The sequence below is a fragment of the Rhizobium sp. ZW T2_16 genome, assembly GCF_044987325.1.
In the GTDB taxonomy this organism is placed as follows: domain Bacteria; phylum Pseudomonadota; class Alphaproteobacteria; order Rhizobiales; family Rhizobiaceae; genus Neorhizobium; species Neorhizobium cellulosilyticum.
The window spans coordinates 1-114,376 of record NZ_JBJDRG010000001.1 but is presented as its reverse complement, the minus strand read 5'-3'; the positions used below and the strand labels follow the sequence as shown (position 1 = coordinate 114,376).

Below are 114,376 nucleotides of genomic sequence, written 5' to 3'. Positions count from 1 at the left end.
GCGCGTCTGGTGGATGCGCTGCGCAGGCTTGAATATCGCGGTTATGATTCCGCCGGTGTTGCGACGATCCATGAAGGCAGGCTCGACCGTCGTCGCGCGGAAGGCAAGCTGTTCAATCTGGAAAAGAAGCTCGATGGCGAACCATTACCGGGCACAATCGGTATCGCACACACGCGCTGGGCGACCCATGGCGTGCCGAACGAGACCAATGCCCACCCACATTTCGTCGATGGTGTGGCGGTCGTTCATAACGGCATTATCGAGAACTTTTCCGAACTGAAGGACGAGCTGATTGCTGACGGCGCGGTTTTTACCAGCCAGACGGATACGGAAGTCGTCGCCCATCTCTTGGCCAACTACACTCGTGAGGGCAAGAACCATCGCGAGGCGATGCTCGCCATGCTCAACCGTGTCTCCGGCGCCTATGCGCTGGTGGTGATGTTCCAGGATGATCCGGGCACGATCCTGTCTGCCCGTTTCGGACCGCCGCTCGCCATCGGCCACGGCAAGGGCGAGATGTTTTTGGGCTCCGACGCGATCGCGCTGTCGCCGTTCACCAACGAGATCACCTATCTGGTCGATGGCGACTGCGCCATCATCACCCACAAGGGTCTCGAGGTGATGGATTATGAAGGCAAGCCGGTTACGCGCAAAAGCCAGATTTCCCAGGCGACTGCCTTCATGGTCGACAAGGGCAATCACCGCCACTTCATGGAGAAGGAAATCTACGAGCAGCCGGAGATCATTTCCCATGCGCTCGGTCATTACATCGATTTCGCCAGCCACACGGTGAAGTCCACGGATAAGGCGATCGACTTCTCAAAACTGTCGGGCCTTGCGATTTCCGCCTGCGGCACGGCCTATCTCGCCGGCCTCGTCGGCAAATACTGGTTCGAGCGTTATGCCCGACTGCCGGTCGAGATCGACGTGGCATCCGAGTTCCGCTATCGCGAACTGCCGCTGTCGCCGACGCAGGCCGCGCTGTTTATCTCGCAATCGGGCGAGACGGCCGATACGCTCGCCTCGCTGCGCTATTGCAAAGATGAGGGGCTGAAGATCGGCGCGATCGTCAATGTGAAGGAATCGACGATTGCACGGGAATCCGACGCGATCTTCCCGATCCTTGCCGGTCCTGAAATCGGTGTTGCCTCGACCAAGGCATTCACCTGCCAGCTGGCGGTGCTCGCGAGCCTTTCGATCGCCGCCGGTCGTGCGCGCGGGACGGTCTCCGAGGCGGACGAAAAGGCGATGGTCAAACATCTTGCCGAGATGCCGCGGATCATGAGCAAGGTCTTGAACGAGATCCAGCCGCAGATTGAAGCCCTGTCGCGTGATCTGTCGCGCTTCAAGGACGTGCTTTATCTCGGCCGCGGCACCAGCTATCCGCTCGCCATGGAAGGCGCGCTGAAGCTCAAGGAAATCTCCTATATCCATGCCGAGGGTTATGCAGCGGGCGAATTGAAGCACGGGCCGATCGCGCTGATCGACGAGAACATGCCGGTCATCGTCATTGCTCCGCATGACCGGTTCTTCGAAAAGACCGTATCGAACATGCAGGAAGTGGCGGCCCGCGGCGGCAAGATCATCTTCATCACCGACGAGAAGGGGGCGGCCGCCTCCAAGCTCGAAACCATGGCGACGATCACGCTGCCGAATGTCGACGAGATTATCGCGCCGATGATCTTCTCGCTGCCGATCCAGTTGCTCGCCTATCACACGGCCGTGTTCATGGGCACCGATGTGGACCAGCCGCGGAACCTTGCCAAGTCCGTCACAGTTGAGTGATGTCGGTGATTTAAGGGTTTCCTTGCATCGCAGCAAACCATCCTGCATTGTCGCGTCATATCGATGCGGCAATGCCCAATCATGATTCGGGCCGAAATTTCCTAGGAAGATCAGATGAGTGAAAGCCCCGAGCGCATTTCGATGGCGGGTCGGCTCAGGAATAATTTCCTTACCGGTCTGATCATCTGCGCGCCGCTTGCCATCACCGTCTGGCTGACTTTCACCTTCATCGACTGGGCCGACAGCTGGGTGACGCCCTATCTGCCGCAGCGCTACAATCCGCAGTATTATTTCGATGTGACGATCCCCGGCACCGGGCTGCTGATCGCCGTCCTGTTCATCACCATTGTCGGTTTTCTCGGCAAGAACCTGATCGGCCGATCGATCGTCAATTTCGGTGAGTCGATCCTGCAGCGAATGCCGCTGATCCGCAGTGTCTACAAGAGCATCAAGCAGATCTTCGAGACGGTCCTGCGCGAACAGTCCACCTCGTTCAAGAAATGCGGACTGATCGAGTTTCCCAGCCCCGGCATGTGGGCGCTGGTGTTCATCGCGGGCGACGCACAAGGTGAAATCGCGGCGAAGCTGAACGAGAATGGCGAAGAGATGGTCGCGGTGTTCATGCCGCCAACGCCGGTTCCGACTGCAGGCTTCCTCATGTTCGTGCCGAAAAGCAAGATCGTCATGCTCGACATGACGCCGGAAGAGGGCGCCAAGCTGCTGATTTCCGGCGGCCTGATCGCTCCGGATTATAATCCGGATGGAGCTGTGGTTCCGGCATTGCCTGCACCGCGCAAGAAGGCAGCCAAGGCGCGCCGCAAGGGTGGCGAAGAAACCACCGTTATCCCGCCCGCAGAAACCTGATCGCCTCGTCGCGGCGATGCAGGTAGAGCAGCACCCGCACGGCCTCACCGCGTTCGCTGGTCAGGTCCGGGTCGCGATCGAGCAGATAGGTCGCGTCCTTGCGGGCGATTTCCAGAAGATCGGCATGGGCCGCAAGGCTGGCAATGCGGAAACCCGGCGTGCCGGACTGGCGGGTGCCGAGAAGCTCACCTTCGCCACGCAGTTTCAGGTCCTCCTCGGCGATCAGGAACCCGTCCTCGCTGTCGCGCAGGATCGACAGGCGTGCGTGGCCGGTTTCGCTCAAGGGTCCCTTGTAGAGTAGAATGCAGGTGGAGGCCTCGTCGCCTCGGCCGACACGGCCGCGCAGCTGGTGAAGCTGGGCCAGGCCGAAACGCTCGGCATGTTCGATGACCATGATCGTCGCATCTGGGACATCGACGCCCACTTCGACCACCGTGGTTGCCACCAGCACGCGGATCTCGCCGGCCTTGAAAGCGGCCATCACGGCGTCTTTTTCCGGACCCGCCATGCGGCCATGGACGAGGCCGACATTTTTTGCGCCGAGCTCACGGGCGAGAACGGCGTGGCGTTCCTCCGCCGACATCAGTTCGGAGACATCGGATTCTTCCACCAGCGGGCAGATCCAGTAGGCTTTCTTGCCCTCGGCAATCGCGCTTTTCAGTCGTCCGACCACATCTGCGATACGTTCGGTGGGCACGGTGACGGTCTGAATCGGTTTGCGGCCAGCGGGTTTTTCGGTGAGTTTCGAGACGTCCATATCGCCGAAGGCGGCAAGCACCAGCGTGCGGGGAATGGGCGTGGCCGTCATCACCAGCATATGGGGTGAAATGCCCTTGGCGGTGAGGCGCAGGCGCTGGTGGACGCCGAAACGGTGCTGTTCGTCGACCACAGCCATCATCAGGTTGGCGTAGCTCACCGTATCCTGAAACAGCGCATGGGTGCCGATGACGATCTGTGCTTCGCCCGATGCTATGCGCTCGACGATCGCGTCGCGCTCGCGGCCCTTGGTGCGGCCGGTCAAAAGTTCGACGGTGACACCGGCAGAACCTGCGAGTTTCGAGATGGTGGCAAAATGCTGGCGGGCGAGGATTTCGGTCGGGGCCATCAACACGGCCTGACCGCCGGCCTCGATGGCGGCCGCCATGGAAAGAAGCGCCACCAGCGTCTTGCCGGCGCCGACATCGCCCTGCAGCAGGCGCAGCATCCGGTCTTCGCCGGCCATATCCCTGATGATGTCGTCGACCGCCGCCTTCTGGCTCGGGGTCAGCGAGAAGGGCAGGGCGTGGACGATTTTTGCGGCGAGATCGCCCTTCACGCGGATCGGTTGGCCCGGCACCTTGCGTATCTTCTGGCGCACCAGAGCGAGCGAGACCTGTCCGGCGAGGAATTCGTCATAGGCCAGACGCCGACGGGCCGGTGCGTTGGGGTCTATGTCCTTTTCGTCCTCCGGGTGATGCAGGTTGCGGAAGGCATCTGCGACATCCGGAAAATTCTGTTTTTGCGTCAGTGGCGCATCGACCCATTCGGGAAAGGCCGGCAGGCGCTCGACTGCGCCTTCGATCACTTTGCGCAGCGTTTTCGGTGACAGGCCGGCCGTCAGTGGATAGACCGGCTCGACCAGAGCCAGGTTCTGCGCTTCCGAGACTTTCACCATGAAATCCGGGTGCACCATCGAAGCGCGGCCGTTGAACCAGTCAACCTTGCCGCTGACCATGACCTGTTCGTCTATGGGCAGTGACTTCGACAACCAGTCGCCCTTGGCGCGGAAGAAGGTCAGCGCCAGTTCGCCGGTATCGTCGTGAAGAAACACACGGTAGGGCTGGTTGGTGCCGCGGGCCGGCGGCTGGTGACGGTCTACACGTCCCTCGATGGTGACAATCGTTCCCTGCGGTGCAAGCGCGATGCCCGGGCGGTTGCGCCGGTCGATCAGCGAGAAGGGTGCGTGGAAAAGAAGATCGACGACGCGGCAGTCTTCGGCGTCCTCGCGGCCCGTCACTTTGGCGATCAGGTCGGCGATCTTCGGCCCGACACCGGGCAGCGACGAGGCGGAAGCAAAGAGGGGATCGAGTATGGCTGGGCGCATGGGCGGTTAAATGGGGCAAGTTTTGGCCATTTGGCAAGGTGACGCGCGCGCATTTTGATCCTATATGAACCGCAAAACAGGGATTTGCACATGACCGGATTGGCACGCACGAGCGCCGACCTCGACCCGCGCCGCAGGCGTATTCTCTATCGTTGCTGGCATCGAGGTATTCGCGAGATGGATCTCGTTTTCGGCTCTTTTGCCGAGGCGGAGATAGCCAAGCTTTCGGACACGGAACTCGACGAGTTCGAACAGATCATGGGCGAGGACGATCACGACCTGCATGCCTGGATCACCGGGGCTATGGTTCTTCCCGAAGATCGCAACACGCCGCTGTTTGCGCGTGTCGCCGCCTACAAGCCGGATTTCGATCCCGTCACGAAAGAGTCGCTGAAAGAGAAACTCGGCCAATGATTTCCGGTTTTGACGCGAAGAAGATCGCGGCCGCTTCCCAGCCGCTGACGATCGGTAATGTGCCGCCCGGCATGGAGCCGATGGTGCTGGCGGAACTGGCACGTTCCGGCCAGTCGGTGGCCTATGTGCTGTCCGATGGTCAGCGCATGCCGGATCTGGAGCAGATGCTCTCCTTCGTCGCGCCGGAAATTCCCGTCCTGACCCTGCCGGCCTGGGACTGCCTGCCTTACGACCGCGTTTCTCCTAGCGCCGATGTCTCCGCACGGAGACTGGCGGCGCTGTCGGGTCTGATTGCGCACGCGAAGAAGCCGCATCCGGCGATCGTGCTCGTCACCGTCAATGCGATGCTGCAGAAGATCGCGCCGGCGGAGATCATCGAAAGCCTTGCATTCTCGGCAAAACCCGGCAACCAGATCCGCATGGACGATATTGCGGCTCGTCTTGAGCGTAATGGCTTCGACCGCGTGTCGACCGTGCGTGAAGTCGGTGAATTTGCGGTGCGCGGCGGCATTCTCGACGTCTTCGTGCCGGGAACGGAAGAGCCGGTGCGGCTCGATTTCTTCGGCGATACCTTGGAAAGCATCCGCTCGTTCGATCCGGCAAGCCAGCGTACGACCGGGCAGGCGCGCTCGCTCGATCTCAACCCGATGAGCGAGGTGACGCTGACGCCTGATACAATCAGCCGGTTCCGCACCAATTACCTGTCGCTGTTCGGCGCTGCGACCCGTGATGACGCGCTTTATCAGGCTGTCTCGGAAGGCCGCCGTTATGCCGGCATGGAACACTGGCTGCCGCTGTTTTACGAGAAGTTGGAAACGGCTTTCGATTATCTCGCAGGCTTCCGCATCGTCACCGACCACACGGCGCGTGAGGCGGCGGCGGAACGTTCGAAGCTGGTCATCGACTACTTTGAGGCTCGCCGTGATCAGGGATCTCAGGGCAAGGGTGCGGCAGCGCATTCCACGCCCTACAAGCCGGTTTCGCCCGGCCAGCTTTATCTCGACGGCAAGGCGTTTGCCTCGGCTCTGGACGAGGTTGCAGCGCTTCGCCTGACGCCGTTCAACGAGATGGATGCGTCGGGTCGCCCGGTGGTGACACTTGATGCGCATACCGGTCCGCGCTGGGCAAAAAGTCAGGCGGAAGCGAGTTCCGAGACGCAGGACCGTGATGCCAATGACGAAGGCCGCGTCAATGTCTTCGACCTCGTCGTCAAGCATATCGCAGACAAGCGGGCCGAGGGCACGAAGGTTCTCGTCACCGGCTGGTCGGCAGGTTCGCTCGATCGTCTTTTGCAGGTGCTGGACGAGCGCGGGCTGAAGCGGATCAAGCAGATCGAGAAACTTGCCGATCTCGACAGGCTCGAAAAGGGCGAGGCGGCATCTGCCGTGATGAGCCTCGAGGCCGGTTTCGAGACGGGCGATATTGCCGTGATCGGCGAGCAGGATATTCTCGGCGACCGCATGGTTCGCCGCGGCAAGAGGCGCAAACGTGGTGCGGATTTCCTCACCGAAGTCGCCGGCCTCGACGAAGGCTCGCTCGTCGTTCATGCCGAACATGGTATCGGCAAGTTCGTCGGGCTGGTTACTATCGAAGCGGCCGGTGCGCCGCGTGCGTGTCTCGAACTGCATTATGCCGATCAGGCAAAGCTGTTCCTGCCGGTCGAAAATATCGACCTGCTTTCTCGCTATGGTTCTGATGCGGCGGAAGCCAATCTCGATCGTCTCGGCGGTGGAGCATGGCAGGCGCGCAAGGCGAAACTCAAGAAACGCCTGCTCGACATGGCGGGTGATCTGATCCGCATCGCCGCCACCCGCATGGTGCGCCGGGCGCCGGTTCTGGCAACGCCCGAAGGGCTTTATGACGAGTTCGCCGCCCGCTTCCCCTATGACGAGACGGAAGATCAGGAAAACGCGATCGAATCCGTGCGCGAGGATCTGGCGGCCGGTCGTCCGATGGATCGCCTCGTCTGCGGCGATGTCGGTTTCGGCAAGACGGAAGTGGCCTTGCGCGCCGCTTTCTTCGCGGCGATGAACGGGGCGCAGGTGGCCGTGGTCGTGCCGACGACGCTTCTGTCGCGCCAGCATTTCAAGACGTTTTCCGAACGGTTCCGCGGGTTGCCGATAAGGATCGCACAGGCGTCTCGCCTCGTCTCGGCCAAGGAACTGGCGCAAACGAAGAAGGACATCGCAGAGGGCAAGGTCGATATCGTTGTCGGCACTCATGCGCTGCTTGGCGCGGGTATCCAGTTCGCCAACCTTTCCCTGCTCATCATCGACGAGGAGCAGCATTTTGGCGTCAAGCACAAGGAGCGGCTGAAGGACCTGAAGACCGACGTGCATGTGCTGACGCTGTCTGCCACGCCGATCCCGCGCACGCTGCAGCTGGCGATGACCGGTGTTCGCGAACTGTCGCTGATCACGACGCCGCCGGTCGACCGCATGGCGGTGCGCACTTTCATCTCGCCGTTCGATCCGCTGGTGATCCGCGAGACGCTGATGCGCGAGCATTATCGCGGTGGCCAGAGTTTTTACGTCTGCCCGCGTTTGGCGGATCTCGCCGATATCCAGGCCTTCCTGCAGTCGGACGTACCGGAGCTCAAGGTTGCGGTGGCGCATGGCCAGATGGCGGCGGGTGAGCTGGAAGACATCATGAATGCTTTCTATGACGGCAAATATGATGTGCTTCTGTCGACGACGATCGTCGAATCCGGTCTCGACGTGCCGACGGCCAATACGCTGATCGTCCACCGCGCCGACATGTTCGGTCTGGCGCAGCTCTACCAGCTGCGTGGCCGTGTCGGACGCTCGAAGGTGAGGGCGTTTGCGCTGTTCACCCTGCCGGTCAACAAGACGCTGACGCAGATGGCGGATCGCCGCCTCAAGGTGCTGCAGTCGCTCGACACGCTTGGCGCGGGCTTCCAGCTGGCGAGCCACGATCTGGATATTCGCGGCGCGGGCAATCTGCTCGGCGAGGAACAGTCCGGCCATATCAAGGAGGTCGGTTTCGAGCTTTACCAGCAGATGCTGGAGGAGGCGGTCGCTGAGGTGAAGGGTGAGGACGAGATCGTCGATACCGGTTGGTCGCCGCAGATTTCCGTCGGCATCACCACGATGATCCCCGAAAACTACGTGCCGGACCTGCATCTGCGCATGGGTCTCTATCGTCGTCTCGGCGAAGTGCAGGATCTGTCTGAAATCGATGGTTTCGGCGCGGAAATGGTCGACCGGTTTGGACCAATGCCGCCCGAGGTGCAGAACCTCTTGAAGGTCGTCTATATCAAGACGCTCTGCCGCAAGGCGAATGTCGAGAAGGTGGATGCCGGTCCGAAGGGCGTTGTCATCGTCTTCCGCGACAAGCAGTTCCCCAACCCGGCAAATCTCGTCGGTTATATCGCCAAGCAGGGTTCGCTCGCCAAGATCAGGCCCGACCAGAGCATCTTCCTCAACCGCGACCTGCCGACGCCGACCAAGCGCCTGACGGCTGCGGCGCAGATCATGACGCAGTTTGCGGAGCTGGCGAAGGGGTGAGCCTGTGCCGGGGCTGAAGACATCTGCCCCGGTATTGACACTATACTCCCTTGGCGATCCTCGGGTCTCACTTCGTTCGCCCGAGGAGGACGAGTGATTGAACGGACGGGGCGCTGAAAGCTGCCTCGTAGGTTAGTTTGTAAGTGACACCTCTCAGCGTCCCGTTCGGCAGTTTTTATCCACGACTCCGGTCCCTCTGCCGTTGCCTTGCCGGATGGTGTTCGTCTGGCTTGATGGAAAACGGGCGAAACGACTTATCGCCAACCCTCCATGTCGCCGCCGCCGGGTTTCCCGCTTTCACGAGCGGACTTGAACGCCCGGCGAAACCATCCTTTAGGCCACCATGTGTGCCGCACAGGCACGTCCGACGCGCCGTTCGGGCATCGGAAGCGGCAGGCCGGTCCGAAAACCTTGCCGCTTCCCCCGTGTCGCCGGAGGGGGACCATTTTCCGCGGACCCCGGTGGTGGAGATTTACGTCGTCTCTTCACCACCAGCGCCGATCCCGCCTCGCCGGCACGCCTGCCGGTGTATCCGTGACGGAACGGGGGGATTGTAGGCATGAGGCGAGAGGGCGGGGATGGAAAAATGGCTAAGTGACTGAAATACCGTGAAGCGGGGCCGGGATCATCCCCGGCCTCGTCAGGACTTCTTGTCTCCGCCATCCGGCGCAATCATTGCTGCAGCCTGAGCGTTGGGGGCAACGGCGGGCGGAAGCGGCGTGCCGCGGACTTTCTCGCGCATCAGGGTCAAAAGACCAGAGCCGATGATCAGGACGATGCCGATGACCATGGGCAGATCGATATGGTCGCCGAAGACAAGATAGCCGAAGATTACGGCCCAGATCATCTGACTATATTGGGTCGGTCCGATCAGCGTGGCAGGGGCGTAATTTGCCGCATACATGAGAAGGATGGCGGCAAGCGCTGCGAGCAGGCCGTAACCGGCGAGCCAGAGCCATTGTATCGCGGTCGGAGCCATAAAACCGGGGACGGCAAGGGCGCCGCAGACGACCAGCGTTCCGAGCACGCCTGCGCCGTAAAGCGATATGTTCTTTTCCGACGGGCCCATGGCGCGGAAAACGACGATCGAGATGGCGCCGCTCAATCCGCCGAAGACGGCGCCGAGATGGCCGATCGACAATTCGCGGAAGCCTGGACGAAGGACCACCATGACGCCGATAAAGCCGATGACGACGGCGGACCAACGTTTTACGCCGACCTTCTCCTTCAAAAAGATTACCGACATGATGGTGACGAAGGAAGGAAGGAGGAAGATCAGCGCAAAGGCTTCCGCCATCGAAAGATGGGTGAATGCGGTGACGCTGCCGATGGTGCCGCCAGCCTGTGCAACAAAGCGCAAGAACCAGAGCGGTCGGTTGGTCGTATTGAAGATATCGGCCCAGCGATCTCCCTTCTTCATGATGAAGGGCAGGCCTACCAGGCAGAACGCCGCTCCGAGGAACGACGACTGATAGGGGCTGAGCTGCCCCTCGATCAGCTTGACGCTGGCGTCGCTAAAGGCATAGGCGGCGAATGCCGCAAAGGCGAGGAGGACACCCTTGAGGGTCTGATCTTTCTGCACGAACGTGTCTTTCTCGAAAATCAGATCATGCCCTTGCGGGCTTCGGCCTTGAGTCTCGCGATGTCGCGGAACGCGTCTGCAAGCACGTCGGGCGTCTGGGCGCCGCTGATGGCATATTGCCCGTCCATGATGAAGAAAGGAACGCCATTGACGCCCATCTTCTGTGCTGCATCGATTTCGCCGAGAATGACATCCTTGTCTGCATCGGACTCCAGCAGGTTTTCGATGAGCTTGCGGTTCATGCTGCAGCTTTCGGCGATTTCGGCAAGAACGGTGTGGTCACCGACATTTCTTCCGTCTTCGAAATTCGCCTTGAACAGAGCGGTGACAACGCGATCCTGAATTTCTCGGCTTTCCAGTGAGGCCCAATGGATCAGGCGATGGGCATCGAGCGTATTCGGTCCGATTTTTATCGCTTCGAAATTATAACGAATGCCCACTTCCAGGCCGAGCTTGGTGAGCATCTCGTGGCCACGGGCGACTGCTTCCGCGCCGCCGAGTTTTGCTTCGAGATAGGCCTTCTGGTCAACGCCTTCCGGCGGGATGTCCGGGTTCAGCCGGTAGGGGCGCCAGTTGATGTCAATGCCGACTTCGCCCTGCACTTCGGCGATGGCGAGTTCGAGCCTCGCCTTGCCCAGATAACACCAGGGGCAGACGACATCCGAGACGAGGTCGATTGTGACACGCTCCATGGCGCTATCCTCTAAATATGAAAACTTATTGCGCCCGGTTATCCCACCAGGTGTTGAGCTGGTAGCCATAGAGCGGCAAGATTTCGGGATAACTTATATGCTTGCGTCGCGCTACCCATTGATTGGGTACATGATAGAGCGGCACGATATAGTGACCGGAAAGCAGCAGCCGGTCATAGGCCCGCACCGATGCCTGGAAATCCTCCTTCGAGCGGGCCGTCAGCATGGCCTCGATCAGGCGGTCGATGTCCGGGTCTGCCGTTCCAGCGAAATTGAAGCTGCCCTGAGCGTCGCGCGCAGTTGATCCCCAGCGGCCGATCTGCTCGATACCGGGGGACAGGGAGGACGGATAGGACTTGATGATCACGTCGTAGTCGAAGCTCGACGAGCGGGCCTGATATTGCGAATCATCGACGGTGCGGATGCGCATGTCGATACCGATCAGCCTGAGACTGCGCTGGTAGGTGATGGCGAGCTTTTCCTGGTCCACGGTCTGCGCCATGACTTCGAAGGAGAGCTGACGGCCGCGCTCATCCGACATCCTGCCGTCCTTGATCGTGTAGCCGCCCATTGCCAGGAGATCGACCGCCTTTTTGAGAATGACGCGGTCGGCGCCGGAGCCGTCGGTTTTCGGCAGGTGATAGGTGCCGTCGAGCATTTCCTGTTCGATTCGGTCTTTCGCGGCACCGAGGATGTTCAGTTCGCGCTCATCGGCCGGTCTGCCGAGCGAGGAGAGCGGCGAGCCCTGCCAGAAGCTTTCGGTGCGGGTATAGGCATTTTCGAACAGGTTGCGGTTTGCCCATTCGAAATCGAAGACGAGAGAGAGGCCGGCGCGGACATTAACGTCGGAAAAAAGAACTCTCCGCGTATTAAAGACGAAGCCGAGCATGCCGGTCGGCAGCTGCGGGGTGAACGTATCCTTGATGACGTCACCGTTATGGGCGGCCGGGAAATCATAGGCGCGCTCCCAGTGGGTGGGGCTGCCTTCGAGGTAGACGTCGACTGCGCCTTTCTTGAAGGCTTCGAACATTGTCGATTCCTGCAGGAAATATTCGACCGAGATCCGGTCGTAATTATCGAAGCCAACCTTGGACGGAATATCCTTTCCCCAGTAATCCGGATTGCGCCCGTAAACGATGCGTTCGCCGGGGGCGACGGTCCTGATCAGATAAGGGCCGGAACCGATCGGCGGCTTCAGCGTCGACTGGTCGAACGAATCGGCGTCGATCGCGTGTTTCGGCAGGATAGGGGTGGAACTTGCAAGGATCAGCGGAAATTCGCGGTCGGCCTTTTCGTTGAAGGTGAAGCGCACGCCGTGCTCTCCGACCTTTTCCATTTTTGAAATCCGGTCGAGCCGCGATGAGAAGGGAACGCGACCCTTGTCGCGCAGCACTTCGAGCGAGAAGATCACATCATCCGGCGTTACCGGCTGGCCGTCCGACCAGCGGGCCTTGGGGTTCAGGTTGAACTGGATGAATGTGCGCTGATCGTCCCATTCGACCGATTCCGCCAGCAAGCCGTAAAGCGTGAAGGGTTCGTTGCCCGAGCGGGTCATCAGCGTTTCGTAAATCAGGTTGCCGAAAGCCGGATCCCAGATGCCACGGGCCGTGGTGCGGATGCTCTTGAGGTTGAAGGGATTGAGGCTGTCATAGGTGCCGACCACGCCATAACGAACCGAACCGCCCTTCTTTACCTCGGGGTTGACGTAGTCGAAATTGCGATAGTCTGCGGGCAGGTTCGGCGCGCCGTGCATGGCAATACCGTGAACCGGGGCTGCTGCCAGCGGTAACGGCAGAAAGACCGCAATCAACAATATAAGATAGTGCCGCATAAGAACCCCGATAGGTATCGCCGATTCGCCGCAAAATAGACCAGTCTTGCCCTGCGACCAACCTCGTGCATTCCATAAAACAGCGGTGTTTACCGCTTACGTGTGTTCAAAAATCACGGCAGGGGCTGGATATCGGAGCGGCCGCGATGTAACAGAGGCACAAGAGATGGGGTCATTCAAAAGCCTCATTTGAACCTCAGGTGACACATCAGAACGACGCCCCGAGGGATTGAAGGCTTTGCCGCGTCCTAGGGTTTTCAGGAGACGGATCTCGTTATGAATCTTAAGGCTACCAAAGTTCTGCGGACGGCTATGTCCGCTCTGGCTCTTACCGTTGGCACGGCTGCCATGCCGTTCGCGGCATCGGCGCAGCAGGCCGCAGCACCGGCGGCGCCTGGCGCTCCTCCGCTCGGTTGGTTCAAGACCTGCACCAAGCAGGAAGATAGCGACCTTTGCGTGGTGCAGAACGTTATCCTTGCACAGAACGGCCAGCTGATCACCGCTGTCGGCCTGATCACGCTCGAAGGCAAGGTCAACCGCAAGATCCTTCAGGTGTCTGTACCGACCGCGCGTCTCGTTCCTCCTGGCGTCGTCATGCAGATCGATGGCGGCAAGGGCCAGAAGCTCGACTACACCGTCTGCCTGCCGGACAAGTGCACGGCTGAAGTTCCGCTGACCGACGCCATGATCGCCAGCCTGAAGAAGGGCAACGAGGTCGTCTTCACCTCGATGAACTTCCGTCGCGCTCCGAATCCGATCAAGGTTTCGCTCGGTGGCTTTACCGGCGCGTTCGACGGCCCGGCAATCACCCAGTCGCAGCTGGCTGAAAGCCAGCGTTCGCTGGAAGAAGGCATGCAGAAGAAGGCTGAAGAAGCCCGCAAGAAGCTGGAAGAAGCTCAGTCTGCCGCCAAGCAGGGTCAGTAAGACCTTTTTGACAGACGATTTTTCAAGGAAAGGGCGCTCCTTCGGGGCGCCCTTTCTGTTTGTGCTGATGCCTGCTCCCTTTTCGTGGCGAGCCGTGAACAGCAAAAGACCGCGGCACCATCAGCGCCGCGGTCTTTTCAATTGTCGGTGTGTCCTAAAATCGCTCCGTTCATCAGGAAAGGCGAGCTGAGCTTGTTCAGACCTTGGGATTGTGCGGATGGAACAGCTTGCCCTTTTCGCCGATCAGCACGAAGACGAGACCGATAATCGAGACGGTGAAAAAGCCCGCGACCATCGGCAGCGCCGTATCGTTGAAGGACTGGCCGATCAAGGCGCCGATTGCAGCACCGCCGACGGTTCCCATGAAGCCGAGCACCGACGATGCCGTGCCGGCGACATGTCCCAAAGGTTCCATTGCCAGCGAGTTGAAGTTCGAGGCTATCCAGCCGAACTGGAACATGGTGAGCGCGAAAAGCAGCAGGAACAGAGGGAAGGGCATGGGCTGCGGGCCAAAAATCTGGATGAGAAGCCAGATCAGTGTGGTGGTGATGAAGCCGATCAGCGCGCCATGCGACAGGCGGCGCATGCCGAAGCGCCCGACAAGCCGCGAGTTGAGGAATGCCGACAGGGACATGAAGACCGCGACGGCTGCAAATGCCACGGGGAACCAGACGCCAAGACCGTAGATTTGATTGTAGACCTGCTCTGCGGAGTTGATGAAGCCGAAAAGGGCGCCCAAAATAAACGTGCTTGCGAGCGTGTAGCAGAGCGCCACCCGGTTGGTCAGCACGATGATGAAGCCGGCCAGCACGGATGAAGCGGTGAACGGGCGCACATCATCCTCATGCAGCGTTTCGGGCAACCGCCTTGCCACCCACCAGGTGACGATAATGCCGACCACGGCGATAAACGCGAAGATCAGGTGCCAGTTGCCGAAGAACAGGACGACCTGGCCGGTTCCCGGGGCAATGATGGGGACGATCATGAAGACCATCATGATCAGCGACATGACTTCGGCCATGGCGCGGCCGCCATAGACGTCGCGAACGATGGAAACCGAAATCACGCGTGTGGCGGCCGATCCGAGGCCCTGGATGAAGCGAAGGATCAGCAGGCCGGCAAAGCTTGGGATAAAAACGACGGCGATGGCGGAGACGATATAGATCCCGAGGCCCGCCAGGAGCGGCTTGCGGCGACCGAACCGGTCGGAAAGCGGCCCGTAGAGCAGTTGTGCGACGCCGAAGCCGAACAGATAGGCAGAGACCACATACTGGCGATGGTTGGGGTCTTCGACGCCGAGCGATTCGCCGATCTGCTGCAGGCCGGGAAGCATGATGTCGATGGCGAGTGCATTCAGCGCCATCAGCGCCGCCATCATTGCAATGAATTCAGTTTTGACGACGCCTTGAAGGCGCGCAGACGGATTTTGTGAAGGATTTGTCACAACCATTTCCTTAAGAATGGGAAAGGCGCCGCGGGGGCGGCGCCTTCCTAAAAATCTTGGTCGTCCGGATTGACCGTTCAGGCTGCGCGTACGTTTACGCCCTGGCCTTCAAAATGGCTCTTGAGTTCGCCGGACTGGAACATTTCGCGGACGATATCGCAGCCGCCGATGAACTCACCCTTGACGTAGAGCTGCGGAATGGTCGGCCAGTTGGAATAGTCCTTGATGCCCTGACGGATTTCCGCGTCTGCAAGAACGTTGATGCCCTTGTAGTCGACGCCGAGGTAGTCGAGGATCTGGACGACCTGGCCGGAAAAACCACACTGGGGAAACTGCGGTGTGCCCTTCATGAAAAGCACGACGTCGTTGGTCTTGATTTCGTTGTCGATGAGATCGTTAATGCCGCTCATATCATATCCTTTCACATGCGGTTTCAAGGACCGCTGCGCTGCGCGTTGCCCTTAAATAGCAAGGCAGCCTTATTAATTCCAGCGCTGAATGCCAAATGCCCGGCGCAAAAGATGCAAACCTAGCGGCTGCGTTGCCTGCTACGGCTGGCCGTCGTCCGGCGTTTGCTAACCTGCTTGCGAGCGGGTTTGGCGTTGCGCGTGGTTGCCGCCTTCCGCTTGGTCGCACTCGTCGTCGTCGATGCTGGCTTTGCGGCGCGTTTCTTGCGCTTGCTTGCCGTCTTGCCGTGCGACTTGCCGAGCAATTCCTTGACCAGGCTTTCGACGACGCCGGTGACGATCTGGTTGACGAGGCTGTTCATGACGTCAATCCGCAGGAGCCGAGGTTTGAAGCGCGAGCGCGTGCAGCACGCCGCCCATATTGCCCTTCAGCGCATCGTAGACCATCTGGTGCTGCTGCACACGGCTCTTGCCGCGGAAGGCTTCCGCCACGACTTCGGCTGCATAATGATCACCGTCGCCTGCAAGATCCCTGATGGTGACCTTGGCGCCGGGAATGCCCGCCTTGATCATGTCTTCGATTTCGCCGGGTCGCATGGGCATGCAGTTATGTCCTTCTTGTTTCTCCCGGAATCGCTGCCGGGTGCTTGTCCGTTTGAACACTGCCTCAAACTTTCGGCCCGGTCAAAGCGACAATGCCGGCGAAGATTACTCTTCGCCGGCATTGTCATCAATTCACAGAACCTTGCGAGGCGATTATGCCATGAAGGCGTTTAGGCCATGAAGGATGGGAACCACTTTTCGTGCGCTGCGGTCAGGTCGCTGACGGCGACGTTGACGACGCCTTCGACAACCAGCGCTTCACCACCGACCTTGCCGAGCGTGCGGAACGGAACACCGGCGCTTTCGGCGCTGGCCTGGACGAAGTTTGCAAGATCGGCCGAAACGGCGATGACATAACGAGCCTGGTCTTCGCCGAAGAGAAGCGCGTGTGCCGGTCCCTGCTGGTCGGCGAGGCTTACCGTCATGCCCTTGTTCGACGCCATTGCCATTTCGGCAAGAGCGAGGCCAAGGCCGCCCGAGGAAATGTCGTGGCAGGCGGTGACCTGGGCATTGCGGATGACTGCACGGACGAATTCACCATTGCGGCGCTCGGCGACGAGATCGACCGTCGGGGCAGGGCCATCGGTCGAATCGAGCACGTCGCGCAGGTAGATCGACGAGCCGAGGTGGCTGCCGTCGGTGCCGATCATGATCAGCACGTCGCCATCCTTGGCCGAACCGACACGGGCCATCTTCTGCCAGTCGCCCATCAGGCCGACGCCGGCAATGGTCGGGGTCGGAAGAATGGCAACGCCGTTGGTCTCGTTGTAGAGCGAGACGTTGCCGGAGACGATCGGGAAGTCGAGCGCGGTGCAGGCTTCGCCGATGCCCTTGATGGCGCCGACGAGCTGGCCCATGATTTCCGGCTTTTCAGGGTTGCCGAAATTGAGGTTGTCGGTGGCCGCCAGCGGCTCTGCGCCGGTGGCAACGATGTTGCGCCAGCATTCGGCAACCGCCTGCTTGCCGCCTTCATACGGATCGGCTTCGACGTAACGCGGGGTAACGTCGGAGGAGAAGGCGAGCGCCTTCGACGCATGGCCTTCGACGCGCACGACACCGGCATCGCCACCCGGAAGCTGCAGCGAATTGCCCTGGATCAGCGTGTCATACTGTTCCCAGACCCAGCGGCGGCTGGACTGGTTCGGCGAGCCGACGAGCTTGAGGAGTGTGTCGTTGTAATCGGAAGGTTCTGCGACCTGCGAAGCGGGCAGGGCGTCGCGGGCGGTGTGCTGTATCCACGGACGGTCATATTCCGGTGCCTGATCGCCGAGATCCTTGATCGGCAGGTCGGCAACTTCTTCGCCCTGATGAATGACGCGGAAACGCAGGTCGTCGGTCGTCTTGCCGACGATGGCAAAGTCGAGGCCCCACTTGACGAAGATCGCCTTGGCGACTTCTTCTTTTGAAGGTTCGAGAACCATGAGCATGCGCTCCTGGCTTTCCGACAGCATCATTTCATAGGCCGTCATCTGCTCTTCGCGGACCGGGACCTTGTCGAGGTAGAGCTCTATGCCGAGATCGCCCTTGGCGCCCATTTCGACGGCCGAGCAGGTGAGGCCGGCAGCACCCATATCCTGGATGGCGATGACCGCGCCGGTCTTCATCAGTTCGAGGCAGGCTTCGAGCAGGCACTTTTCGGTGAAGGGGTCGCCGACCTGAACCGTCGGGCGCTTTTCTTCGATCGACTCGTCGAATTCAGCAGAGGCCATCGTGGCTCCGCCGACGCCGTCGCGGCCGGTCTTTGCACCGAGATAAACGACCGGCAGGCCGACGCCCTTGGCTTCGGAGAGGAAGATGCCGTCGGACTTTGCAAGGCCTGCCGCAAAGGCGTTGACGAGGATGTTGCCGTTGTAGCGCGGATCGAACTCGACTTCACCGCCAACGGTCGGTACGCCGAAGGAATTGCCGTAACCGCCCACACCGGCAACAACGCCCGAGACGAGATGCTTGGTCTTGGCATGGTCGGGAGCGCCGAAACGCAGGGCGTTCATCGCTGCAATCGGACGCGCGCCCATGGTGAATACGTCGCGCAGGATGCCGCCGACGCCGGTCGCCGCACCCTGATAGGGTTCGATATAGGACGGGTGGTTGTGGCTCTCCATCTTGAAGACGACGACATCGCCATCATCGATATCGACGACGCCGGCGTTTTCGCCCGGTCCCTGGATGACGCGACGGCCCTTGGTGGGCAGCGTGCGCAGCCACTTCTTGGAAGACTTGTAGGAGCAGTGCTCGTTCCACATGGCAGAGAAAATGCCAAGCTCGGTGAAGCTCGGTTCGCGTCCGATCAGATCAAGGATGCGCTGGTACTCATCCGGCTTGAGGCCGTGAGAGGCGATGAGTTCCGGGGTGATCTGGCGGGAATTGGAGATCGTCATCTTTTATCCTGGAATGGCTGCCGGTCGGGGGCTTTTGGCGCCTCTTTAACCTAACTATCGCGCGAGTGCGACAGGAAAATCGGCCCGGCCGGATGAAGGCCGGGGATTGCTACGTGCTATGTTTCGAAATCGCAGATGGTTGCTTCTAGGCGAGGCTGTCATAACCGCCGGAGCCATTGTCCAGCAGGCTTCGCACGATCCTGAGGCCATCATTGACTTCCTGCCTGGAGCTTGGCGAGGAAAAGCCGATGCGGACGCGATGGATTATCTTTTCCGACCTGCCTGCCTTGAATTCCGCTTCGTCGTCGAGCAACAGGCCGTCGGCATAAGCGGCGTTCTTGAATGTGGCGGAAAGCCAGGGATCCGGCAGCTTAAGCCAGAGGAAGGGAATGTCGGGATTGGAGTTGAGGTCGTAACCGGCGAGAATTTCGCGGGCCATGGCTTCACGGACGTTGATCTCCGCGCGACAGCGCTCCCAGATCACATCGGCCGCGCCGCTGAGCACGAGGCGGGCACTCAGTTCGGCGAGGAGGAAAGGCATGCCGCCCGTCGTCATCTTGTGCGCGACCCGTACACGCTGGGCTAAGTGAGGCGGGCAGGCGACCCACCCGCCACGGATGCCGGCGGATACCGATTTCGACAGGCCATCAACAACGAATGTCCGCTCCGGTGCGAGCGTCGCGATCAGTGGAATGTCTCCCTTGTCCATGGCGCCGTAAAGATTGTCCTCGATCAGCCAGACATTGTATTTGCGTGCGATGGCAGCGATGGCTTCTCTCCGCTCGAGCGGCATGGTTGCCAAGGTCGGGTTCTGCACCGAGGACATGAAGAAGGCGATCTTCGGATGCTCCTGCACGCAGGCTCGCTCGAAATCGTCGGGAATGACGCCGTGTGCGTCCGAATTGACCAGCGATATTCGTCGACCGACGAGGCCGGCGGCGCGGCTTACCTGGGAATATGTATGATGCTCGAAAGCAATCCTGTCTCCCGGGTTGGTCAGGACGGCAATGATCGACATGATCCCGGCATGAGCGCCCAGTGTCGGGACAATTGAGTCTGGGGTGGGAGCCCAGTCACCATAGCTCAGCCAGCGAACGCCGGCCTGCTGCCAATGATCCGGGGAGGTGCGGGTGTAGCCGGCAACGTCGTGCGGGCAGTCGCGCATGATTTCTGATGTTATCTCCGCGATTGTCTCGCTTTGGCCGAGATCGGGGGCGGCCGTGCTGTCGAAACGGATCTTGCCCGACGGAGCCTGCAGCGGCCGTGTGCCGGCAATGCTTGTGGATACGGGATATTGATCATCCTGCGCGCCTTCATCGTCGCGCTTCAAGACGTAAGTGCCGCGCCCGACCTCGCCATTGACCAGCCCGCGTTCATGCAGAAGCGAATAGGCGCGGCTGACCGTGCCGATTGTCACCCCAACATCGTAGGCGAGGTTTCGTTGTGGCGGAAGCTTGCTGCCCGACGGCAAGTCACCGGTTTCGATGGCCTTTTCCATCTGGTCGGCCAATCGGGTGTAGAGCGGGCCGGAGCCCTCCTGAAGATCTGGAAGCCATTTTGTCATAGTGACAATGATTACATTGCGGTGCTTTTTGAGTCAATGTATCCACAATGCAGGCAATGCAACGAAACGCCAACAGGTGCGAAATGCGCAAGTATGACGAATATCTCGTTACAATAGATACAATTTATCCCGATCGCTACGAACGCGAAGCGGCCTTCTATGTCGCCAAGGATCTGCTACCAGAAGCGACCATGACGGTTCGATTGGGTATCTTTGCCGGATTGATCGATGCGCTGAAGAATGCGTTGACGCGGCGCTCAGGACGGGCGGCTCTCCTTGATATGGACGAGAGCCAGCTACGGGATATCGGCGTGACGCGGATTGCAGCCAAGCGCGAAGCCGGGAAATCCTGGTTCCTGGGCTGAGAATGCGGGCTTGAAATATTCAGTGCAATTTCGAACGCGAACTTGGTCCCCTCATTCGCGCGAATTGCACCGGGCACCTGTAGCAGGTGCAAGCGGCCTGTCCGGCATCCCAACCGCCGGACGGGCCCTTTTTACGTCAGCAATTGCTGTTGCCGGCCGCCCAACGCTTGACGTCGGCACCAACGCGTGTACCGAGCTGTTCGTTCATTATCGGGCCGAAGGCGCTGAGGCGGGCAGGTTTGCCCTCCGCCTGGACGACGAGGAGCGGGCGAATGTCGGATGAGCCCTTGCGGGTGAGGAGGATGCGCGGACGTCCCGAGAAGGACGACAGTTCCGGCGCGAAGGCGTAGGACTTGAAGGCAGCGTCACCTGACTTGAACCAGCAGCGGTTTGCGGCAACAGCAACCTTTTCCATGATGTCCAGCGCCGAAGGGCTGGATTGCACAACGGGCTTGGCCTGACACGCAGCCAGCGCTGCGGCGAGAACGGTTACAGAAATTGCAGTCGAAATGCGGCAGGCCATCTGCGTGCGTTCCCAAAAATGGCTTATAAAGCAAGCGTCAGCCTTTTTTGCCGACGCCCGTGTGAGGATCAGGCTGCGATGACGTCCAGCGCGGATGCGAAGATACCGCGACCGTCGCTGCCGCCATGGGCGGCTTCGATCAGGTTTTCCGGATGGGGCATCATGCCGAGAACGTTGCCGCGGGCATTGACGACACCGGCAATATCTTCGATCGCGCCGTTGGGGTTTGTGCCTTCGGCGTAGCGGAAGACGACCTGGCCATTGCCGTTCATCGACTTCAGAGTTTCCTGATCGACGAAATAATTGCCCTCATGGTGCGCGACAGGGCAGCGGATGACCTGGCCCTTTTCATAGGCGCGGGTGAAGTCGGTCTCGGCATTGACGATTTCGAGCTTCACTTCCTTGCAGACGAATTTCAGCGAGGAATTCATCATCAGCGCGCCGGGAAGCAGGCCTGCCTCGACGAGGATCTGGAAGCCGTTGCAGACGCCGAGAACCTTGACGCCCTTTTCCGCCTTTTCCTTGATCGCCTGCATGACCGGCATACGGGCAGCGATTGCGCCGCAGCGCAGGTAGTCGCCGTAGGAGAACCCACCCGGAATGACGATCAGGTCGACGTCATCGGGAATGCTCGTCTCCGTCTGCCAGACGGTGATCGGCGCCTTGCCGGAAATCTTGGTGAGGGCGGCGATCATGTCGCGATCGCGGTTGAGGCCTGGGAGCTGGACGACGGCTGACTTCATGGCTGTGGTTCAAACCTTGCTTGGGCTTCCTGGAACTCCCGCAGTTCCAGGCGGTTTTCGATACGGTCGAGGCGCAACTCATGCCGCGCCAAAGTTGTATTTATGTTGAGAATATCCTGATGCAGCGGAACCATCGTTCCCCGCATCGCATTTATCTCTGCTTTCAACTCTCGCTGGCCTAGCTTGAGATCACCCAGGTCTGCATGAATGCGCTTCATAAGTTCATACATGAGTTCACTGGTGACTTCGGCCATCACACGCTCCGCAACCTTTAGTCGATTGCGATAGTGTAGTTCTCAATCACCGTGTTAGCCAGAAGCTTTTCGCACATGGCCTTGAGGTCGGCTTCCGCCTTGGCCTTGTCGGCTGTGTCCAGCTCAAGATCGAAGACCTTGCCCTGGCGGGCCTGGTGAACGCCTTCGAAGCCGAGGCTGCCGAGGGCACCTTCGATGGCCTTGCCCTGGGGGTCGAGAACGCCGTTCTTGAGCGTGACGGTTACACGTGCCTTGATCACTGCAAAATACCCCTGATTACTTGACCAGAACCGGACCCGTTCCGCGGATCGGTTCGTTTTCATTGATGATGCCCAGACGGCGGGCGACTTCGGAATAGGCTTCGAGAAGGCCGCCGAGATCGCGGCGGAAACGATCCTTGTCCATCTTTTCCTTCGTCTCGATGTCCCAGAGGCGGCAGCTATCGGGGGAAATCTCGTCGGCCAATATGATGCGCATCATATCGCCCTCGTAAAGGCGACCGCATTCGATCTTGAAATCGACGAGCTGGATACCAACGCCAAGGAAGAGTCCGGAGAGGAAGTCGTTGACGCGGATGGCGAGCGCCATGATGTCGTCAAGCTCGGCCGGATTGGCCCATCCGAAGGCGGTGATATGCTCCTCGGAAACCATCGGGTCGGCGAGCTGGTCGGACTTGTAATAGAACTCGATGATCGAGCGGGGCAGTACGGTGCCTTCCTCAATACCAAGTCGCTCCGACAGCGAGCCGGCGGCGACATTGCGCACGACGATCTCAAGCGGGATCATCTCGACTTCCTTGATCAGCTGCTCGCGCATGTTCATCCGGCGGATGAAATGGGTCGGGATGCCGATCTTGTTCAGGTGGGTGAACAGGTATTCGGAAATGCGGTTGTTGAGCACGCCCTTGCCGTCGATGACATCATGCTTCTTCTTGTTGAAGGCTGTGGCGTCGTCTTTGAAGAACTGGATCAGCGTGCCGGGCTCGGGTCCTTCATAAAGGATCTTGGCCTTGCCCTCGTAAATACGGCGGCGACGATTCATGGTATTCTTATCTCGTTCTAAGGCGGCCTGAGCGGCTGCAATCATATTTGAAGCGGTCCCATATCGGAAAAGTTTCCTTTTCACAATGCAGACGTCCGCTGGCAGGCGATTTGCCCTGTATTCGGTATGCGAAGAATCACTGCCAACATACTATATCGGTTTGACCGGCTTTTTTCCGGCACCACCGACTTTCCACGGCAGATAGGTTGTCGAACTCCATCTTTAAATAGCGCTGCAATCGGTTGGGTTCCAATCAAGCATCCTGGGGCCTCCAGGGCTACCGATTGCAAAAGGGGGGAATGCTCTTATTTAACTATTCTAATGTTGCCGTGGGAGGAAAACATGAGTGGCATGAGTGATCGTGAAAAGGCGTTCGAAAACAAGTTCGCGCACGATGAGGAGTTGAAATTCAGGGCATTGTCGCGGCGTAACAAACTGGCCGGGCTCTGGGCGGCGGAAATGCTCGGAAGGCCGGACCGGGATGCCTATGCAAGGGAAGTGATCGTTGCGGATTTTGCGGAAGCCGGACATGAGGACGTCTTTCGCAAGCTGAGGCAGGATTTCGATGCAGCCGGGATTGCGGTGTCGGATGCAGAGATACGCATGAAGATGCTCGATCTGCTGACTGAAGCTTCTGCCCAGGTGGAGAACCAGTAGCGCATCAGGCGACGGCCGTGAACCAGACGTAGCGGTTTCGCCCCTGCCGCTTGGCTTCATAAAGCGCGATATCGGAGTTTCGCAGCAACTGGCGTACGTCGATTGCGTCGCCGCGCTGGGAGGCAATGCCGATACTGGCGCCAACACGGCAGCGATGCCCCTCATAGATCATCGGCTCGCGCAGGGCGTCGATCATGCGGGTGGCCACGGATGATGCCGGCTCCTCGACGGCGCGCAGCTGCGACACAACGACGAATTCGTCGCCGCCGACACGGGCAATGAAGTCATCTTCGCTCAGTGTTCTGCGCAGCATGCGAGCAGTATGGACCAGCATCGCATCTCCCGCGTCGTGGCCGAGCCGGTCATTGATCTGCTTGAAGCGATCAAGGTCGACATGGAGGATCGCGATGCCTGCCTCGCTGCCGCTGTATTGCGTTGCCATCCGGTCGAGCACCTCGTCAAGATAGCGGCGGTTCGGGAGCTCGGTCAGGTAATCATGCATGGCACTGTGCTCGATCCGGTCCTTGGCTGCCTCCAGTTCGATGTTTCTGGCTTCGGCCAGAATTCTGGCACGCTCCAGTTCGTGATGCAGGCCGACATCATCGGTGACATCCCAGTTCGCACCAACCGTCATCTTGTGGCCGTTCCCGTCCTGAAAGGTCATGGTGCGCGCGCGAATGATGCGATCGGAGCCATCGCGGAGAACGGCGCGGTACTGATCCGAAAAGCGGTCGCCGTTTTGCATGTGTTCATCGACGTTTTTCAAGACACGTTCGCGATCGGCCGGATGCAAAAAGGTTTCCCACAATCCGCCGACCCTGACATCTTCGCGCCGACCGACTCCATAGATGCGATACATGCGGTCGTCCCAGTCGACGACACCGGTTGTGAGGTCACATTCGTAAGTGCCGATGCCTGATATTTCGAGGGCCATGTCCAGGCGTCTTGCCATGCGCGCCGTGGCCTCCTCGGCCTGCTTGCGGGCCGTGATATCCGTATCCGTCCCAACGATGCGCGTCGGCTTGCCGTCGGCGTCCCATTCGACGCAATCGCCGCGGCACTCGATCCAGACCCAATGGCCGTCTTTGTGGCGCTCGCGATATTCAAACACCGTATAGTCAGGATCGCCTTCATTCTGCCGGTCGATGCAGTGGATTACGTGATCCCGATCATCCGGATGGAGGAGATCGAGCCACGCCTGAGTGCTTTCGGGAAGAGGATCATCCTCGGTCATGCCACGGATCCGCCGCCATGTCGGCGAATAGTATTTCTCTCCGCGTTTCCAATCATGGTCCCAGACGCCTGTCGACGACCCGACGAGCGCCTTGTTCCAACGGCTTTCCCAGATGTCGAGATCAGCAAGCCTTGTCTTCAAAGCCGTTATGTCGACGAACGAGGCTGCGACGAGATAAGGCGTGTCCAGCCCTGTCGGTGTCGGAGCAAGATGGACGAGAGCCCATCGCAGCGTACCGTCCGGCTGCGGCAGGCGCAGTTCCATCTGACCATCAGCGGCAGCCTTGCAGCGGCGAAGCCCGGCGAGAAAATCCGAACGGTCTTCGATATCGATCAGATCGGTGAAAAATTCCACCTCGAAGGGGCACCAGTTCGCCTTGAGAGCCTTGTTCGCATGGTGCAGTCGCGCCTGCCAATCGAGCAGTGCTACGGGAAGGGGAATGGCGTCAAAGAGGTCGGTCAGCGAGCCGGCGTCTCTCGAAGGTGATATCGTCGGGCCGGCATAGAAGACTGGTTTGGATGACATCTGTTCGCCTACATTCGCAGGAATTGCGCAATGTTAGTGAATTCGAATTAAGGCAACTTTAAAATTGTCTATCGAAAGCGAAATTACGACGTCGGGTTGTGCACTGCACATCGCCAGAAGTCAGGCTTTCAGTCGGCTCAGGAACTGGGCAAACACCATTGTGCCTTCAGGCCACGGGCCGTGGCCCGACTCGGAATTGATGTGGCCAGATTCGCCTGCGTCGATCAGGAGCGAACCCCAGGCGTTGGTAATGTCGCCGGCGTGATCATAGGAGCCGAAGGGGTCGTTTCGGCTAGCAATCGTAACGGCGGGAAAAGGAAGCGGATCACGCGGATAAGGGCCGAATGTCATCAGGTGTTTCGGCCTGATCTTCGGGTTCTGCACATCCGGCGGCGCCACGAAGAATGCGCCGGCCACCGGCTTTTTGAAATGCGGGATGGCATGGATCGCCGTCGGAACGCCGAGCGAATGAGCGACCAGCACAACCGGTTTCGTCGAGGCGTTGACCTCCTCGACGAGACGCTGGATCCAGTCTTCCTTTACCGGCTTCGACCATTCGGCCTGTTCCACCCGGCGGGCCGTCGCGAGCTTCTGCTCCCAACGGGTCTGCCAATGGTCAGGACCGGAATTGGTGTAACCGGGGATGATGAGGATATCGGCTTCTGATGCTTTCATGCCGCCTATCTGGGCCTTCCCGATTTCTATATCAAGCTTCGCCGAAGACACGATTGAAAATCGTGTCGACATGTTTGGTGTGATAACCGAGATCGAATTTTTCGCGGATCTCCTCCTCGGAGAGCGCTGCGCGGACTTCTTCGTCAGCAAGCAGTTCTTCAAGGAAGTCTGCACCGCGCTCCCAGACCTTCATCGCATTCCGCTGAACGAGACGATAGGAGTCTTCGCGCGAAACGCCCGCCTGGGTGAGTGCCAGAAGTACACGCTGGCTCATGACCAGGCCCTTGAACTTGTTCATGTTCTTCAACATGTTCTCAGGGTAGATGACGAGCTTTTCGATGACGCCAGCCAAGCGGTTAAGGGCGAAATCGAGAGTAACGGTCGTGTCCGGGCCAATGGCGCGCTCGACGCTGGAATGGCTGATGTCGCGTTCGTGCCAGAGGGCAACGTTTTCCATTGCCGGAACGACTGACATGCGCACGAGACGGGAAAGGCCGGTGAGGTTTTCTGTGAGCACCGGGTTGCGCTTGTGCGGCATGGCTGACGAACCCTTCTGGCCCGGCGAGAAGAACTCTTCCGCTTCGAGAACTTCAGTGCGCTGCATGTGGCGGATTTCGATCGCAACGTTTTCGATCGAAGAGGCAATGACGCCGAGGATCGCGAAATACATCGCGTGGCGATCGCGCGGAATGACCTGGGTGGAGACCGGCTCCGGCTTCAGGCCCAGGGCTGCTGCGACATGTTCCTCGACGCGCGGGTCGATGTTGGCGAAGGTGCCGACGGCGCCGGAGATTGCGCAGGTGGCGATCTCTTCGCGGGCTTCGAGAAGGCGTGTCTTGTTGCGGTTCATTTCGGCGTAGAAGCGGGCAAAGGTCAGGCCCATCGTCGTCGGTTCGGCATGGATGCCGTGGCTGCGGCCGATGCGGACCGTATCCTTGTGTTCGAAGGCGCGAGCCTTGAGAGCAGCCAGAACACGATCTATGTCTGCAAGCAGAATGTCGGTGGCGCGCACGAGCTGGACGTTGAGCGTCGTGTCGAGCACGTCCGAAGATGTCATGCCCTGGTGGATGAAGCGGCTATCCGGGCCGACGAATTCCGCCAGATGAGTAAGGAAGGCGATGACGTCATGCTTGGTGACGGCTTCGATCTCATCGATGCGGGCGACATCGAATTCGGCCTTGCCGCCCTTTTCCCAGATTGTTTCTGCCGCAGATTTCGGAATCACGCCGATTGCCGCGAGCGCGTCGCAGGCGTGGGCCTCGATTTCGAACCAGATGCGAAACTTTGTTTCCGGCGACCAGATGGCGACCATTTCCGGTCGGGAATAACGGGGGATCATGGGCAGCTCGCTTGCTTGGATAGAATTGCCGCCGCTCTATCAAGAAGAACGGCGAAGCTCAATCTTTTTGGGGCGTTGCCCCGTGTTTAAGGCTTTTCAAGCCTCGGCGGCCTTCAAAAGCGCCGAGATGTTGTCGCGATACGCATTCTTGTTTGCGCCCTTGTAGACCGCCGATCCGGCGACGAAGACATTGGCGCCTGCCTTGCGGGCTGCGCCGATGGTTTCAGCCGTGATGCCTCCGTCGACTTCAATCTCGATAGGTCTGTCACCGATCAGAGACTTGATGCGGGAGATCTTGTCGAGCGCGGATGGAATTAGCTTTTGACCGCCAAAGCCGGGGTTGACGCTCATGACGAGGATGAGGTCGACGTCGTCCAGAACGTCTTCAAGCACCGAGACCGGAGTAGCTGGATTGAGCGTCACGCCAACTTTCTTGCCCAGCGACCGGATCGTCTGCAGCGAACGGTGCAGATGCGGGCCGGCCTCGGCATGGACGGTAATGCCGTCGCATCCGGCCTTCGCGAAGGCTTCGAGATAGGGGTCGACCGGGGCAATCATCAGATGGCAATCGAAGAAGGCGTCCGTATAGCGGCGCAGCGACTTGATGACATCGGGACCGAAGGAGATGTTGGGGACGAAATGGCCGTCCATGACATCGAGGTGAACCCAGTCTGCACCGGCCTCGACGACGTCTGCGACCTCCTGGCCGAGTTTCGAAAAATCGGAAGCTAGAATGGAGGGGGCGATGCGAAGCGGCAAGGTCATGGACGGATCTCCTGTGTCGTCTGCCGACTAGCATTCCGGGACGATCGCCGCAATCGTTACTCGGTCGCGGAGGCGGGCGGCAAAAACTCGCTGCTGCGCCATTCCAGAAGACGATAGGGATTGTCCGCCAGTTCGTGCGCAGCATCGAAGCGGATCTGTCCGATTGCGGTCTGGAAGGTGCCGGTTTTTAGGGAGGACAGGAGTTTTCCCCAGTCATTGCCTGCGGATTCTGCTGTCTGGCTGGCCAGTTGGGTTGCGGCATAGGCGGGAAGCGTGTTGCCTTCAGGCTCGATCTGGCGGCTTTCGAGCGATGTTGCAGCGTTGGCGGCAGTCTGGAGTGTCCGGTAAGGTGGCAGCGTGACAGCCAGCGTGCCGTCGCGAAGCGCGACTGGCCGGTTGGCAGCCTTCATGACATCGCCGCCGAGTATGGTGAGGGGAATGTTTTCTCTTTCGGCATCGCGGGCAATGACGGCGACATCGTTACGGTCCGCGCCGACGAGTATATGGGTTGCGCCGGCTTTCTGCAGCCGTCTGATGAGGGCTATCTGCTGCTCCTGGCCCGGCCGAAGCGTATCGGTGAACACCGGCGCGATGCCGATCGGTTCGAGTTTCTGGCGGACAGCGCTGACGAGTTCGCGCCCGTAGATGGTGCCGTCGTCGACAAGGGCAATCGGCTCGGCTTTCCAGCGATCGACGATCACCGCCGCGATCTGATCGGACTCGGCAGTTTCTGATGGAGCCATGCGGAAAAGCGGCCAGCCATTGCGCAAGGCGTCTTCCATCAGGATTCGGGAACGGACGGAAATGGTGATTGCTGCAATCTTGCTGTCGGCCAGCGCCGGCAAAGCGGAGGCCAGCGTTTCGACGCATAGAAATCCGATCGCGATAGAAGCCTTGGCGTCGGCAAGCGTCTTTGCGGCTTCCGGGCCGCCGGTCTCGTTGCAGGTCTCGTCGATTTCGACAAGTCTGTCGCCGGTGACTTGTGCGGCAGCTCTGGCCCCTTCAAAAACCTGCATGCCGAGCAACGCATAAGGTCCCGTCTTTGGCGCGACGACACCGATGGTGGCGGCCGAGACCGTCGTTGCCGTGGCAACATATCCGAAAGCCGCTGCAGTCAGCAGGATCGCGATATCGAAACGCAGGGAAGGCATGCTTTTCCTTAAGTCCGTGTTCGCTGCAGCTTTAACCCGCAAGGGCATGAGCGTCCAAGCTTTTTCCCGTTTTTGGCAGTTCACGGGCGAAATCTAGCATGATCGTGAGCGGAATCTTGCTATTCGTGTGACAAGACATCGGGGTCGTCTGGCCGGCACGGTCTTTCGACTGCGCTGAGCCAAAAGGAAGGGTGGGGCATGGACAATGCAGCGATCGAGGAAATGTTCGAGGGTCTCGGACCGGTTTCCATCCGACGCATGTTCGGCGGCAAGGGGATCTATCATCAGGGTCTGATCATCGCCCTCGATCTGCGAGATGAAATACTGTTAAAGGCGGATGAGACGAGCGCTCCGGCTTTCCGAGCTGCAGGTGCGGTCCAATGGTCCTATGAAGGTAAAAAGGGGAAACCCGTTCTCATGCCCTATTGGTCCATACCGAATGCGGCGCTGGACGATCCTGACGAGCTGCGAGACTGGGTGCGTATGGCCTTTGAAGCAGCGCTTCGAGCCAATCGCGATACGTGATCGTATTTTCTTCGCAAGTGCGAGAATTAACGTATTGCGGCTTGCAAGACCCAGAGGATATTCTTGTCGGGTAATGGGGGATGTGGTTCGGGCAAGCCCGAGCCGACGACAGCATCCGATGATACTGCAAAATTTTCAATCAAGAGAGCCGTCCTGGACAACCGGGACGGCTTTTTTAGTGAGATTTGAGCAGCGCAAAGGCTTGTGAGGAGAATATCGACAGAGGCGCCGGTGGCTCATTCATGTCGATCCACATCAGATCCTCATGTTTTTCAGGTTCGGTGAGAACCGGCTCGCCGGAAAAATCGTCAGTCACGTAGATCAGCGAGAGCCAGTGCTGACCTTCCTCTTCAAGAATGCCTTCGATCACGCAGAGAAAGCTGATCTTTCCGATCTTCAGCCCGGTCTCTTCCTCGGCTTCCCGACGCGCAGCGTCTTCTGCCTGTTCCATCATGTCGACCTTGCCGCCGACGATGTTCCAGTGACCCGCTTCGGGCGCCTTCAGGCGACGACAGACCAGCACTTTCCCATCGGCGCGGCGGATCACCAGGCCTACTCCAAGGCCAGGAAAATCCTGGCCCGGTTTTGCTAAGGCGGACATTACTTCGCTGCGTTTGCGACGATCAGCATGAAGGCTGGGATATCGTCGCCGAAGCCGACCGGGGTCGGGCCGTCATCATGGTCGCGATAACGGCGGCGATCACGGTTGTCGTCATTGGCAGGATTGACACGGCGCTCGCGGCCGCGGTTGTTCGCAGGCTGATTTTTCTTGTCAGAACGACGTTCCGACTTCGTATTTTCCAGAACTGCTTCCACGCTTGCCTCTTCAGTGACGATTTGCTTTTCCTGCTGTTGCGGTGCTGCTGCAACGGCTGCCGGTTGTTCGTGACGGCTGCCACGGTTGCGGTCTTTACCACCGCGATCCCGGCCGCCCTTGCGTCCGCCGCGATCGCTGTCATGGCTTTCCATGGCGGCTGGCAGTGCGGAAAGATCACCGTTCTCCCACTCGATCTTTTCGCCGATCAGCTTTTCGATCGCATCGAGATATTTCGAGTCGGATTTGGTGACGATGGTGAACGCGCGACCCGAACGGCCAGCACGGCCGGTACGGCCGATGCGGTGAACGTAGTCTTCCGAATGGATCGGAACGTCGAAATTGAAGACGTGGCTGACATCAGGAATATCCAGCCCACGGGCGGCCACGTCGGATGCGACGAGCAGGGTGATCTGGTTGTCCTTGAAGCCTGCCAGCATCGTCGTGCGCGAGCGCTGGTCCATGTCGCCATGCAGAGCGCCCACCGAGAAGCCGTGGCGCTCCAGCGAGCGGAACAGGTCGGCGACGTCCTTCTTGCGGTTGCAGAAGATGATCGCGTTCTTCAGGTCGTCCTGAGCCTTGATGAGTTCGCGCAAGACGGCGCGCTTCTCGTAATCCTTGTTGTGTGCAGCAACGAGGCGCTGCGTCACGGTCTTGGCAGTCGAAGACGGCTTGGCGACTTCGATACGTTCCGGGTTCTGCAGGAAACGATCTGCCAGTTTCTGAATTTCCGGCGGCATCGTGGCCGAGAAGAACAGCGTCTGGCGGGTGAACGGGATCATCTTTGCGATCCGTTCGATATCCGGGATGAAGCCCATGTCGAGCATACGGTCGGCTTCGTCGATGACGAGGATTTCGACGCCGGTCATCAGCAGCTTGCCGCGCTCGCAATGGTCGAGCAGGCGGCCGGGCGTGCAGATCAGAACATCGGCGCCGCGCTCAAGCTTGCGATCCTGTTCCTCGAAGGAAACGCCGCCGATCAGCAGGGCGACGTTGAGTTTGTGATTCTTGCCGTATTTTTCGAAGTTTTCCGCAACCTGGGCTGCGAGTTCCCGGGTCGGCTCCAGAATGAGGGTTCGCGGCATGCGAGCCCGTGCCCGACCCTTTTCCAGAAGCGTCAGCATCGGCAGGACGAAGGAAGCTGTCTTGCCCGTTCCTGTCTGTGCGATACCGCAAATGTCCCTGCGCTGCAGCGCATGCGGGATGGCTCCGGCTTGGATAGGCGTGGGTATCGTGTAGCCGGCGTCGGTGACGGCGTTAAGAACTTTCTGGCTCAGGCCAAGATCAGCAAAAGTGGTCAATGGAAATACTATTCCGTTCCGTTCAAGAAGAACATGATCCGTCGCTACGCTCAAATGGGGCGACAACAGGGCGCGACATATGACCAAAATGCTGGAAAGTCAAGAAAACCCGCCAGGGTGGCAGTGGTTTTGGTGAATGAAAGCAACCGCGCGGCGATACGCCGCGTGAATGGCTGACCTTGCTACTCGAGATACGTTGTGAGCTTCATGCCGGCATTGAGGAAATGCATCGGATCAACTGCCTGTCCATTTCGGCGCACTTCGTAGTGAACATGGGGACCGGTCGAACGTCCGGTCGACCCGGCGCGACCGATTACATCGCCCGTCTTTATCTCGTCTCCGACATTGACCAGGATTTTCGAAAGGTGGCCGAAACGGGTCGAAATGCCGTAACCATGGTCAATCTCGACCATGTTGCCGTAACCACCAGCGGCGCCTGCTGCGACGACCTTGCCGGCGCCGGTGCTCTTCACTTCGTCGCCGGTCTGGGCGGCAAAATCTATACCTGCATGCAATGCGAGACGACCAAGGAAAGGATCGACCCTGTTTCCAAACCGGCTGGTGACCGGTTGTCCGGGGGCCGGACTGGAAAACGGAAGGTCGCGCGCTGTTTCGCGCACGCTTTCCAGCCGCGTCAGCGCCGCATCAAGATCGTCTAGCGACGCGTCGAAGCGATTGCCGGGAAGGCGAGGTTCGACATATGGCCCGCCGATGCCATTTTGTCTAACTGTTGACGGATCCAGATCAACGCCGCTTCGCAGCAGGATTGTGGTGATGGCATTTGCCGCTTCGGAGGCTCCCGTCGTCAGGCTCGCGATCTTCGTCAGCTGTTGGCTTTCGAGCGTCTTGAGGGACAGAGTGACCTTGGAAAAAATCCGGTCGGCACGATCGGCTGCGCCTTCACGCAAGCCGGTGCCGGTCACGGGGGAGAGGACTGCCAGTCTGGTTTCAGTTTCGCCGCCTTGCAGTATCTTGGCGATTGCGGCAGAGCCTCCGGACAAGGAAGCCCTGCGTCCGTCACCGGTGGGAGCGAAGGCAGGGATTTCAGCGGCAGGGGGCTCTGCCCCCGGCTGAAGGCCTGTTTCTTCGGCGCGATCCAGAAGTGAGCCGAGCTTGGTGTGGCGGGAGAACAGCGCGTCCTGTTGCTCAAGCAGTTTTTCGACTTTCTTTTCCACGACTTGCTGATCGAGCAGCTGGCGCGAGGTAATGCGGTCCAGCTGCGCACGCAGGGCTGCAATACGGTCTTCATAGTCATGCTGCATGCGGGCCTGGCGGGCGATCGTTGCTCCGATCAGGTCATCGCGGATTACCAGATAAGATGTAGCCCCGAGGTAACCTATCGTCAGAATGCTTGCAAAACATACGGTCAAGGCGATCATCCAGGGGCGGATGGTCATATGACGGATTTTCTCGCCACTTGCGAGAATGAGGACATGATTCGCTGCCCGTTTTCCAAAAACCTTGTTTTCGGCTCGGTGCGTCACGTATTGCTCCTGAAAAGGCTGAATCAAATCCGATGCTTGCTTGAGGGGATTACACATCCTTAAGGTTAATGAAGTCTTGTGTATCGGGAATTGGTTAGCGATCGCGCGATGCCGTTGGGGCAAGGGGATCACTTTTAAAGTGATTATGCCAAAGAACGGTGCTAGATGCCGTTTCGCAACTTAAAAACACATCCACAGAGTAGAGAGATGTCCAGGTTCAAGTCCGATTTCCTTCGCACGCTCGATGAGCGCGGCTTCATTCACCAGATCTCCGACGAGGCAGGTCTCGACGAACTGTTCGCCAAGGAAACCGTGACGGCCTATATCGGCTTTGACCCGACAGCGCCTTCTCTTCATGCCGGCGGACTTATCCAGATCATGATGCTGCACTGGATGCAGCAGACCGGTCACCGGCCGATCTCGCTGATGGGCGGCGGCACCGGCATGGTCGGCGATCCGTCGTTCAAGGACGATGCCCGCCAGCTGATGACGATCGACACGATCGAAAGCAACATCGCCTCGATCAAGCGCGTCTTCGCCAATTACCTTTCCTACGGGGAGGGCGCGAAGGATGCCATGATGATCAACAACGGCGACTGGCTGCGCGAGATCAACTACCTTGAATTCCTGCGGGATGTCGGTCGCCATTTCTCGGTCAACCGCATGCTGTCCTTCGACAGCGTCAAGACGCGCCTTGACCGGGAGCAGTCGCTGTCCTTCCTCGAATTCAACTACATGATCCTGCAGGCTTACGACTTCGTAGAGTTGAACAAGCGTTACGACTGCCGTCTGCAGATGGGCGGCTCGGATCAGTGGGGCAATATCGTCAACGGCATCGATCTCGGTCACCGGATGGGCACGCCGCAGCTCTACGCGCTGACCTCGCCACTTCTGACGACCGCTTCAGGCGCCAAGATGGGCAAGTCGCTGAACGGCGCTGTCTGGCTGAATCCCGACATGTTGTCGGCCTATGATTTCTGGCAGTACTGGCGCAATACCGAGGATGCCGACGTTTCGCGCTTCCTCAAGCTTTACACGACGTTGCCGATGGACGAGATCGCACGGCTTTCGGCGCTGGCTGGTTCTGAGATCAACGAAGTCAAGAAGATTCTCGCGACCGAAGTGACGGCCATGCTGCACGGTCGCGAAAATGCCGAGCAGGCGGCAGAAACGGCTCGCAAGACCTTCGAGGAGGGTGCGCTTGCCGACAATCTGCCGTCGATCGATGTTGCAAAGGGCGAGCTGGAAGCCGGGGTCGGCCTGCTGGCGCTGATCGTCAAGGCTGGTCTTGCCGCATCGAACGGTGAAGCCCGTCGTCACGTTCAGGGCGGTGCGGTGCGGATCAATGACGTGGCGGTTTCCGACGAGCGCAAGGTGATCGGTTCCGGCGAAGTGACTGCCGATGGCGTGATCAAGCTGTCGCTCGGCAAGAAGAAGCATATCCTGGTTCGTCCGGCCTGAGATAGACCTCGGAAACAGAAGATCAAAGGCCGCTTTCGAGCGGCCTTTTTCGTCACTGGAATTCGAAGATCTGGCGGAACACGCCGGGGGCTATGAGCGAAAGTGGGTTTATCGTCAGTCGCGGCTTGTCGAACGCACCTTCGAGCTTGAAGGTGATGCCCAGAAGGCCGCGATCCCGGCCATTTCCAAGGATCGCGCCAATCAGCGGAAGTTCACCGAAAAGCCTGTTCAAGCCGTAAGCAGGCATGAACGTACCGGTCATCTCCATATTGCCATTGGCGTCCCGCAATTTGCCCTGGAAAGTGGCACCGATCTGTTCTCCGCGCACAACGCCATTGGCGACTGATAACGCGCCGTCGCGGTAGACCAATGCAGCGAAGCCGCGCTGGAAACGTGCCGAACTGACGTCAATATCCTTTTTTACCGCGGAGTTGAGGCTCTGGCCATCTTCGCCGACGGGTGTCGACACGAGGGACTGCAGGCGCTCTTCATTGCGCAGCTGGAAATTGCGGATGTCCAGCGAGCCAACCCAATCGCTTCCTCGCGCTTTCAGTTTCAGATTAAGCAATCCCGCGCTCATGTTGTCATAGAGGTCGGCAAAGCGTGCTACCGAACCTGCATCGCCGCTCGTGACCGAGATGGTATCGCCGCGGGACATCTGGCTGACGAGTGCTTGTCCGCTTCCTGTTATGGCGCTCAAATCAGCACGGACGATGTTTGACCCCCGTGAGGAGAAATTCAATGCGACATTCGAAAGCTGCTCATCGTTGAAACCGACAACGCGATCAACCTGTGCGCGCAAGATTGTGCTGCTGCCCTCATTGCTGCCGGCCGCTGCATTGCCATTGTTGGCGCGCATCATGGTGATGATTGGCCGCATGTCTACGGCGTTTCCGCCGATCGAGATTTCGTAGGCACCTTTCGAGCGCTTGACGCTAAGGCTGTAATTATCAGCCGGCGACAGCTGCACGTGGGAGAACGATGCCGTCGTCAAGGCCCCATCGGCCAGTTGCACGTCGCCCCTGACGCCAAAACTCTCACCGGTGAGCTGAAAGCCGCTTAAGGTCGTCTGCTTTCCGGCATCACTGGATACCTCGAACTGGGCCTTGGCGCCGATGCCGCTACCCTTGGTCCAGCCAATCCATGGCACAGTTAGCTCGGCGCGGCTGAGATCGAGCGTAACTGCTTGATGCTTTTCATCGATGCGCGTGAGTTCGGCAACGATCTGGCCTTCTACCATGTCCGAGAGGCCGGGCACGAGCTTATCGCGCTGGGCATTATTGAGCGTCGCCTTGATAACGCGCTCGCGCTTTACGCCAGAGTTCTGATCGACAGGTTCGGTAACGGCGAATTCGGCTGGAATGTCGTCCACGGTCCCGTTCGCGGTCAGTTTTGCAGACTGGTTGTCTACGGTCAAAAGCCCGGTCAGTGCGCCGATCTTGTGCCCTTCCATCTGTGTCGCGAGATTAACTCCATCAAGGCGGATTTGGGCATTCCAGGTAGGTTTGGGCGGATTATGATCCGAGATCAGTCCGAAACGAGCATGAATATCTGCCTTGGCATTTCCCGAAAAATCTTCAGGCTTGAAGCTGGTGCCCTTCAAGGCATTCATCGGCTTGAAGTTGGCAAGCTCGGTGATCGCGTCAGCCTGTCCAGAAATCTTCAGCGTCAGATCTGCCATCAATGGCTTGGCATATGTTGACGGGATGGCGAAGCGTCCGCTCTCGACGGTGACGACCCGACCGGAAGGCGCATAGGATGCCGCCTTGCTGACATCGACGAGCATCTCCTGGCCTTTCAGAGAGAATTTTCCCGCAAGATCGCGCAGAGGCGGGACTTCACCCGGCAGGTTGAGACGTGTGTCGGTAACCCCGAATCCGATCTGCAATTCGTTCGCATCGAGCTCCATGGGAATACCCGGACCCTTCATGCGCCCCGCGGGGATGAAGACAGCGATCGTGCCATTCGTGACGTTACCGCCAAACATATTCGCCATAACCCAGTCGCGCGGCTTGCGCGCCATCCAGAAGGGCCAGAGCTGTTTTACGCCTGTCACCTGCATCTGGGGGATCTGGCCCCCAAAGCTGATCTCGGGAGACTGTTTGCCAAAGCGGACCTTGAGGGCGGCGGCCATATGACCGAGTGGGCTTGCCACTGTCATCTCGTCGAATTCAAGCTGGCGGTCGGCAGACAGATAACGCCCGGTTGCCTTAAGGTCGAAATCGGCCGGCTTCTCTCCCTGAGAAGCGCCGATCGCTCTACCTCCGCGAACGAGGAGATCGAGGCCGAAGCCGAAACGCTTGTCGCTCTCATTCAAGCGATTAAGATCTATAACCGCACCAGTGAACGGCACGACAGTCGGACCGAAACTTGCCTCCGAATTCATGATTTCGATCGAGTTCTTGGCGAAGTCATAGGCGACATTGATGGTGGCGCCGCTGAATGTCTGCTGGATGCCATCGAAGTAGAAATTGCCTGGCGAATTGGTCAAGGTTGCCGTCATCGCCGGCTTTTGGGCATCACCGCGGGAGCGCTCTGCGGACATGTCGAAATCGACTGAGCTCTCGAGGCCTTCACGCGGCTGACCATCTTCTGTTCGCTGCAACAGGAATGGGGTTACCTCCAGCCCGGACAGGCGCGCGGACAGGGCGGCAGTTACGCCATCGACCGTCTTTGATGCGGCCGTGAGCTTCGCTTCCCGGTCGTTGATGCTGACGGTGCCGTCAATACCGATCTCGCCCGTTGCATTGCGCGCAAGCTCGAGATCGTTGACCTTGACGACCTTTGGTTTGCGGCCGGGGGCTGCCGGAAGGACGATCTCGATGCCTGCGAGGCGGATGGAGGCGGTACCCGTTCGCTCGATCAGGCCCCGTGCCTCATCGAGCCTCTGGAATGCTTGCTCAAGCAGCTGCGGAACCGCGTCGACCCGAACCTTGGCGAGCGCGATTGGGTCGCCTTCCGGCAGCTGCGCCGTTTCGAGGCGGATCGACTGCGCCGATATGCTGTTGATCGATATGCGCCCCCCGAGCAGCGCGAGTGGATCCACGGCCATTCGCAGGGCGCCTGCACGGCTCAAGTGCTGACCGGTTGCGCGTTCAACGATGTCGACGTCGCGTGCTTCGATCGCCAGACGGAAATCCGAATCAAAACGGATCGCCGCGGAGCCGACGTTGGAAACGTAGCGGGGACCGATCGCATTGTTCAGGGCAGACTGAGCGCGGCTGGTCAGCGTACCGTCGACTATGCCACCTTCGATGGCAAACACAGCGCTGCCGATGGCGACCATAATCAAGACGGCGAAAAGCACTATGGACTTGCAGAAACGCCAGGTTCTCGTGCTGTGCGGAGGGCAGTGAACGATGATAGGGTCTTCAGCCTGGGCGGACGGAAGCTCATGCAGCGGGACAATGTCCTTCCTGCTGAAATCGATCTTCTCGCCACGTATTTCCGCCATTCAGTGAAGAACTCGTTCTTTTCACATCCAAGCTGATCTGGACGCCTCTTCGGGCTGTATATACCCATGGCCGCAACATTCACTCAAGATGCTGGCAAAAGAAAGGAAAACCATGGCGAACCTGAATATCGGCGATGATGCACCGGATTTCACGCTGCCCGGAAATGGCGCCCAGACCATTTCTCTGGCGAGTTTTCGCGGCAAGCGGCTGGTGCTCTATTTTTACCCCAAGGATGACACAACGGCCTGCACGACCGAAGCGATCTCGTTTTCGCAACTCCTGCCAGAGTTCGACAAAGCTGGCGCGGCGATTGTCGGGGTGTCCGCCGACAGCGTGAAGAAGCATGACAATTTTGTCAGCAAACGCGAATTGACCATCGCGTTGGGATCCGACGAGGACACGGCGGTCTCGCAGGCTTATGGCGTGTGGAAAGAGAAGAGCATGTACGGAAAGACGTATATGGGGATCGAACGTACAACCTTCCTGATCGATCCTGCAGGCAAGGTTGCCCGGATCTGGCCGAAGGTGAAAGTTGCCGGCCACGCAGAAGATGTTCTGGCGGCGGTGAAGGCGTTGTAACGCAAATTGGCCCGGCAAGAACTGCCGGGCCAACTTTTCAGGCGACGTGTTTAGGCGCCGGAAACATAGCTGTAGACCATCGGCAGAACCTCGTCGAAACCGTGGTAAATCATGCTCAGGGCCACGTAGACGATGATGATCAGGCCGAGATAGGCGATCCAGCGGAAACGGGAGAGAAGCTTTGCGACAAAATTCGCGGCGACGCCCATCAGCGCGATCGACACGATCAGGCCGATGACCAGGACCGTGGAATGGCCCTGTGCAGCGCCTGCCACAGCGAGGACGTTATCCAGCGACATCGAGACGTCGGCGAGCACGATCTGCATGGCTGCCTGGAAAAATGTCTTTTCCGGCGCGCGCGATGCGGCTCCATCTGCGGTTTCGGGAGAGCCGTCGTTATGCGCAACGCGAAGTTCCGACCACATCTTCCAGCACACCCAACCGAGGAGAAGGCCGCCGATGAGCTGCAGCCCTGGAATGCCGAGCAGATATGTGGTGATGACCGCGAAGATGAGCCGCAAGACGGTGGCAGCGATAATGCCGAAGAGAATAGCCTTTTGCCGCAGATGCGCAGGAAGCCCGGCGGCGGCAAGCCCGATAACGATTGCGTTGTCACCGGAAAGAACAAGATTGATCGCGATGACTTCTAGTAGCGCCATGAATCCGGCGGCCGTGAACAGTTCCATCATGAGGCGTTACCTTTTATGCCCGTTATCGTTTTGACATGAGATTGCAGCAGGAGTGTCGGATGGGCTCCCGGCAAGCGAATAGCGAGTGCTCGTCAACGATATCGGCAATTATTCGCCTAATGAGGGCATGGCAAGCGCATTACCCGTCGCACCTTAGGGTGATTTATGCTCAGGTTTCCAATGGCTAATTCTTCTTATGGTTGTGATGATCGGACTCGGCGCGCGTTTTCCCTATCCAGATAACGTGCTGGTTGCCGATCTGCTTTTTTGATCACGGAGCTACCCTTTCTGTCGGCTCGGATATTTCGAATTTTCGATGTGAAGATTTCATAATTTGTCGCACTTTAGAGCCGTAAGAGGAGGCGGAGGGGGCTTAACTGTCGTTTTTGTCATCATTCACGGCAGGCCGATGATTCGATTTGTAACCTTCGCTTTCCCGGACAAGCTTGCTGATGATGTGCCGACGCTGCGAGGTGCTAACGAACCCGAGATCTTTTGGCGGCCAAACGAATGTCTGCATCAACTCCAGTGGCTTGCTGCCTGCCGCCCGCGACTATAATTTTGTCCCAAAGCCCTCCCGGTTAAGTCAATTTTTCCGGTTCCTTCACGGGACGATGGGGTAACAATCATCCCGGAAACGAGGTGTCAGGGCTACAACAGCATCTCGCTCTTGCGGATGGTTGTTGAAAGGGTAGGTCGGGTGATATGTCCTGTCCTTGCGGAGATTTGTAACTGGATAATTGAATGACGCAGTTGAAACTTGTTGGGTTCTCGGGAAGTTACGGTCGGCCGTCCAAGACATCTGCACTTGTGGAGTATATCGCCGACCTTGCTTGCGATCGGTACAACCTCACCAGATCCGTCTTCGATCTTACGGATGTCGGGGATACGCTGGGTCTGGCTAAATCACAGAATGATCTCGACGCAGATGCCGCGGCTGTTCTCAAGGCGGTCGTCGAGTCTGACCTGCTTGTCATCGGTTCGCCGACATACAAGGGCAGCTATCCCGGGATGTTCAAACATTTCATAGATCTGATCGATCCCGAGCAATTGCGCGGCAAGCCTGTTCTCATTGCTGCCACGGGTGGCGGTGAGCGGCATGCACTGATGGTCGAACATCAACTGCGCCCGTTGTTCGGATTTTTCATGGCGCATACGATCCCGACGGCGATCTATGCATCCAACCGGGATTTTTCCGGTCATGAGATCGTCTCCTCCGCGCTGCTGGAACGGATCGGTTTTGCTATCGACGAACTCGCGGCCTTCGTTTCCCGTAAGAGCGGGCCGATAGGCGATTAGCTCTGCACCAGAGCGCTATTCGACCTTAATTATCAGGCAGGTCAGGGAGGGAAAGAAATGTCAGTGGAAAACGACATAAGGGCAATCGCCGAGCAGGAAAGACTGCTGGTGTTCGACAGGTTCGATTGTGATGCCGGCTGGAGTCTTGGGGAGCGGTTGAGGCGTGTCGCAAGCGAACGTGCTCTGCCGGTTGCGATCGATGTCACGCTGCATGCCATGCCCCTGTTTTATAGCGCCCTGGCGGGATCGACTGCCGACAATGCACGCTGGATACGCCGCAAGCGAAATGTCGCGTTGCATTTTCTCCGTTCGAGCTACTCTGTCGGACGCAAGCTCGAGCTGCAGGGTGCGACCCTGGAAGACAAGTTCAGTCTCTCAGATGCGGATTATGCCGCCCATGGGGGGAGTTTTCCGATTACCGTTGCCGGTACCGGCTGTATTGGCGCGGTAACTGTCTCGGGCTTGCCGCAACGGGAGGATCATAATCTCGTGGTCGAGGTTCTCGCCGAGATACTGGGTCACGATGCGTTGAAAATCGCGCTTGCGGCCTGAAAGGCCTCTGTCGGCCGGGTAATGCCGGCCGACATGGCGATTGCGTTTCTCAGCGTCTGAAGACGCGGGCAATGGCGATCAGAATGCAGGCGCCGATAAAGCCGGCGATCAGATATCCGATCCATCCGCCCAAGACGACGCCGAACACGCTAAGGATGGCATTCGCAACAATTGCACCGACGATGCCCAGTATGATGTTCATGAAGATGCCCATGTCGCTCTTCATGAATTTTTCGGCGAGCCAGCCGGCGATGCCGCCGATGATGATGGCTGCGATCCAGCCGATACCTGCGTCTTCCATGTCCTTACCCTTTCTTTAATCCTGTCCTTGGGGTGCGGCAGGTAACGCGCCAAAATGTTCCAGAGTTCCCGTTCGTTTTTTTAGAAAGGCAACATTCCTTTTCTTCGCCTTGAACAGCTCCTATTTTGCCAGCCGATTCGGTTAGCAAGACGAGAGACCCGTGACCCCATCCTTTTTCCTCAGACGCCTTTTCGGCAAAGCTTTTGATCGCCGCCACGGGCGCCTGCCGATTGTCCTGACCCTGTTGCTCGCCGTTTCTTCGATCTCTGTTCACAATGCAGCGGCTCAGTCTTCGCCTGAGGCGCAGTCATCGGTGCAGGCCCAAGGGGATCAGTCCACGCCGACCGATGTCACGAGTGACTCCATCAATATCGAGATGAAGGACAAGCTGGATGGCTTGAGGCAGCAGCTCAACGCGTTTCGCGAAAGCGTGCAAAGCACGCCGGATGACGATGCAAAGCTTGCGGAGATAAGAGTGAAGGCGGAAGCGATCGTCGAGGAGATGCGCGTCGCTTCGGATGCGATGAAGGTGCGCGTCGAACAGATCCAGGGGCGCCTGACCAGCCTCGGGGAGCCGCCTGCCGCGGGTCAGCCGGCAGAAGCGCCGGCAGTCGCGGAGGAGAGAAGCAAACTGGAGAACGAGCGGTCTCAGCTCAACCTGATCGTCGATGATGCGGGCAGCCTGTCAAACAGCGCGACGCAACTCGCCAACATGATCACCAATCTGCGCCGAACGCTATTTGCGCAGACATTGTTCCGGCATACGGAGTTGACGCCCGACGCTTTTGTCGATGCGGGCAATGCGTTCGTCACCGAAATGCGAAATTTTTATTCGACAATCGGAAGCTGGGGAAGTTTCGTCTTCAGGTTCAAGGCTTTTTCGCTGCTTGGTGCGATCGCACTCTCCGTCGGGGCGGCGTTCCTTTTCCTCGCTGGCGGATATCGGCTCTTCGGCCGTTTTCTTCAGCGCAGCAACAGCGATAACCCCGCTTATATCAAGCGCCTTTCCTATACGTTCTGGTCGACGGTCATGCACAGCATCACCTTCGCGGCATTTCTGGTAACCTCCTATCTTTTCCTTGAAGGATTCAACGTGCTGCGCCCGGATGTGGCGCCCATGATCGCGACATTCTTCGGCTTTATCTGGTTCGTGCATTTCGTCTGGAAGCTGACCTATGCGGCGCTTGCTCCGCACGAGACGGGCTGGAGGCTGGTCAGGATTACGGACAGGGGCGCGCGCCTGCTCAGTCTGGCGATCATCGCCATGGCGGTGACAAACGGACTGGACTACCTGTTGGGTGCCGTTAGCGTGGCGCTCGGTTCGCCGCTGGTGCTGACGATCGCAAAAAGCCTGATCGCCTCGGTCGTTATCGGTTTCATTCTTATCGCAATATCGTTCATCCGCCCGGTCATGGCCGAGGGCGAGGATGCTACGGGGCAGGGGCGTCCCTGGCCTCGTTATTTCTCGGTCACCTTGCGTGTCATGGGCGGGCTGCTGCTGTTATGCGTGATTGCGGGATATGTCGGGCTTGCGCGCTTCGCCTCAACGCAGATCGTTCTAACCGGAGCGGTGCTTGCGCTCATCTATATCGGTCTTCTGTCAGGCAAGGCGATTTCGAAGCGCGGCGCATTCAATGATACTGCCCTTGGACGGCGGCTGGTGGAGCGGCATCGCTTCGGTGACGTCGGGCTTGACCAGGCGGGGCTGCTGGTCGGTCTCGGAATCTACGCCATCGCGTTGGCGCTCGGCATTCCGCTGATCCTGATTACCTGGGGTTTCCAGATCACGGATATCGAGTCCTGGGTCGTCAGCTTCTTCACGGAATTCCGGATCGGCAGCATCTCGATTTCGATCGTCGGCATATTCGGCGGCTTGCTCCTGTTCGCGCTGGGCTACATCCTTACCCGTTGGGCGCAGAAATGGATCGACGGAAACGTTCTTGCCCGCAGCCATGTCGATATAGGCGTCCGGAACTCGGTAAAGACGGGTATCGGTTATCTGGGTGTCGGGCTCGCGGTAATCGTCGGCGTTTCGGCGGCCGGTATCAACCTTTCAAACCTCGCTCTCGTTGCTTCGGCGCTTTCCGTCGGTATCGGTTTCGGCTTGCAGAACATCGTGTCGAACTTCGTGTCCGGCCTGATCCTGCTGGTCGAACGACCTTTCAAGGTCGGTGACCATGTCGTGACGGGAACAACGGAAGGCATCGTGAAACGAATTTCCGTTCGCGCCACGGAAATCGAGACGTTTCGCCAGCAGGCTATCATCGTTCCGAATTCCGACCTCATCAATGCGGCCGTGGGCAACTGGACGCTGAAGAACCGGATACAAAGATCCGAAATCAAGGTTTCGACCAGCTACGAAAGCGACCCGGAAAAGGTAATGGCGATTCTGCTGGATATCGTTTCGGAAGTGCCGGAGATCCTTCGGAATCCTGGGCCGCATGTCGAGTTTCTGGCATTTGGCGGATCGTCGCTGGATTTCGAACTGCGCTTCCATCTGGCCGACATGTCCGAAGGGCTGCGTATTCGCAACGCTATACGCATCGAGATATTAAAACGCTTCCGCGAGCAGGGCGTGGAGATACCGTTCCCTCGGTCGGAAGTCGTCTATCACCGCGGTCTTCCTATTCTTCCGGATGAGCCTGACGTACGGGGCGGAGCGTAACGAGAGTTTGCTTTAACCACCGACTTTTCTTCCGGTTAAGCATACATCGCCATGATTCATTGACCTAATTGATAACGAGATCGTTCTCCCGGCTCGATTTGTTTTGAATTGAGCCGGCGAGTTAACCGTTCCGCAAATCACGCCGAATAAAACCGTGTTTAGGGGCATGATTTTATTTGTAAGGGTCGACAATGACATTCCTTGGTATTTCCGGGATGCAGTATTCCGGTGAATCGCTTGGTAAATCCCGCATTCTTCTGGCCGAGGACTCCAATGTCTTCACTTCGATGATCGGCATGCGGCTCAAGGAGCTGTTCGACATCGACATCGAGATATGTCGTAATTTCGAGGATCTTCAGCTCGCATATGATCGGTCGACCGATCCGATCATGCTCGCGATCTCCAATATCAATCTGCCCGGAGCGGAAAACGGAGAGGCGCTGGAATACCTGATCGATCTATCTATTCCGACGATCGTATTCACCGGTACGTTTCATCAGGAAACGCGCGACAAGCTGCTCACAAAGGACATTGTCGACTACATTCTCAAGGACAACGTGTTCGCCGTCGAGATGCTGGCCGAGTCCGTATGCAGGTTCCTTACCAATCATCGCCATCATGTATTGATCGTCGATGACAGTCCAACTGCGCGGGCGCTTCTTTCCAGCCGCCTGAAGCGGTACAATTTCCGCGTCAGCACAGCCGAAAACGGTGCCAAGGCGCTCGAAATACTCAAGAAGAACAGCGATATCGGCCTGGTCATCACCGATTACAACATGCCCGATATCGACGGCTTCGAACTCACCCGCCGCATTCGGTCGGTTCGCGGCTCACACGAGTTGCGGATCATCGGCGTGTCGTCGTCTTCCGACCGGCATCTGTCCGCCCGCTTCCTGAAAGCTGGCGGCAACGATTTCATGTTGCGACCGTTCATCGACGAAGAGTTCTATTGCCGTGTCAACCAGAACCTCGACACGCTCATACAGATCCGTTCGATGCGGTCTGCTCGAAGCGTCGGCGATATCAAGAATGTCGCCTGAACGCTGAGACAGGTGCCGCATGCCCTACATTGTAAGCCAAAAACGTCAACGGTCAGATCCTAATAGCTTTACGGTGCAAGGCGCCATCGAAGCGATTGACGGAGCGTATCGCCCTAACGTTGCTGCAGGTCGTACAATGTTGTCTATAGAGGACTTCTATCGGCTGGGGGCGCCGATCGTGTCCGATTGCATCGAGGGGGAGCGGGCGTGCTCTATCGCGATCATCGACATAGACCGGCTGTTCAGGATTTCCGAGCAGCACGGTCCAGATTGTGCCGATTACGTGCTTCAGGAATTCGGCAGCAATCTTATCCAGCTCTCCTCTGATTTAGACATATCCGTCGCCCATCTCGGGCAGGACCAGTTCGGCCTTCTTCTCGTCGGGTTGAACTCCGATAGGGCGACGGAGGCGTTTGATCGCCTGCGGTATGAGCTGTCGCTACGGCCCATCGGCTGGAAGGGCGAGATGATCAATGTCACCGTTTCGGTCGGCGTTGCCGAAGTCTACGGGCCTGAAACGTTCGATAATTATCTCAATGCGGCGGAACAGTTTCTGTTCATGGCAAAAATGTCCGGCCGCAATCAAGTCGTCTCCGATCATACGTTTGCGGTCGCTGCTCATTAAGCGGATCGGAGGCGTAGATCCCGCAACACCGGCAGGGCGTGAGATTGCTTGCCGGCGTTGCTGTTTTTATGCCCTTGTTATGCTCAGTGTGCGCTCAGAAGCGCATCCTTGTTATTGGCAAGATAACCGGAGAGAGGCTGCGGCTTGCTGCCCGTGAGCTTTTCAAAATCGCTCGTTACCAGATCGAAATTTCCGGCCCGGATGTTGGCGTCGGCAGATACCAGCATCTTGACCAGAAAATCAGGCAGGCCGGCCGAGGTCAATCCGCCAGCCAGTTGTTCGTCGGTCACATGCACGACATTGAGCTGCTTGCCAGAGGCCTTGGAGACAAGCGCCGCGATCTCTTCGGCATTCAGGCTTTCTGATCCTGTCAGGGTGAGGGTGGTGCTACCGGCCGGCGGATTTGCAAGGGCGGCGGCTGCGGCGCGGGCGCAATCGTCACGGCTGATATTGGAGACCTTGCCTGCGCCATAGGCCGTGTACCAGGTGCCGGTTTCCAGATTGTGCGGCATCGACATCAGATAGTTGTCGTCATACCAGGCGTTGCGCAGGATCGTGTAGGCAATGCCGGTTGCCTTAATGGCTTCTTCGGTGCCCAGGTGATCGGGTGCGAAACTTACCAGCGACTTGTCCGGGTTCGGCATGGACGTGTAGAGGATGTGCTTGACGCCGGCCTTGGTGGCGGCGGCGACTGCCGTCTTGTGCTGCTTCAGGCGATTGCCCGGGGTGGCGAGGTCATCGGTGGAGATGATCAGGACGCGATCGATGCCGGCGAAGGCTGCTGCAAGGCCCGCCTCATCGGTGAAATCCGCTTTGCGGGTTTCGACGCCCTTGGCGGCAAGATCGGCCAGCTTGGACGTGTCGCGGCTTGCCGCGACGATGTCGCCTGGCGAAACCTTCGATGTCTCCAGAAGGTGATTGAGGACTGCGCGGCCGAGCTGGCCTGCGGCGCCGGTGACGAGAAGTTTGGTCATGTCGTTTCCTCTTGCAATGCCGCCGGATTATCCCGGCATAATTGTTGGTCTCAAAAAGAGACTAGCACTAGAATAGGAATTGACGCGCCTCTGTAAAGGAGGCACATTTCCGGGAGATCGTTACCAAAAGGGAACTACCAGAATGGACAACATAGCACGAGTGAACACGCTTGCGGGCGAGCCGTGTGATATGTCCACCTGGGATGCGGGCAACTGTCCGGTTCGCGACGTGATGAACCAGATTGCCGGCAAGTGGTCGACCCTTCTTCTTGAGGCACTTGCGCAGCGGCCATACAGGTTCGGAGAGTTGCGACGGCTTGTGCCGGATATTTCCCAGCGAATGCTGACACAGACTTTACGCGATCTCCAGCGCGACGGTTATATTGATCGGCAGGTTTTTCCGACCAAACCGCCGAGCGTCGAATATCGCATGACCGACCTCGGCCATTCGTTGTTTGCGCCCTTATCGAAAGTGCTCGCCTGGGCCGGAGAAAACCACGCTGCCGTAAAGGCTGCACGTGCGAAATATGACGCAAGCGAATTGGGATAAGGTTCAGCGACTGACCTACTGGACGAGGACCGGGTTGCGGCATGAGGCACCACCGACCCGCACGTCGACTTCCCCGACCTTGACGCCGATGGTGGACAACACGCTGTAGAGAACCTGATCGAGTGGCGTGGTCAGCAGCCTCAACGTATCTGCGAGGCCACCGAGCAATGCGGATGGCACCTCGACCCTCAGTCCCAGGATTTCGACTTCGAGCTGCAGGTTCTTGAGCAACGAATCCACAAGCGTAGAGACGGTATTTTTCGTCGATGCCTGTTTTATCTTCTGACTCGATATGTCAGACGGAGAGAAAGACAGCTGCGTTGCGTTGACATTCGTTGCGTTGGCATAGGCAAGCGCCGTCAGGTTTAGTGCAGGTGTAGCAACCATCTTGGTCTTGGTCACTCGCGGGTCCTTGCCGAAATTGGCGAAGGCGGATTTGTCCACATCGCCGAGCGACAGTTCCAGCACTCCGGGAACCGCCTCGACATTCACCGTCGCGCCTGTCGATCCGCTGGGGCAACTGATCGACGCCATGCGACCTTCCGCATGCGCGACTTCGAGATAAAGCGGCACCTTGATCCTGATGCCCAGCAGGCCGGTAATGCCGTCGACCGTGGTCGTCAGCGAGATGCGGGTCTGGGCAGTTCTTACGATCGAGCCGGTCCGGCCTATTCCCAAAGCCTTGGATCCGACCGGCGGCTCGCCGATCGCAACCGACAAGGTCAGGCCGCCGAGGCCGGGAATTGTAGCGCCGAGATCGAGATCGATCTGGTTGGTGCCGCCGTTTGCGGCGTTTGCCGTGGCGCTGATAACGTTGAATATGTCGGTCTGAACCGCCAGGCCATCGCTCTTGCCGATCAGCCGGGATCCGAGCGGACCGATATCCATGATGTCCTTTAGCTTGACGGTAAGTTTGGTGGTGCCGAGCGTCTTCTCCAGCGACTTGACGGTCGCTGCGACGGCAGGCGTCACTCCCGTCGTCTGGCCGATGGCATTCAGAAGGGTACCGTAAGAAATGTCGGTGTTGAGCAGATCATTATAGGTGCCGGCCGTCAGGTTCAGCTTGATCGCCAGCTGATCAAAGACCTTGAGCAGGTCGACATTGGCACTGGCCAGCGATTGATAGTCCATAACCGACAACGACAAGGTGGTGCCGAGGAGATTGCCGAGCAAGGCGTTGACCACGCCGCCATTGAGGCTTGCAAGCCGCGAGCCGACAGAAAATGCCGCCATCTTGTCGATCGCGGCCGTTCCGCTGGCGTTCAGCATAGGCGCCTTCGCCAGTGAACCGCCAAAGAAGAGGCCCCCCTTCTGATAGACGGTGACGCGGACCGCGTCATAGGGGGCGACACCGGACTGGAATCGGGTGCCGACGGCAACGGAGGAATCGGCCTGATATTTTCCGGCGATCACTTCGGCATAAGCCTCGAACTTGTCGAACACGGTTTCCAGGCTGAAGGCGACCGGTGCCCCCTTGTTCAATAACTGGCCGTTCTTCAGGACGGCGACGTTCTTGTTGTTAAGGGCCATATAGTCCACGACCCCGGTTTCAGGGCTGCTAGGGTTCGCAGCGGCTGAAATTGCCGAAAGGTCGGCAGTCGTCTGCAACTCGCGCTGTTGCAGCGTCAGGTAGCCATAGTCGACGCCGAGTGCCAGTGCGCTGATCATGATCGGCAGGGATAAGGCGGCCGTGATGGCGACGTTGCCGCGCCGGTCACCGAACCATCGTTTGATCTGTTGCATCAGATGCCTCCGACACGAACCGTTGCGAACCGTTTTATCTGGCTGCTCGGCATCGCATAGGTGAACAGATTGAAAATCGGCAGGTTGCTGGCGTCATAGGTGAGGGCGACGGTGAACTGGTTCGGATTGCCGGGGTCGGCCTGTGCGGTCAGTGTCAGCTTTGATTTGTCGAGCAGCGTGCTGTCTATCATCGAGCGATTGATAAAATCGGCAGCGAGGGTTTTGCGCTCTGTATCGCTCAGACCGGCAACGGCGGTGCGCGCAGCGTCTGCCGCCAGTTGCTGAACTGAATGGGCAGCGGACAGGTAGATGCCGTAGGCGATCATGCTGAGCAGGGCGATAAAGAAAAGAGGTGAGACGATGGCGAATTCGACCGCCGCCGCACCTGAACTGTTGGTGATGAACCGCCGGATACGCATCCGTCTCCTCCGAGCTTTTTTGTCGGATTATCGGCATCATCAATTAAGGCATCACTAAAATAGATGCATTGAATATAGTAAAGTGACCTGAAGTTGTGACGACAGGATTCGACGATCGAGTACAAGCTGGCAATCCTTGTGGAAAATTGCCGCCAAAGACCGTTGCGGCATTTGCGTCACCGCATTAAATCTCGGTCATGACCCAGACCGATCCCAAGACATTGCGTATCGCTGTTGCCCAGCTCAATCCGACGGTCGGCGATGTCGCCGGCAATCTTGCCCTGGCCCGCGAGGCTCGCCGTGACGCCGCCCGCGAGGGTGCCGATCTGCTGATGCTGACGGAGCTTTTCATTTCTGGCTATCCACCGGAAGACCTGGTGCTCAAGCCTTCCTTCCTCAAGGCCTGCCTCAAGGCTGTGGAAACGCTGGCGGCAGAGACGGCGGATGGTGGGCCGGGTGTGCTGATCGGTTTTCCGCGCCAGGGCGAGACCGGGCGGCACAATTCCGTAGCGCTGCTCGACGCGGGCAAGATCATCGCTATCCGCGACAAGATCGATCTGCCGAACTATGGCGAATTCGACGAGAAGCGTGTCTTTACCGAAGGATCAATTTCCGGCCCCTATAATTTCAGGGGTGTTCGCATCGGTGTTCCGATCTGCGAGGAGATATGGAACGACATGGGCGTCTGCGAGACGCTGGCCGAGAGCGGTGCGGAAATCCTGCTCGTTCCGAACGGTTCGCCCTATTATCGCGGCAAGCTGGATGTCCGTTATCAGGTGGCCTTGCGCCAGGTCATCGAAAGCGGCTTGCCGATGATCTTTGCAAACCAGCTCGGCGGACAGGACGAGCTTGTCTTCGACGGCGCAAGCTTCGCCTTCAATGCCGACAAGTCGCTGGCCTTCCAGCTTTCGCAATTCGAGACAGCCTTTATCGTCACCGACTGGAGACGTGAAGAGGATGGCTGGCGCTGCCAGCCCGGCCCGATGGTCCGTATTCCCGAAAAGGAAGAGGCTGACTACCACGCCTGCCTGCTCGGATTCCGCGACTACGTGAACAAGAATGGCTTCAAGTCGGTCGTGCTGGGCCTCTCCGGTGGCATCGATTCGGCTGTCTGCGCCGCGATCGCCGTTGACGCGCTGGGCGAGGAGAGGGTGCGCACCATCATGCTGCCCTATCGCTACACGTCCGAAGACTCGTTCAAGGACGCCGCGGACTGCGCGAAGGCGCTCGGCTGCCGCTACGATATCGTGCCGATTTCCGATCCGGTCGAAGGGTTCCTGGCATCGTTGTCCGACATGTTCGAAGGCACCGACCAGGGCATTACCGAAGAGAACCTGCAGAGCCGTACGCGCGGCACTATCCTGATGGCGATCTCCAACAAGTTCGGCTCGATGGTTGTGACGACCGGCAACAAGTCGGAAATGTCGGTCGGCTACGCGACGCTTTATGGCGACATGAACGGCGGCTTCAACCCGATCAAGGACCTCTACAAGATGCAGGTCTATGCGCTGGCCGAATGGCGCAATGAAAATGTGCCGGCAGGCGCTCTCGGCCCGTCCGGCGAGGTGATCCCGAAAAACATCATTTCCAAGGCGCCTTCCGCCGAGCTTCGGCCGGATCAGAAGGACCAGGATTCGCTGCCGCCCTATCCGGTTCTGGACGATATCCTCGAATGCCTCGTCGAAATGGAAATGGGCACCGAAGACATCGTCGCCCGCGGCCATGACGTCGCAACCGTTCATCGTATCGAGCATCTGCTCTATCTCGCTGAGTATAAGCGGCGTCAGTCGGCTCCGGGCGTGAAGATCACCAAGAAGAATTTTGGCCGCGATCGCCGTTACCCGATCACCAACCGTTTCCGGGATCGTTGAGAGGGAGGCGCCCTTGGCACTGCGAAGCTCCATCGAGATCTACAATGTCCGAACCCGCCAGAGCCGGGTTGTCTGGCAGACGGAAGAGTTGTTCGAAGCGCCCAACTGGTCGCCGGATGGCGACTATCTGATGCTTAATGCAGATGGCCTGATCTACCGTTTGTCTCCGAATGGTGATTTCGGTCCTATCCGGGTCGATACGGACTTCGCGACACTCTGCAACAACGACCATGGCATCTCGCCGGACGGCGCGCTGATTGCGATCTCCGACAAGGTCGAGTTCGGTAGGTCGGCGATCTATGTCCTGCCGGCCAGAGGCGGTACGCCGAAACTCGTCACAGAAAACCTGCCATCCTACTGGCATGGCTGGTCGCCGGACGGAAAGACGTTCGCTTATTGCGGTATCCGTGATCAGGTCTTCGATATCTATACGATCGGTATCGACGGGAAAAACGAGACACGGCTGACCTTCGGCGAGGGCCGCAATGACGGGCCGGATTATTCGCCGGACGGTCGTTGGATCTATTTTAACTCAAGCCGCTCAGGGCTGATGCAGATCTGGCGTGTTCCGGCGACCGGCGGCGCTGCCGAACGCATCACCGACAGTAGCTATGGAGACTGGTTTCCGCATCCGTCACCCAAGGGTGATAAGGTCGTTTTCGTATCCTATGACGCCGAAATCTTCGATCATCCGCGTGATCAGAATGTTCGCGTTCGGCTTATGGATGCCGATGGCGGCTATGTCGAAACGTTGTTCGAGCTTTTTGGCGGGCAGGGCACGATGAACTCGCCCAACTGGTCACCGGATGGTGACGAATTTGCCTATGTGCGTTATTTCCCTGCGGCGTGAACGGCCTTGCTTCGGCCGGGTTCAGTCAGCATAAGAGCCTCCGTCAGGTGCCCATCGTTGATGGGAGAATCGGGAAGCCGGTGAAATTCCGGCACGTGCCCAACGCTGTGAGGCTGACGCTTATCGTATTCATGCCACTGGATTTCTCCGGGAAGGCGGCGATGAGCGGATGAAGCCCAGTCAGAATACCGGCCTGGCGAGATGGACCGATCCGCGCGGACGGCGGGCAGGTTGAGTGGATTGCGCCACGCCGTGACGGCGGAAGCAATCCGCAGGCGTTGTTGGGGAAAGACGATGCGACCTGATGATTTGAACAATGGCCTCGTGGCCGCCGAAGCTTTTACCGATGACGAGCGTGCCGCCGTTTACCGCGCCATCGAAACGCGCCGCGACGTGCGCGACCAGTTTCTCTCCGATACGATCCCGGATGATGTGCTGCGCAGACTACTGGATGCCGCCCATGCCGCCCCGTCGGTTGGTTTCATGCAGCCGTGGAACTTTATCCTTATCCGTGACGAGGCGGTTCGCCAGTCCGCCTGGGAGGCGTTTTCGCGCGCCAATGAAGAAGCCGAGGCGATGTTTCCTGAGGAGAAGCGCAGCACCTACAGGAGCCTTAAGCTCGAAGGCATCAGAAAGGCGCCGCTGTCGATCTGCGTCACCAGCGATCCGGATCGTGCCGGTCCGGTGGTTCTGGGGCGCACACACAACAGCCGCATGGACAGCTATTCGACCGTCTGTGCCATCCAGAACCTCTGGCTCGCAGCCCGCGCGGAAGGGATCGGCGTCGGCTGGGTCAGTATCTTTCATGATGAAGATGTTCGAGCGCTCCTCGGCATTCCAAACCGCGTCGAGATCGTAGCCTGGTTGTGCCTCGGTTATGTCGATCAGTTGTATGGAGAACCCGAACTGGCGATAAAGGGCTGGCGCCAGCGTCTGCCTCTGGAAGAGCTCGTCTTTCAGGACGGTTGGGGCCAGAAATAATCAAGGCTGCAGCTGCTGGGGGCCGCTGGATTTCGGATTGGCGAGGTCGATGTCTTCTTCGGGGAAGAACTGCGGCCCGACGGAGCGAATCTTTTTGCCGGGATCATAGGGACGATCCGGCGGGAACTGGACGGGTGCTTCTCTCGCTGGCGCAGGTGAGGCGCTGCCGAGATGGGTGATGCTGGAATTCGGATCGTCCACCTTTGGCCCAGTCTGCGTCTCCTCTCCCGGCCTTGGCAGTGCCAGCCCCCGGATCCGCAGGCGTTCTTTATCGTCAAGTTCCGTCTGGGTATCGAGGTCAGTGGGCGTGCAATTGTTGGAGCGGATCGCCGACAAGATCGCGACGCGCTCTTCCGATGGCTGCAGTAGCGAGCGGGTATTGTTGCGTTGTTCGGTGATTGCCGCGCGCTCATCTTCCAGCCGTTGCAGCGTGTCCTGCATGTAACCGCATTCATCATCGCCTTCGGATGGCGCGCCCAGCGTCACGATGCTGCCGCTGCCGCAACCTTGCCTGCGCATGTCGATCCTGAGTTGCCGGATATCCGCGTTGAGCGCGCTCAGATCCTGAGCGTAGCGACGCACATTGCTGCTCGTGCCGATGATCTGCGGGGTGCTGTTGAGGCGGCGATAGAGATTGGCGCAGACCTCGACATCGCGCGAAAAGGCCGCCTGAGGCGCAAGCAGCGAGGCAAGCATCAGCGATGTCAGCATCTGCGGCTTGGAAAATGTCATGTCTCACCTGTCGCATGGCTCTGCGGGGATCAACCTGGCATGTCGAGCATGCGGGAAGCTTGCCTTGAAGCTTCCCGCATCTCTTGTCATTTCACCAGCGCAAGCGGTTCCGCCTGGGACGCCTCGACGACGGCCAGGGCCGCCATGTTGACGACGCCGCGGGATGTTACGGTCTGCGACAGGATATGCGCCGGTTTGGCTGTGCCGAGCAGGATCGGACCGACATGCAGTCCGTCCATCATCGTCCGCACGAGACCGAGCGAAATGCTGGCAGCATCGAGGTTCGGGAAGACCAGAAGATTGGCTTCGCCGGTTAGTGTGCTGTTCGGCATGGCGCGCTTGCGCAGCGCCTCGTCCAGCGCTGAACCACCCTGCATTTCGCCATCGACTTCGAGTTCCGGCGCATCCTTGCGGATGATTTCCAGAGCCGCACGCATCTTGCGGGCGCTTTCCGAATCGCGGGAACCGAAATTCGAATGGCAGATCAGCGCGGCCTTCGGCACGATGCCGAAGCGGCGAACTTCCTGAGCGGCGAGGATGGTGATTTCAGCAATCTCCTCGGCGGTCGGATTGTAGTTCACGAACGTGTCGGTGAAGAACATCGCGCCACGCTGGGAGATCAGGAGGCTGAGGCCGGCATTGGTGCAGGCACCGGCGCGCTTGCCGATGATCTGGTTGACGTCGCGCAGGTGGCGATCATAACGGCCTTCAACGCCACAGATCAGCGCATCGGCTTCGCCACGCTTGACCGACAGCGCGCCGATCACGGTGTTGTTGGTACGCACGATCGTGCGGGCGGCTTCCGGATTGATGCCGTTCCGGCCAACCAGTGCAAAATAATCCTCGACATATTCGCGGTAACGCGGATCGTCTTCCGGATTAACCACGCCGAAATCGACATTCGGGCGGATGCGGATGCCGAAGCGTTCCAGACGCGCTTCGATGACGGAAGGACGGCCGATCAGGATTGGGCGGGCAATCTCTTCCTCGAGCAGAACCTGGGCCGCGCGCAGTACACGCTCGTCTTCGCCTTCGGCAAAGATCACGCGCTTCTTTTCAGACGCCTTGGCTGTCGCGAAGATCGGCTTCATCACAAAGCCTGAACGCCAGACGAAACGGTTCAGCTGGTCGAGATAGGCTTCGAAATCCTGGATCGGACGGGCAGCAACACCGCTTTCGGCAGCGGCACGCGCCACTGCCGGGGCAATGCGCAGGATGAGGCGCGGATCGAAGGGTGACGGGATAAGATAGGTCGGGCCGAAGATCGGCGTCTCGCCGGAATAGGCCTTTGCTGCAACGTCCGATACTTCTTCACGGGCAAGCGCTGCGATGGCCTTGACTGCGGCCATCTTCATTTCCTCGTTGATCGTGCTCGCGCCGCAATCGAGCGCACCGCGGAAGATATACGGGAAACAGAGAACGTTGTTCACCTGGTTCGGGAAGTCGGACCGACCGGTGCAGATCATCGCGTCGGGGCGCGCCTGGCGGGCGAGTTCCGGCATGATTTCCGGCGTCGGATTGGCAAGCGCCATGATCAACGGCTTTTCCGCCATGCGCACAAGCAGTTCCGGCTTCAGGACGCCCGGAGCAGAGAGGCCGAGGAAGACGTCGGCGCCGTCAATGCTGTCGGCCAGAACCCGATTGTCACTCTTCTGCACGTAGACGGATTTCCACTCGTCCATCAGCTCTGTACGGCCCTCATAGACGAGGCCTTCGATATCGTGGACCCAGATGTTCTCCTTCTTCGCGCCGAGCGATACGAGGAGATTGAGGCAGGCAAGCGCTGCCGCGCCGGCGCCCGACGTGACGATCTTGACGTTGGTGATCGACTTGCCGGCCAGCTCCAGGCCATTCAGGATCGCGGCTGCAACGATGATCGCGGTACCGTGCTGGTCGTCATGGAAGACCGGGATATTCATCTTCTCGCGCAGCTGGCGCTCGACTTCGAAACATTCCGGCGCCTTGATGTCTTCAAGGTTGATGCCGCCGAAGGTCGGCTCGAGCGCAGAGACGGTCGAGACCATCTCGTCGATGCCGGCGGCATCGATCTCGATGTCGAACACGTCGATGCCAGCGAACTTCTTGAACAGGACAGCCTTGCCCTCCATCACCGGCTTGGATGCAAGCGGGCCGATATTGCCGAGACCGAGGACTGCCGTGCCGTTGGAAATGACGGCGACGAGATTGGCGCGCGCCGTATAATCGGCAGCGGCTTCCGGATTGTCGCGGATTGCGAGGCAGGGGGCTGCAACACCCGGAGAATAGGCGAGCGCCAGGTCGCGCTGGTTTCCGAGCGGCTTGGTCGCCTGGATTTCCAGCTTGCCCGGACGCGGATGTCGGTGGAAGAACAGCGCCTGTTCGTCAAGATCCGCACTGCTCGGTGGGGCCGACTTTGATTTATCCTGCGCGTCCATGCTCGCTCCTGCTTTAGTCTGTTTTCCCGGTCCATATGGGGAGAATGCGGCCCCTCATTACATCAAACAGCGGCGCGTAACAGCAGCTAATTTGATCGATGTAAGGAATTCGCGAGGGCAGCTGTCACACCGAAAAGACCTCCTGTCATCATCCTGAAACAAGACTCTGGTTTTCAGGCGGCGGGGCTGGCTATGAAAGGACGATTTCCGTGACAGCGACAGGTGAGACCAGGAATTTCAGGACCTTGTTCATCTCCGACGTGCATCTCGGCTCGAAGGCGGCGCGGACGGAACTCCTGCTGGATTTTCTCAAATATCATGAAGCGGATACGGTGTTCCTAGTCGGTGACATTGTCGACGGCTGGCGACTGAAGCGCAGCTGGTTCTGGCCGCAAGGCTGCAACGACGTGGTTCAGAAGTTGTTGCGCAAGGCGCGCAAGGGCGCCCGCATCGTCTATATCCCCGGCAATCACGATGAGTTCCTGCGGGATTTTCCCGGCACCCATTTCGGCGGCATCGAAGTTGCGGATCGCGCCATCCACGAAATGGCTGACGGCAAGAAATATCTCGTGCTTCACGGCGACGAATTCGACGTGGTCGTGCGCAACGCTCGCCTTCTCGCCTATCTGGGCGACTGGGCCTATGACGCGGCAATCGCCATCAACGTCGTGCTGGCGGCGGCCCGCCGTCGTCTCGGCATGCCTTACTGGTCTTTTTCTGCCTGGGCGAAGCTGCAGGTCAAGCATGCGGTCAATTTCATCGGTGAGTTCCAGAAGGTCGTCGCCGACGAGGCAAGGCGCAACAAGGTCGATGGCGTCATCTGCGGTCATATTCACCACGCGGTGATGACCGATATCGACGGCATCCATTACGTCAATACCGGTGACTGGGTGGAAAGCTGCACGGCAATTGCCGAACATCATGACGGAACGCTGGAACTGATTACCTGGCGCGACATCAAGGTGACAGCCGAGTTGCATGCCCTGCCGGCACCGGCGAAGACGAAGAACATGCAGGCTGCCTGACCTGACGAAATCTTCACGACCGATACACTTTGTTTTCGCATAAAACGTGTAATCCGGTTTTCATTGCAAACGGCGATGATAGTCTTCGCAGACTTTCATCGCCGTTTGTGATTCCGTGAATATTGCCGCAAAATCGTCTGCCGCTCCGCCGCAGTTTCAGCTTCGCTGCTCGCTCGCCTATGCCGCACCGATGTCGCTCAACGGCATTCTCGTGCCTTATCTGCCCGTATGGCTTCATGGCCTGAACTTCAGCGCAATGCAGATCGGCGCGATCCTCGCGGCCCAGGTGGTGTTTCGCGTTTTTGTCGCCATGGGGACGGGCTCTCTCAGTGCCCGTGCTCGCGATCCACGCCATATTCTCGCATGGTCCGCGGCGACATCGATATTCTCCATCCTCGGCCTGATCGTCAGCGGCGATTTCTGGGTCGTGCTCGCCGCCGTGGCCGTACAGGCAGCGTTGTTTGCCCCCTATACGCCAATCGTCGAATCGATCTCGATCTCCGGCGTCAAGCGCTGGGGATTTCATTACGGAAAGATGCGGGTCTGGGGATCGGTCGGGTTTGTGGTGACGACGCTGATCGCCGGAAGTCTCTCGACGGCCATCGGCAATATCGCGATCCCGCTCATGCTGGTTGCGGTCCTCCTGACCTCATTTGCCGTCGCCTTCATCGCGCCCCGGCTCGACCAGGAGATCGGCAGGCGCACGGTCGCAGCGTCTCCACGGGCATCACGTCGTCCGCTCGGCGCCTCCGTCCATCTCCTCTTGATTGGTGCATCGCTCATCCAGTCGAGCCACGGGATGTTTTACGGTTTCAGCACGATCCAGTGGCAGGGCATGGGCTTTTCGAATGCCGTGATCTCCGCTCTCTGGTGTATCGGCGTGATTGCCGAGATCGGTATCTTTTTCATCTCCGGCAGCCTTGCAAGACGCCTGACACCCTTGGGGCTACTGCGTTTCGGTTGCCTGATGGCGATCCTGCGCTGGGTCTTCTTTCCGTTCGGCTCGGATGTCTGGTATTACGGGATACTGCAGATCTTTCACGCATTCAGCTTCGCCTGCGTTCATTTGGGGCTGCAATACCGTCTGTCTGAAATGGTGGCGGAGGATCAGCAGGCATCGGCGCAGGGCGTCTATGTCGCCTATAACGGGGCATTTCTGGCGATCTCGACCCTGCTTGCCGGCGTCATCTACCGGCAGCTGGAAATCTATGGTTATTTCGCCATGGCTCTACTGGCCGTGATGGGCCTTGTCGTTCTGGTGCTCGCGACCCGTTCTCAGCCCCAGAGTTCGGCAAGCGGAGGATAGACGAGCGAGCCTTCATAACGAAGCCCGCCCGGACGGTCGCGGGCAAGAAGCAGCGGCCCGTCGAGATCGGCATAATTTGTATCCTGCGCAAGAAGCACGGCTGGCGCCATGGCAAGCGATGTTCCAACCATGCAGCCGACCATGATCTGAAACCCCAACCGTTGGGCTTCCGCCTTCATCACCAGCGCTTCCGTCAGTCCGCCGGTCTTGTCGAGTTTGATGTTTACTGCGTCATACCGGTCGCGCAGGGAGGATAGATCGGCAGTCGAGTGGACGCTCTCGTCGGCGCAGATCGGTACGAGCCGCTTTATCCGAGAAAGCATCTCGTCCTTGCCGCGGGAAGCGGCTGCTCGATCAGTGATATGTCCAACTCGGCGGCAATGGTCAGATGCCGCTCTATGTTATCCCCGGTCCAGCCCTCATTGGCATCGACGATGATCCGCGCATCCGGGGCCGAATCGCGCACGGCTCGCAACCTCGATTCGTCGTCCGCCGTGCCGAGCTTTATCTTCAGGAGCGGTCGTTCGCGGTTCCTCCTGGCATCCGCACCCATCGCCGCCGCATCCGATAGCGATAATGTGAAGGCGGTGACGATCGGATCCTGACCTGTTGCGCCGATCGATGCTGCGACGCTGCGGCCGGATTGCTTCGCTTCGAGGTCCCACAAAGCACAGTCAACGGCGTTGCGGGCAGCGCCGGGTTTCATCGCAGATTGCAGTTCATTCCGCGTCAGCCCAGCCTCGATCGCCTTTGAAACCGCCAGTATATCGGCCATCACGCCGTCCATCGTCTCGCCGTAACGGCGATAGGGAACACATTCGCCGCGGCCGGAAACTCCGTCTTTCGAAATGGTGCAGACGATGACATCCGCCTCGGTCTTTGACCCGCGCGAAATGGTGAATGTGCCTGCGATCGGGAAAGCCTCGATTGTTGCTTCAAGGTGACGGGGCATGGTTTTAAGCGTCCTGTTGTGGCAAATCCGGCCGATGCGGCTATATTGCGTTTTCCCGAAGCGCAATCAATGCATTGCGGCAGAGACCATTTGAAGCGAGCACCCGCACCCCGTGAGTTCCAATCTGGCAAAAATCAATAGTGAAGCCTTGCCGGATGGCGGTGAACGGTATGTTCTGACGGGTGATTGGCGCAATCATTCCGTGGCCCCGGTGCTCAAGGATCTCGACCAGTTCGAGAAGTCCGGAGGACAGGGCAAGGTCGAAATCGACCTCTCCGGCATCTCCGAAATCGACACTGCAGGCGCCTGGCTGATTCGTCGTCTGATGACGGCGAAAAGCGGCGAGGGGCGAGAGGCATCGCTTTCCGGCGGCAATGGCACGATCGAGGAACTGATCGGTGCGCTCCCCGAGACAACACCTGCGCCGCCTGCTCCCGCCGCCGACAAGCGCAGTTTTTTCGAGCGCGTTTTCACGCCGCCCGGAAAGCTTGTCTATGAAGTCGGCCGCGATTTTTACGCCGCGATGAACATTCTCGGCTCGGCGGTCCGTGGCGCCCAGCTTAAATTCGGTCGCGGCGCCGGTGTCTCTCCGGCTTCCGTTGTTACCCATATCGACCGCATGGGCGTACGTGCCGTGCCGATCATCGTGCTGATGTCTTTCCTGATCGGCGCGATAATCGCGCAGCAGGGGGCCTTCCAGCTGCGCTATTTCGGGGCGGAAATCTTCGTCGTCGATCTTGTCGGTATCCTGCAGCTTCGCGAAATCGGGGTGCTTTTGACTGCGATCATGATCGCCGGCCGCTCGGGCAGTGCGATTACGGCGGAAATCGGCTCGATGAAGATGCGTGAGGAGATCGATGCGTTGACCGTGATCGGCCTCAATCCGATCGGCGTTCTCATTTTTCCGCGTCTCGTGGCGCTGACCATCGCGCTGCCGCTGCTGACCATCATCGCCAATTTTGCCGCTCTTTATGGTGCGGCGATCGTCGCGCTGCTCTATTCCGGCATTACCTTCGACACTTATCTTTCTCGCCTGCATGAGGCGATCGACCATACCTCGATCGCGTCGGGCATGATCAAGGCGCCGTTCATGGCGCTGGCCATCGGTATCGTTGCTGCTGTTGAGGGCATGAAGGTCGGCGGCAGCGCTGAATCTCTTGGCCAACATGTCACCGCATCGGTCGTCAAAGCCATCTTCGCCGTCATTCTCATCGATGCGCTTTTTGCCATCTTCTACTCCGCGATCGATTTCTAAGGGGCATGGATTTGTCAGACCAGCAGCAGACCATGGAGAGGACAGCAAAGGACGACCGGCGGGTCGTACTTTCCGTGCGGGATCTGACCGTCGGCTTCGGCGACAAGATCGTGCTCGACAATCTCAACCTCGATATCTGTCGCGGCGAAATTCTCGGATTCGTTGGAGCATCCGGTACCGGCAAGTCGGTGCTGATGCGCACCGTGCTGCGCCTTCTCCCGCACCGCTCCGGCACGATCGAAATCCTGGGCGCCAATTACGAGGAGGCGTCGGACGAGGAGCGTATGGCGCTCGACACCCGGCTGGGTGTGCTTTTCCAGCACGGCGCACTGTTTTCTGCTCTGACGGTGAAGGAAAACATCCAGCTGCCGATGCGGGAATATCTCGATCTTCCGCAGTCGCTGATGGATGAGCTCGCCTACGTGAAGCTCGAAATGGTTGGTCTGCCGCCAGATGCTGCAGACAAGTATCCGTCGGAGCTTTCCGGCGGCATGATCAAGCGTGCAGCACTTGCACGCGCTCTGGCGCTCGATCCCGATCTCGTCTTCCTTGACGAACCGACATCGGGTCTCGATCCGATTGGTGCCGCTGATTTCGACGCGCTGATCGCCAAGCTTCGCGACGCGCTCGGCCTGACCGTCTATATGGTCACCCACGATCTGGACAGCCTGTTTTCGGTCTGTGACCGTATTGCCGTGCTCGGACAGAAACGGGTATTGGTGGAAGGTACGCTGCAGGATATGTTCGAGTTCGATGATCCGTGGGTCCAGTCCTATTTCCGCGGCAAGCGTGCGCGCACCGTCGTGACCAATGAAAACCAGCCGCCGGCAGACGCAGGCCCGACAGACGCAGGGAAGTGATCCAACCCATGGAAACCAAAGCAAATTACGCCCTGGTGGGTTTCTTCACACTGCTGGTCATCGCGGCCGCCTTCGGTTTCGTCTACTGGATGGCGCAATCCGGTCGCGGCGGGCCTATGGCCGAGCTTGCGATTCGCATTCCCGGCTCTGCAAACGGTCTTTCGGTCGGATCTCCGGTGCGTTTCAACGGTATTGCGGTCGGTTCTGTGCGCGGCCTGACGATCGATCCGGACGATCCGCGTTATTCGATCGCCTTTACCGAAGTGCGCGCCGATGCGCCGGTCTACCAGTCTACGAAGGCGGTGCTGGAAGTGCAGGGCCTGACGGGTGCTGCCTATATCGAGCTTTCCGGCGGCGCCAAGGGCGAGGAAAACATCCTTCAGAAGTCGATGGAGGCGGGGCGACCCGCCGTGCTGATCGCAGACCAGTCGAGCGTGACAAACCTTCTGGCAACGGCCGACAAGATTCTTGAGCGAGCTGATCAGGCAATCGGCGACATCCAGGGATTCGTCGGTGATGCGCGTGGGCCATTGACGCAAACGATCCGCAACGTCGAGACGTTTACGGCCGCGCTCAGCAACAATTCCGGCAATATCGACGAGTTTTTGCACAGCCTTTCGACCCTGTCTGCGACCGTCGATCGTGTGTCCGGCACGCTCAATTCGACGCTTGAGGCGGCCGACCAGCTGGTCCGCGCAATCGATGCCGAACGCATCAACCAGATCGTCGGCAATACCGAGCGGGTGACGCGCAACGTCGCCAATGCGTCCGACAATTTCGGCCCGCTCGTCGAGACCGTAAGGACGGCAGCGACGAGCTTTGCGCAGGTCGGCAACGACGCACAGGGGGTTCTGTCACGGGCTGACAGCCTGCTTGCGGCCGTCGATCCGAGCCAGGTGGGTACGGCGATCCAGAACATCTCGGCGGCCTCGGAAGATGCCCGCCAGACGCTGGCTTCGGCTCGCAGCGTTGTCGACGATGTTTCGCACCGCTCCGAAGACATCAACAAGGCGATCACCGATTTCACCGAACTGGCGACCAAGCTCAACAACGCGTCCAGCCGCGTCGATGGCATCCTCGCAAAGGTTGATGGCCTCGTGTCGAGCGACGACTCGCAAGGCCTGTTTGCAGAGGCACGCAAGACGCTCGAATCCTTCCGCACCGTGGCTGACAACATCAATGCGCGCGTGGGGCCTATTGCGGATAACCTGCAGCGTTTTTCGTCTAGCGGCCTCGGTGACGTGAAGGCTCTCGTGGATGATACGCGCCGTACGGTGAATTCGCTCAACCAGACCATCACCAATTTTGATCAGAATCCGCAACGGCTTATCTTCGGCGGCGAGACCGTCAAGGAATATGACGGCAGAACGAGACGCTAAGGCAAAAGGCCAAGGGTAGGACGTTTATGAGTGCATCCAAGTTTCCGCATCGTTCCTTGCTGTTGACCTTGCCCTTGCTGGCCGTCCTGGTCAGCGGTTGCGGCACAAAGGCGAACAACGACACCTTCGATCTGTCGCTGACACCTGCAACCGATGGTCCTTCGGTGAAGAACCGGCAGATCCTCGTACCGGAACCGACTGCGGTAAAAATGCTGGATAGCGAGCAGGTCGTGGTCCGCGTGTCTCCGTCCGAGGTGCAGTATCTTGCCAATTCCCGCTGGGGTGATCGCCTGCCGCGGCTGGTTCAGTCGAAGCTGGTCGAGGCTTTTGAAAACTCAGGCCGAGTCGGCGGCGTCGGCAAACCGGGGCAGGGGCTGGCGATTGATTATCAGGTCGTCACCGATATCCGGGCTTTCGAGGTTACGACAGGCGGCAGCCGAGTTGCCAATGTCGAGATTTCGGCAAAGATTCTCAACGATAGAAATGGCAGCGTCCGAGCTCAGTCAGTGTTCAAGGGAAGCTCGCCGGTTCGCGGGACAGAGAATAGCGACTTTATCGAAGCGCTTGACCGGGCCTATGCGAAGGTCGGTGGCGAGATCGTCGACTGGGCTTTGAAATCGATGTGATTTTGCAGCCGGCGCGGTAAACTTTCTCAGGTCCGAATCGTTCGCGACAATTGGGGAAAGATGCCGATGCTGATTATTCTTGCTGGCTTGCCCGGTAGCGGAAAGACGACCCTCGCAAAAGCTTTGGCGCGCCGTCTTGGCGCCGTTCATGTGCGCGTCGATACAATCGAGCAGAATATCCGCAATGCCGGGGTCGAAGTCGGCCCTGCTGGATATATGGTAGCCTATGGTGTGGCAGAGGATAATCTATCGCTCGGACATATCGTTATCGCGGATTCGGTGAACAGCCTGACAATAACTCGCAGGGCATGGCGGGCCGTCGCGGAACGGCAAGGTGTGCCGGCCTCTGAAATCTGGGTCAAGTGTTCGGACAAGGTCGAACATCGCCATCGTGTCGAGACACGCGTGAGTGATGTTCCAGGTCTGATCAAGCCAGGCTGGACCTCCACCGAGGCGCGTATTTTCGAGGACTGGGAGACCGAGCCGCTGGTCATCGATACAGCTGGCAGATCGCCGGAGCAGACCGTTGTAGATTTGATCTCGGCATTGCAGATCGATCAGGATTTTATCGCGGTTCAGGAAGAGCCGTAAGCCTTACCGGCTCTATCAAACAAAAGGCCGCCCAGATAAGGCGGCCTTTTTTGTTCGTCTCGTCGATTACGCTCCGGCTCAGCCGAAACGACCGGCAGCATGGGCCAGCATCGTGTAGACCTTGCCGGTATCCGAAGTCAGATAGCTCTGGGTAACCGTGCGGTCGCGATCGGTGCGGGCGACGTCTGCAAGAAGCTTTTCGAAGTCCGATATGTAGCGGTCGACGGCGGTGCGGAATTCCGGCTCGCGATCATACTTGCGCTTGATATCGTCGAATGTCTGCTGGCCCTTCAGCGTGTAGAGTCTGCGGGTGAAGACATCGCGCTCGCCGCGCTGGTAACGACGCCACAGATCGACAGAGGCATCATGATCGATAGCGCGGGCGATATCGACGGACAGCGAGTTGAGCGATTCCACCATGTGGCGCGGGTTTCGATTGTCACCATTGGCGGTCCGCGGCGCCTGGGCCGGTTCTGCCGGACGGGCAGCAGGCGCACGCGCCGGGGCCGGTCCCACGGTTTCATCGCGGGACGCGCCACGCAGGAGGTCGCTGATCCAGCCACCCTGGCCGGCAGGGGCCGAAGTGTCTGCCTGACGCGCAGCGGGTGCTGCCGCCGGAGCCGGCTTGCTCGCGGGCAGGCTGCCTCGAAGCACGCCAGCTGAATAGGCATCGTTGCGCGGTGTTGCCGGGGCCGAGACCGGCGCTGGAGCCGGCTGCTGAGTGATCTGCTGCTGCGGCCGGATCGGAGCCGTCGGCCCGCTCTGTGCTAGCGATACCTTGGGCTGACCAGCCTCGGCGACTTCGAGCTGCTGCGACGAGCGGCCGACGAGCTGGGAGATCTCCTGAAGCGCCTTGATCTGCTCGGATACGGCGCGTCGCATGGCTGCCGCGCTTTCCTTGGCTTCTTCCGGCAGGTCGAAGGCACCGCGCTTCAGTTCCGAGCGGGTGGCATCGAGTTCCTGACGGATATCCTGCGCCGAGCGGCGGATTTCGTCGGTGGCACCGGAGAAGCGGCCGACAGCTTCCTCGACAGACTGGCGCAGCGTCTCACGCAGGTGCTTGGCAGCTGTATCGGATCGTTGCGAGGCTTCACCCATCAGGCGTTCGACATCGGTGAGCGAACCGGAAATATTGCCGCGCATCTGCTCGGCCAGTTCGCGGGCACGCTTTTCGGCGTCGGAGAGTGTCGTTTCGATCGTGCGGTTGGCTTCCTCGCCTGCGTCGAGAAGGGCGGCGCGCATGACCTGCGCTGTCTGCTCGGCACGCTGCTGGGTCTCGCCAAGACGACGACCGATATCAACAAACGAGGCATGCAGGCCTTCGCGCAGCTTGTCGCCGACATGGGCTGTCCGCTCCTCGGCACGTTCGAAGGCGCCGTCGACGAGCGCGGTGAGGTTGCGAAGCGTTGCTTCGATCTCATCCGAGCGCTTTACCAGGCCGACGGACAGGTTGCGCAGAGCATCCTGGCGTTCGTCGAGCGTGCTGACGAGGTTCGACTGGGCTGCACCAAGAAGCTCCGAAGCCTGGGCGAGAACCTTGGAGTGATCCTCGAACCGACCGACAATGCCGCCGACCTGGCTCAGCGTCTGGCCGGAGATGTTGACGAGGCGGTCGATGTTGTTTTCGAGCAGGCGGGTGGAGCCTGCAACCAGATCAGCCGCCGAACCCGCCGAATGGGCGAAGCGCGAAGCAGTCTGGTCAAGCTTCTGGTCCGTTGCGGCCAGCTGCTCGGCTGCAGTTTCGACGAGAGAGGCTATGTTGACATTGCTGCTCGACAGCCGCTCGATAATGCCTTCGACATTCGCAAGCAGGCTCTGCTCGGCACCACGAACAACATGGGCGGCAGCTTCCGTCCGCTGATTGAGTGCCGCAAGCGTCTCGTTGGTACGGGCTGCGATGGCGTCGACCAGGGCGGCGTTCTCTTCGCGGATACGGGCGCTGGTTTCCTTGGCAGCGGAGGCGAGACGTTCGGCGCTCTGCTGGGACGCAGATGTCAACCACTCGGCACTCTGCTGCGTGGCAGAGGTCAGGCGTTCTGCGCTCTGCTGCGCTGCCGCTTCCATGCGCTCGGCTGCGGTCCTGCCGGTTTCGGCATAGGCCTCCACCATCGGTTTTGCCTTCTCGTCGAGCAGGCGGGACAGTTCCTCCGAACGACTTGCAAGCATCGAGTTGAGGTCGCGGGAACGGGTGTCGAGCGCGGTGCGGATGGCATCACCACGAGCGGCCAGTGCGCGATCGACGGCATCCAGTGCGACATCGAGCTCGCCTGCCGCGTCCGACAGGGTCGAGCGGATAGACTGGCCACGGCTATCGAGCGCTTGTTCGGCGTCGCCGAGCGCGGTCGAAATCGCCTCGACTTGCTGTTTTACCAGCTTGTCGGCTTCGGCCACCTTGTTGACGATCGCGCTGCCGGCATCGGAGAACGCCTGGGCGACAGTCGCAGCCTGGCCGGCGAGACGGCTCTGCGTCTCGGAGATGCGTCCGACGATTTCGTTGGAGCGCTCCTCGATCGAGCGAGTGAATTCCTCGTTGCGACTGCTGAGTTCCTGGGTGAATTCGGAGCCGGCGCGAGACAGCGTTTCTGCCGACCGGCTGGCTTCGTCATTCATGCCCTGACCGGCTTCAACGACTGCTTCGCGAAGCGAGGAGGCGAAACCTACGGCCTTGCCTTCGATCGTCTTGGCGACGTTTTCAAGACCATAGGACAGTGCCCGGTCCATGGTGCCGAAACGTTCCTCGATATGGGCTGTGCGACCATCAAGTGTTTCGGCGATACGGGCGGCGGCATCGGTGCTTGTCTGTTCGAGTGCGATGGTGCGCTCGTCGATGGTGCGGGCGATGCGTTCGGCTGCTTCACCTGTCGCACGTTCAATTTCGATACCGCGGCTGTTGACTGCATCGGAGACCCGGTCAGCGGCAGCGTTCGAAATACGCTCGAGCTCGGCTGTACGGGCACCGAGAGCATCCGCCAGGCTGCTGCCGGCCGTGTCGACGATCGAGCTGACACTCAAGACTTCGTTGCGGATACGGTCTTCCAGTCCGCCGAAGGTCACTTCGATGCGGCTTCCGGCACTATCCAGCGCGGTCGAAACACCGCCGACAGTCTGTTCTACGCGTGATGTGAAGGCGTCGGTAGACTGGCTGATTTCGCGAGCCGCATCGCTGATCTGGCCGGCAATCGAGCCGACATTGTCGCGAAGGCGGGTGTCCAGTGTTTCACCTGCGGTATCGATCGCAGCGCGCAGGGCTTCCTGCTGGCTTTCGAGCGACATTTCGAGCATGCCGGCGCTGGTGGCAATCGTTGTGCCGATCGAGGTCGCCTGATCCATCATCAGGTTGTCGATCTGGTCGCGGGCGTCGGTCAGCGTGCCGGCGATCGTTGCTGCACGTTCGTCAAGCGTCGTGCGCAGGCGGTCATGGCCGGAGTCAAGTGCGTCCGACATGTCACGGCTCGCCTGGCCGAGCACATCCGCCATGCGCAGATGAGCGGAACCGACGGCATCGGTAAGCTGGTCGCCGCTGATAGAAAGCGTATCGCCGATCTGGCGCGCAGCCGTATCGAGCGTTCCGGAAATCCGTTCATGGCCGGCGTCGAGCGATGAGGCCATCCGTTCGTGAGCGGTGCCCAGAGAAGACTTCATCTGCTCATGGGCGCTTCCAAGAGAAGACGCCATCTGCTCATGGGCGTTTCCAAGAGACGATGTAATCTGTTCATGCGCAGCGGTGAACGAGGTGGTGAGCTGTTCGTGGGATGCGGCAAGCGACGTATCCATGCGCTGCAGTCCATCGCTCATCGTCGCATCGAAGCGCCCCGTGCCTTCGGACAAAGCCGTTTCGATCCGGCCTGCCGCGCCGCCGACAGTCTGTTCGAGACGATCGCTGCCGCTCTGTAGAAGGCTGGCAAGCTCGGACGTGCGGCTTTCCAGCGAGATGTCGAGATTGAGCTGGTTGTCGGCAAACGCCTCGCGGATGGCCTCGGCGCGCTTTGCAAACGCCTGTTCGAGGCGGATATCCGCATCTGCAACGCTGTTGACGACATTCGACGTATGGTCTGTCAGAGTAGTCGTCAGGCGATCCTCGTGCAGCGACAGCGAGGTTGCGATTTCCATGGACTTGTCGTCGAGCATTTCCGACATGCGATCGCGGCTGGAGGCGAGCGTGGTGTCGAGCGCAGCCGCCCGCTTGTCCATCTCGTCGGTCAGGCGCAATTCGCTTTCAGACAGTGCGCGCGTGATCGCTTCGCTCTTCTGGTCGAGAATGGAGGCAAGGCGATCCGGCGTTTCCGCCATCAGCGCCTGCAATGCACCAGCCTTTTCGTCGACAGCACCAGCGAAGCGCTCGTGGCTTTCCGTGACCGATTCGATGATCGCGGAGGTGCGGCTGGAAATGCTGTCTTCGAACCGCTTCTGGCTATCGGCAAGGCTGGCGGAAATTTCCCCGCCACGCGCTGCCATGATCATGTCTATCTTGTTGTGTGCATCGCCAAAGGCGCCGCTGATCTCGCTGCTGCGTGCGGCGAGTGCGTCGGAAAACTCCTTCGAGCGGCTTTCCAACATCGAATCAAGAACTTCCTGACCCGTTCCAAGCGTCGTGGCGAGCGCCAGCTGCTGGTCGGTCAGCGCATTGCCGATCCGTTCGATGCTCGACGACAGGATGCCGTCGATCGCCTCGTGGCCACCGGCAACGGTCTCGTTAATGCGTGCAAGGCTGTCCATCAGCTTGCTGTCGAGGCTACCGGCACGCTGGTCAAAGGCCGTGGTGAACTGCGACAGGCCCTCGTCGAAAGAGGTGCTGAGGTGGCCGATCGTGGTGTGAAGGCGTTCCTCGAAGAAGCCGGTGCGCAGGTCCAAATCCATGACCGCATCGTCTGCCGCGGACTGCAGGCTCTGGCGGAAGGAGCTGCTCTTGTCGTCAAGTGAACGATTGAGGGCCGTGAGCACGCCGTCGAGCGAACCGGTGATCGTCTTTTCGCTGTTCGTCAGCCCTTCGGTAATTTCCCGCGTGCGGGCGATCAGGGTTTCGTTCAGCTGTCGCGTGCGGTCGGCAAGTGCTGCGTTGAGCTTTTCGGTATTGGCATCGAGGCTCGATGCGCGGGTTTCGAAATTGGACAGGATCGCATCGCCCTTGTCTGACAAGGTCGAGCTGAGCATTTCCAGACGGATATCGAACTCGGTCGACAGCGCAATGCCTGAGGTCGTCAGCGTGTCGATCAGATTTTCGGTCTTGGTTGCGAGCAATGAGGCGAGTGCTTCGCCGGCTGCATCCGACTTCTCCATCAGGGCTGCGGCCCGCGTATCGATCATCGAGGCGAAGGCTTCGCCGGATGTCGCGAGACGGATAGAGATTTCCTCGGTCGCGAGCGCCAGTTCTTCCTTGAGCTGGTCGTGCGCTCCGACCATAGAGGAGCGAATGCGCTCTGCGTGATTGACGATCGCTTCGCGCTCGGAACCCAGTTCCTGAACGAGGCCGCGAACACGCATCTCGTTGTCGCTGTAGCTGCGTTCGAGTGCGTTGACTTCCGAGTGGACGAGCACTTCCAGCTCGGCTGCACGCGCGATCGTACGCTCGATGCCCTCGTTCATGGCCGAGACTTCGCGGCGTACGGCCTGGCCGACGCTCATGATCCGTTCAGATGCGATGGTTTCCGGCTCGGACAGGCGCAGGGCGACCTCAGCCATGGAGCGGGCAGCGTTCCTGAGATCCTGCGCACGGGCCATCATAATGGCGAAAGCGAAGAAAAGGAGGATGGGGACCAGGATGCCGACGGCAAGCGCGACCAGACCCGGAGCGGCCAGAACGCCGGCAACCGATGTGATCTCCCACAGCGCTCCACCATAGATTAATTGACCAAGGCCGATACCGGCCACCGCCCAGAGAACGGAGACGATCAGAGCATTGCGGATTGCGCCACGAACAGAGCCGCCGTCCAGCGCGCGCATAATAGACGCCGTGTTCCTGCGTCCGGCATCGTTGGCAGGCTCAAAGGCGGGTTGGCGCGGCGACGTCTCATTCGAAGATTGGCGCGGTGCTTCCGCGGTCGCCTCGCGGCGGGGCGACGCTGATTGAGACGGGGCAGGGCGGGATCGCGGCTTGTCTGACACTCTGGCCTCCGAGGCGGGCTTATCGCGGGGCGGTTCATCGTTGAAGTCGATCTTCAGCGCATCTTCCAATGCCTGGAATGCCGTTTCATCGATGGATTCATTATTAGTGTTCTTCGCCATGCGGTTACGCCTCGTTACATACACGCCCGGCATCCCACTCGACTTGCTGCCGCCTGCAGATCGATGAGCGGAATACTCATGCCGGAGATCGCCAGCCCTAGAGCTTTGGATCGCCTATTACAAATTCATTCGACGGCCGTTCTTTCAAATGGATGATAATGAAAGCTTACCGACCGTCCTACATCGGTCACTGCAATGTTCCAGTGAGCCATTGAACCGTATTGTAGTGGCACAATCAGCCTTTTCGCACAAACGAAACGCGTCATCATGATACCGGCATCATCGTCTTGTTAACAGGATTTAAACCACGTCTCAGAGTGAAACCCCTGCAATCACGGCACTTTAATGCAAATTAACCATTTGCGAAGATTTGCGCCGCGTTTGTGCCGAAATTTAACGGGATAGCCATGGCTCCGACGGACAATCCGGAGTTGAGATCATTATAAAGCAAGGAACCAAGCAGATGGCAACGGCCGCGCGTATCGCTTTTGAATCTCCCGACAATCACAAGACGGCATGCCCGTCGAAGGATCGTCCGGTTGACCTAGTCCATCTGGCGAAACAGACGATGGGCGATAAGGCGCTAGAGGCCGAAATCCTGCAGATGTTCGCACGACAGGCACGCGCGCTTGTACAGGAAATCGCTAGTGCCGAGGCTGCAACGGTGACCGCGCTTGCGCACCGGCTCAAGGGGTCAGCAAATGCCGTCGGCGCCTTCGGTGTATCGGTTGCAGCCGCACGTCTGGAAGCAGAGCCCGGCGAGGCGGCGGCGTTGGCCTCGCTTTACGCGGCGGTCATAGAGGCTGAAAACTTCATCACCGGCCTCTGCCGCTGACACTACCTTGCATCACGTGGACGCCGGCAGCAAAGCCGGCGTCGTCCGTGAGATTGACTGAACCGGCAGTTTGGTGGCACAGACGGGGTCTACCCAAGGCTTCCAAAGGGCAATGCCCGAAAACCCGGATCTTCCAAAAATGACGAAATTGACCATCGTAGCCTTCGACGGCACACGCTTCGAGATCGACGCGGACAACGGTTCGACGGTGATGGAGAATGCTGTACGCAATTCTGTTCCCGGCATCGATGCGGAATGCGGCGGCGCCTGCGCCTGCGCCACCTGTCATGTCTATGTCGACGAGGAATGGACGGAAAAGGTTGGCGCGCCAGCGCCGATGGAAGAAGACATGCTGGACTTTGCCTTCGATGTTCGCCCGACTTCACGTCTTTCCTGTCAGATCAAGATGAAGGCTGATTTCGACGGCCTCATCGTCAATATTCCTGAGCGTCAGGCCTGAAAAAAGACAGTTTGCGGCGCCAAAAAATAGCCTCGCTCCACAGAGTCGAGCGAGGCGAGGTGGGCGCAAGGCCGGCAGGCGAGGGAGGTGACACCTGCGGCTCGGTTACGCGCCAGGGAACACGGAAAACTGAAACAACACGAAAATGGACGCTGACCGACGACCTTGCTCTCGGATTGAGTTGAAGTAGGCCATGCTTCATGCAGCGAATAATGTTGGATGCTTGTCCGATACATATATAGGTAATTGCTGCCTAATATACAGGAATGGCTTTCACCAAGCCACCGCAATAAATTGCCCTTTATTCACCAGTGTCTCCGCAAGCCTGGCGCAAGGCCGGGTAACGGCTCGTTTATGATCGTATCTATCGCTGACGCTGGTCGATGCGGTATTGCAGAAGCCTCGTCATGCGAGCGTCGAAATTTTTGGCTTCGACGCGGTCGAAAAGGGCTTGCTGCTTGTCGTGTTCGGCAAGCACGCGCCGCGTGGTTTCCGTGACGAGAGCCTCAACACCGTCGCAGGTTTTGCGGGCAGGCAGGGCAAGCAGCTCATTCTGCAGCATGCGGGCATAATTTCGGGCGATTTCTGCGTGCCGTTCTTCGTGCCGCTTGATATCTGCCGACAGGGTCGCCCAGATGAAGCGCAGATCTTTCTCGGCCTTACCGCCAATATTCCATCGCGGCAGGATGATGTGGGTCCGCAGCGTCACCTTGGCGCCGCCGACGGAGCAGCGGCCGCCGCGCTCCACATAGGTCACCTCTCCGCCGAACTTGATCTCGGTCGCGCCGGGATGCCGGTGTCCGCTGGTCCTGGTGACCGGGCCATGGCGCTCCAGTTCCTTGTCGAGGTCCTCGGCGGTACGGCCGCCGATGCGGAAATAGGAATAGGATTTTGAGATGACAGGTTCCGCCCGCGCCGGGATAGAGATCACGCAGAGGAGGAAGGCTGCACCGAAAAGCCGGTGGACTCTGCGCATCAAAAACATTCTCTGGCCTGGTACGTTGAAGTTGAAACGAGCTTGGGGCATAGCCAACGCAAGTGCAACACGAAGGCATGAAAATTTGCGTTACTTTCAAAAAGATGGATCACCTGTGACATCGTCGTGCAACAACGTCTGGCGTCTTGCCCATGGACGCAGTCTTGCGCTTGATGCAGGCGGTCACATCATGGCGATCTTGAATGTGACGCCCGACAGTTTTTCCGATGGCGGTTGTTACATCGATGTCGAAAGTGCTGTGAGGCATGGGCTTTCGTGTATCTCCGACGGTGCGTCCATCCTTGACGTCGGTGGTGAATCCACGCGGCCGGGCGCCGCAATGGTGACAGCTGCCGAGGAGCAGGATCGCATCCTGCCGGTCATCGAAAGGCTGGCGCGGGAAACGGATACGTTGATTTCCGTAGACACATACCGCGCCGAGACCGCAAGGCTCGCCATTTCTGCCGGCGCCCATATCGTCAACGATGTTTACGGTTTGCGGCACGATCGCCAGATGGCCGATGTCGTTTCCGAAAGCGGAGCCGGGCTCTGCATCATGTATACCGCACGTGGGCGTGACGACCTTCTTGAAGACATTATCGAAGACGAGGTGATGTTTTTCGGCCAATCACTGGATAGGGCGAAGGTTTCTGGCATTGCAGACGATGCAATCGTGCTCGATCCCGGGTTCGGTTTCGTTCAGAAGCGAGAACAGGACAATGAATTGATGGCGCGCAGCGGTGAGCTCCACTCGCTCGGTTTTCCGTTGCTTGTCGGGACATCGAGAAAACGTTTCGTCGGCGCGATAACCTCGCGTGACGCGGCGACGGAGCGAGATTTCGCCACCGCTGCAACAACCGCAATGCTGCGGCTGGCCGGTGCGTCGATCTTCAGGGTTCATAATGTGGCGGCAAATCTGGATGCGTTGCGCATGGCTGACGCAGTTCTGGAGGCGCGACGGTCAACTCGACAGGCAGGAGACGCACACTGATGACGATCTTTCAGGTCACGCTCAAGAACTGTGCCTTTTACGCGCATCATGGGGTTTTCGAGCAGGAAAAGGCGCTTGGTCAGCGCTTTTTCGTCGACGTCGTCATGGATGTCGAGGCGGGGGATGCCCTCGTGTCCGATGATATCGAGCAGACCGTTCACTACGGGCTGGCCTATGAACTGGTCGAAAACATCGTGACGGGTAGCCGTCGTAACCTGATCGAAACACTTGCCAATGACGTGGCTCTCGGCCTCGTCGCATGGTCGCCGATGATCCGCCGGGTCGAGGTGGCGATCAGAAAGCCGAGCGCACCGATCGCCGGCATTCTGGATTATGTGGAGGTGCGTGTTGAGCATCGGAATTGATCGTCCTTGGGAAACCGCTGCACTCGGACTTGGCGGCAATATCGGCGATCCGGCCGCTGCCATGGCGCACGCGTTGCAGGCGCTTGATGCGCGAAAAGATTGTCGGGTTCTGGCTGTTTCGCGGCTTTACCTTACCCCGCCATGGGGCAATACGAACCAGGCCGATTTCTTCAATTGCTGCGCGCTGATCGACACCGAGCTTGAGCCGGAGGAACTGCTTGATCTCTGTCTTGCCCTTGAGCGAGAAAGCAAGCGCGTGAGGGCGGAGCGTTGGGGGCCGAGAACGCTGGACATCGATATATTGACTTATGGCGACCGCGTTGAGAAGACGCCGGCGCTGGAATTACCGCATCCGCGCATGACGGAACGCGCCTTTGTGATGTTGCCGCTTGCAGACCTCGCGCCGCATATGATCATCAATGGACGCAAGGCAGAAAGCTGGGCGGGGAGCCTGAATTCGACCGGGATCAGCATAGCAAAACCTGACGGCCTCTGGTGGCGGCAGATTTCCACGGTTGAATAAACATTTTTGCCTGAAAACGAAAATACGTTTTCAGGCAACGATATACTTAGCAAAATTAATGCAGAATATTGGCTTGGATGCCTGAGGTCTTGATTATTCCTTGATCGCGCCTACGGCGATCGAATCGACATCACGATCAAGCGACAGGCCGATCACGGGTACCATCTGGTCTTCTACCTTCACCGAAATGGTGATGTTCATCTTGTTGTCACCACGCAGGCTTGCAACCATTGCGCCGTTGAGTTTGGCGCGGTTGATGCCCATCACGACCTTGTCGCCGTTGACCGAGCCGGAAACGATATCCAGGCCTTTGCCTTCGGCGCCATCAAGGAATTTGCCTGTATAACCACGTCCGCTCTGGGTGATGACCGCAGTCATTGGCTGCTGAAATACACCGACCCGGCAGGTGCCGTCGAGCTTGATGCCTGTGTCGCCTTCGGGAGATGGCGATCCCGTGAGGCTGCAGTTGAACTTTGTGCCCTTGTACTTGCCGGCAACGATTTCGCCCGGTCCCTTCCATGCGCCTGCAACGGACTGGAAAAAGACCTGATCCCTGGAGGCCGCTTCTGCCTGCGGGGCAAATGCCGGGACCGCGGTGACCAAAGTCAAAGCGGCAAGCCCGCCGAAAAGCGAAAAGAAGCGCGAATACATGAGGCTTTCCCCTTGGGACGTTCCGCTGTCAGCGGCAATGTTTAGTGGGGCTGAAATTAAGCGAGAATGGTTAACGCTTCGTATCTTTCGGTGTCCGCAGGGCGTCCCGGAAGGGGGCTAATCTTTCTCGTCGGTGCGACCCGCCGCAACGATATCGGACATGAAATCGCCGATCCCCGGCCGGGGCAAGGCACGGAACGGCAGCGGTCTGCACAGGTCCATGGCGGCGATCCCGATACGAGCTGTGAGCAGCCCGTTGATGACGCCTTCACCAAGCCGCCGCGACAATCGCGAGGCAAGTCCGTGACCGAGAACCTGCTGGGCCAGACCGTCGCCGACGGCGATGGAGCCTGTGACTGCCAGATGCGCGATGACATCGCGGATCAGCCGCAAAAGCCCAAATTTTCCGGGCCTTGCGCCATAAAGTTCCGCCATGGCGCGGACAAGGCGGGTGACCTCGAACAGCACATAGGCAAGGTCGACGATCGCGCGAGGGCTGATGGCGGTAACGACCGCGACTCGTTTCGAGGAGTTCAGGATGAGGCCGCGGGCTTTACGGTCGAGCGGCGTCAGCAATTCGCGCTCGGCCAGATCGAGAAGGTGCGGGCCGTCGATAATATCGTCCTTGGTGCCTTCGAGAACACTACGTCCCTTAGCCGTCTCTGCCCGATGGCTGAGGAGAGATGTCAGGCGTTCCACCACCTTGCGCGCAGGATGGGCCGGCACGGACGCTGCCGCCTCTTCCGCTTCGGTCTTCAGGCTCTGCACGGCGGCGAGCCGGGCTATCCCCATGATCTCGCGCCCGACAACGACCAGCAATCCGAAAAGTGTCAGCGCCAGCGCCGTGATCGCAGCATAACCGAGCCAATCTGCGCGCGCGAAAAGATCGCGAACGATCTGATCCGCCCAGAGCCCGAAGGCGAGCGACAGGAATGTGCCGAGTGCCGCCGTAGCCAATCCGACAAACGAGAAACCTCTGCGCGGGCGTGGTTCCGCAACCGGAAGGCTTGCTGCATCGAGATCCGCACCGGAAAACGGATCGTCTTCGTCCGGCACCACGGTAACGGGCTGGTTGAAACTTTTGGGACGGCGCACGGAGGAAGGCGTTTCGGTCTCCCGTGAGGCATCATCCTCCACCTGAAATGCAGCCGGACGGCGTCGGGACGGATCGTTGGTGTAGGGCGGTCTCATGCGAGGCGGTCTCCGAGCAGGAACTGCAGGGCACGGTCGAGCCGGATATGCGGCACTGCGAGATTGAGGCTGCCCGGACGCCCCTCCAGCGCTGGAGGCCGGAAACGGACAAAGTTGATGTCCGGCAGATCAGGGCTGTCGCTATCAAGCGTGTTAAACATATGAGTCGGATCTGCCGGCAGGTCGCCGGGAAAAATCGCCGTCGTCTTCGTGCCGTCAAATCGCTCGCCATTGATCGTTTCGCCCGCCATCGGCGTGCCGACGATCACCGGAAGCATGTGATTGCCTTCCTTGATACTGGCTTCGCGTGTGGCGCGCACCGAGGCAATCGCCATAACCTCGAAACCGGCACCCGACAAACCGATGCGCTGAATGGCGCGGTCCACCAGGCGACCGGTCAGCCGCTCAAGCCGGTCATGGCTCTCGTGGTGCAAATGGTCTGCCTTGGTGGCAGCGATCAGAACCTTGTCGATCCGGCGTGTGACGAACGATGAGAAGAAGCTGTTATGTCCCGGGCGGAAACAGCCGAGAACATCGCCAAGCGCCCGTTCGAGATCCTCAAGCGCTTCCGGACCGCGATTGATCGCCTGAAGCGCATCGACGAGCACGATCTGCCGGTCTAGCCGCGCAAAGTGATGCCGGAAGAAAGGTTTCACGACCACGGTCTTGTAAGCCTCGAAGCGGCGCTCCATCATTGCCCGCAATGAACCCTTTATCGCAGATGTCTCGGCAATGCCGGGCAACGGCGCGAATGTCAGCGCCGGCGAGCCTTCGAGATCTCCGGGCATCAGGAAACGCCCCGGAGGCAGCGTCGATAGCGACCGCTCGTCGGACTTGCAGGCTTTGAGATAGGCGGAAAACACCTCAAAAAGACGCCGAGCCTTCATTTCGTCGGCTGGCGCGTCCATATCGATCGTGGTTGCAAGCTGCATCCAGTCTTGGGCGAGTTCCTTGCGGATGCCCGTCTGCGCCAGCTCCGCAGTGGTATTGCTGAATTCGCGATAATCCTGCGCAAGAAGTGGCAGATCGAGGAGCCACTCGCCCGGATAATCGACGATATCGAGGGAAAGCCTGCCGGGCGAAAACAGGCGGTTCCAGCCGCTGGCGCTCTGATAGTCGATTGTCAGCCGTAATTCGGAAATGGCGCGCGTCGAATCAGGCCATATGCGATCGCGAACGAGCGCCTGGATGTGATCTTCGTATTGAAACCGCGGAATGGCGTCGTCCGGCTGCTCTTCGAGCCGGATACCCGAAACCCGGCCGGAGCGAACCGCTTCGAACAGTGGCAAACGACCCCCATTCAGCAAATTCTGCACGATCGACGAAATCAGCACCGTCTTGCCGGCGCGGGAAAGGCCGGTCACGCCGAGTCGTATCGTCGGGTTGACGAGCCCCGACGCGCGGTCGGCGATGTTGTCGAGGGCAATTCGAGCGTCGTCGGTAAAACTGGTCAGCGAAGGCGCCAAGGCGGGATCCCGAAAAAGTGTTTTCCCCTATATAGGCGTGGGATGCCGGCCCGCAATGTCGACCGGATCAGATGCTGAGCAGGTTGGTCAGCGTCCAACCGCCGGAATCTGCCTGCGCGCCATAGTCGAGCACGGCAAGTCCCGCCGTCGGATATCCTCCCGGCATGGCGGCCCGCCGCTCTGCCTTGCCTATCAGTCCTTCCAGCAACAGGTCTATGCTCGGGTTGTGCCCGATCAGCATGACGGATCGGGCAGGGCGCTGCCCGGCAATTATCGTCGCATAAAGATCCGGCGTGCCGTTATAGAGTTCGTCGACGAACGTGATCTCCAGCGTTTCCCGAACCGCCCTGCGCACGATTTCCGCAGTCTGCCGGCAGCGCTCTGCCGTCGAGCTGATAAGGCGATCCGGCACATATCCGAGGTCTGCCGCGCGATCGGCCACCATCTCAGCCTGTGCATAACCGCGTTCGTCGAGCACACGGTCGAAATCCCGTCCGCCCGGCACTGCCGAGGCCGCCTGAGCATGGCGCATCAGATAAATACGGAATGGTTCAGGTTCGATCATCTTCGGCTCGCCAAAATGAAACGCTGAGTAAAAGGCGTAACGTTGCTTTGGTCGATTGGTCAACCGGATCATGTGCCGCCGGTTGAGGTGTTTTGAAGCCGGCTACCCATGCGATTATGGGAAAAGCATAAAAATTAGTCACTTAGCCGAATTTTGTGACAAATTTAAAACTGCTGCAAATCTGGGCGAAAGGCTTGAATGAGGACTGGTTAATGGAGTATAGGGGCCTCATGAGATGTTCTTCAGGAGAATCGCGTTGAGTGAGAAGATCGATCTTAGTAACTATGTGCTCTCGGAAAACGAAGAGTTCATGAATGCAAATCAGAAGGCATACTTCAGGGCCAAACTGATCGCATGGAAGAATGACATCCTCAGAGAGGCGCGAGAAACGCTCGGGCACTTGGCTGAGGAGAGTGCAAACCATCCGGACCTCGCAGACCGCGCTTCATCGGAAACGGACCGTGCAATCGAATTGCGCGCTCGTGACCGGCAGCGCAAGCTTATATCCAAGATCGATGCCGCCATGCAGCGTATCGATGATGGGACTTATGGCTATTGCGAAGAAACCGGCGAACCGATCGGCCTGAAGCGACTGGACGCCCGTCCCATCGCAACGTTGTCGATCGAGGCGCAGGAGCGTCACGAGCGACGTGAAAAGGTCTATCGCGACGAATAATGTTCGCCGGGTCAGTATAGAAAACAAAAAAGGCACGTTTTGACGTGCCTTTTTTGTTTGCATCTTACTGTTCGTGAGCGCCGTTACTTTTCGCGGCTGGCGGACATTTCACCGAATATGCGGGCAACCTCGCTTTGCAGCGACGGCTCGTCCCGCGAGACGTTGCCGGGCGCAGCGACGACCGGCACGGCGATGGCCGAGCCTGCTGGCTGCGACGGGCGATTTGACCGATTGGCGAGGGATGGTTCGCGGGCAGCCATGTTCTGCGCCATTTCCTCTTCAAGAATTTTCTCGAAATCGCTTCCGAGGCCTGTGGGCTTCGCAACAGCAGCCGGGGCGGGCTGAGATATCGCCTGTACTGCAGGTGCCGAAGCGGATGCTGGCGGATTGCGATCGACAAATACGCGCTCGCGCTGACTGTCAAGAAAACGGGCGGCATCGTCGAGCGACGGCTGCGCGGACGCCTTTGGTTCCACGCGCGGCTCAGAAGGCAAATTGTCAATGCGAGCCGGATTGACGGTTGGAGTTGCCGCAACTGGCTCCAGGCGCTGCGCCGGAATGGTGTTTGCCGCGACAGTGGCGGCAGGTTGCGGCGGTGATACTGCGCCTCGGTTTTCTCGCGAGTGAATATTGGTGTCACGCGCGTTGATCATTTCCACCCTTTGAGCGGAGGCCGGGACCGGTCGTCTTGCCGGCTCGGCTGCGGATGGTCTTGCGGTGGCGGACACAGGGATGGCTGACCGTGGAGCAGGCTGCACTTCCTGTTCCGAAGGTTCGGCGCTTTGGCTTGAACTGACAATCCGGCTTTCGATGACCACGTCGGTCGGTCCACCGATCATGATCAGATGTTCGACATCGTCACGTCTTACGAGAACCAGCCGACGTCGCGCATCGACGGCGGCTGCGTCGAGCACCTGCAATCGCGGTTGACGGTTGCGCCCGCCACGCACGAAAGGCGATGGCCCCCGGCGTCCGCGCACTATCCACAGAATTCCGACGAGGCAGACAAGGGCCAAACCTACGCCAATGACCGCCACGAGGAGGTTGCGACCGTATTCGCCCCACAGTTCTGCGACCATTTATGTAACTCCTTATGCGATCTATGCTTCTGACACAGACGATTTTTTGCCCCGCGAGGCAAGTGTCGGGCCTGCCCGTCAACGCTAAAATGTGTCTCATTCGCATCTCACATAGGGCAGGGTGCTGCGCTGTCCCGCCTTTTGTGGCTTTCAGGAGCTTTTTGCTTCATCTTCAAATTGCTAAGAGAGAATCGCAAGCGCCACGGGGTGCATTTGTGACGCCGGTGCATGCATCGGAGCAAGAGGTATCGATGACCAGTTCGCCGAAAGCCGGCAACGACGAAGCGCCATTGGTTGATCGCGGCAGTCGCGGTGGTACGGCTGTCAGGATCGTGCTTCTGGCGATGGTGCTTCTGGGGGTCGCCATCGCGTTTGTCGTGTTTCAGCGGGCACTGGATAACGAGGTCGTTCTCGGCATTCTGGGCATCCTGGCGATGGTGGGAATCTTCTTCATCGTTTCGTCACTGATCGGCCTTGTCGAGGTCATGCCGCAGTCGCGCTCCGATGAATTGGCCCGCAGCTTTCTGGCCAGTCATCCTGATGGAATTGTCGTGACCGATGCCAAGGGGCGGATTGTTTATGCCAACGCCGCCTATGGGCGGATGACTGGTGCTTCGGGCAGCCACAACGTCCAATCGCTGGAAACCCTGCTGTCGAAAACGCGCGAATCGACCGAAGCTCTTTACCGCCTGACGGCGGCCCTTCGCGAAGGGCGGGAGGGACACGAGGAGTTTCGCTTGTTGCAGCCGCTCGGCCGGCTGACCGGCAACGGTTCGGATGCGCACTGGTATCGCCTCAAGGCCCGTCTGCTCGGCACGGGGGCGCGCAACACGCTCGACATATGGGAAATAACCGACATCACCTCGGAGCGGGACGATCAGGAGCGCTTCTTCCGCGAATTGCAGAATGCGATCGATTATCTTGATCACGCGCCTGTAGGGTTCTTCTCTGCCGGCAGGAAGGGCGAGATCTTCTATCTGAACGCGACGCTTGCCGAGTGGCTTGGGCTGGACCTGACCAAGTTCACGCCGCAATCCATGAGGATTTCGGATCTGATTGCAGGTGAGGGTATGGCTCTCATCCAATCCGTGCAGGCAGCGCCCGGGCTGAAGCGCACGGAAACACTGGAACTCGACCTTCGCCGCGCAAACGGTCAGAGTCTTCCGGCGAAACTGGTTCACAATGTCAGCGCCATGCGCGATGGAGCGCCGGGGGAAAGCCGCACTGTCGTTCTGATGCGGGCGAAAGGCACGGAAACCGACCAGTCCGCCTCCGCCATGCGATTTACCCGGTTTTTCAACAACACGCCGATGGCGATCGCCTCGGTGGACGGGAATGGCAAGATACTGCGCATCAATGCGCCGTTCCTGAGGCTTTTCGCCGGCGTCGTGTCTCGCGACGACGTTGATGCCGGTGCCGCAGAACTGGAGCGCATTGTCCACGAGAGCGCCCGGGAAACATTGATGGAGGCACTTGCCGCTGCCAAGGACAGGCAGGGCGATATCTTGCCGCTCGAATCGCGGCATCCGGCGGACGAAAACCGCTATGTGCGTTTTTACGTCAATGCGGTGATCGACGAAAGCGACGAGGCGCCCGAGGAAGTGGCGATCGTCTATGCTGTCGAGACCACCGAGCAGAAGGCGCTAGAAACACAGATGGCGCAGACACAGAAGCTGAATGCGGTCGGCACGCTGGCGGGTGGTATCGCGCACGATTTCAACAATGTGCTGACGGCGATCCTGCTGTCTTCCGATCACCTCCTGTTGCAGGCGCGGCCTTCCGATGCCAGTTTTGCCGATCTGATGGAGATCAAGCGCAACGCCAACAGGGCGGCCGTGCTGGTGCGCCAGCTGCTGGCCTTCTCGCGCAAGCAGACGATGCGCCCGGCTGTGCTCAACCTGACCGATGTGGTGGGCGACCTGCGCATGCTGGTCGATCGCCTGATTTCCGGCACCAATGTCAAACTGGAGGTCGACTATGGTCGGGATCTCTGGCCGGTGCGCACGGACCTCTCGCAGTTCGAGCAGGTACTGATCAATCTCTGCGTCAACGCGCGCGATGCGATGCCCAGCGGCGGCACCATTCTGATCAAAACTCGCAACGTGACGGCCAGCGATGCCGCAAGCTTCCAGCAGGCTGATCTGCCGTCCGAAGATTTCGTCATGATCGAGGTCTCCGATAGCGGCACGGGTATTGCGCCGGAAATCATGGACAAGATCTTCGAACCGTTCTTCACCACCAAGGAAGTGGGCAAGGGAACAGGCCTCGGCCTGGCGATGGTCTATGGCATCGTCAAGCAATCCGGCGGCTATATCTATCCGGAATCGGAGATGGGCAAAGGAACGAGCTTCCGTATGTTCCTGCCACGCCATATCCCTGAAGTTCAGCAGGTCTCTCATGCGCCGGCCGCTATCGCAGGGGTGACTGATAATGTTGTGAAGGCCGAGACGGCCGCAGCAGCCACCGCCGAGCATGTGGATTTGACGGGAAAATCTGCCGTCGTTCTTCTTGTCGAAGATGAAGAAGCCGTCCGTCGCGGCGGCAAGCGCATGCTGGAGACACGTGGCTACACTGTCCACGAGGCCGGCTCAGGCACTGAAGCGCTCGACATCATGGAAGAGCTTGAAGGCAAGGTGGATATCGTGGTGTCCGACGTCGTGATGCCCGAGATGGACGGCCCGACGCTGCTCGGCGAATTGCGCAAGACCTATCCCGACCTGAAGTTCATCTTCGTATCTGGATATGCGGAAGACGCCTTTGCCCGCAACTTGCCAGCGGATGCGAAATTCGGCTTTCTGCCGAAGCCGTTTTCGCTCAAGCAACTGGCTGTCGCCGTGCGCGAGATGCTTGATTCGGAATAGTGCCCAACGGTCTTTCCGAGAGCGGATCGACCTTGGCATCCGGTTGCCGAAGCTGTTGATTCCAATCGATCTTTCCACAGCCGGAGGATGGCGTGAACATTAATGGAACAAAGGTGAAATAATGTTTTTGTTGCAGGCACTTGGGCGGGGCTTGCAAAATGAGAACAAAATGAGTACGAATATCCCATCGGCTGCTTCATTGCTTGCGCGGCGGCAATAACCTAAAGGTGGGATCTCATGGCACAGAACACATTGCGGCTCGTAGAGGAAAAAGGCGTGGACAAGAGTAAGGCGCTCGAAGCAGCACTCTCGCAGATTGAACGATCCTTCGGCAAAGGCTCGATCATGAAGCTCGGTTCGAACGAAAATATCGTCGAGATCGAGACGGTTTCTACCGGCTCTCTCAGCCTCGATATTGCGCTCGGCATTGGCGGTCTCCCCAAGGGCCGTATCATCGAAATTTACGGCCCTGAAAGTTCGGGTAAGACGACACTCGCGCTGCAGACGATTGCAGAAGCCCAGAAGAAGGGCGGCATCTGCGCCTTCGTCGATGCTGAACACGCGCTTGATCCGGTCTATGCCCGCAAGCTCGGTGTCGACCTGCAGAACCTCCTGATCTCGCAGCCGGATACCGGTGAGCAGGCTTTGGAAATCACCGACACACTGGTTCGTTCCGGCGCTGTCGATGTTCTGGTCGTTGACTCGGTTGCGGCGCTGACGCCGCGCGCCGAAATCGAAGGCGAGATGGGGGACAGCCTGCCGGGTCTTCAGGCTCGTCTGATGAGCCAGGCGCTGCGCAAGCTGACCGCGTCGATCTCCAAGTCGAACACAATGGTGATCTTCATCAACCAGATCCGTATGAAGATCGGCGTGATGTTTGGTTCGCCGGAAACGACGACCGGCGGTAACGCCCTGAAATTCTACGCCTCGGTTCGTCTCGATATCCGTCGTATCGGCCAGGTGAAGGAGCGCGAGGAAGTCGTGGGCAACCAGACCCGCGTCAAGGTCGTCAAGAACAAGATGGCGCCTCCCTTCAAGCAGGTCGAGTTCGACATCATGTATGGCGAGGGTGTGTCGAAGACCGGCGAACTTGTCGATCTCGGCGTCAAGGCCGGTATTGTCGAGAAGTCGGGCGCCTGGTTCTCCTATAACAGCCAGCGTCTCGGCCAGGGGCGCGAAAACGCCAAAACCTTCCTGCGCGAAAATCCGGAACTTGCGCGCGAGATCGAAACTTCGCTGCGCCAGAATGCCGGCCTGATCGCAGATCGTTTCTTGCAGAACGGTGGTCCGGACGCCAATGACGGTGACGGATCCGCCGACGACTGATTTGATTGGGTGAGGGGCATTCCGCCGCAGGCGGGACACCTCTTCTGTTTCCCTGATGTCACTTTCTACCGGCCGCCATCGCAAGATGTGCGGCCGGTTTTCCGTTCGGCTGGACAGTCGCTTATGTGGACGATACAAGCCTTTTGACTTCAAATACTGGTACCGCATCGGCGGTTGAAAAGGGCGTAGCATGAGCGGCGTGAATGACATCCGGTCGACCTTCCTCGACTACTTCAAGAAGAATGGCCACGAGGTTGTGGATTCGAGCCCGCTCGTTCCGCGCAACGACCCGACGCTGATGTTCACCAATGCCGGCATGGTGCAGTTCAAGAACGTCTTCACCGGCCTTGAAAAGCGTGCATATTCGACCGCGACGACATCGCAGAAATGCGTGCGCGCCGGTGGCAAGCATAACGACCTCGACAATGTCGGTTACACCGCCCGCCATCTCACCTTTTTCGAGATGCTCGGCAACTTCTCCTTCGGCGACTATTTCAAGGAACAGGCGATCGAGCTTGCCTGGAAGCTTGTCACCGAAGGTTTCGACCTGCCGAAGAACCGGCTGTTGGTAACCGTCTATTCCGAGGACGAGGAAGCTGCGACCCTGTGGAAGAAGATCGCCGGTTTCTCCGACGACAAGATCATCCGCATCCCGACCTCCGACAATTTCTGGCAGATGGGCGACACCGGTCCCTGCGGTCCGTGCTCGGAAATCTTCATCGACCAGGGCGAAAACGTCTGGGGCGGTCCTCCCGGTTCGCCGGAAGAGGATGGCGATCGTTTCCTTGAATTCTGGAACCTCGTTTTCATGCAGTTCGAGCAGACCGCACCGGGCGAGCGCTCGTTGTTGCCGCGTCCGTCGATCGATACCGGCATGGGCCTCGAGCGTATGGCCTGCGTGCTGCAGGGCAAGCAGAGCGTTTTCGACACTGACCTGTTCCGCACGCTGATCGGCACGATTGAAGACGTCATGGGCGTCAAGGCGGAAGGTAGCGCCAGCCACCGCGTCATCGCCGACCATCTTCGCTCCTCAGCCTTCCTGATTGCCGATGGTGTCCTGCCGTCGAATGAAGGGCGCGGTTACGTCCTTCGCCGCATCATGCGCCGCGCCATGCGTCACGCCCAGCTTCTGGGTGCGAAGGAGCCGGTCATGTACAAGCTCTTGCCGACGCTCATCCAGGAAATGGGACGCGCCTATCCGGAGCTGGTTCGTGCCGAGGCGCTCACGTCCGAAACGCTGAAGCTGGAAGAAACCCGCTTCCGCAAGACGCTGGAGCGCGGCCTTACGCTCCTTTCCGATGCGACGACCGATCTCGATAAGGGCGACATGCTCGACGGCGAGACCGCTTTCAAGCTTTACGACACCTACGGCTTCCCGCTCGATCTGACACAGGACGCATTGCGCGCCCGCGAAATCGGCGTCGATATCGCCGGCTTTACCGATGCAATGGAGCGCCAGAAGGCGGAAGCCCGGTCGCACTGGGCAGGCTCCGGCGACAAGGCGACCGAAACGATCTGGTTCGAGCTGAAGGAAAAGCACGGTGCTACCGAATTCCTCGGTTACGACACCGAGAAGGCCGAAGGTGTAATCCAGGCGATCGTCAGGTACGGCAAGGCGGTTGATACCGCTGCTGCCGGCGAAGACGTCCAGATCGTCGTTAGCCAGACGCCGTTCTACGGCGAATCCGGTGGTCAGATGGGCGATGCAGGTGTCGTCTTCAGCGATAATGGCAAGGTTGCTGTTTCTGACACGCAGAAGAAGGGCGAGGGACTGTTTGTTCACATTGCCAAGGTTTCGGAAGGCAAGCTGAAGGTCGGTGACGCCGTCATACTGACAGTGGATCACGCCCGCCGTTCGCGCCTGCGCTCCAACCACTCGGCAACCCATCTGCTACATGAGGCGCTGCGTGAAGTGCTCGGCACCCATGTCGCCCAGAAGGGCTCGCTGGTAGCGCCCGAGCGCCTGCGGTTCGACGTATCGCATCCGAAGCCGATGTCGGCGGAGGAACTGCAGCGCGTTGAAGAAATGGCCAATGCCATCATCATCCAGAACGCCAAGGTCACCACTCGTCTGATGAGCGTCGATGATGCGATTGCCGAAGGTGCGATGGCGCTGTTTGGCGAAAAATACGGCGACGAAGTTCGTGTCGTATCGATGGGTACGGCAATCGACGGCCCCAAGGCCGGCAAGCCTTATTCGATCGAGCTTTGCGGCGGCACGCATGTCAATGCGACCGGCGATATAGGTCTCGTCCGGGTACTGTCGGAAAGCGCCGTCGGCGCCGGCGTTCGCCGCGTCGAAGCTGTGACGGGTGAGGCAGCTCGCGCCTATCTGTCCGAACAGGACGATCGGGTGAAGTCGCTTGCCGGCGCGCTGAAGGTGCAGCCATCGGAAGTCGTGTCGCGCGTCGAGGCTCTGGTTGAAGAGCGCCGCAAGCTCGAAAAGGAACTTGCGGATGCCAAGCGTCGCCTTGCCATGGGCGGCGGTGAAGGCGGCTCGGCGACTGAAGCGCGCGAGATCGGCGGTACCAAGTTCATGGGCCGCGTTCTGGCCGGTATCGACGCCAAGGATCTGAAAGGCCTCGCCGACGAAGGCAAGGCATCGCTCGGTTCAGGCGTCGTCACGCTGATCGGCGTGTCCGAAGACGGCAAGGCAAGCGCGGTTGTCGCTGTGACCGAAGATCTGGTTGGCCGGTTCAGCGCAGTCGATCTGGTCCGCATCGCGTCCGCCGCTCTCGGCGGCAAGGGTGGCGGTGGTCGCCCGGACATGGCCCAGGCTGGTGGCCCGGATGGCGCCAAGGCAGACGAGGCGATCGAGGCGGTTGCGGCCGCACTTGGCGCCTGATTGAAAGAAACGACCGGGCGGCTTCTGGCCGCCCGTCTTGCATGAGGTCTGCCATGGGATTGAACGCTGTCATTGAGGACGAGATGGACGAGGCCGTGACCGGTCTTGCGCCTGCATTGTTTCGCGACGCGCCGAACTCGGTTTCGTTCAACAAGCTGCGCAAGCGCCTGCTGCGCCAGGTTCGCCAGGCATTCGAAGATTTTGGCATGCTGAAGGATCAGCAGCGCTGGCTGGTTGGGTTGTCCGGCGGCAAGGACAGTTATGCGCTGCTCGCCGTTCTGCTCGATCTGCAGTGGCGTGGACTGTTGCCGGTCGAACTGATCGCCTGCAATCTCGATCAGGGACAGCCGAATTTTCCCAAACACATTCTGCCGGATTATCTGACCTCGATCGGTGTGAAACATCGCATCGAATATCGCGATACCTATTCGATCGTGAAGGAAAAGGTGCCTTCGGGCGCCACCTATTGTTCGCTCTGTTCCAGGCTGCGCCGCGGCAATCTCTACCGCGTGGCGAGGGAGGAGGGCTGTCAGGCTCTGGTCCTTGGTCATCACCGCGAGGACATTCTTGAAACCTTTTTCATGAACTTCTTTCACGGTGGCCGTCTTGCCGGCATGCCGGCCAAGCTTTTGAACGACGAGGGTGACCTTATGGTGCTGCGGCCTCTGGCCTATTGCGCCGAGGACGATCTGGCGAAGTTTTCGGCGGCGATGCAGTTCCCGATCATCCCCTGCGACCTTTGCGGCTCGCAGGATGGCTTGCAGCGCAATGCGATGAAGCAGATGCTTGCCGATATCGAGACGCGCATGCCGGGCCGCAAGGACACGATGCTGCGCGCGCTTGCCCATGTGAACCCGTCCCACCTTCTCGACCCGAAACTTTTTGACTTTACCGGCCTGTCGGCCTCGGCCGGCGACTGATCTTGCCATCTTAAAACGCAGATTGGATTTCAAATGACTTTGCCGCTCGACGTCCTGAAGCTTGCTGACCTCCTGAAAGCTGCCGCAAAAGCCGAAATATTGCCGCGATTCCGTCGCTTGGGCGGCGATGACATTCGCTCCAAGAGCGAACCGTCGGATCTGGTGACGGAGGCGGACGAAGCGGCAGAACGCATGATCCGCCGGGAAATCGACAATGTTGTGCCGGGCGCGCTGTTTGTCGGCGAAGAATCCGTTGCTGCTGATCCGTCTCTGCTGGGAAAACTGGCCGATGCGGAACTGGCCGTCGTCGTCGATCCGATCGACGGCACCTTCAATTTCGCTTCCGGCATTCCAGCCTTCGGTGTCATGGCGGCGGTGGTCTATAAGGGTGAAACGGTTGCCGGCATCATCTATGATCCGATGGGTGACGACTGGGTCATGGCGGAAAAGGGGGCAGGCGCCTTCCTGCGTCGCCCGGATGGCGAAGCGATAAAGCTTTCGGTCGCAGCACCCCAGCCGCTCGGCGAGATGATCGGAATGGCATCGGCCGGTTATTTCTTCGGCCATGAGCGTGAGAAGGTTCTGGCCAATCTCGCCAAAGTTCGCCTGTTTGCCAGCTATCGTTGCGCCGCCCATGAATACCGCACCTTTGCAGGCGGGCACGTCCAGTTCGCAATCTATAACAAGCTGATGCCCTGGGATCACCTTGCAGGGACATTGATTGGTACGGAAGCGGGCGGTTACATCCGCAGGCTGGATGGCTCCGCCTATCTCCCTCACCATGTTGAAGGCGGCCTGCTACTGGCAACCGACGAGGAAAGCTGGAAGCTCCTTAGCCGGGAAATCTTCGGCCAGTAAATCGCATAAGCGGCAAGCCGTTTTCCTGCCGCTGGCTGCGATATGCGGCTATCAAAAAAGCCCGGTCATGCCGGGCTTTTGTTCTATTCAGGCTGCAGAAGGTTCAGTGAGCCAGGATCATCTTCGGCTTGAACTGGCCACCGTCACGCGGTTCGAAGATCTGGTAAACCTGCGGATTGCGCAATGGCTGCTCGCTCTCGTCATGCTCGAGATTCTGTTCCGAAACATAGGCGACATATTCGGTGTCATCGTTTTCGGCGAGCAGATGGTAGAACGGCTGGTCTTTGGCAGGCCTGATTTCCGACGGGATCGAATTCCACCACTCTTCAGTATTCGCAAATTCCGGGTCCACGTCGAATATGACGCCACGGAACGGGAATACTTTGTGACGGACGACCTCCCCAATCGTGAATTTTGCGTTTTTCTGTTTCATGGTGCGATGTCCTTTCACAGAATAATGTGGTGGCGAGGCGTTCAAACATCAAGATGTGGTGTTTATCCGTGCTCTATGCCGCGTTTCACTCCCTAATGTGTCTCCTGCTCTTGAGAGATGCAAGTACGACGCCGCCCAATACAAGCACGATACCGAGCGCATGATAAGTCTCGAAAGGTTCTCCAAGGAAAAACATCGCCATGACGATGGAAACAGGAGGCATGAGATAGAGCGTGATGCCGCCTGTCGCGGGCCCGAATACACGCACCACATGCTGGAAGCAGAAGAAGGCAGCAAGCGAGGCGAAAACGACCATTCCGGCAATCTTCCACCAGTCCGAGGCCGAATCGGGCACAGGTCCATTATTCAAGACCTCCCAGATGCTTGGTGGCAGGAGAACCAGCGCGCCCGAAAGCGCGATCATGCCGAACAGCGCCAGGGGTGACAGGTTCCGAAGGGCAGGGTCCTTCAGCAGTATCGAGTATATGGCAAAGGAAATGGCGGCGACGAGAATGCCGAGATCGCCGATATTGAAGCTGAGATTGAGAAGCGCTGCGGGATCGCCGCGCAATACGATCGATATCACCCCGGCAAAGGCGACCAGCATGCCGGCCAGTTCCCTGCCGCTGATCTTGCGGCCGCTGAACATCCATTGAAACAGAATGATGAAAAGCGGCGAGGTCGTATAGATCAGCGTGCCGTTGGCCGCACTCGTATAGGTCAGCGACCAGTAGACAAGGCCGCCGCAAATGCCCATGCCGAGACCGCCGAGCAGCAACCAGAGCCAGAAATGGTTGCGCACGAAAAGCGCGCTGGCGCGCCGGTCGGAATAGATGAAGGGCAGCATGATTGCCGTCGATCCGGCCCAGCGGAGGAAGGCCGTTGTATAGGGCGCGACATCACCGATAATGCCGCGACCGAAGATCATGTTGCTGGAAAAGAAAATCGGGACGAGGGAGAAAATCAGCCAGTCGACAGGCCGGCCTGTTTCAGGCTTTGCTTGGGGAGCCATCTTTCACCAGGAATAAAATATTGCCGCGTGCGGCTGAGACCGTTTGAAAACAAAAACGGCGGGAAAGCCCGCCGTTTCTGGATGCGGTTTAAACCGCATGTCGTTTTGTCCGGCCGATCACGCCGAATAATACATATCGAACTCGACTGGGTGCGGCGTCATTTCGTAACGCATCACTTCGGTCATCTTCAGTTCGATATAGGCATCGATCTGGTCGTCGTCGAACACGCCGCCGGCTGTCAGGAACTTGCGATCCTTGTCGAGGCTTTCGAGCGCTTCACGCAACGAACCGCAGACGGTCGGGATCTTCTTCAATTCCTTCGGCGGAAGGTCGTAGAGGTCCTTGTCCATGGCCTTGCCAGGATGGATCTTGTTCTTGATGCCATCGAGACCGGCCATCAGCATGGCGGCAAAACCGAGATAGGGGTTCTGCGCCGGATCGGGGAAACGAACCTCGACGCGCTTTGCTTTCGGGTTGGAGCCGAACGGGATGCGGCAGGAGGCGGAACGGTTGCGTGCCGAATAGGCAAGCAGAACCGGAGCTTCATAACCGGGAACCAGACGCTTGTAGGAATTCGTCGTCGGGTTGGTGAAGGCGTTGATCGCCTTGGCATGCTTGATGATGCCGCCGATGTAATAGAGGCAGCTTTCCGACAGGCCTGCATATTCGTCGCCGGCGAAAGTCGGCTTGCCGTCCTTCCAGATCGACTGGTGTACGTGCATGCCCGAGCCGTTATCGCCATAAACCGGCTTCGGCATAAAGGTGGCCGTCTTGCCGTAGGCATTGGCGACCTGATGCACGACGTACTTGTAAATCTGCATCTTGTCGGCGTTGCGCACCAGCGTGTCGAACTTGACGCCAAGTTCGTGCTGGGCGGAAGCCACTTCGTGGTGATGTTTTTCGACGACAACGCCCATTTCGGTGAGCACTGTCAGCATTTCGGAGCGCATGTCCTGCAGGCTGTCGACCGGCGGGACCGGGAAATAGCCGCCCTTGACGCGCGGACGGTGGCCGAGATTGCCGGTCTCGTAATCCGTGTCATCGTTCGACGGCAGTTCGGATGAGTCCAGCTTGAATCCGGTATTGTACGGATCTGCCTTGTACTTCACGTCGTCGAAGACGAAGAATTCCGGCTCTGGACCAACGAAAATGGTGTCGCCGATACCGGATGCCTTGAGATAGGCTTCCGCCTTCTTGGCCGTACCGCGCGGGTCGCGGTTGTAGGATTCGCCTGAAACCGGGTCGAGGATGTCGCAGAAGATGACCATTGTCGACTGGGCGAAGAAAGGGTCCATATGCACGGTGGCCGGATCGGGCATGAGCACCATGTCGGACTCGTTGATCGCCTTCCAGCCTCCGATCGAGGAACCGTCGAACATGACACCATCGGCGAACATGTCCTCGTCGACGGCGGAAATATCCATCGTCACATGCTGCAGCTTGCCGCGCGGGTCGGTAAAGCGAAGGTCAACGAACTTTACGTCGTTTTCCTTGATTTGTTTCATGATTTCGCTTGCGCTCGTCATTACAGGTTCCTCGATTTCAGTAACGATATGAACGGTCACGCCGAGCGGCTAGATCGCGTCTACACCCGTTTCGCCTGTGCGGATACGGATGACCTCCTCGACGTTGGAAACGAATATCTTGCCGTCGCCAATCCGTCCAGTCTGTGCCGCATTTCGAATCGCTTCGATAACGGCTTCGGCATTCTCGTCGGCAAGAACCACTTCCACCTTAACCTTGGGCAGGAAGTCCACAACGTATTCGGCGCCGCGGTAAAGTTCGGTATGGCCCTTCTGGCGACCGAAACCCTTGGCTTCGGTTACCGTAATACCTTGCAATCCGACTTCCTGAAGGGCTTCCTTCACTTCGTCGAGCTTGAAAGGTTTAATGATCGCTTCGATCTTCTTCATGAGAAACTATATCTCCGCTTCTCCCCATGCGCGGGTCGTCGACCCACTCGGCCATGCCAATGCAGATATCGTGCCAAACTAATGTTGGACTTTCAAAAGGATATTCTCATTTTGCACGTATTCCTGTCCGTTTCCATGCCGGAAAGCCTCGCCAGCACTCCATTTTCACCGAATTCGATGTGGAATGACGCCGCACCGGCTCGTTTCGTGATAGAAATGCGAAATTTCGAACGGATACAATCGAAATCGATTTGCACATTAAATGTGCAAATGAACTCTTATTGTTCATTTTGAGATTGGTCAGTTCTGCTTGTATTTTATGCGGGTTTGAGATGAAGTACGGCATGGCCTACCTTCCATCTAATATTCTGCTGACGCCTGAAGAAATGGCGCGCGCCGATCGCATGTCGGCGGAATCGGGGATTCCATCCTTCGGTCTCATGCGGCGTGCCGGTTACGCCGTTGCAGCGACTGCCCTGTCTCATTTTCCTGCGGCGGTGCGTTTCGCCGTTCTCTGCGGACCGGGAAACAATGGGGGAGACGGCTATGTCGCCGCGCGACAGCTTGCGGACGGTGGCGCAGAGATATCGGTTCATGCTCTTGGAGATCCCGATGATCTGAAAGGAGATGCCGCACTGGCTTTCCAATTGTGGGGGGGCAGCGTCGCTCCGCTTCGCGAGTTCCAGCCGCAGCCCGGTGATGTCGTTATCGATGCGCTTTTCGGCGCAGGCCTATCGCGCAAGGTTTCAGACGAGATCGCGGGCGTGATTTCCTCGGTGGAGAGAGCCGGAGTGCCGGTGCTGGCAGTCGATCTGCCTTCGGGTGTCGATGGACGAAGCGGCAAGCCTCTCGGCGCCGCTTTTAAGGCGCATTGCACCATAACCTTCATGACGAGGAAGCCGGGCCATCTCCTGCTTCCCGGAAAGTCTCTCTGCGGAGACATCGAGGTTGCCGACATCGGCATTCCTCGGCGCATTATCGAGGCTGCCGGAGGCTCGATATCTGAAAACGGGCCGCCGATCTGGTCGGCGCATCTGCCGTTTGTCGGTGCTGATAGTCACAAATACCGGCGAGGGCACCTTGCTGTATTTTCGGGAGAGACGTCCAAAACAGGCGCCGCACGCTTGTCGGCAATCGCCGGCCTGAAGACCGGGGCGGGGCTGGTTACGCTAGCGTCACCTGAAGACGCGATGGCGGCCAATGCTGCGCAGCTTACGGCCGTGATGTTGAAAAAGGTCGATACCAACGCAGAATTGAGCGATTGGCTGGAGAACGCCAAACTGTCAGCCTTTGTTCTCGGTCCCGGCTTTGGCGTCGGCAGCCGCGCCCGCGACTTCGTGCTGGCGTTGAAAGACAGCCCGCTTGTGCTGGATGCAGACGGCATAACCTCGTTCAGGGATGATCCTGCCATCTTGTTCGATGCCTTTGAGGATGGCGAGACACACCTGGTTTTGACCCCGCATGATGGGGAGTTCGGTCGCCTGTTTCCCGATATCGCTGCCGACGAGACATTGAGTAAGCCGGATAAGGCATTGAAAGCGGCGCGGCGTGCCCATGCGGCAATCGTCTATAAGGGGGCGGACACGGTTATCGCTTCGCCTGACGGTCGCGTTGCGATCAACACCAACGGCCCGCCATGGCTTGCCACTGCCGGATCCGGCGATGTTTTGGCTGGCATGATCGGCGCTTTTCTGGCACAGGGCCTGCCGGCTTTCGAGGCGGCTGCCGCAGGTGTCTATCTGCACGGTGAGGCTGCCGGACTGGCCGGGCCCTATATGACAGCCGAGGATCTTGCCGGACAAGCAGGCCACGCCATGGCCGACCTTGTGGCCCGTTTTTAGAGCGTTGCCGCGTTTCTTTGAAACGCGAAACCGCTCTATCTACTTCTTTCAACGCAATTCCGGACGCAAAACCGGTTTCCACTTTTGCCGGATTTGCTTTAGCCGATCAGCGCCTGCATGGCCATCGCACCCTGCGGAGCATTCACCTTGCCTTCGTGGATGAAGAAGGCGAACACGTCACGCGGTTCTCTTTTCACCGTCCGTTTTTCATCGACCAGCGGCAAGCTGTTCGGCACGCAACCTTCGGCCCAGGTGGTGAGCCTCTTTGCCCATTCTTTCATGTCTCCATCGGCATAACAGGTCGGAATATCGTCCGAGCCCTTCTGCAAGCGCGCATAAACGAAATCGGCAGTGACATCGGCGATCATCGGATAGTCGAAATGCTCGGCGCAGACCGGTGCAATATTGTAGTTTTCCAAAAGCGCCACGAATTCCGGCACCTTGAAGCTATCGTGGCGAACCTCGACGACATGGCGCAGTGGCAGGCCCTCCAGCTTTTCCGGCAGCAGCTTCAAAAACGCCTCGAAATCTTCAGGCTCGAATTTTTTGGTCGGCGCGAATTGCCAGAGCAGGGGGCCGAGATGGTCTCCCAGCTCAACCAGTCCCTGCGTCAGGAATTTCTCGATAGACTCGCCAGCATCCGCCAGAACCTTGCGGTTCGTGGTGAAGCGGCTGGCCTTGAGCGAGAATATAAAGCCGTCCGGCACTTCCGAAGCCCATTTGGCAAAGGTCTCAGGTTTTTGCGAACCGTAATAGGTGCCGTTGACCTCGATCACCGAGAGCTTGCTCGCGGCATATTCCAGCTGCCGTTTCTTAGCGAGCTTTTCGGGGTAGAATGTGCCCTCCCAAGGCTCGAAGGTCCAGCCGCCGATACCGCTGCGGATCGTACCACTCTTGCTCATCTTCCCTCCTGATGGCTGCCTGCGTTACTCTGCAGCCTCGACCTTTTTCGCCGGGCGCCGTTCCAAAAGCTCTTTGAGGAAATGACCGGTATAGGACCGCTTCTCCTTGACGATCTGTTCTGGCGTACCCTGTGCGACGATCTCACCGCCGCCGGTGCCGCCCTCGGGACCGATGTCGATGATCCAGTCGGCCGTCTTGATGACTTCGAGATTGTGCTCGATGACCACGACGGAATTCCCCTGGTTGACCAGTTCCTGCAGCATTTCCAGCAGTTTGGCGACATCATGGAAATGCAGGCCGGTGGTCGGTTCGTCGAGAATGTAGAGCGTGCGGCCGGTAGAGCGTTTCGACAGTTCCTTGGCGAGCTTGACGCGCTGCGCTTCACCACCCGACAGCGTGTTCGCTTGCTGGCCGACCTTAATATAGCCGAGGCCGACATCGAACAGCGCCTGCAGCTTGTCTCGCACAGCCGGGACTGCCGAGAAGAACTCGACCCCTTCCTCGACCGTCATGTCGAGCACGTCGGCAATCGACTTGCCCTTGAAATGCACGTCGAGCGTTTCGCGATTGTAGCGCTTGCCGTGACAGACATCGCAGGTGACGTAGACGTCCGGGAGGAAGTGCATCTCGATCTTGATGACACCGTCACCCTGGCAGGCTTCGCAGCGACCACCCTTGACGTTGAACGAGAAACGACCGGGCGCATAACCGCGTGCCTTCGCCTCCGGCAGGCCGGCGAACCAGTCACGGATCGGCGTGAAAGCGCCTGTGTAGGTGGCCGGGTTGGAGCGCGGTGTGCGGCCGATCGGCGACTGGTCGATATCAATCACCTTGTCGATATGCTCGAACCCGTCGATGCGGTCGTGTTCCGCCGGGATTTCGCGCGCGCCCATCACACGGCGGGCAGCCGACTTGTAAAGGGTCTCGATCAGGAAGGTGGACTTGCCACCGCCCGACACGCCGGTAACCGCCGTGAAAACGCCGAGCGGCACCGATGCCGTGACATTCTTGAGGTTGTTGCCGCGAGCCCCGACGACCTTGATCTCCTTGCCCTTCTTCGGCTTACGGCGCTCGGCCGGAACGGCGACGCCGAGTTCGCCCGACAGGTATTTACCGGTCAGTGACTTGGGGTTCGCCATGACTTGCTGCGGCGTACCTTCGGCGACCACAGTGCCGCCGTGGATGCCGGCGGCGGGGCCGATGTCGACGACATAATCGGCCGTCAGGATCGCATCCTCGTCGTGTTCAACGACGATAACCGTATTGCCGATATCACGCAGGTGCTTCAGCGTTTCGAGAAGCCGGGCATTGTCGCGCTGATGCAGGCCGATCGACGGTTCGTCGAGCACGTAAAGCACACCGGTCAGACCCGAGCCGATCTGCGAGGCAAGCCGGATGCGCTGGCTTTCACCGCCCGATAGCGTCCCTGAATTCCGCGACAGGCTGAGATAATCGAGCCCGACATCGTTCAAAAACTGCAGGCGTTCGCGGATCTCCTTGAGGATCCGCACCGCGATCTCGTTCTGCTTGGTGTTAAGGTGCTCGGGCAGCGCCGAAAACCAGTCGCGCGCAACCTTGATCGACATTTCCGTCGTTTCGCCGATATGCAGCTTGTTGATCTTCACCGCCAACGCTTCCGGCTTGAGCCGATAACCGGCGCAGGCCGGGCAGGGGGCCGCCGACATGTAACGCTCGATCTCTTCGCGCGCCCAGGCGCTGTCGGTCTCCTTCCAGCGACGCTCGAGGTTCGGCACAATGCCTTCGAAATTCTTGACCGTCTTGTAGGAACGGGCGCCGTCGACATAGTTGAACTCGATCTTCTCCTCGGTGCCTTTGAGGATCGCCGCCTGCGCGTCGCTGGAAAGATTGTCCCAGCGGTCGGACAGCTTGAAGCCGAATACCTTTCCGAGGCCTTCAAGCGTCTGATTATAATAGGGTGAAGAAGACTTGGCCCAAGGCGCGATCGCGCCGTCACGCAACGTGCGCGCCGGCTCCGGAACGATGAGATTCTCGTCTACCTTCTGCTGTGAACCCAAGCCGTCGCATGTGGGGCAGGCGCCGAAAGGGTTGTTGAAGGAGAACAGTCGGGGTTCTATTTCCGGAATTGTGAAGCCGGAAACCGGGCAGGCGAACTTTTCCGAAAACAGCACGCGCTCATGGGTTTCGTTGAGCGATTTGTTGGCCGAACCGCCGGCAGCTGTTTCGTTTGCCGGCAGCGGCTTGTCGGCAAATTCTGCGACCGCGAGACCGTCGGCCAGCTTCAGCGAGGTTTCAAGACTGTCTGCCAGTCTTGCACCAATATCCGAACGGACGACCAGACGGTCGACCACGACATCGATATCGTGCTTATATTTCTTGTCGAGGGTAGGCACATCGGCGATTTCATAGAACTGGCCGTCGACTTTCACGCGCTGAAAGCCCTTCTTCATCAGTTCTGCGAGTTCCTTCTTGTACTCGCCCTTACGGCCGCGGATCAGCGGCGCGAGGATGTAAAGGCGCGTGCCTTCCTCGAAGTCAAGCACGCGGTCGACCATCTGGCTGACCGTCTGGCTTTCGATCGGCAGACCGGTGGCGGGCGAATAGGGAACACCGACGCGCGCAAAAAGCAGACGCATATAGTCGTAGATTTCGGTGACCGTGCCGACCGTCGAGCGCGGGTTGCGCGACGTCGTCTTCTGTTCGATCGAGATCGCCGGCGACAGGCCTTCGATCTGGTCGACATCCGGTTTCTGCATCATTTCCAGAAACTGGCGGGCATAGGCCGACAGGCTTTCGACATAACGGCGCTGGCCTTCCGCATAGATCGTGTCGAAGGCAAGCGAGGACTTGCCCGATCCGGAAAGGCCGGTCATCACGATAAGCGAATTGCGGGGCAGGTCGAGATCGACGCCCTTCAGGTTATGCTCGCGCGCGCCGCGAATGGAAATGGTCTTGAGTTCGCTCATCGTCATGCCTTTGGAGAGGCCCATCTGGGAGGATTTGAAGGCCCTTATGTAGTCATTGATCCGCGCCTGTCGAGGCGAAACTGCCGCAATCGGCTGCGGTTCCGACTCCGTTGACAGGAGTATAGGAATAAAATAGAACAAATAAAGAACAAAATTATCTTCTTCGAGAAAAGCCGGAACTTGATTTTGTGGAGAGGGAACTTTGCCTGTGGATGAGGGATAGGGGGGAGGTCGCGCCTTGCCCGGCCTATGGTCTATGGTGAACGGATTGGATTTAGGCCGCGGTGGCGGCAAAGTAAGGTGAGAAGATTATGGCAGGTAGCGTCAACAAGGTCATTCTGATCGGCAACGTGGGTGCAGATCCGGAAATCCGTCGGACCCAGGACGGCCGTCCGATCGCCAACCTTCGCATCGCGACGTCGGAAACCTGGCGCGATCGCAATTCCGGCGAGCGCAAGGAAAAGACCGAATGGCACACCGTCGTCGTCTTCAACGAAGGCCTGTGCAAGGTTGTCGAGCAGTATGTAAAGAAGGGTGCCAAGCTCTATATCGAAGGCGCGCTGCAGACCCGCAAGTGGCAGGACCAGAGCGGCAATGACCGTTATTCGACGGAAGTCGTGCTGCAGGGCTTCAATTCAACGCTGACCATGCTCGACGGTCGCGGCGAAGGCGGCGGTGATCGCGGCGGCTTCGGCGGCGGTCGCGGCGGCTCGAGCGACTTCGGCGGTGGCGGTGATGACTTCGGCGGCGGTTATGGTGGGGGCGGCAACGACTACGATCGCCCGCGCTCTGGCGGCCAGGGTGGCAATCAAGGTGGCGGGCAGGGCGGTCGTGGCGGTCAGTCGGGCGGCGGAAACTTCTCCCGCGATTTGGATGACGATATTCCGTTCTGATCAGAGGCGCCGCAAGGCGCCTCTTTCATGAGCGCTGCAATATAAAGGATCGAAGACTATAAATGAGCGACGCCGGCAATATCACCAGACAGCCCGCAACATGGCGGATCGTTCTCGCTGCCATCCTGGATTTCTTCACGATTTTCTGGGCTTCCGGATTTCTGGTGGCATCGATTTTCGGAGGTCGCACAGATGGTGGTTTCGCACTTGACGGATGGCCAGCGCTTTTGTGTTTCGCGCTGATCGTCGCCTACTTTGTCGTCTTCAACAAATTCCTCGGTGGAACGATCTGGAAGCGGATCCTGAAGGCAAAGCGGACCGATCGCTAAGGACGTCTCTATAGGCGACCGTCGCCTTTTGTCGCCGCCTCGAGCGTTGCTATCAATACGTCCGATTGCGAGAGAATGCCGGCCATTTTCCTGTTTTCCGCGACCACCGGCAGATAGTGCAACCCCTGCTCCGCAAACATGATGATCGCATCGGAGAGTGACGCGTCAGGGCGGATCGTTTTGACGGGGGACGTCATGATGTCCTTAACCGTCCCATTGGCCGCCGAGGCGCCCTGTGCAATCAGCCGCAAACGGTGACGAAAACCGATTGTCGGCTCTCCTTTTATCCAGTTGGGCTTGTCAAGAAAGTCGGTCTGGGTAATGATCCCGACGACTTCGGCTGCATCATTGGTGACTGGCAGTGCCTTCAGGTGACGGCTGCGCATGATGACGTGGGCATTGCGCAAGCTCTCATCCGGTGCCACCGCAACGACATCCCTGGACATGATTTCCTTGCAGGTCAGATCGCCTGCCCGGCGGCGATAGGAGCGCAGCTCGGTGCGTCTCAGGATGGATTCGAGATCATCCCGATCGATATCGAGAAATGCATCATAGTCCTTCAGCACCTCGTCCAGATCGTCCGAAGAAAAACCAATTCGTTGGATGGGCGCTGGATCCCTGGTTCGGTGATCGACTGGAGCAAGGCTTGCTCGATGCGGATATCTGCGGCCGGTGACATTGTTGTAAAGCAGTGCGAGAGCAAGCAGAGCCAAAGAATTTCCAAGAACAGGCCATATGACGAAGGTGTAACCGAGATCGTGGATTGAAGGCCCTCCGAGCACGGCGGTCAGTGCGATTGCGCCGCTCGGCGGGTGAAGGCAGCGAAGCGTCATCATCAGTCCGATGGCGATGCCGATCGCCAGCGCCGCTGCAACGAATGGATCGGCAACCAGCAGGCTCACCGATACGCCCGTGATAGCAGCCACCGTATTTCCACCAAGGATCGACCATGGTTGGGCGAGGGGACTGGCCGGGACGGCGAACAGCAATACGGCTGAAGCCCCCATCGGCGCAATGAGCGCGGGCAGGGCAGGGTCAAGGCCGACGGCGAGGCCTGCGACAAGCCCTGCGACAAGCCCGGTGATCAGTATTCCCAAAAGCGCACCCGACGAGGCGCGTAGCCGCTCCGTTTTGCTGACGAGCTGAGTATCGGGCAGCATCCGGCGCAGCATGGACAACATCGATATTTCCTTCAGTCAGACAATTGCGTCGCCGGAATCTTTGGCGGCGCCTGCTTCTATCAGAAGCAACTGATTTGTCGTCTGTCAAAAGACCGATGTCGGCAGTTCACAGATTGAAGGCTGCGCGAACGCCATCCACCACGAATTGCACGGAGAGTGCGGCCAGCAACACACCGAGAAGTCGGGTCAGGATCGCGCGGCCGGTAACGCCGAGAATGCGGTCCAGCCGTTCGGCAAGCAGAAGCGTCACATAGAGAATAAGCATCATCAGTGCGATGACGGAGATCAGAAGCGCGCGGTCAAATGGGCTCGTGAACGTGCCGGCAAGCAGAACCGTGGCGGAAATTGCGCCGGGGCCGGCAATCAGCGGGATAGCCAGAGGAAATACGGCAAGGTCCCGGATATGGTCGATGGTGATGGCCGCCTGCGAGGTCTTTTCCTTGCGCTCCTGCCGCTTCTCGAAGACCATTTCAAAGGAAATCCAAAACAGCAGCATGCCACCTGCTATGCGGAACGCTCCCATCGAGATGCCGAGCAGGCCGAGCACGCCGGCGCCGAACAGCGCGAACACGGTCAGGATGCCGAAGCCGATGATCGAGCCGCGCAGGGCCACCTGCTTGCGTTGTACAGCCGTCATGCCGACCGTAAGGCCAAGGAAGACCGGGGCGAGGCCGGGTGGGTCCAGCGTCACCAGCATTGTCGTCATTGCGTTGATCAGCGCATCGGCCGTCGCCATGTATAATTTCCCCGATAGGTCGAGTTCCTTGCGAACACGATGGATGATTGTTAGGACAGTCCCGGCTTAACGGGAAGTCAGGACCTTTGCCGCGCTTGCGGTGATGGACAAAGTCTTGCCTTGAATGGCGTCGAAAGCTGTTCAAAACCCTCGCGGAAATTGGCGCTCGTTACCTCTTTCCGTTATAAAAATGCAACTGATTCCGTACAGAGATCGTGATCCGATTTGACTGAGCAAAGCACACCCGGCGGCGGAAAGCTGCCCCCAGGCATCGAACCCATTTCCATCATGGAGGAGATGCAGCGCTCCTATCTCGATTACGCCATGAGCGTCATCGTCAGCCGCGCCCTTCCTGATGTTCGTGACGGCCTGAAGCCGGTCCATCGCCGCATTCTCTACGGGATGAACGAGCTGGGGCTCGACTGGAACAAGAAATACGTCAAGAGCGCCCGTGTCACCGGTGACGTGATGGGTAAATACCATCCGCACGGCGACTCGGCGATCTATGACGCTTTGGCCCGTATGGCGCAGGACTGGTCCTTGCGCATGCCGCTGATCGACGGTCAGGGCAATTTCGGCTCGATCGACGGCGATCCGCCGGCGGCCCAGCGCTACACCGAGTGCCGTTTGGAAAAGGTGGCGCATGCGCTGCTCGACGACCTCGACAAGGAAACAGTCGATTTCCGCGACAACTACGACGGCACCATGTCGGAGCCGGTCGTGGTTCCGGCCAAGTTCCCCAACCTGCTGGTCAATGGCGCAGGCGGCATCGCCGTCGGCATGGCCACCAATATCCCGCCGCACAATCTTTCGGAAGTCATCAACGGCTGTATCGCGCTGATTGATAATCCGGCGATCGAGCTGCCCGAGATGATGGAAATCATCCCCGGTCCGGATTTTCCGACCGGCGCAATGATTCTCGGCAAGAACGGTATTCGCTCGGCTTATGAGACGGGCCGCGGCTCGGTCATGATGCGCGGCCTTGCCACGATCGAGCCTATGCGCGGCGACCGCGAGCAGATCATCATCACCGAAGTTCCCTATCAGGTGAACAAGGCTACGATGATCGAAAAGATGGCCGAACTGGTCAAGGACAAGCGCATCGAGGGCATTTCCGACCTGCGCGACGAGTCTGACCGCCAGGGCTACCGCGTCGTCATCGAGTTGAAGCGTGACGCAAACGCTGACGTCATCCTCAACCAGCTTTACCGCTACACGCCGCTGCAGACCTCTTTCGGCTGCAACATGGTGGCGCTGAACGGCGGCAAGCCGGAACAGCTGACGCTGCTCGACATGCTGCGCGCCTTCGTGTCCTTCCGTGAGGAAGTCGTCAGCCGCCGCACGAAATACCTGCTGCGTAAGGCCCGCGAACGCGCCCACGTCTTGGTCGGTCTCGCCATCGCCGTCGCCAATATCGACGAAGTCATCCAGCTGATCCGTCGTGCACCCGATCCGGCAACGGCCCGTGAGCAGTTGATGACCCGCCGCTGGCCGGCACATGACGTGGAATCGCTGATCCGCCTGATCGACGATCCGCGCCACAGGATCAACGAGGACGCGACCTACAATCTTTCCGAAGAGCAGGCGCGTGCCATCCTAGAACTGCGTCTTGCCCGCCTGACCGCACTCGGCCGCGATGAAATCGCCGACGAGTTGAACAAGATCGGCGCCGAGATTTCCGATTATCTCGACATCCTGTCGTCGCGGGTTCGCATCCAGACCATCGTCAAGGATGAGCTCGCAGCCGTCCGTGACGAATTCGGCACGCCGCGCCGCACCCAGATCATGGATGCCGGCCTCGACATGGACGATGAAGACCTCATCGCCCGCGAAGACATGGTCGTCACGGTATCGCATCTTGGCTATATCAAGCGCGTGCCGCTTGCGACCTATCGCGCCCAGCGTCGTGGCGGCAAGGGCCGCTCCGGCATGGCGACGCGTGACGAGGATTTCGTCTCGCGCCTGTTCGTGGTCAACACCCATACGCCGGTTCTGTTCTTCTCTTCGCGTGGCATCGTCTACAAGGAAAAGGTCTACCGCCTGCCGGTCGGCACGCCGCAATCGCGCGGCAAGGCGCTGATCAACATGCTGCCGCTGGAACCCGGAGAACGCATCACCACCATCATGCCGCTGCCCGAGGATGAGAATTCCTGGGAAAACCTCGACGTCATGTTCGCGACAACGCGCGGTACGGTTCGCCGTAACAAGCTGTCCGATTTCGTTCAGGTCAACCGCAACGGCAAGATCGCCATGAAGCTCGAGGAAGAGGGTGACGAAATCCTCTCCGTCGAGACCTGCACGGCGCCGAACCATGATCTCGCCATTCCGGGTGATGACGTGCTTCTGACGACGGCACTTGGCCAGGCAATCCGCTTCCCTGTCGATGAGGTCCGCGTGTTCGCCGGCCGCAACTCGATCGGTGTCCGCGGTATCAATCTGGCCGATGGCGACCGCATCATCTCGATGACCATCGTCAACCATGTCGATGCTGAGCCGTGGGAGCGTGCTGCCTATCTGAAGCGCTCCGCCGCAGAACGTCGCGCTGCGGGTGTCGACGAGGAGGATATTGCTCTGGTCGGTGAGGAAGTCACCGAAGAGGGACAGCTCTCCGATGAACGTTACGAATACCTGAAGTCCCGTGAGCAGTTCGTTCTGACCGTGTCGGAAAAGGGTTATGGCAAGCGTTCATCCTCTTACGACTTCCGGACCTCGGGCCGTGGCGGCAAGGGTATCCGCGCCACCGACACGTCCAAGACCGCGGAAATTGGCGAACAGGTTGCGGCCTTCCCGATCGACGAAGCAGACCAGATCATGCTCGTTTCCGATGGCGGTGTTCTGATCCGCGTTCCGGTAAACGGCATTCGTATCGCCAGCCGCGCGACAAAGGGCGTCACGATCTTCTCGACCGCCAAGGATGAGAAGGTGGTTTCCGTCGAGCGTATCAGCGAGCCGGAAGGTGACGAGGAAAATGGCGTCGAGGGCGAAGAGGAAAACGGCATCGATGCCGCAGGCACCGCTTCCGCCGAAAATCCGGCGCCGGAAGGTGATGATAGCGGCGCGTGATGCGCGCCGTTTGATCCCAACTTGAAGTCAGATACGAAAAAAGCCGGAGAACATGTTCTCCGGCTTTTGAATTTTAACTGTCTGACACTCTGTGGTGACTTGTGACCTCTGCAGCGCCTGAGGTGAGGTTTCAATCAAAAGGCGCTGTGTCTGCGAGCGAAATCCTCAATGTCTCCGCGCGGGCGGTGAAGCGCGGAAACCATCAGAGTCACTGACGCGATACACAGACTGCTGATCAGAACTGCAAGAATTGCTAGAGTGTCGAACATGACCTGCCTCCGAGGGTCAGGCCCGTTCGGCCTGATTAATAGTAGGAAACGTCCTGATAACGACCCGACATCTGCGAGTAGTTCATCTCCGACGGATCGGACTTGTTCTGGTAAAGGGTTACCGTCGCGGTCAGCATGACTGCGATCATGGACGTCCAGACGACATTGATCATGGTGACCTTGTCGAGCGCCATCGGGTTCCGCTTAAACATATCCGCATTCCTTCTTAACTGGCCCGGCGCATCAAGCACACACGGGTTCCACCGCATTTTGAGAGAAACTTAACTGAACGCCTCTGAAGCCTGCCTGAAAGGGCTGTTCATCTGGCGTTCATCTTTTGCATTTGTCAGGCGTCGTTCTGTTCCAGGGCGAAAAGGGCGCCTTCGATGAGAAACGCAGCAAGAACAGCACCAAGAACGACCATAACCAGCATTTTTCTCTCCATGATCGGGCAGGAAGCCCTGCCGCTGATGTGGAGTAAAACAAACTGCCGCTGAAACGACCTTGAATGGCCCGTTCATCTTGCATTCACGGCATCGATAGCCTCTGACCCTTGCAGACGAGGGGGCGACGTGACAAAAGGCCGGGGAATCTTAATCGGCAAAGTCAGGGGCTGGGCCTAGGCATGACGACCGCTTTCTATCCCGGATCCTTCGATCCGATGACGAACGGGCATCTGGATGTTCTGGTTCAGGCACTGCAGGTCGCTGACCGCGTCATCATCGCGATCGGCGTTCATCCCGGCAAGACACCGCTGTTTTCCTTCGAGGAACGGGCAGAACTGATCCGTGCGTCGCTCAAGGAAGCGCTGCCGGAAAAGGCTGCCAATATAGATGTCGTGTCCTTCGACCGCCTCGTTGTAGATGCTGCCCGCGCAAATGGTGCAAAACTTCTGATCCGCGGCCTGCGTGACGGGACGGATCTGGACTACGAAATGCAGATGGCCGGCATGAACCGCCAGATGGCGCCTGACGTTCAGACTGTCTTCCTGCCGGCAGGCACCGCGTCGCGGCCCATAACCGCCACATTGGTCCGTCAGATCGCGGCCATGGGCGGCGATGTGGCCGCTTTTGTACCGCCAACCGTGCTCGCGGCCTTGAAATCGAGATTTGCTCGCTGATTTGTTCAGAAACACGGAGTTTCCAATGAAATTGCTTCACTCTGCCTTTGCCTGTCTGGTCGCCTTCGCATCCATGGCGGGTGCCGCCTATGCTGACGATCTCCTGACTATCCAGTTGAAGGACGGTCCGGTCGTCATCAAGCTTGCGCCGGAAGTTGCGCCGAAGCACGTTGCCCAGATAGAAGCGCTCGCCTCCAAGGGCGAGTACGACAACGTTGTCTTCCACCGCGTCATCGATGGCTTCATGGCCCAGACGGGCGATGTCGAATTCGGCAAGCAGGGCGGTGCGAAATTCAACCCCAAGCGTGCCGGCATGGGCGGCTCCGAGATGCCGGATATTCCGGCGGAATTTTCGAAGGTCCCGTTCAAGCGCGGCACCGTCGGTATGGCGCGGTCTCAGAGCCCGAACTCGGCCAATTCGCAGTTCTTCATCATGTTTGACGAAGGTGCTTTCCTGAACGGCCAGTATACGGTCGTCGGTCAGGTCCAGTCGGGCATGGAATTCGTCGACAAGATCAAGCGCGGCGAGGGCGGCAATGGCGAAGTCAGCAACCCCGACAAGATGATCAAGGTCACGGTCACCAAGAAGTAACGGCACAAAGCCGCGATTTTCCACTAGAAGAAAGCCCGAGAGGCAAGCAAGGAGATACACATGGCGGAGATCAAGGATCCCGAAAACACCCTCATCATGGAAACCACCAAGGGCAAGGTCGTGATCTCGCTTCTGCCGGACCTCGCTCCGGGCCACGTTGCCCGCATCAAGGAACTGGCTCGCGAAGAAGCCTATGACGGCGTAGTCTTCCACCGCGTCATCCCGGATTTCATGGCACAGACCGGCGACGTCAAGTTCGGCAAGAAGGGCGGCGAAAGCTTCAACCCGTCGCGCGCCGGCATGGGCGGTTCCGAAAAGCCGGACCTGCAGGCTGAATTCTCGGCTGTTCCGCACGTTCGCGGCACCTGCTCCATGGCCCGTTCGCAGAACCCGAACTCCGCCAACTCGCAGTTCTTCATCTGCTTCACCGACGCTCCGTGGCTGAACAAGCAGTATTCGGTCTGGGGCCAAGTCATCGAAGGCATGGACATCATCGACCAGATCAAGAAGGGCGAGCCGGTACAGGATCCGGATTCGATCGTCTCGGTCCGCGTCGCAGCCGACGTTTAAGTCGAGCTTTCGCCTTTGGCCCGCTCCGTTCCTTTAAAGGACGGGGCGGGCTTCCGCATTTCAAGAACAGGCCCGAAACTACACCATGCGTGTCGAACTTTTCGATTTCGATCTGCCGGAAGAAAACATCGCTCTGCGGCCCGCAAACCCGCGTGACAGCGCGCGTTTTCTCGTCGTGCGCCCGGATGCCGACCTGGTTCTCGCGAATCACCGTGTTTCCGAACTGGCGGACTTCTTGGAACCCGGCGATGCGCTGGTGTTCAACGATACCAAGGTCATTCCGGCGCAGCTCGAGGGCATCAGGCACCGCGAAGGCGCGGGCGGCCAGCAGGTTTCGGCAACGCTGCATATGCGCAGTGAGCCCGATGTCTGGAAGGCATTCGCCAAGCCCGGCAAACGCATCAAGATCGGTGATCGTATCGAATTTGGTCACTCGGCGGAGACATGTCAGCTCGGCTCGTTGATGGCGACGGTGGAAGAGAAAGGCGAGGGCGGTGAGGTTACGCTCCGCTTCGATCTTTCCGGCACGGCGCTCGACGAGGCGATCATGTCCGTCGGCCATATCCCGCTGCCGCCCTATATCGCCGCCAAGCGTGCGGAGGATGCAAAGGATCGGCAGGATTACCAGACCATCTATGCCCGCGAGGACGGAGCCGTTGCGGCCCCCACCGCCGGCCTGCATTTCACACCTGATCTTTTCGCGAAGCTCGATGCCGCCGGCATCGAACGGCATTTCGTCACGCTGCATGTCGGCGCGGGCACCTTCCTGCCGATGAAGGTGGATGATACGGTCGACCACAAGATGCATCAGGAAATCGGGTATGTGAGCGCCGAAACTGCTGCAAAGCTCAACGCCGTGAAGGCGAGGGGCGGGCGCATCATCTGTGTCGGCACGACCTCGCTGCGGCTGATCGAAAGCGCCGCCGTCGATGGCGGCACGATCGAGCCGTGGAGCGGCCCGACCGGCATCTTCATCACACCCGGCTACCGCTTCAAGGCGGTGGACATGCTGATGACCAATTTCCACCTGCCGAAATCCACCCTGTTCATGCTCGTCTCGGCCTTTTGCGGCCTGGAGACGATGCAGGACGCCTATGCCCATGCCATCAAGACAGGTTATCGCTTCTATTCCTACGGCGATTCCAGCCTGCTATTTCGGAAAGACTAGATGAGCACCGAGAATTTCCAGTTCACCCTGAAGAAGACCGACGCCGGCGCGCGCCTTGGCGAAGTCTCCATGCCGCGCGGCACGATCCGTACTCCCGCCTTCATGCCGGTCGGCACCGTCGGCACGGTCAAGGCGATGTATCTCGACCAGGTCAAGGACACCGGCGCCGATATCATCCTCGGCAATACCTATCACCTGATGTTGCGCCCCGGCGCTGAGCGCGTCGCGCGCCTCGGTGGCCTGCACAAGCTGATCCGCTGGGATGGTCCGATCCTAACGGATAGCGGCGGTTTCCAGGTCATGTCCTTGTCCGGCCTGCGCAAGCTCGACGAGAAGGGCGTCACCTTCAAGAGCCATGTCGATGGTTCGCTGCACCATATGTCGCCGGAACGCTCTATCGAGATCCAGGGTCTGCTCGGTTCCGACATCCAGATGCAGCTCGACGAATGTGTGGCACTGCCGGCCGAGCCGCAGGAAATCGAACGCGCCATGGAACTGTCGTTGCGCTGGGCCGAGCGCTGCCGCGTTGCCTTCGGCGATCAGCCGGGCAAGGCGATGTTCGGAATCGTTCAGGGCGGCGATCAGCCGGCCCTGCGCATCCGCTCCGCCGAAGGCCTGAAGCAGCTAGATCTCAAGGGCTATGCTGTGGGTGGTCTGGCAGTCGGCGAACCGCAGGATGTCATGCTCTCGATGCTGGAAACGACGCTTCCCGTTCTGCCGACCGAAAAGCCGCGTTACCTGATGGGCGTCGGCACGCCGGACGATCTTCTAAAGTCCGTTGCCCGTGGTATCGACATGTTCGACTGCGTCATGCCGACCCGCTCCGGCCGACATGGTCTGGCGTTCACCCGCCGCGGCCGCGTCAACATCCGCAATGCCCGCCATGCCGAAGACATGCGCCCGCTGGACGAAGAGTCCAACTGCCCGGCCGCACGTGATTATTCCCGCGCCTATCTGCATCACCTCATTCGCTCCGACGAGGCGCTGGGCGGCATGCTGCTCTCCTGGAACAACCTGAACTACTATCAGGACCTGATGAAGGGCATCCGCCAGTCGATCGAGGAAGGTCGGTTCGCCGACTTCTACGCCGAAACCCAGGAAAACTGGGCCAAGGGCGATATCGCCCCACTCTAAGGAGTTTTGTCGGCGTGAGCGGAGAGAGCGAGCAGGATCAGGCAATCGTTGTCACGCCACGCATGCTGGCTTGGGCGCGCAATTCCGCCATCTATCGGCTGTCGCGCAGGATGATGTCCGAACGCGAGCTGGCCGACGCCATCAAGCGAAAGGCCAGGCAGAAGTTCGAGGATATTTCCGACGAAGACCTGCAGATCTTGGCTGCGGCCGCGCTCGAATGCGGCCGTACACTGGGCTGCCTCGATGATGCGAATTATGCCGAGACCAAGGTTCGTTCGGGCGTGCGGACGGGGCGCTCACGGCGCATGCTGCAACGAAAGCTGCAGGAGAAAGGCATAACCTCAGAAACCGCTGCGGTCGCCCTTGAAGATGCCGACGATCTCCAGGCCGCGCTCGCCTATGCGCGACGCCGCGGCTTCGGGCCCTATCGGCGCGAGCACGCCGATGAAAAGCGGATCCTCAAGGAATTGTCTTCACTCGCGCGTAACGGCTTCGGTTCCGATATAGCCCGGCGCGTTATCGGTCTCAGTCGAGAGGATGCGGACGAGATGTTGTCGGCCGCGCCGCTTTAGCAACGGTTTCTCGTCAGATGCCGGTGCTCGTTGAGTTTTTCATCATCCTGACGCCATTCACCTTGTAGGTGCCGTCGTCCATCAGCCGCATTTCGTAGATCGCGGTCCAGTCCTTGCCGCCCGGCCCGGTGATCATCACCTCCTGAAACACCATCTCGCCGCCGCCGACCAGTTTAGAGCGGCCGAAGGCATAGTTTCCTGCGTGATAGACTGCCTCGTAATTTTTCTGCACCATAGTCAGGAATGCATTCTCGTCGGGATACATCATCCGGATATCGGGGGAGGCGTATGAATAAGCCTTCTCCGCATCGTCCCGCATCAGCGCCCTTATTTGTTCCGAAATCACCGACTGGGCCTGCAATGCAGGGTCCTCGGCATGGACGACAGGAGGAGCGACAAGCACCAGAGTAGCAACCAGCGAAGCAAAGCGAGCGACCATCAGACGTTCTCCAGCAAGAAGATTGATGGTAGCGCGTTTCTGACCGCTGAAAAGATGGGCATGCGAATTTTATCGGCAGATCGCGTAATTGAAGCCGGCTGCTTTGTAATGCAGGGCAGGGTCCTGTCATACGCGCTTGTTGTTCCCGTGACCTTTTGCGACGAATGCCGTGCCTGATTCGATCGGATACCCTTTATGACTCTTCTGCCCCCGGCCTTGCTCTATTTCAGCAATGCCATTCTCTTCATTTCACTGTTCACCCGCCTGCCTTCCATCCAGGAAACCCTTCAAGTCGACAAGGCGGTGCTCGGCCTCGCGCTGCTCAGCGCTCCCATCGGAACCTTTCTTGCCCTGCCGATCGCCGGCCGCATCACCGATCGCCTGACGCCGCGTCTGACCGCCGTCACCATGCTGCCGATCGTTGCGCTTTTGAGCCCGCTGCTGACGATCTTTCCGCTGCCGGGTTTCATCTTTTGTTTCTTTCTTTTCGGATTTTTCCGTACCATTTTCGACGTCGCGGCAAACATGATCTCCGCCGGCATCGAGGCGCGCACGGGCGTCAAGGTCCTCTCCCGCAGTCACGGTTTCTGGTCGGTCGGCCTTCTGGTCGGCTCGCTTGCATCCGGTTTTCTGGCGGAGGAGGGGATTTCCCCGACAATCCAGCAGAGCATGGCGGCTGCGCTTGTTCTTCTTGCCTGTCTCACGGTCTTCCTGTTGACGCCCGCCGACCCGCCGGCCGTACCCACGACAAAACGTCGCTCCGCCTATGTCCTGCCGGATCGCACTATCCTGCTGATCTGCGTCATGGTCTTCGGTCTCTGCATTGTCGAGGGCGCGATTTATGACTGGGGCATCTTCTTCCTGCGTGAGGAATTGCGCGTAGACCCGGCGCTCGCCGGCACGCTCTACGCCGCATTCACCATCGGCATGGGCCTGACCCGCATGATGGGCGACATGCTGCGCGATCGTTTTGGCGCGCTGGCTCTGATCCGCATGTCGGCAGTGACGGTCGCGGTCGGCATCGTGCTTCTGGTCTCGTCTCCATCCTACATATATGCGGGCGTGGCACTCTTCCTGATTGGCTGCGGTATCGCTCTGGCCTTCCCGCTGGCAGTTGCCACCACCATCGCGCTCGGCAAGGGCCAGCCATCGGAAAACCTGGCGGCTCTCGCCCTGACCTTGATGTTGTCCACCATCGGCGTTCCACCGCTTCTCGGCTTCATTGCCGAGCATGTGAGCCTGACCGCGACTTTCCTGGTGCTTCTGCCCTGCGTTTTCATAAGTTTCCTGATGGCACCGGTTGCGGAAGGTAAACGCCCGTTTCGCTTCAGAAAACAATAATTGTGGGCAAAGCCGGGCAGGGTGGGAAGCCGCCCATAATTGGCCATAAGAATGGGTAAGGGGTTGAGCCATCGAGGCTTAACGCTTACGACTAAGATTGCTCCAAGCATGACATGCCGAAGACAGGTGACGCTCCTTGATCGACCCCTATGACATTCTGGGCCTTTCGCGAGACGCAGATAACGCGGCGGTAAAATCCGCCTACAGGAAGCGTGTGAAAACGGCTCATCCGGACGCAGGTGGCGACCAGGAGGCTTTCGGCGACCTGAAGCGGGCTTATGAACTGCTGCTCGATCCCGTGCGCCGCAAGGTTTTCGACGATACCGGCTATGATCCGGAACTGGCGGATACCAGGGACCTTCAGGGGCTCGTCATTCTGGAAACGCTCGTCAACGAGATGATCCTCGACGAGCGCGAGCCTGGTTCATTCGATCCCGTCGCCTCCATGCGCCGCAAGTTGACCGACCGGATCGTCAGCGCACGTTTCCATATCCTGGAAATGGAACGGCATCGCGCCCGCATCCGCAATCACATGGACCGGATGGGCCGCAAGCCCGGAACCGACGTGCTGGGGCGCATGCTGAAGGCGCGTTGCGAGACGATCGGCGAGGCGATTTCGAAGTCCGAAGCCGAGATCAAGACGATCGAACAGGCCTATGGCATGCTCGACGGTTATGCCTACGAGCTCGAAATTCCCGAAATCCAGGACGCCGCCGAATAAGTTCGGCAGCCTCATCCAGCTTTTAAACTGAATTCCGGAGACGATTGATGTCACTCTCTATTCGCCCCGCCACGCGTGGTGATGCCGCAACCCTGCTTGGCTTCATTCGCGAACTTGCGATCTATGAAAAAGCCGAGCACGAAGTGGCAGCAACCGTCGAGACGATCGAACAGTCGATCTTCGGTCCCCGCTCGGTGACGCAGGCGCTGATCTGCGAAAAGGACGGGCAAGCGATCGGCATGGCGATCTGGTTCTTCAACTATTCCACCTGGCAAGCCCGCAACGGGTTGTATCTGGAGGACCTCTATGTGACGCCCAGCGCGCGAGGTTTTGGAGCCGGCAAGGCATTGCTGCAGCGACTGGCCCAGATTGCACTGGAAAATGGCTGCGGCCGTTTCGAATGGAGCGTACTCGACTGGAACGAACCGGCAATCAAGGTCTATGATGCCATCGGTGCCGAACCGCAAAATGAATGGATCCGCTACCGGCTCGCCGGAGATGCGTTGACCGCTCTCGCCGAAAAGCGGGCAGGGCCTTAAGCCTCTGCCTCACGCGATCCGAGGAGACATGCTCAAAAACACGACTTGCATCGCTTTTTCGAGTATGCCGCGGCTTTAATACAATTGTTTTTAACGGGAGATTTCGGCCGACATGACGTGATGTTGCAAGGCTCGCTCTCTCGCGGACGCAGGATTTCAGACGGTCCTAAAATCCCCGTCGTCACGGGGTAGGTGGCCGCCCGGCGTCAGATCGTCGATCGCACGCGGCAGATCCTTGCTCAGGCGCGCGAGGATCTCTTCTCGCGAAAGGCCGGTCTTCGTCGAAAGCTCTTCGAGCACGTCGGGTCCGATTGCCTGTTCGAGTTGAACGTCGTCGATATCCTCGTTAGCGCCTGGATTTACCCAGGATTCGGCCTTTTCTCCAAGCCCGTTCTGCTGGAACGTCTTCAACAGATCGCCCAGACCGCCGCTGAGAATCCCGCCGGACGCAAGTCCGCCAAGAAGGCCGCCCAAGCCACCGAGCCCACCGGCACCGCCGCCGCCGGCTAACTTGCCGAACAGATCATCGAGTCCGGCCGTCTGAGGCTGTGGCGATCGACCATCCGGTTGCGCGATATTCGGATCTCCAGCCTGAGGGTTCTGTATTCCGCGCAGCATTTCCGCGATCTTGTCTCTGTTCTGATATCCGGCGACCGCAAGAACGCCGAGCAATGCTTTCAATTGACCACTCACCATAGCTCTTTCCTCCATTTTGCGAGCCTCACGAGCGAGGCGCTGACGAGTTCAAAATCATCAGGTTTGAAACGCCGGTTTGCAACGAATTGGCATGCACGACTTAAACAAGCAGAGTTAGCCAATCCGAACATCAGTTCAGCAGAACAAAGGTCAAACTGGCCACTTGGTCATTTAGGACAGGCTTATATATTTTCCATCGACTGGACGAAGTTTGTCTGAGTTCCCGAATTCATCGGGCAGGGCGAAGGCTGCGACAAACGAGTTAGGTTAAACGTAAAGTGCAACACGGAGAGAATGTCTTCGTCGCACTTCATCCTTGAACCCAGCCTAGCCACATACGATGTGGCGGCAAGGTTGAAATGTCCGACGATTTGCAAAATAGAAATGTCCAACTGATCGCCATACGGCACACCGACCAGCCCCGATCTGAGCGGCTGATCCCGCTTGCAAGATCAGATCGGGGCGGG

99 protein-coding genes, 1 pseudogene and 1 riboswitch (1 of these 101 cut by a window edge) are annotated in these 114,376 nt (G+C 59.0%); of the genes and pseudogenes, 50 read left to right on the top strand and 50 right to left on the bottom strand.

What is annotated here, in order from left to right:
- Positions 1-1,785, top strand: the 3' portion of a protein-coding gene (glmS, locus tag ACI3K0_RS00500; protein ID WP_183821621.1) for a glutamine--fructose-6-phosphate transaminase (isomerizing). It extends 42 nt beyond the left edge of the window; only the last 1,785 of its 1,827 coding nucleotides appear in the window; its start codon lies off the left edge, out of view; its stop codon occupies positions 1,783-1,785.
- Between the two features lie 114 nt (positions 1,786-1,899).
- Positions 1,900-2,649, top strand: coding sequence for a DUF502 domain-containing protein (locus tag ACI3K0_RS00495; RefSeq protein ID WP_183821622.1), 750 nt, complete (start codon positions 1,900-1,902; stop codon positions 2,647-2,649).
- Here the strand turns inward: ACI3K0_RS00495 and recG are convergent.
- Positions 2,627-4,732 (bottom strand): ATP-dependent DNA helicase RecG, encoded by a 2,106-nt coding sequence (gene recG, locus ACI3K0_RS00490; protein ID WP_183821623.1) that lies wholly within the window; start codon positions 4,730-4,732, stop codon positions 2,627-2,629. The two genes, ACI3K0_RS00495 and recG, sit on opposite strands and share 23 nt — an antisense overlap.
- Before the next feature lie 90 nt (positions 4,733-4,822).
- Here recG and ACI3K0_RS00485 point away from each other — a divergent pair, with 90 nt between their 5' ends.
- Together ACI3K0_RS00485 and mfd are read left to right on the top strand one after the other, a co-directional pair.
- Positions 4,823-5,146 (top strand): succinate dehydrogenase assembly factor 2, encoded by a 324-nt coding sequence (locus tag ACI3K0_RS00485; RefSeq protein ID WP_148144773.1) that lies wholly within the window; start codon positions 4,823-4,825, stop codon positions 5,144-5,146.
- Positions 5,143-8,673, top strand: a complete 3,531-nt coding sequence (mfd, locus tag ACI3K0_RS00480; RefSeq protein WP_183821624.1) for a transcription-repair coupling factor — start codon at positions 5,143-5,145, stop codon at positions 8,671-8,673. Before ACI3K0_RS00485 ends, mfd begins: the two co-directional genes overlap by 4 nt.
- A gap of 640 nt (positions 8,674-9,313) precedes the next feature.
- Here the strand turns inward: mfd and ACI3K0_RS00475 are convergent.
- Genes ACI3K0_RS00475 through ACI3K0_RS00465 form a run of 3 tightly spaced genes read right to left on the bottom strand, consistent with a single transcriptional unit; the run spans position 9,314 to position 12,778 of the window.
- Positions 9,314-10,255: a DMT family transporter gene (locus ACI3K0_RS00475; RefSeq protein ID WP_148144285.1), complete on the bottom strand. Its 942-nt coding sequence runs from the start codon at positions 10,253-10,255 to the stop codon at positions 9,314-9,316.
- Positions 10,256-10,275: 20 nt separating this feature from the next.
- On the bottom strand, positions 10,276-10,947 hold the full coding sequence (locus ACI3K0_RS00470; protein WP_183821625.1) for a DsbA family oxidoreductase: 672 nt from the start codon (positions 10,945-10,947) through the stop codon (positions 10,276-10,278).
- A gap of 25 nt (positions 10,948-10,972) precedes the next feature.
- Entirely contained in the window at positions 10,973-12,778 is a 1,806-nt protein-coding gene (locus ACI3K0_RS00465) for an extracellular solute-binding protein (RefSeq protein ID WP_183821626.1), read from the bottom strand.
- A 276-nt stretch (positions 12,779-13,054) separates the two neighbouring features.
- Between ACI3K0_RS00465 and ACI3K0_RS00460 the strand changes: the two genes are divergently transcribed.
- Entirely contained in the window at positions 13,055-13,702 is a 648-nt protein-coding gene (locus tag ACI3K0_RS00460; RefSeq protein WP_148144288.1) for an invasion associated locus B family protein, read from the top strand.
- Positions 13,703-13,898: 196 nt separating this feature from the next.
- Here ACI3K0_RS00460 and ACI3K0_RS00455 read toward each other — a convergent pair whose 3' ends face one another.
- The 6 genes from ACI3K0_RS00455 to ACI3K0_RS00430 form a co-directional block, all read right to left on the bottom strand.
- Complete coding sequence (locus ACI3K0_RS00455; RefSeq protein WP_183821627.1) at positions 13,899-15,152, bottom strand: multidrug effflux MFS transporter; 1,254 nt, start codon at positions 15,150-15,152, stop codon at positions 13,899-13,901.
- 71 nt (positions 15,153-15,223) lie between these two features.
- Positions 15,224-15,556: a Grx4 family monothiol glutaredoxin gene (grxD, locus tag ACI3K0_RS00450; protein WP_183821628.1), complete on the bottom strand. Its 333-nt coding sequence runs from the start codon at positions 15,554-15,556 to the stop codon at positions 15,224-15,226.
- A 119-nt stretch (positions 15,557-15,675) separates the two neighbouring features.
- Positions 15,676-15,915 carry a hypothetical protein gene (locus ACI3K0_RS00445; protein WP_148144291.1) on the bottom strand — a complete coding sequence of 80 codons (240 nt, stop codon included), beginning with the start codon at positions 15,913-15,915 and terminating at the stop codon, positions 15,676-15,678.
- A 4-nt stretch (positions 15,916-15,919) separates the two neighbouring features.
- Positions 15,920-16,156 (bottom strand): BolA family protein, encoded by a 237-nt coding sequence (locus ACI3K0_RS00440; RefSeq protein ID WP_148144292.1) that lies wholly within the window; start codon positions 16,154-16,156, stop codon positions 15,920-15,922.
- A gap of 170 nt (positions 16,157-16,326) precedes the next feature.
- Complete coding sequence (gene purL / locus ACI3K0_RS00435) at positions 16,327-18,534, bottom strand: phosphoribosylformylglycinamidine synthase subunit PurL (RefSeq protein WP_404944784.1); 2,208 nt, start codon at positions 18,532-18,534, stop codon at positions 16,327-16,329.
- 145 nt (positions 18,535-18,679) lie between these two features.
- Positions 18,680-20,098, bottom strand: a complete 1,419-nt coding sequence (locus ACI3K0_RS00430) for a PLP-dependent aminotransferase family protein (RefSeq protein ID WP_404944783.1) — start codon at positions 20,096-20,098, stop codon at positions 18,680-18,682.
- 83 nt (positions 20,099-20,181) lie between these two features.
- Between ACI3K0_RS00430 and ACI3K0_RS00425 the strand changes: the two genes are divergently transcribed.
- Positions 20,182-20,463: a DUF1127 domain-containing protein gene (locus ACI3K0_RS00425; RefSeq protein WP_404944782.1), complete on the top strand. Its 282-nt coding sequence runs from the start codon at positions 20,182-20,184 to the stop codon at positions 20,461-20,463.
- Between the two features lie 136 nt (positions 20,464-20,599).
- On the opposite strand, the gene ACI3K0_RS00420 is transcribed toward ACI3K0_RS00425, so the two are convergent.
- The 5 genes from ACI3K0_RS00420 to purC form a co-directional block, all read right to left on the bottom strand.
- Positions 20,600-20,986: a hypothetical protein gene (locus ACI3K0_RS00420; RefSeq protein WP_404944781.1), complete on the bottom strand. Its 387-nt coding sequence runs from the start codon at positions 20,984-20,986 to the stop codon at positions 20,600-20,602.
- A gap of 68 nt (positions 20,987-21,054) precedes the next feature.
- Entirely contained in the window at positions 21,055-21,729 is a 675-nt protein-coding gene (gene purQ / locus ACI3K0_RS00415; protein ID WP_404944780.1) for a phosphoribosylformylglycinamidine synthase subunit PurQ, read from the bottom strand.
- On the bottom strand, positions 21,726-21,983 hold the full coding sequence (locus ACI3K0_RS00410; RefSeq protein WP_183821632.1) for a hypothetical protein: 258 nt from the start codon (positions 21,981-21,983) through the stop codon (positions 21,726-21,728). Before ACI3K0_RS00410 ends, purQ begins: the two co-directional genes overlap by 4 nt.
- A 17-nt stretch (positions 21,984-22,000) precedes the next feature.
- On the bottom strand, positions 22,001-22,243 hold the full coding sequence (gene purS, locus ACI3K0_RS00405) for a phosphoribosylformylglycinamidine synthase subunit PurS (RefSeq protein WP_112459135.1): 243 nt from the start codon (positions 22,241-22,243) through the stop codon (positions 22,001-22,003).
- A gap of 16 nt (positions 22,244-22,259) precedes the next feature.
- Complete coding sequence (gene purC, locus ACI3K0_RS00400; RefSeq protein WP_148144299.1) at positions 22,260-23,024, bottom strand: phosphoribosylaminoimidazolesuccinocarboxamide synthase; 765 nt, start codon at positions 23,022-23,024, stop codon at positions 22,260-22,262.
- A gap of 342 nt (positions 23,025-23,366) precedes the next feature.
- Here purC and ACI3K0_RS00395 point away from each other — a divergent pair, with 342 nt between their 5' ends.
- Positions 23,367-23,681, top strand: a complete 315-nt coding sequence (locus tag ACI3K0_RS00395) for a DUF1476 domain-containing protein (RefSeq protein ID WP_148144300.1) — start codon at positions 23,367-23,369, stop codon at positions 23,679-23,681.
- Between the two features lie 4 nt (positions 23,682-23,685).
- Here the strand turns inward: ACI3K0_RS00395 and ACI3K0_RS00390 are convergent, their stop codons facing one another.
- The 5 genes from ACI3K0_RS00390 to ACI3K0_RS00370 form a co-directional block, all read right to left on the bottom strand.
- Positions 23,686-25,440: a diguanylate cyclase gene (locus tag ACI3K0_RS00390; RefSeq protein ID WP_404944779.1), complete on the bottom strand. Its 1,755-nt coding sequence runs from the start codon at positions 25,438-25,440 to the stop codon at positions 23,686-23,688.
- 120 nt (positions 25,441-25,560) lie between these two features.
- Positions 25,561-26,115, bottom strand: a complete 555-nt coding sequence (locus tag ACI3K0_RS00385) for an alpha/beta hydrolase (protein ID WP_148144302.1) — start codon at positions 26,113-26,115, stop codon at positions 25,561-25,563.
- Between the two features lie 31 nt (positions 26,116-26,146).
- Entirely contained in the window at positions 26,147-27,454 is a 1,308-nt protein-coding gene (purB, locus tag ACI3K0_RS00380) for an adenylosuccinate lyase (protein WP_148144303.1), read from the bottom strand.
- 96 nt (positions 27,455-27,550) lie between these two features.
- Complete coding sequence (gene rpe, locus ACI3K0_RS00375; RefSeq protein ID WP_183821635.1) at positions 27,551-28,219, bottom strand: ribulose-phosphate 3-epimerase; 669 nt, start codon at positions 28,217-28,219, stop codon at positions 27,551-27,553.
- Positions 28,220-28,275: 56 nt separating this feature from the next.
- The gene (locus tag ACI3K0_RS00370; RefSeq protein ID WP_404944778.1) at positions 28,276-29,370 is read right to left on the bottom strand and encodes a branched-chain amino acid ABC transporter substrate-binding protein; all 1,095 of its coding nucleotides are present in this window, start codon (positions 29,368-29,370) and stop codon (positions 28,276-28,278) included.
- A 198-nt stretch (positions 29,371-29,568) separates the two neighbouring features.
- Here ACI3K0_RS00370 and ACI3K0_RS00365 point away from each other — a divergent pair, with 198 nt between their 5' ends.
- Positions 29,569-29,895, top strand: a complete 327-nt coding sequence (locus ACI3K0_RS00365) for a TfoX/Sxy family protein (protein ID WP_148144306.1) — start codon at positions 29,569-29,571, stop codon at positions 29,893-29,895.
- A 175-nt stretch (positions 29,896-30,070) separates the two neighbouring features.
- On the opposite strand, the gene ACI3K0_RS00360 is transcribed toward ACI3K0_RS00365, so the two are convergent.
- From ACI3K0_RS00360 to ACI3K0_RS00350, 3 genes are all read right to left on the bottom strand, one after another.
- Positions 30,071-30,496, bottom strand: a complete 426-nt coding sequence (locus ACI3K0_RS00360; protein ID WP_148144307.1) for an NUDIX domain-containing protein — start codon at positions 30,494-30,496, stop codon at positions 30,071-30,073.
- Positions 30,496-32,010, bottom strand: coding sequence for a DEAD/DEAH box helicase (locus ACI3K0_RS00355; RefSeq protein ID WP_148144308.1), 1,515 nt, complete (start codon positions 32,008-32,010; stop codon positions 30,496-30,498). Before ACI3K0_RS00355 ends, ACI3K0_RS00360 begins: the two co-directional genes overlap by 1 nt.
- Before the next feature lie 182 nt (positions 32,011-32,192).
- Positions 32,193-33,494, bottom strand: coding sequence for a M23 family metallopeptidase (locus ACI3K0_RS00350; RefSeq protein ID WP_404944777.1), 1,302 nt, complete (start codon positions 33,492-33,494; stop codon positions 32,193-32,195).
- Positions 33,495-33,701: 207 nt separating this feature from the next.
- Here ACI3K0_RS00350 and tyrS point away from each other — a divergent pair, with 207 nt between their 5' ends.
- Complete coding sequence (gene tyrS / locus ACI3K0_RS00345; RefSeq protein ID WP_183821638.1) at positions 33,702-34,955, top strand: tyrosine--tRNA ligase; 1,254 nt, start codon at positions 33,702-33,704, stop codon at positions 34,953-34,955.
- Positions 34,956-35,007: 52 nt separating this feature from the next.
- On the opposite strand, the gene ACI3K0_RS00340 is transcribed toward tyrS, so the two are convergent.
- On the bottom strand, positions 35,008-38,409 hold the full coding sequence (locus tag ACI3K0_RS00340) for a DUF3971 domain-containing protein (RefSeq protein WP_404944776.1): 3,402 nt from the start codon (positions 38,407-38,409) through the stop codon (positions 35,008-35,010).
- 112 nt (positions 38,410-38,521) lie between these two features.
- Here ACI3K0_RS00340 and bcp point away from each other — a divergent pair, with 112 nt between their 5' ends.
- Entirely contained in the window at positions 38,522-38,989 is a 468-nt protein-coding gene (gene bcp, locus ACI3K0_RS00335; protein ID WP_183821640.1) for a thioredoxin-dependent thiol peroxidase, read from the top strand.
- 50 nt (positions 38,990-39,039) lie between these two features.
- Here the strand turns inward: bcp and ACI3K0_RS00330 are convergent, their stop codons facing one another.
- Positions 39,040-39,675: a TerC family protein gene (locus ACI3K0_RS00330; protein ID WP_404945105.1), complete on the bottom strand. Its 636-nt coding sequence runs from the start codon at positions 39,673-39,675 to the stop codon at positions 39,040-39,042.
- A 747-nt stretch (positions 39,676-40,422) separates the two neighbouring features.
- Here ACI3K0_RS00330 and msuE point away from each other — a divergent pair.
- Both msuE and ACI3K0_RS00320 read left to right on the top strand, forming a co-directional pair.
- Entirely contained in the window at positions 40,423-40,977 is a 555-nt protein-coding gene (gene msuE, locus ACI3K0_RS00325; RefSeq protein ID WP_183821641.1) for an FMN reductase, read from the top strand.
- 57 nt (positions 40,978-41,034) lie between these two features.
- On the top strand, positions 41,035-41,529 hold the full coding sequence (locus ACI3K0_RS00320) for a heme-degrading domain-containing protein (protein ID WP_404944775.1): 495 nt from the start codon (positions 41,035-41,037) through the stop codon (positions 41,527-41,529).
- A gap of 49 nt (positions 41,530-41,578) precedes the next feature.
- Here ACI3K0_RS00320 and ACI3K0_RS00315 read toward each other — a convergent pair whose 3' ends face one another.
- Positions 41,579-41,830, bottom strand: a complete 252-nt coding sequence (locus tag ACI3K0_RS00315; RefSeq protein ID WP_148144315.1) for a GlsB/YeaQ/YmgE family stress response membrane protein — start codon at positions 41,828-41,830, stop codon at positions 41,579-41,581.
- A gap of 160 nt (positions 41,831-41,990) precedes the next feature.
- Between ACI3K0_RS00315 and ACI3K0_RS00310 the strand changes: the two genes are divergently transcribed.
- From ACI3K0_RS00310 to ACI3K0_RS00300, 3 genes are all read left to right on the top strand, one after another.
- Positions 41,991-44,495, top strand: coding sequence for a mechanosensitive ion channel domain-containing protein (locus ACI3K0_RS00310; protein ID WP_404944774.1), 2,505 nt, complete (start codon positions 41,991-41,993; stop codon positions 44,493-44,495).
- Between the two features lie 191 nt (positions 44,496-44,686).
- Positions 44,687-45,535: a response regulator gene (locus ACI3K0_RS00305; protein WP_148144316.1), complete on the top strand. Its 849-nt coding sequence runs from the start codon at positions 44,687-44,689 to the stop codon at positions 45,533-45,535.
- 19 nt (positions 45,536-45,554) lie between these two features.
- On the top strand, positions 45,555-46,160 hold the full coding sequence (locus ACI3K0_RS00300) for a GGDEF domain-containing protein (protein ID WP_404944773.1): 606 nt from the start codon (positions 45,555-45,557) through the stop codon (positions 46,158-46,160).
- Positions 46,161-46,243: 83 nt separating this feature from the next.
- On the opposite strand, the gene ACI3K0_RS00295 is transcribed toward ACI3K0_RS00300, so the two are convergent.
- Positions 46,244-47,134 (bottom strand): SDR family oxidoreductase, encoded by an 891-nt coding sequence (locus ACI3K0_RS00295; protein WP_183821644.1) that lies wholly within the window; start codon positions 47,132-47,134, stop codon positions 46,244-46,246.
- A gap of 142 nt (positions 47,135-47,276) precedes the next feature.
- Here ACI3K0_RS00295 and ACI3K0_RS00290 point away from each other — a divergent pair, with 142 nt between their 5' ends.
- The gene (locus ACI3K0_RS00290; protein WP_148144319.1) at positions 47,277-47,684 is read left to right on the top strand and encodes a helix-turn-helix domain-containing protein; all 408 of its coding nucleotides are present in this window, start codon (positions 47,277-47,279) and stop codon (positions 47,682-47,684) included.
- Positions 47,685-47,699: 15 nt separating this feature from the next.
- On the opposite strand, the gene ACI3K0_RS00285 is transcribed toward ACI3K0_RS00290, so the two are convergent.
- Complete coding sequence (locus ACI3K0_RS00285) at positions 47,700-49,427, bottom strand: pilus assembly protein TadG-related protein (protein ID WP_148144320.1); 1,728 nt, start codon at positions 49,425-49,427, stop codon at positions 47,700-47,702.
- Positions 49,427-49,846, bottom strand: coding sequence for a TadE/TadG family type IV pilus assembly protein (locus tag ACI3K0_RS00280; RefSeq protein WP_404944772.1), 420 nt, complete (start codon positions 49,844-49,846; stop codon positions 49,427-49,429). Before ACI3K0_RS00280 ends, ACI3K0_RS00285 begins: the two co-directional genes overlap by 1 nt.
- Before the next feature lie 197 nt (positions 49,847-50,043).
- Between ACI3K0_RS00280 and ACI3K0_RS00275 the strand changes: the two genes are divergently transcribed.
- The 3 genes from ACI3K0_RS00275 to bluB all read left to right on the top strand — a co-directional run bounded on the left by ACI3K0_RS00275 (position 50,044) and on the right by bluB (position 53,548).
- Positions 50,044-51,717 carry an NAD+ synthase gene (locus ACI3K0_RS00275; protein WP_404944771.1) on the top strand — a complete coding sequence of 558 codons (1,674 nt, stop codon included), beginning with the start codon at positions 50,044-50,046 and terminating at the stop codon, positions 51,715-51,717.
- Positions 51,718-51,736: 19 nt separating this feature from the next.
- Positions 51,737-52,567, top strand: a complete 831-nt coding sequence (locus ACI3K0_RS00270; protein WP_404945104.1) for a hypothetical protein — start codon at positions 51,737-51,739, stop codon at positions 52,565-52,567.
- Positions 52,568-52,595: 28 nt separating this feature from the next.
- Positions 52,596-52,779: riboswitch (cobalamin riboswitch) on the top strand.
- Between the two features lie 82 nt (positions 52,780-52,861).
- A complete protein-coding gene (bluB, locus tag ACI3K0_RS00265) occupies positions 52,862-53,548 on the top strand; it encodes a 5,6-dimethylbenzimidazole synthase (RefSeq protein WP_404944770.1) in 687 nt (228 codons plus the stop codon).
- On the opposite strand, the gene ACI3K0_RS00260 is transcribed toward bluB, so the two are convergent.
- Together ACI3K0_RS00260 and ACI3K0_RS00255 are read right to left on the bottom strand one after the other, a co-directional pair.
- Positions 53,549-54,280 carry a hypothetical protein gene (locus tag ACI3K0_RS00260; protein WP_404944769.1) on the bottom strand — a complete coding sequence of 244 codons (732 nt, stop codon included), beginning with the start codon at positions 54,278-54,280 and terminating at the stop codon, positions 53,549-53,551. It lies immediately after the preceding gene.
- 86 nt (positions 54,281-54,366) lie between these two features.
- Entirely contained in the window at positions 54,367-56,694 is a 2,328-nt protein-coding gene (locus ACI3K0_RS00255) for an NADP-dependent malic enzyme (RefSeq protein WP_183821649.1), read from the bottom strand.
- Positions 56,695-56,897: 203 nt separating this feature from the next.
- Between ACI3K0_RS00255 and ACI3K0_RS00250 the strand changes: the two genes are divergently transcribed.
- Both ACI3K0_RS00250 and ACI3K0_RS00245 read left to right on the top strand, forming a co-directional pair.
- On the top strand, positions 56,898-57,719 hold the full coding sequence (locus ACI3K0_RS00250; RefSeq protein WP_394353628.1) for a UDP-2,3-diacylglucosamine diphosphatase: 822 nt from the start codon (positions 56,898-56,900) through the stop codon (positions 57,717-57,719).
- 115 nt (positions 57,720-57,834) lie between these two features.
- A complete protein-coding gene (locus ACI3K0_RS00245; protein ID WP_343062311.1) occupies positions 57,835-59,025 on the top strand; it encodes an MFS transporter in 1,191 nt (396 codons plus the stop codon).
- Here the strand turns inward: ACI3K0_RS00245 and dgcA are convergent.
- Positions 58,995-59,977, bottom strand: a pseudogene (gene dgcA / locus ACI3K0_RS00240) (N-acetyl-D-Glu racemase DgcA). The gene ACI3K0_RS00245 and the pseudogene dgcA overlap by 31 nt on opposite strands.
- Before the next feature lie 112 nt (positions 59,978-60,089).
- Between dgcA and ACI3K0_RS00235 the strand changes: the two are divergent.
- From ACI3K0_RS00235 to ACI3K0_RS00215, 5 genes are all read left to right on the top strand, one after another.
- On the top strand, positions 60,090-61,232 hold the full coding sequence (locus tag ACI3K0_RS00235; RefSeq protein ID WP_183821652.1) for an ABC transporter permease: 1,143 nt from the start codon (positions 60,090-60,092) through the stop codon (positions 61,230-61,232).
- A 32-nt stretch (positions 61,233-61,264) separates the two neighbouring features.
- Positions 61,265-62,092 carry an ABC transporter ATP-binding protein gene (locus tag ACI3K0_RS00230; protein ID WP_404944768.1) on the top strand — a complete coding sequence of 276 codons (828 nt, stop codon included), beginning with the start codon at positions 61,265-61,267 and terminating at the stop codon, positions 62,090-62,092.
- Positions 62,093-62,100: 8 nt separating this feature from the next.
- On the top strand, positions 62,101-63,471 hold the full coding sequence (locus ACI3K0_RS00225) for an MlaD family protein (RefSeq protein ID WP_148144329.1): 1,371 nt from the start codon (positions 62,101-62,103) through the stop codon (positions 63,469-63,471).
- A gap of 26 nt (positions 63,472-63,497) precedes the next feature.
- Positions 63,498-64,097 carry an ABC-type transport auxiliary lipoprotein family protein gene (locus ACI3K0_RS00220; RefSeq protein WP_148144330.1) on the top strand — a complete coding sequence of 200 codons (600 nt, stop codon included), beginning with the start codon at positions 63,498-63,500 and terminating at the stop codon, positions 64,095-64,097.
- A gap of 66 nt (positions 64,098-64,163) precedes the next feature.
- Positions 64,164-64,688 (top strand): AAA family ATPase, encoded by a 525-nt coding sequence (locus tag ACI3K0_RS00215; protein ID WP_183821654.1) that lies wholly within the window; start codon positions 64,164-64,166, stop codon positions 64,686-64,688.
- 78 nt (positions 64,689-64,766) lie between these two features.
- On the opposite strand, the gene ACI3K0_RS00210 is transcribed toward ACI3K0_RS00215, so the two are convergent.
- On the bottom strand, positions 64,767-70,910 hold the full coding sequence (locus ACI3K0_RS00210; RefSeq protein WP_404944767.1) for a hypothetical protein: 6,144 nt from the start codon (positions 70,908-70,910) through the stop codon (positions 64,767-64,769).
- Positions 70,911-71,373: 463 nt separating this feature from the next.
- Between ACI3K0_RS00210 and ACI3K0_RS00205 the strand changes: the two genes are divergently transcribed.
- Both ACI3K0_RS00205 and ACI3K0_RS00200 read left to right on the top strand, forming a co-directional pair.
- Positions 71,374-71,745, top strand: coding sequence for an Hpt domain-containing protein (locus ACI3K0_RS00205; RefSeq protein WP_148144333.1), 372 nt, complete (start codon positions 71,374-71,376; stop codon positions 71,743-71,745).
- Between the two features lie 139 nt (positions 71,746-71,884).
- Positions 71,885-72,205, top strand: coding sequence for a 2Fe-2S iron-sulfur cluster-binding protein (locus ACI3K0_RS00200; RefSeq protein WP_148144334.1), 321 nt, complete (start codon positions 71,885-71,887; stop codon positions 72,203-72,205).
- A 364-nt stretch (positions 72,206-72,569) separates the two neighbouring features.
- On the opposite strand, the gene ACI3K0_RS00195 is transcribed toward ACI3K0_RS00200, so the two are convergent.
- The gene (locus tag ACI3K0_RS00195; protein ID WP_404944766.1) at positions 72,570-73,181 is read right to left on the bottom strand and encodes a DUF922 domain-containing Zn-dependent protease; all 612 of its coding nucleotides are present in this window, start codon (positions 73,179-73,181) and stop codon (positions 72,570-72,572) included.
- 190 nt (positions 73,182-73,371) lie between these two features.
- Here ACI3K0_RS00195 and folP point away from each other — a divergent pair, with 190 nt between their 5' ends.
- Genes folP through folK form a run of 3 tightly spaced genes read left to right on the top strand, consistent with a single transcriptional unit; the run spans position 73,372 to position 75,060 of the window.
- Positions 73,372-74,172: a dihydropteroate synthase gene (gene folP, locus ACI3K0_RS00190; RefSeq protein ID WP_183821657.1), complete on the top strand. Its 801-nt coding sequence runs from the start codon at positions 73,372-73,374 to the stop codon at positions 74,170-74,172.
- A gap of 5 nt (positions 74,173-74,177) precedes the next feature.
- Complete coding sequence (gene folB / locus ACI3K0_RS00185) at positions 74,178-74,537, top strand: dihydroneopterin aldolase (protein ID WP_183822424.1); 360 nt, start codon at positions 74,178-74,180, stop codon at positions 74,535-74,537.
- Complete coding sequence (folK, locus tag ACI3K0_RS00180; protein WP_183821658.1) at positions 74,506-75,060, top strand: 2-amino-4-hydroxy-6-hydroxymethyldihydropteridine diphosphokinase; 555 nt, start codon at positions 74,506-74,508, stop codon at positions 75,058-75,060. Before folB ends, folK begins: the two co-directional genes overlap by 32 nt.
- Positions 75,061-75,153: 93 nt before the next feature.
- On the opposite strand, the gene ACI3K0_RS00175 is transcribed toward folK, so the two are convergent.
- From ACI3K0_RS00175 to ACI3K0_RS00160, 4 genes are all read right to left on the bottom strand, one after another.
- On the bottom strand, positions 75,154-75,711 hold the full coding sequence (locus tag ACI3K0_RS00175; RefSeq protein WP_183821659.1) for a hypothetical protein: 558 nt from the start codon (positions 75,709-75,711) through the stop codon (positions 75,154-75,156).
- Positions 75,712-75,828: 117 nt separating this feature from the next.
- A complete protein-coding gene (locus tag ACI3K0_RS00170) occupies positions 75,829-76,902 on the bottom strand; it encodes a YcjF family protein (protein WP_183821660.1) in 1,074 nt (357 codons plus the stop codon).
- Positions 76,899-78,368 (bottom strand): YcjX family protein, encoded by a 1,470-nt coding sequence (locus ACI3K0_RS00165; protein ID WP_183821661.1) that lies wholly within the window; start codon positions 78,366-78,368, stop codon positions 76,899-76,901. Before ACI3K0_RS00165 ends, ACI3K0_RS00170 begins: the two co-directional genes overlap by 4 nt.
- Positions 78,369-78,435: 67 nt before the next feature.
- Positions 78,436-78,933 carry a histidine phosphatase family protein gene (locus tag ACI3K0_RS00160; protein ID WP_148144341.1) on the bottom strand — a complete coding sequence of 166 codons (498 nt, stop codon included), beginning with the start codon at positions 78,931-78,933 and terminating at the stop codon, positions 78,436-78,438.
- 256 nt (positions 78,934-79,189) lie between these two features.
- On the opposite strand from ACI3K0_RS00160, the gene dksA reads away from it, so the two are divergent.
- The gene (dksA, locus tag ACI3K0_RS00155) at positions 79,190-79,609 is read left to right on the top strand and encodes an RNA polymerase-binding protein DksA (protein ID WP_148144342.1); all 420 of its coding nucleotides are present in this window, start codon (positions 79,190-79,192) and stop codon (positions 79,607-79,609) included.
- An 83-nt stretch (positions 79,610-79,692) separates the two neighbouring features.
- Here dksA and ACI3K0_RS00150 read toward each other — a convergent pair whose 3' ends face one another.
- Positions 79,693-80,688, bottom strand: coding sequence for a flagellar biosynthetic protein FliO (locus tag ACI3K0_RS00150; protein ID WP_183821662.1), 996 nt, complete (start codon positions 80,686-80,688; stop codon positions 79,693-79,695).
- Positions 80,689-80,939: 251 nt separating this feature from the next.
- Here ACI3K0_RS00150 and cckA point away from each other — a divergent pair, with 251 nt between their 5' ends.
- The 5 genes from cckA to ACI3K0_RS00125 all read left to right on the top strand — a co-directional run bounded on the left by cckA (position 80,940) and on the right by ACI3K0_RS00125 (position 89,498).
- Positions 80,940-83,549, top strand: a complete 2,610-nt coding sequence (gene cckA / locus ACI3K0_RS00145; RefSeq protein ID WP_404944765.1) for a cell cycle histidine kinase CckA — start codon at positions 80,940-80,942, stop codon at positions 83,547-83,549.
- Positions 83,550-83,786: 237 nt separating this feature from the next.
- The gene (recA, locus tag ACI3K0_RS00140; RefSeq protein WP_183821664.1) at positions 83,787-84,875 is read left to right on the top strand and encodes a recombinase RecA; all 1,089 of its coding nucleotides are present in this window, start codon (positions 83,787-83,789) and stop codon (positions 84,873-84,875) included.
- 190 nt (positions 84,876-85,065) lie between these two features.
- Positions 85,066-87,720, top strand: coding sequence for an alanine--tRNA ligase (alaS, locus tag ACI3K0_RS00135; protein ID WP_404944764.1), 2,655 nt, complete (start codon positions 85,066-85,068; stop codon positions 87,718-87,720).
- Positions 87,721-87,773: 53 nt separating this feature from the next.
- The gene (gene ttcA, locus ACI3K0_RS00130) at positions 87,774-88,640 is read left to right on the top strand and encodes a tRNA 2-thiocytidine(32) synthetase TtcA (protein ID WP_183821666.1); all 867 of its coding nucleotides are present in this window, start codon (positions 87,774-87,776) and stop codon (positions 88,638-88,640) included.
- Between the two features lie 33 nt (positions 88,641-88,673).
- On the top strand, positions 88,674-89,498 hold the full coding sequence (locus tag ACI3K0_RS00125) for an inositol monophosphatase (protein ID WP_183821667.1): 825 nt from the start codon (positions 88,674-88,676) through the stop codon (positions 89,496-89,498).
- Between the two features lie 103 nt (positions 89,499-89,601).
- On the opposite strand, the gene hspQ is transcribed toward ACI3K0_RS00125, so the two are convergent.
- The 4 genes from hspQ to ACI3K0_RS00105 form a co-directional block, all read right to left on the bottom strand.
- Entirely contained in the window at positions 89,602-89,931 is a 330-nt protein-coding gene (hspQ, locus tag ACI3K0_RS00120) for a heat shock protein HspQ (protein ID WP_148144349.1), read from the bottom strand.
- Between the two features lie 85 nt (positions 89,932-90,016).
- Positions 90,017-90,943, bottom strand: a complete 927-nt coding sequence (locus ACI3K0_RS00115) for a DMT family transporter (protein WP_148144350.1) — start codon at positions 90,941-90,943, stop codon at positions 90,017-90,019.
- Positions 90,944-91,060: 117 nt separating this feature from the next.
- Positions 91,061-92,470, bottom strand: coding sequence for a type I glutamate--ammonia ligase (gene glnA / locus ACI3K0_RS00110; protein ID WP_112455651.1), 1,410 nt, complete (start codon positions 92,468-92,470; stop codon positions 91,061-91,063).
- A gap of 48 nt (positions 92,471-92,518) precedes the next feature.
- Positions 92,519-92,857 (bottom strand): P-II family nitrogen regulator, encoded by a 339-nt coding sequence (locus tag ACI3K0_RS00105; RefSeq protein WP_003515720.1) that lies wholly within the window; start codon positions 92,855-92,857, stop codon positions 92,519-92,521.
- Positions 92,858-93,201: 344 nt separating this feature from the next.
- On the opposite strand from ACI3K0_RS00105, the gene ACI3K0_RS00100 reads away from it, so the two are divergent.
- The gene (locus ACI3K0_RS00100) at positions 93,202-94,698 is read left to right on the top strand and encodes an NAD(P)H-hydrate dehydratase (RefSeq protein ID WP_183821668.1); all 1,497 of its coding nucleotides are present in this window, start codon (positions 93,202-93,204) and stop codon (positions 94,696-94,698) included.
- 98 nt (positions 94,699-94,796) lie between these two features.
- Here the strand turns inward: ACI3K0_RS00100 and ACI3K0_RS00095 are convergent, their stop codons facing one another.
- Positions 94,797-95,600: a DUF72 domain-containing protein gene (locus ACI3K0_RS00095; protein WP_183821669.1), complete on the bottom strand. Its 804-nt coding sequence runs from the start codon at positions 95,598-95,600 to the stop codon at positions 94,797-94,799.
- 24 nt (positions 95,601-95,624) lie between these two features.
- Complete coding sequence (uvrA, locus tag ACI3K0_RS00090) at positions 95,625-98,546, bottom strand: excinuclease ABC subunit UvrA (RefSeq protein ID WP_183821670.1); 2,922 nt, start codon at positions 98,544-98,546, stop codon at positions 95,625-95,627.
- Positions 98,547-98,857: 311 nt separating this feature from the next.
- Here uvrA and ACI3K0_RS00085 point away from each other — a divergent pair, with 311 nt between their 5' ends.
- Together ACI3K0_RS00085 and ACI3K0_RS00080 are read left to right on the top strand one after the other, a co-directional pair.
- Positions 98,858-99,439, top strand: a complete 582-nt coding sequence (locus ACI3K0_RS00085; RefSeq protein ID WP_183821671.1) for a single-stranded DNA-binding protein — start codon at positions 98,858-98,860, stop codon at positions 99,437-99,439.
- Positions 99,440-99,501: 62 nt separating this feature from the next.
- A complete protein-coding gene (locus ACI3K0_RS00080; RefSeq protein WP_183821672.1) occupies positions 99,502-99,768 on the top strand; it encodes a hypothetical protein in 267 nt (88 codons plus the stop codon).
- An 8-nt stretch (positions 99,769-99,776) separates the two neighbouring features.
- Here the strand turns inward: ACI3K0_RS00080 and ACI3K0_RS00075 are convergent, their stop codons facing one another.
- Entirely contained in the window at positions 99,777-100,949 is a 1,173-nt protein-coding gene (locus ACI3K0_RS00075; protein ID WP_183821673.1) for an HPP family protein, read from the bottom strand.
- Positions 100,950-101,055: 106 nt separating this feature from the next.
- Positions 101,056-101,685, bottom strand: coding sequence for a MarC family protein (locus tag ACI3K0_RS00070; protein WP_183821674.1), 630 nt, complete (start codon positions 101,683-101,685; stop codon positions 101,056-101,058).
- Positions 101,686-101,910: 225 nt separating this feature from the next.
- Between ACI3K0_RS00070 and gyrA the strand changes: the two genes are divergently transcribed.
- Positions 101,911-104,748 carry a DNA gyrase subunit A gene (gene gyrA, locus ACI3K0_RS00065; RefSeq protein WP_183821675.1) on the top strand — a complete coding sequence of 946 codons (2,838 nt, stop codon included), beginning with the start codon at positions 101,911-101,913 and terminating at the stop codon, positions 104,746-104,748.
- A gap of 304 nt (positions 104,749-105,052) precedes the next feature.
- Here gyrA and ACI3K0_RS00060 read toward each other — a convergent pair whose 3' ends face one another.
- Positions 105,053-105,229 (bottom strand): hypothetical protein, encoded by a 177-nt coding sequence (locus ACI3K0_RS00060; RefSeq protein WP_183822475.1) that lies wholly within the window; start codon positions 105,227-105,229, stop codon positions 105,053-105,055.
- Positions 105,230-105,642: 413 nt separating this feature from the next.
- Here ACI3K0_RS00060 and coaD point away from each other — a divergent pair, with 413 nt between their 5' ends.
- The 6 genes from coaD to ACI3K0_RS00030 all read left to right on the top strand — a co-directional run bounded on the left by coaD (position 105,643) and on the right by ACI3K0_RS00030 (position 110,173).
- Entirely contained in the window at positions 105,643-106,137 is a 495-nt protein-coding gene (coaD, locus tag ACI3K0_RS00055; RefSeq protein ID WP_183821676.1) for a pantetheine-phosphate adenylyltransferase, read from the top strand.
- A gap of 25 nt (positions 106,138-106,162) precedes the next feature.
- Positions 106,163-106,729: a peptidylprolyl isomerase gene (locus ACI3K0_RS00050; protein WP_183821677.1), complete on the top strand. Its 567-nt coding sequence runs from the start codon at positions 106,163-106,165 to the stop codon at positions 106,727-106,729.
- Positions 106,730-106,789: 60 nt separating this feature from the next.
- Positions 106,790-107,299, top strand: coding sequence for a peptidylprolyl isomerase (locus tag ACI3K0_RS00045; RefSeq protein WP_148144361.1), 510 nt, complete (start codon positions 106,790-106,792; stop codon positions 107,297-107,299).
- Between the two features lie 85 nt (positions 107,300-107,384).
- A complete protein-coding gene (gene queA / locus ACI3K0_RS00040; RefSeq protein WP_183821678.1) occupies positions 107,385-108,467 on the top strand; it encodes a tRNA preQ1(34) S-adenosylmethionine ribosyltransferase-isomerase QueA in 1,083 nt (360 codons plus the stop codon).
- Complete coding sequence (tgt, locus tag ACI3K0_RS00035) at positions 108,468-109,601, top strand: tRNA guanosine(34) transglycosylase Tgt (RefSeq protein ID WP_148144363.1); 1,134 nt, start codon at positions 108,468-108,470, stop codon at positions 109,599-109,601.
- Between the two features lie 14 nt (positions 109,602-109,615).
- A complete protein-coding gene (locus tag ACI3K0_RS00030; protein ID WP_404944763.1) occupies positions 109,616-110,173 on the top strand; it encodes a regulatory protein RecX in 558 nt (185 codons plus the stop codon).
- A 13-nt stretch (positions 110,174-110,186) separates the two neighbouring features.
- Here the strand turns inward: ACI3K0_RS00030 and ACI3K0_RS00025 are convergent, their stop codons facing one another.
- A complete protein-coding gene (locus ACI3K0_RS00025) occupies positions 110,187-110,612 on the bottom strand; it encodes a DUF4864 domain-containing protein (protein ID WP_148144364.1) in 426 nt (141 codons plus the stop codon).
- 195 nt (positions 110,613-110,807) lie between these two features.
- Here ACI3K0_RS00025 and ACI3K0_RS00020 point away from each other — a divergent pair, with 195 nt between their 5' ends.
- From ACI3K0_RS00020 to ACI3K0_RS00010, 3 genes are all read left to right on the top strand, one after another.
- Entirely contained in the window at positions 110,808-111,953 is a 1,146-nt protein-coding gene (locus ACI3K0_RS00020; protein ID WP_148144365.1) for an MFS transporter, read from the top strand.
- Between the two features lie 136 nt (positions 111,954-112,089).
- Entirely contained in the window at positions 112,090-112,674 is a 585-nt protein-coding gene (locus ACI3K0_RS00015; protein ID WP_183821679.1) for a J domain-containing protein, read from the top strand.
- Between the two features lie 47 nt (positions 112,675-112,721).
- Entirely contained in the window at positions 112,722-113,213 is a 492-nt protein-coding gene (locus ACI3K0_RS00010; protein ID WP_183821680.1) for a GNAT family N-acetyltransferase, read from the top strand.
- A 156-nt stretch (positions 113,214-113,369) separates the two neighbouring features.
- On the opposite strand, the gene ACI3K0_RS00005 is transcribed toward ACI3K0_RS00010, so the two are convergent.
- On the bottom strand, positions 113,370-113,909 hold the full coding sequence (locus ACI3K0_RS00005) for a YidB family protein (protein WP_183821681.1): 540 nt from the start codon (positions 113,907-113,909) through the stop codon (positions 113,370-113,372).
- Positions 113,910-114,376: the final 467 nt, after the last annotated feature.

What these genes read in the sequence shown, in the direction of transcription:
- ACI3K0_RS00495 (WP_183821622.1), top strand. Translation starts at nt 1,900, where the DNA reads ATGAGTGAAAGCCCCGAGCGCATTTCGATGGCGGGTCGGCTCAGGAAT.
- recG (WP_183821623.1), bottom strand. Translation starts at nt 4,732, where the DNA reads ATGCGCCCAGCCATACTCGATCCCCTCTTTGCTTCCGCCTCGTCGCTG.
- ACI3K0_RS00485 (WP_148144773.1), top strand. Translation starts at nt 4,823, where the DNA reads ATGACCGGATTGGCACGCACGAGCGCCGACCTCGACCCGCGCCGCAGG.
- mfd (WP_183821624.1), top strand. Translation starts at nt 5,143, where the DNA reads ATGATTTCCGGTTTTGACGCGAAGAAGATCGCGGCCGCTTCCCAGCCG.
- ACI3K0_RS00470 (WP_183821625.1), bottom strand. Translation starts at nt 10,947, where the DNA reads ATGGAGCGTGTCACAATCGACCTCGTCTCGGATGTCGTCTGCCCCTGG.
- ACI3K0_RS00465 (WP_183821626.1), bottom strand. Translation starts at nt 12,778, where the DNA reads ATGCGGCACTATCTTATATTGTTGATTGCGGTCTTTCTGCCGTTACCG.
- ACI3K0_RS00460 (WP_148144288.1), top strand. Translation starts at nt 13,055, where the DNA reads ATGAATCTTAAGGCTACCAAAGTTCTGCGGACGGCTATGTCCGCTCTG.
- ACI3K0_RS00455 (WP_183821627.1), bottom strand. Translation starts at nt 15,152, where the DNA reads ATGGTTGTGACAAATCCTTCACAAAATCCGTCTGCGCGCCTTCAAGGC.
- grxD (WP_183821628.1), bottom strand. Translation starts at nt 15,556, where the DNA reads ATGAGCGGCATTAACGATCTCATCGACAACGAAATCAAGACCAACGAC.
- ACI3K0_RS00445 (WP_148144291.1), bottom strand. Translation starts at nt 15,915, where the DNA reads ATGAACAGCCTCGTCAACCAGATCGTCACCGGCGTCGTCGAAAGCCTG.
- ACI3K0_RS00440 (WP_148144292.1), bottom strand. Translation starts at nt 16,156, where the DNA reads ATGCCCATGCGACCCGGCGAAATCGAAGACATGATCAAGGCGGGCATT.
- purL (WP_404944784.1), bottom strand. Translation starts at nt 18,534, where the DNA reads ATGACGATCTCCAATTCCCGCCAGATCACCCCGGAACTCATCGCCTCT.
- ACI3K0_RS00430 (WP_404944783.1), bottom strand. Translation starts at nt 20,098, where the DNA reads ATGACAAAATGGCTTCCAGATCTTCAGGAGGGCTCCGGCCCGCTCTAC.
- ACI3K0_RS00425 (WP_404944782.1), top strand. Translation starts at nt 20,182, where the DNA reads ATGCGCAAGTATGACGAATATCTCGTTACAATAGATACAATTTATCCC.
- ACI3K0_RS00420 (WP_404944781.1), bottom strand. Translation starts at nt 20,986, where the DNA reads ATGGCCTGCCGCATTTCGACTGCAATTTCTGTAACCGTTCTCGCCGCA.
- purQ (WP_404944780.1), bottom strand. Translation starts at nt 21,729, where the DNA reads ATGAAGTCAGCCGTCGTCCAGCTCCCAGGCCTCAACCGCGATCGCGAC.
- ACI3K0_RS00410 (WP_183821632.1), bottom strand. Translation starts at nt 21,983, where the DNA reads ATGGCCGAAGTCACCAGTGAACTCATGTATGAACTTATGAAGCGCATT.
- purC (WP_148144299.1), bottom strand. Translation starts at nt 23,024, where the DNA reads ATGAATCGTCGCCGCCGTATTTACGAGGGCAAGGCCAAGATCCTTTAT.
- ACI3K0_RS00395 (WP_148144300.1), top strand. Translation starts at nt 23,367, where the DNA reads ATGAGTGGCATGAGTGATCGTGAAAAGGCGTTCGAAAACAAGTTCGCG.
- ACI3K0_RS00390 (WP_404944779.1), bottom strand. Translation starts at nt 25,440, where the DNA reads ATGTCATCCAAACCAGTCTTCTATGCCGGCCCGACGATATCACCTTCG.
- ACI3K0_RS00385 (WP_148144302.1), bottom strand. Translation starts at nt 26,115, where the DNA reads ATGAAAGCATCAGAAGCCGATATCCTCATCATCCCCGGTTACACCAAT.
- purB (WP_148144303.1), bottom strand. Translation starts at nt 27,454, where the DNA reads ATGATCCCCCGTTATTCCCGACCGGAAATGGTCGCCATCTGGTCGCCG.
- rpe (WP_183821635.1), bottom strand. Translation starts at nt 28,219, where the DNA reads ATGACCTTGCCGCTTCGCATCGCCCCCTCCATTCTAGCTTCCGATTTT.
- ACI3K0_RS00370 (WP_404944778.1), bottom strand. Translation starts at nt 29,370, where the DNA reads ATGCCTTCCCTGCGTTTCGATATCGCGATCCTGCTGACTGCAGCGGCT.
- ACI3K0_RS00365 (WP_148144306.1), top strand. Translation starts at nt 29,569, where the DNA reads ATGGACAATGCAGCGATCGAGGAAATGTTCGAGGGTCTCGGACCGGTT.
- ACI3K0_RS00360 (WP_148144307.1), bottom strand. Translation starts at nt 30,496, where the DNA reads ATGTCCGCCTTAGCAAAACCGGGCCAGGATTTTCCTGGCCTTGGAGTA.
- tyrS (WP_183821638.1), top strand. Translation starts at nt 33,702, where the DNA reads ATGTCCAGGTTCAAGTCCGATTTCCTTCGCACGCTCGATGAGCGCGGC.
- ACI3K0_RS00340 (WP_404944776.1), bottom strand. Translation starts at nt 38,409, where the DNA reads ATGGCGGAAATACGTGGCGAGAAGATCGATTTCAGCAGGAAGGACATT.
- bcp (WP_183821640.1), top strand. Translation starts at nt 38,522, where the DNA reads ATGGCGAACCTGAATATCGGCGATGATGCACCGGATTTCACGCTGCCC.
- ACI3K0_RS00330 (WP_404945105.1), bottom strand. Translation starts at nt 39,675, where the DNA reads ATGGAACTGTTCACGGCCGCCGGATTCATGGCGCTACTAGAAGTCATC.
- msuE (WP_183821641.1), top strand. Translation starts at nt 40,423, where the DNA reads ATGACGCAGTTGAAACTTGTTGGGTTCTCGGGAAGTTACGGTCGGCCG.
- ACI3K0_RS00320 (WP_404944775.1), top strand. Translation starts at nt 41,035, where the DNA reads ATGTCAGTGGAAAACGACATAAGGGCAATCGCCGAGCAGGAAAGACTG.
- ACI3K0_RS00315 (WP_148144315.1), bottom strand. Translation starts at nt 41,830, where the DNA reads ATGGAAGACGCAGGTATCGGCTGGATCGCAGCCATCATCATCGGCGGC.
- ACI3K0_RS00305 (WP_148144316.1), top strand. Translation starts at nt 44,687, where the DNA reads ATGACATTCCTTGGTATTTCCGGGATGCAGTATTCCGGTGAATCGCTT.
- ACI3K0_RS00300 (WP_404944773.1), top strand. Translation starts at nt 45,555, where the DNA reads ATGCCCTACATTGTAAGCCAAAAACGTCAACGGTCAGATCCTAATAGC.
- ACI3K0_RS00295 (WP_183821644.1), bottom strand. Translation starts at nt 47,134, where the DNA reads ATGACCAAACTTCTCGTCACCGGCGCCGCAGGCCAGCTCGGCCGCGCA.
- ACI3K0_RS00290 (WP_148144319.1), top strand. Translation starts at nt 47,277, where the DNA reads ATGGACAACATAGCACGAGTGAACACGCTTGCGGGCGAGCCGTGTGAT.
- ACI3K0_RS00285 (WP_148144320.1), bottom strand. Translation starts at nt 49,427, where the DNA reads ATGCAACAGATCAAACGATGGTTCGGTGACCGGCGCGGCAACGTCGCC.
- ACI3K0_RS00280 (WP_404944772.1), bottom strand. Translation starts at nt 49,846, where the DNA reads ATGCGTATCCGGCGGTTCATCACCAACAGTTCAGGTGCGGCGGCGGTC.
- ACI3K0_RS00275 (WP_404944771.1), top strand. Translation starts at nt 50,044, where the DNA reads ATGACCCAGACCGATCCCAAGACATTGCGTATCGCTGTTGCCCAGCTC.
- bluB (WP_404944770.1), top strand. Translation starts at nt 52,862, where the DNA reads ATGCGACCTGATGATTTGAACAATGGCCTCGTGGCCGCCGAAGCTTTT.
- ACI3K0_RS00260 (WP_404944769.1), bottom strand. Translation starts at nt 54,280, where the DNA reads ATGACATTTTCCAAGCCGCAGATGCTGACATCGCTGATGCTTGCCTCG.
- ACI3K0_RS00255 (WP_183821649.1), bottom strand. Translation starts at nt 56,694, where the DNA reads ATGGACGCGCAGGATAAATCAAAGTCGGCCCCACCGAGCAGTGCGGAT.
- ACI3K0_RS00230 (WP_404944768.1), top strand. Translation starts at nt 61,265, where the DNA reads ATGGAGAGGACAGCAAAGGACGACCGGCGGGTCGTACTTTCCGTGCGG.
- ACI3K0_RS00225 (WP_148144329.1), top strand. Translation starts at nt 62,101, where the DNA reads ATGGAAACCAAAGCAAATTACGCCCTGGTGGGTTTCTTCACACTGCTG.
- ACI3K0_RS00220 (WP_148144330.1), top strand. Translation starts at nt 63,498, where the DNA reads ATGAGTGCATCCAAGTTTCCGCATCGTTCCTTGCTGTTGACCTTGCCC.
- ACI3K0_RS00215 (WP_183821654.1), top strand. Translation starts at nt 64,164, where the DNA reads ATGCTGATTATTCTTGCTGGCTTGCCCGGTAGCGGAAAGACGACCCTC.
- ACI3K0_RS00210 (WP_404944767.1), bottom strand. Translation starts at nt 70,910, where the DNA reads ATGGCGAAGAACACTAATAATGAATCCATCGATGAAACGGCATTCCAG.
- ACI3K0_RS00205 (WP_148144333.1), top strand. Translation starts at nt 71,374, where the DNA reads ATGGCAACGGCCGCGCGTATCGCTTTTGAATCTCCCGACAATCACAAG.
- ACI3K0_RS00200 (WP_148144334.1), top strand. Translation starts at nt 71,885, where the DNA reads ATGACGAAATTGACCATCGTAGCCTTCGACGGCACACGCTTCGAGATC.
- ACI3K0_RS00195 (WP_404944766.1), bottom strand. Translation starts at nt 73,181, where the DNA reads ATGCGCAGAGTCCACCGGCTTTTCGGTGCAGCCTTCCTCCTCTGCGTG.
- folP (WP_183821657.1), top strand. Translation starts at nt 73,372, where the DNA reads ATGGCGATCTTGAATGTGACGCCCGACAGTTTTTCCGATGGCGGTTGT.
- folK (WP_183821658.1), top strand. Translation starts at nt 74,506, where the DNA reads ATGTGGAGGTGCGTGTTGAGCATCGGAATTGATCGTCCTTGGGAAACC.
- ACI3K0_RS00175 (WP_183821659.1), bottom strand. Translation starts at nt 75,711, where the DNA reads ATGTATTCGCGCTTCTTTTCGCTTTTCGGCGGGCTTGCCGCTTTGACT.
- ACI3K0_RS00170 (WP_183821660.1), bottom strand. Translation starts at nt 76,902, where the DNA reads ATGAGACCGCCCTACACCAACGATCCGTCCCGACGCCGTCCGGCTGCA.
- ACI3K0_RS00160 (WP_148144341.1), bottom strand. Translation starts at nt 78,933, where the DNA reads ATGATCGAACCTGAACCATTCCGTATTTATCTGATGCGCCATGCTCAG.
- ACI3K0_RS00150 (WP_183821662.1), bottom strand. Translation starts at nt 80,688, where the DNA reads ATGGTCGCAGAACTGTGGGGCGAATACGGTCGCAACCTCCTCGTGGCG.
- cckA (WP_404944765.1), top strand. Translation starts at nt 80,940, where the DNA reads ATGACCAGTTCGCCGAAAGCCGGCAACGACGAAGCGCCATTGGTTGAT.
- recA (WP_183821664.1), top strand. Translation starts at nt 83,787, where the DNA reads ATGGCACAGAACACATTGCGGCTCGTAGAGGAAAAAGGCGTGGACAAG.
- alaS (WP_404944764.1), top strand. Translation starts at nt 85,066, where the DNA reads ATGAGCGGCGTGAATGACATCCGGTCGACCTTCCTCGACTACTTCAAG.
- ttcA (WP_183821666.1), top strand. Translation starts at nt 87,774, where the DNA reads ATGGGATTGAACGCTGTCATTGAGGACGAGATGGACGAGGCCGTGACC.
- ACI3K0_RS00125 (WP_183821667.1), top strand. Translation starts at nt 88,674, where the DNA reads ATGACTTTGCCGCTCGACGTCCTGAAGCTTGCTGACCTCCTGAAAGCT.
- hspQ (WP_148144349.1), bottom strand. Translation starts at nt 89,931, where the DNA reads ATGAAACAGAAAAACGCAAAATTCACGATTGGGGAGGTCGTCCGTCAC.
- ACI3K0_RS00115 (WP_148144350.1), bottom strand. Translation starts at nt 90,943, where the DNA reads ATGGCTCCCCAAGCAAAGCCTGAAACAGGCCGGCCTGTCGACTGGCTG.
- glnA (WP_112455651.1), bottom strand. Translation starts at nt 92,470, where the DNA reads ATGACGAGCGCAAGCGAAATCATGAAACAAATCAAGGAAAACGACGTA.
- ACI3K0_RS00105 (WP_003515720.1), bottom strand. Translation starts at nt 92,857, where the DNA reads ATGAAGAAGATCGAAGCGATCATTAAACCTTTCAAGCTCGACGAAGTG.
- ACI3K0_RS00100 (WP_183821668.1), top strand. Translation starts at nt 93,202, where the DNA reads ATGGCCTACCTTCCATCTAATATTCTGCTGACGCCTGAAGAAATGGCG.
- ACI3K0_RS00095 (WP_183821669.1), bottom strand. Translation starts at nt 95,600, where the DNA reads ATGAGCAAGAGTGGTACGATCCGCAGCGGTATCGGCGGCTGGACCTTC.
- uvrA (WP_183821670.1), bottom strand. Translation starts at nt 98,546, where the DNA reads ATGAGCGAACTCAAGACCATTTCCATTCGCGGCGCGCGCGAGCATAAC.
- ACI3K0_RS00085 (WP_183821671.1), top strand. Translation starts at nt 98,858, where the DNA reads ATGGCAGGTAGCGTCAACAAGGTCATTCTGATCGGCAACGTGGGTGCA.
- ACI3K0_RS00080 (WP_183821672.1), top strand. Translation starts at nt 99,502, where the DNA reads ATGAGCGACGCCGGCAATATCACCAGACAGCCCGCAACATGGCGGATC.
- ACI3K0_RS00075 (WP_183821673.1), bottom strand. Translation starts at nt 100,949, where the DNA reads ATGTTGTCCATGCTGCGCCGGATGCTGCCCGATACTCAGCTCGTCAGC.
- ACI3K0_RS00070 (WP_183821674.1), bottom strand. Translation starts at nt 101,685, where the DNA reads ATGGCGACGGCCGATGCGCTGATCAACGCAATGACGACAATGCTGGTG.
- ACI3K0_RS00060 (WP_183822475.1), bottom strand. Translation starts at nt 105,229, where the DNA reads ATGTTTAAGCGGAACCCGATGGCGCTCGACAAGGTCACCATGATCAAT.
- coaD (WP_183821676.1), top strand. Translation starts at nt 105,643, where the DNA reads ATGACGACCGCTTTCTATCCCGGATCCTTCGATCCGATGACGAACGGG.
- ACI3K0_RS00050 (WP_183821677.1), top strand. Translation starts at nt 106,163, where the DNA reads ATGAAATTGCTTCACTCTGCCTTTGCCTGTCTGGTCGCCTTCGCATCC.
- ACI3K0_RS00045 (WP_148144361.1), top strand. Translation starts at nt 106,790, where the DNA reads ATGGCGGAGATCAAGGATCCCGAAAACACCCTCATCATGGAAACCACC.
- queA (WP_183821678.1), top strand. Translation starts at nt 107,385, where the DNA reads ATGCGTGTCGAACTTTTCGATTTCGATCTGCCGGAAGAAAACATCGCT.
- tgt (WP_148144363.1), top strand. Translation starts at nt 108,468, where the DNA reads ATGAGCACCGAGAATTTCCAGTTCACCCTGAAGAAGACCGACGCCGGC.
- ACI3K0_RS00025 (WP_148144364.1), bottom strand. Translation starts at nt 110,612, where the DNA reads ATGGTCGCTCGCTTTGCTTCGCTGGTTGCTACTCTGGTGCTTGTCGCT.
- ACI3K0_RS00020 (WP_148144365.1), top strand. Translation starts at nt 110,808, where the DNA reads ATGACTCTTCTGCCCCCGGCCTTGCTCTATTTCAGCAATGCCATTCTC.
- ACI3K0_RS00010 (WP_183821680.1), top strand. Translation starts at nt 112,722, where the DNA reads ATGTCACTCTCTATTCGCCCCGCCACGCGTGGTGATGCCGCAACCCTG.
- ACI3K0_RS00005 (WP_183821681.1), bottom strand. Translation starts at nt 113,909, where the DNA reads ATGGTGAGTGGTCAATTGAAAGCATTGCTCGGCGTTCTTGCGGTCGCC.